Annotated in this window: 108 protein-coding genes, 2 tRNA genes and 3 pseudogenes (1 of these 113 only partly in view); 29 read left to right on the forward strand and 84 right to left on the reverse strand. The window is 66.1% G+C overall.

Annotation, left to right across the window (positions count from 1 at the left end):
• Positions 1 to 5: 5 nt before the first annotated feature.
• The 3 genes and pseudogenes from ACTJKY_RS19460 to ACTJKY_RS19470 all read left to right on the forward strand — a co-directional run.
• Positions 6 to 1,025 (forward strand): annotated as a pseudogene (locus ACTJKY_RS19460) (glycoside hydrolase family 43 protein); the annotation flags it as partial.
• 301 nt (positions 1,026 to 1,326) lie between these two features.
• Complete coding sequence (locus ACTJKY_RS19465) at positions 1,327 to 4,179, forward strand: TonB-dependent receptor (protein WP_440847295.1); 2,853 nt, start codon at positions 1,327 to 1,329, stop codon at positions 4,177 to 4,179.
• A gap of 56 nt (positions 4,180 to 4,235) precedes the next feature.
• Complete coding sequence (locus ACTJKY_RS19470; RefSeq protein WP_440847752.1) at positions 4,236 to 5,321, forward strand: arabinan endo-1,5-alpha-L-arabinosidase; 1,086 nt, start codon at positions 4,236 to 4,238, stop codon at positions 5,319 to 5,321.
• Between the two features lie 596 nt (positions 5,322 to 5,917).
• Here the strand turns inward: ACTJKY_RS19470 and ACTJKY_RS19475 are convergent.
• Positions 5,918 to 6,676, reverse strand: a complete 759-nt coding sequence (locus ACTJKY_RS19475) for a FadR/GntR family transcriptional regulator (protein ID WP_440847753.1) — start codon at positions 6,674 to 6,676, stop codon at positions 5,918 to 5,920.
• 294 nt (positions 6,677 to 6,970) lie between these two features.
• Here ACTJKY_RS19475 and araD1 point away from each other — a divergent pair, with 294 nt between their 5' ends.
• The 4 genes from araD1 to ACTJKY_RS19495 all read left to right on the forward strand — a co-directional run bounded on the left by araD1 (position 6,971) and on the right by ACTJKY_RS19495 (position 11,664).
• The gene (gene araD1, locus ACTJKY_RS19480; RefSeq protein WP_440847754.1) at positions 6,971 to 7,963 is read left to right on the forward strand and encodes an AraD1 family protein; all 993 of its coding nucleotides are present in this window, start codon (positions 6,971 to 6,973) and stop codon (positions 7,961 to 7,963) included.
• Positions 7,963 to 8,889: a Gfo/Idh/MocA family protein gene (locus tag ACTJKY_RS19485; RefSeq protein WP_440847755.1), complete on the forward strand. Its 927-nt coding sequence runs from the start codon at positions 7,963 to 7,965 to the stop codon at positions 8,887 to 8,889. The genes araD1 and ACTJKY_RS19485 overlap by 1 nt, the downstream gene beginning before the upstream one ends.
• Positions 8,890 to 9,083: 194 nt before the next feature.
• The gene (locus ACTJKY_RS19490) at positions 9,084 to 10,553 is read left to right on the forward strand and encodes an alpha-N-arabinofuranosidase (RefSeq protein WP_440847871.1); all 1,470 of its coding nucleotides are present in this window, start codon (positions 9,084 to 9,086) and stop codon (positions 10,551 to 10,553) included.
• A gap of 70 nt (positions 10,554 to 10,623) precedes the next feature.
• Positions 10,624 to 11,664 (forward strand): arabinan endo-1,5-alpha-L-arabinosidase, encoded by a 1,041-nt coding sequence (locus ACTJKY_RS19495; protein ID WP_440847872.1) that lies wholly within the window; start codon positions 10,624 to 10,626, stop codon positions 11,662 to 11,664.
• Positions 11,665 to 11,850: 186 nt separating this feature from the next.
• Here ACTJKY_RS19495 and ACTJKY_RS19500 read toward each other — a convergent pair whose 3' ends face one another.
• The 4 genes from ACTJKY_RS19500 to ACTJKY_RS19515 all read right to left on the reverse strand — a co-directional run bounded on the left by ACTJKY_RS19500 (position 11,851) and on the right by ACTJKY_RS19515 (position 14,580).
• Complete coding sequence (locus tag ACTJKY_RS19500; protein ID WP_440847756.1) at positions 11,851 to 11,979, reverse strand: GFA family protein; 129 nt, start codon at positions 11,977 to 11,979, stop codon at positions 11,851 to 11,853.
• 248 nt (positions 11,980 to 12,227) lie between these two features.
• On the reverse strand, positions 12,228 to 13,253 hold the full coding sequence (locus tag ACTJKY_RS19505; protein WP_440847757.1) for a serine hydrolase domain-containing protein: 1,026 nt from the start codon (positions 13,251 to 13,253) through the stop codon (positions 12,228 to 12,230).
• A complete protein-coding gene (locus ACTJKY_RS19510; protein WP_440847758.1) occupies positions 13,250 to 14,107 on the reverse strand; it encodes a helix-turn-helix transcriptional regulator in 858 nt (285 codons plus the stop codon). The genes ACTJKY_RS19505 and ACTJKY_RS19510 overlap by 4 nt, the downstream gene beginning before the upstream one ends.
• A 164-nt stretch (positions 14,108 to 14,271) precedes the next feature.
• Positions 14,272 to 14,580, reverse strand: a complete 309-nt coding sequence (locus ACTJKY_RS19515; RefSeq protein WP_440847759.1) for a hypothetical protein — start codon at positions 14,578 to 14,580, stop codon at positions 14,272 to 14,274.
• On the opposite strand from ACTJKY_RS19515, the gene ACTJKY_RS19520 reads away from it, so the two are divergent.
• Both ACTJKY_RS19520 and ACTJKY_RS19525 read left to right on the forward strand, forming a co-directional pair.
• On the forward strand, positions 14,579 to 14,872 hold the full coding sequence (locus tag ACTJKY_RS19520; protein ID WP_440847760.1) for a VOC family protein: 294 nt from the start codon (positions 14,579 to 14,581) through the stop codon (positions 14,870 to 14,872). The two genes, ACTJKY_RS19515 and ACTJKY_RS19520, sit on opposite strands and share 2 nt — an antisense overlap.
• Positions 14,873 to 15,056: 184 nt before the next feature.
• Entirely contained in the window at positions 15,057 to 15,395 is a 339-nt protein-coding gene (locus ACTJKY_RS19525; protein ID WP_440847761.1) for a hypothetical protein, read from the forward strand.
• Positions 15,396 to 15,596: 201 nt separating this feature from the next.
• Here ACTJKY_RS19525 and ACTJKY_RS19530 read toward each other — a convergent pair whose 3' ends face one another.
• The 26 genes from ACTJKY_RS19530 to ACTJKY_RS19655 all read right to left on the reverse strand — a co-directional run bounded on the left by ACTJKY_RS19530 (position 15,597) and on the right by ACTJKY_RS19655 (position 45,300).
• Positions 15,597 to 15,815 (reverse strand): helix-turn-helix transcriptional regulator, encoded by a 219-nt coding sequence (locus ACTJKY_RS19530; protein WP_440847762.1) that lies wholly within the window; start codon positions 15,813 to 15,815, stop codon positions 15,597 to 15,599.
• Entirely contained in the window at positions 15,812 to 16,045 is a 234-nt protein-coding gene (locus ACTJKY_RS19535) for a DUF2274 domain-containing protein (RefSeq protein WP_440847763.1), read from the reverse strand. Before ACTJKY_RS19535 ends, ACTJKY_RS19530 begins: the two co-directional genes overlap by 4 nt.
• A gap of 9 nt (positions 16,046 to 16,054) precedes the next feature.
• A complete protein-coding gene (locus ACTJKY_RS19540; protein ID WP_440847764.1) occupies positions 16,055 to 17,278 on the reverse strand; it encodes a TrbI/VirB10 family protein in 1,224 nt (407 codons plus the stop codon).
• Complete coding sequence (trbG, locus tag ACTJKY_RS19545) at positions 17,275 to 18,135, reverse strand: P-type conjugative transfer protein TrbG (protein WP_440847765.1); 861 nt, start codon at positions 18,133 to 18,135, stop codon at positions 17,275 to 17,277. The genes ACTJKY_RS19540 and trbG overlap by 4 nt, the downstream gene beginning before the upstream one ends.
• On the reverse strand, positions 18,132 to 18,932 hold the full coding sequence (gene trbF / locus ACTJKY_RS19550; RefSeq protein WP_440847766.1) for a conjugal transfer protein TrbF: 801 nt from the start codon (positions 18,930 to 18,932) through the stop codon (positions 18,132 to 18,134). Before trbF ends, trbG begins: the two co-directional genes overlap by 4 nt.
• A gap of 19 nt (positions 18,933 to 18,951) precedes the next feature.
• Positions 18,952 to 20,256 (reverse strand): P-type conjugative transfer protein TrbL, encoded by a 1,305-nt coding sequence (gene trbL, locus ACTJKY_RS19555; RefSeq protein ID WP_440847767.1) that lies wholly within the window; start codon positions 20,254 to 20,256, stop codon positions 18,952 to 18,954.
• 111 nt (positions 20,257 to 20,367) lie between these two features.
• Positions 20,368 to 21,126: a P-type conjugative transfer protein TrbJ gene (gene trbJ / locus ACTJKY_RS19560; protein ID WP_440847768.1), complete on the reverse strand. Its 759-nt coding sequence runs from the start codon at positions 21,124 to 21,126 to the stop codon at positions 20,368 to 20,370.
• Between the two features lie 6 nt (positions 21,127 to 21,132).
• Positions 21,133 to 23,571 (reverse strand): conjugal transfer protein TrbE, encoded by a 2,439-nt coding sequence (gene trbE / locus ACTJKY_RS19565; RefSeq protein WP_440847769.1) that lies wholly within the window; start codon positions 23,569 to 23,571, stop codon positions 21,133 to 21,135.
• Complete coding sequence (locus tag ACTJKY_RS19570) at positions 23,565 to 23,825, reverse strand: VirB3 family type IV secretion system protein (RefSeq protein ID WP_440847770.1); 261 nt, start codon at positions 23,823 to 23,825, stop codon at positions 23,565 to 23,567. Before ACTJKY_RS19570 ends, trbE begins: the two co-directional genes overlap by 7 nt.
• Complete coding sequence (locus ACTJKY_RS19575; protein ID WP_440847771.1) at positions 23,822 to 24,157, reverse strand: TrbC/VirB2 family protein; 336 nt, start codon at positions 24,155 to 24,157, stop codon at positions 23,822 to 23,824. The genes ACTJKY_RS19570 and ACTJKY_RS19575 overlap by 4 nt, the downstream gene beginning before the upstream one ends.
• A gap of 1 nt (position 24,158) precedes the next feature.
• A complete protein-coding gene (gene trbB / locus ACTJKY_RS19580) occupies positions 24,159 to 25,157 on the reverse strand; it encodes a P-type conjugative transfer ATPase TrbB (RefSeq protein WP_440847772.1) in 999 nt (332 codons plus the stop codon).
• Positions 25,154 to 25,558, reverse strand: coding sequence for a CopG family transcriptional regulator (locus tag ACTJKY_RS19585; RefSeq protein ID WP_440847773.1), 405 nt, complete (start codon positions 25,556 to 25,558; stop codon positions 25,154 to 25,156). Before ACTJKY_RS19585 ends, trbB begins: the two co-directional genes overlap by 4 nt.
• A 7-nt stretch (positions 25,559 to 25,565) precedes the next feature.
• The gene (locus tag ACTJKY_RS19590; RefSeq protein ID WP_440847774.1) at positions 25,566 to 27,590 is read right to left on the reverse strand and encodes a conjugal transfer protein TraG; all 2,025 of its coding nucleotides are present in this window, start codon (positions 27,588 to 27,590) and stop codon (positions 25,566 to 25,568) included.
• A 171-nt stretch (positions 27,591 to 27,761) separates the two neighbouring features.
• Positions 27,762 to 28,667 (reverse strand): HEPN domain-containing protein, encoded by a 906-nt coding sequence (locus ACTJKY_RS19595; RefSeq protein ID WP_440847775.1) that lies wholly within the window; start codon positions 28,665 to 28,667, stop codon positions 27,762 to 27,764.
• 675 nt (positions 28,668 to 29,342) lie between these two features.
• Positions 29,343 to 29,957: a hypothetical protein gene (locus ACTJKY_RS19600; RefSeq protein WP_440847776.1), complete on the reverse strand. Its 615-nt coding sequence runs from the start codon at positions 29,955 to 29,957 to the stop codon at positions 29,343 to 29,345.
• On the reverse strand, positions 29,954 to 30,763 hold the full coding sequence (locus ACTJKY_RS19605; RefSeq protein WP_440847777.1) for a hypothetical protein: 810 nt from the start codon (positions 30,761 to 30,763) through the stop codon (positions 29,954 to 29,956). The genes ACTJKY_RS19600 and ACTJKY_RS19605 overlap by 4 nt, the downstream gene beginning before the upstream one ends.
• A 56-nt stretch (positions 30,764 to 30,819) precedes the next feature.
• The gene (locus ACTJKY_RS19610; RefSeq protein ID WP_440847778.1) at positions 30,820 to 31,056 is read right to left on the reverse strand and encodes a hypothetical protein; all 237 of its coding nucleotides are present in this window, start codon (positions 31,054 to 31,056) and stop codon (positions 30,820 to 30,822) included.
• Positions 31,057 to 31,122: 66 nt separating this feature from the next.
• Positions 31,123 to 35,943, reverse strand: coding sequence for a protein NO VEIN domain-containing protein (locus tag ACTJKY_RS19615; RefSeq protein ID WP_440847779.1), 4,821 nt, complete (start codon positions 35,941 to 35,943; stop codon positions 31,123 to 31,125).
• 52 nt (positions 35,944 to 35,995) lie between these two features.
• Positions 35,996 to 37,180 (reverse strand): PD-(D/E)XK nuclease family protein, encoded by a 1,185-nt coding sequence (locus ACTJKY_RS19620; RefSeq protein WP_440847780.1) that lies wholly within the window; start codon positions 37,178 to 37,180, stop codon positions 35,996 to 35,998.
• A 6-nt stretch (positions 37,181 to 37,186) separates the two neighbouring features.
• Positions 37,187 to 39,568: a UvrD-helicase domain-containing protein gene (locus ACTJKY_RS19625; RefSeq protein WP_440847781.1), complete on the reverse strand. Its 2,382-nt coding sequence runs from the start codon at positions 39,566 to 39,568 to the stop codon at positions 37,187 to 37,189.
• A gap of 170 nt (positions 39,569 to 39,738) precedes the next feature.
• On the reverse strand, positions 39,739 to 40,452 hold the full coding sequence (queC, locus tag ACTJKY_RS19630; RefSeq protein ID WP_440847782.1) for a 7-cyano-7-deazaguanine synthase QueC: 714 nt from the start codon (positions 40,450 to 40,452) through the stop codon (positions 39,739 to 39,741).
• A complete protein-coding gene (locus ACTJKY_RS19635) occupies positions 40,449 to 40,817 on the reverse strand; it encodes a 6-carboxytetrahydropterin synthase (RefSeq protein WP_440847783.1) in 369 nt (122 codons plus the stop codon). The genes queC and ACTJKY_RS19635 overlap by 4 nt, the downstream gene beginning before the upstream one ends.
• A gap of 61 nt (positions 40,818 to 40,878) precedes the next feature.
• Positions 40,879 to 41,961 (reverse strand): DGQHR domain-containing protein DpdB, encoded by a 1,083-nt coding sequence (dbpB, locus tag ACTJKY_RS19640; protein WP_440847784.1) that lies wholly within the window; start codon positions 41,959 to 41,961, stop codon positions 40,879 to 40,881.
• Complete coding sequence (gene dpdA, locus ACTJKY_RS19645; RefSeq protein ID WP_440847785.1) at positions 41,958 to 43,247, reverse strand: tRNA-guanine transglycosylase DpdA; 1,290 nt, start codon at positions 43,245 to 43,247, stop codon at positions 41,958 to 41,960. Before dpdA ends, dbpB (ACTJKY_RS19640) begins: the two co-directional genes overlap by 4 nt.
• Positions 43,244 to 44,386: a DGQHR domain-containing protein DpdB gene (gene dbpB / locus ACTJKY_RS19650; RefSeq protein ID WP_440847786.1), complete on the reverse strand. Its 1,143-nt coding sequence runs from the start codon at positions 44,384 to 44,386 to the stop codon at positions 43,244 to 43,246. Before dbpB (ACTJKY_RS19650) ends, dpdA begins: the two co-directional genes overlap by 4 nt.
• Positions 44,383 to 45,300, reverse strand: coding sequence for a hypothetical protein (locus ACTJKY_RS19655; RefSeq protein ID WP_440847787.1), 918 nt, complete (start codon positions 45,298 to 45,300; stop codon positions 44,383 to 44,385). Before ACTJKY_RS19655 ends, dbpB (ACTJKY_RS19650) begins: the two co-directional genes overlap by 4 nt.
• 440 nt (positions 45,301 to 45,740) lie before the next feature.
• Between ACTJKY_RS19655 and ACTJKY_RS19660 the strand changes: the two genes are divergently transcribed.
• The 4 genes and pseudogenes from ACTJKY_RS19660 (at position 45,741) to ACTJKY_RS19675 (ending at position 50,957) form a co-directional block, all read left to right on the forward strand.
• The gene (locus tag ACTJKY_RS19660) at positions 45,741 to 46,616 is read left to right on the forward strand and encodes a hypothetical protein (RefSeq protein ID WP_440847788.1); all 876 of its coding nucleotides are present in this window, start codon (positions 45,741 to 45,743) and stop codon (positions 46,614 to 46,616) included.
• Positions 46,617 to 46,663: 47 nt separating this feature from the next.
• A complete protein-coding gene (locus tag ACTJKY_RS19665; RefSeq protein WP_440847789.1) occupies positions 46,664 to 47,434 on the forward strand; it encodes an HAD family hydrolase in 771 nt (256 codons plus the stop codon).
• Positions 47,435 to 48,347: 913 nt separating this feature from the next.
• Positions 48,348 to 48,652 (forward strand): annotated as a pseudogene (locus tag ACTJKY_RS19670) (IS110 family transposase); the annotation flags it as partial.
• 646 nt (positions 48,653 to 49,298) lie between these two features.
• Complete coding sequence (locus tag ACTJKY_RS19675; protein ID WP_440847873.1) at positions 49,299 to 50,957, forward strand: GH35 family beta-galactosidase; 1,659 nt, start codon at positions 49,299 to 49,301, stop codon at positions 50,955 to 50,957.
• A 509-nt stretch (positions 50,958 to 51,466) separates the two neighbouring features.
• On the opposite strand, the gene rlxS is transcribed toward ACTJKY_RS19675, so the two are convergent.
• From rlxS to ACTJKY_RS19715, 8 genes are all read right to left on the reverse strand, one after another.
• Positions 51,467 to 53,464, reverse strand: a complete 1,998-nt coding sequence (gene rlxS / locus ACTJKY_RS19680) for a relaxase/mobilization nuclease RlxS (protein ID WP_440847790.1) — start codon at positions 53,462 to 53,464, stop codon at positions 51,467 to 51,469.
• A gap of 332 nt (positions 53,465 to 53,796) precedes the next feature.
• Positions 53,797 to 54,168 carry a hypothetical protein gene (locus ACTJKY_RS19685; protein WP_440847791.1) on the reverse strand — a complete coding sequence of 124 codons (372 nt, stop codon included), beginning with the start codon at positions 54,166 to 54,168 and terminating at the stop codon, positions 53,797 to 53,799.
• 320 nt (positions 54,169 to 54,488) lie between these two features.
• A complete protein-coding gene (locus ACTJKY_RS19690; protein ID WP_440847792.1) occupies positions 54,489 to 55,118 on the reverse strand; it encodes a lytic transglycosylase domain-containing protein in 630 nt (209 codons plus the stop codon).
• The gene (locus ACTJKY_RS19695; protein ID WP_440847793.1) at positions 55,106 to 55,678 is read right to left on the reverse strand and encodes a S26 family signal peptidase; all 573 of its coding nucleotides are present in this window, start codon (positions 55,676 to 55,678) and stop codon (positions 55,106 to 55,108) included. Before ACTJKY_RS19695 ends, ACTJKY_RS19690 begins: the two co-directional genes overlap by 13 nt.
• Positions 55,671 to 55,895: a helix-turn-helix transcriptional regulator gene (locus tag ACTJKY_RS19700; protein WP_440847794.1), complete on the reverse strand. Its 225-nt coding sequence runs from the start codon at positions 55,893 to 55,895 to the stop codon at positions 55,671 to 55,673. Before ACTJKY_RS19700 ends, ACTJKY_RS19695 begins: the two co-directional genes overlap by 8 nt.
• Positions 55,896 to 56,072: 177 nt before the next feature.
• Positions 56,073 to 56,393 carry a DUF736 domain-containing protein gene (locus ACTJKY_RS19705; protein WP_440847795.1) on the reverse strand — a complete coding sequence of 107 codons (321 nt, stop codon included), beginning with the start codon at positions 56,391 to 56,393 and terminating at the stop codon, positions 56,073 to 56,075.
• A gap of 873 nt (positions 56,394 to 57,266) precedes the next feature.
• Positions 57,267 to 57,773, reverse strand: coding sequence for a DNA -binding domain-containing protein (locus ACTJKY_RS19710; RefSeq protein ID WP_440847796.1), 507 nt, complete (start codon positions 57,771 to 57,773; stop codon positions 57,267 to 57,269).
• 79 nt (positions 57,774 to 57,852) lie between these two features.
• The gene (locus ACTJKY_RS19715) at positions 57,853 to 58,038 is read right to left on the reverse strand and encodes a transcriptional regulator domain-containing protein (protein ID WP_440847797.1); all 186 of its coding nucleotides are present in this window, start codon (positions 58,036 to 58,038) and stop codon (positions 57,853 to 57,855) included.
• A 223-nt stretch (positions 58,039 to 58,261) separates the two neighbouring features.
• Here ACTJKY_RS19715 and ACTJKY_RS19720 point away from each other — a divergent pair, with 223 nt between their 5' ends.
• The 7 genes from ACTJKY_RS19720 to ACTJKY_RS19750 all read left to right on the forward strand — a co-directional run bounded on the left by ACTJKY_RS19720 (position 58,262) and on the right by ACTJKY_RS19750 (position 63,881).
• Complete coding sequence (locus ACTJKY_RS19720) at positions 58,262 to 59,020, forward strand: LuxR family transcriptional regulator (protein WP_440847798.1); 759 nt, start codon at positions 58,262 to 58,264, stop codon at positions 59,018 to 59,020.
• A gap of 56 nt (positions 59,021 to 59,076) precedes the next feature.
• A complete protein-coding gene (locus tag ACTJKY_RS19725; RefSeq protein WP_440847799.1) occupies positions 59,077 to 59,697 on the forward strand; it encodes an acyl-homoserine-lactone synthase in 621 nt (206 codons plus the stop codon).
• A gap of 12 nt (positions 59,698 to 59,709) precedes the next feature.
• Complete coding sequence (locus ACTJKY_RS19730) at positions 59,710 to 60,588, forward strand: phytanoyl-CoA dioxygenase family protein (protein ID WP_440847800.1); 879 nt, start codon at positions 59,710 to 59,712, stop codon at positions 60,586 to 60,588.
• Positions 60,585 to 61,193 carry a GntR family transcriptional regulator gene (locus tag ACTJKY_RS19735; protein ID WP_440847801.1) on the forward strand — a complete coding sequence of 203 codons (609 nt, stop codon included), beginning with the start codon at positions 60,585 to 60,587 and terminating at the stop codon, positions 61,191 to 61,193. The genes ACTJKY_RS19730 and ACTJKY_RS19735 overlap by 4 nt, the downstream gene beginning before the upstream one ends.
• A gap of 114 nt (positions 61,194 to 61,307) precedes the next feature.
• Positions 61,308 to 61,427, forward strand: coding sequence for a benenodin family lasso peptide (locus ACTJKY_RS19740; RefSeq protein WP_440847802.1), 120 nt, complete (start codon positions 61,308 to 61,310; stop codon positions 61,425 to 61,427).
• 52 nt (positions 61,428 to 61,479) lie between these two features.
• Positions 61,480 to 62,142, forward strand: a complete 663-nt coding sequence (locus ACTJKY_RS19745) for a lasso peptide biosynthesis B2 protein (protein WP_440847803.1) — start codon at positions 61,480 to 61,482, stop codon at positions 62,140 to 62,142.
• An 83-nt stretch (positions 62,143 to 62,225) separates the two neighbouring features.
• Positions 62,226 to 63,881, forward strand: coding sequence for an asparagine synthase-related protein (locus ACTJKY_RS19750; protein ID WP_440847804.1), 1,656 nt, complete (start codon positions 62,226 to 62,228; stop codon positions 63,879 to 63,881).
• A gap of 201 nt (positions 63,882 to 64,082) precedes the next feature.
• On the opposite strand, the gene ACTJKY_RS19755 is transcribed toward ACTJKY_RS19750, so the two are convergent.
• The 10 genes and pseudogenes from ACTJKY_RS19755 to ACTJKY_RS19800 all read right to left on the reverse strand — a co-directional run bounded on the left by ACTJKY_RS19755 (position 64,083) and on the right by ACTJKY_RS19800 (position 75,708).
• Positions 64,083 to 65,618, reverse strand: coding sequence for a Fic family protein (locus ACTJKY_RS19755; protein WP_440847805.1), 1,536 nt, complete (start codon positions 65,616 to 65,618; stop codon positions 64,083 to 64,085).
• Between the two features lie 310 nt (positions 65,619 to 65,928).
• The gene (locus ACTJKY_RS19760; protein WP_440847806.1) at positions 65,929 to 68,049 is read right to left on the reverse strand and encodes an Atxe2 family lasso peptide isopeptidase; all 2,121 of its coding nucleotides are present in this window, start codon (positions 68,047 to 68,049) and stop codon (positions 65,929 to 65,931) included.
• The gene (locus ACTJKY_RS19765) at positions 68,043 to 70,613 is read right to left on the reverse strand and encodes a TonB-dependent receptor plug domain-containing protein (protein ID WP_440847807.1); all 2,571 of its coding nucleotides are present in this window, start codon (positions 70,611 to 70,613) and stop codon (positions 68,043 to 68,045) included. The genes ACTJKY_RS19760 and ACTJKY_RS19765 overlap by 7 nt, the downstream gene beginning before the upstream one ends.
• Before the next feature lie 82 nt (positions 70,614 to 70,695).
• Complete coding sequence (locus tag ACTJKY_RS19770) at positions 70,696 to 71,706, reverse strand: FecR family protein (protein WP_440847808.1); 1,011 nt, start codon at positions 71,704 to 71,706, stop codon at positions 70,696 to 70,698.
• Complete coding sequence (locus tag ACTJKY_RS19775; RefSeq protein WP_440847809.1) at positions 71,699 to 72,388, reverse strand: RNA polymerase sigma factor; 690 nt, start codon at positions 72,386 to 72,388, stop codon at positions 71,699 to 71,701. Before ACTJKY_RS19775 ends, ACTJKY_RS19770 begins: the two co-directional genes overlap by 8 nt.
• Positions 72,389 to 72,894: 506 nt before the next feature.
• Positions 72,895 to 73,618 (reverse strand): annotated as a pseudogene (locus tag ACTJKY_RS19780) (RES family NAD+ phosphorylase).
• Positions 73,615 to 73,794: an MbcA/ParS/Xre antitoxin family protein gene (locus tag ACTJKY_RS19785; protein WP_440847810.1), complete on the reverse strand. Its 180-nt coding sequence runs from the start codon at positions 73,792 to 73,794 to the stop codon at positions 73,615 to 73,617. Before ACTJKY_RS19785 ends, ACTJKY_RS19780 begins: the two are co-directional and overlap by 4 nt.
• A gap of 31 nt (positions 73,795 to 73,825) precedes the next feature.
• Positions 73,826 to 74,023: a hypothetical protein gene (locus ACTJKY_RS19790; protein ID WP_440847811.1), complete on the reverse strand. Its 198-nt coding sequence runs from the start codon at positions 74,021 to 74,023 to the stop codon at positions 73,826 to 73,828.
• Between the two features lie 99 nt (positions 74,024 to 74,122).
• Positions 74,123 to 75,451, reverse strand: coding sequence for a tyrosine-type recombinase/integrase (locus ACTJKY_RS19795; RefSeq protein WP_440847812.1), 1,329 nt, complete (start codon positions 75,449 to 75,451; stop codon positions 74,123 to 74,125).
• A 164-nt stretch (positions 75,452 to 75,615) separates the two neighbouring features.
• Positions 75,616 to 75,708: transfer RNA gene (locus ACTJKY_RS19800), tRNA-Ser, on the reverse strand.
• A 162-nt stretch (positions 75,709 to 75,870) separates the two neighbouring features.
• Between ACTJKY_RS19800 and ACTJKY_RS19805 the strand changes: the two genes are divergently transcribed.
• On the forward strand, positions 75,871 to 76,662 hold the full coding sequence (locus tag ACTJKY_RS19805) for a DUF1134 domain-containing protein (RefSeq protein WP_440847813.1): 792 nt from the start codon (positions 75,871 to 75,873) through the stop codon (positions 76,660 to 76,662).
• A 42-nt stretch (positions 76,663 to 76,704) separates the two neighbouring features.
• On the opposite strand, the gene ACTJKY_RS19810 is transcribed toward ACTJKY_RS19805, so the two are convergent.
• A complete protein-coding gene (locus tag ACTJKY_RS19810) occupies positions 76,705 to 78,030 on the reverse strand; it encodes a dihydroorotase (RefSeq protein WP_440847814.1) in 1,326 nt (441 codons plus the stop codon).
• Positions 78,031 to 78,075: 45 nt separating this feature from the next.
• Here ACTJKY_RS19810 and ygfZ point away from each other — a divergent pair, with 45 nt between their 5' ends.
• Complete coding sequence (gene ygfZ / locus ACTJKY_RS19815) at positions 78,076 to 78,810, forward strand: CAF17-like 4Fe-4S cluster assembly/insertion protein YgfZ (protein ID WP_440847815.1); 735 nt, start codon at positions 78,076 to 78,078, stop codon at positions 78,808 to 78,810.
• A 155-nt stretch (positions 78,811 to 78,965) separates the two neighbouring features.
• On the opposite strand, the gene ACTJKY_RS19820 is transcribed toward ygfZ, so the two are convergent.
• The 23 genes from ACTJKY_RS19820 to ACTJKY_RS19930 form a co-directional block, all read right to left on the reverse strand.
• Positions 78,966 to 80,087 carry an OmpA family protein gene (locus ACTJKY_RS19820; RefSeq protein WP_440847816.1) on the reverse strand — a complete coding sequence of 374 codons (1,122 nt, stop codon included), beginning with the start codon at positions 80,085 to 80,087 and terminating at the stop codon, positions 78,966 to 78,968.
• A gap of 108 nt (positions 80,088 to 80,195) precedes the next feature.
• Positions 80,196 to 80,699 (reverse strand): DUF2793 domain-containing protein, encoded by a 504-nt coding sequence (locus tag ACTJKY_RS19825; RefSeq protein ID WP_440847817.1) that lies wholly within the window; start codon positions 80,697 to 80,699, stop codon positions 80,196 to 80,198.
• Complete coding sequence (locus ACTJKY_RS19830) at positions 80,696 to 82,858, reverse strand: phage tail protein (RefSeq protein WP_440847818.1); 2,163 nt, start codon at positions 82,856 to 82,858, stop codon at positions 80,696 to 80,698. Before ACTJKY_RS19830 ends, ACTJKY_RS19825 begins: the two co-directional genes overlap by 4 nt.
• On the reverse strand, positions 82,858 to 83,244 hold the full coding sequence (locus ACTJKY_RS19835) for a peptidoglycan endopeptidase (protein WP_440847819.1): 387 nt from the start codon (positions 83,242 to 83,244) through the stop codon (positions 82,858 to 82,860). Before ACTJKY_RS19835 ends, ACTJKY_RS19830 begins: the two co-directional genes overlap by 1 nt.
• The gene (locus tag ACTJKY_RS19840; RefSeq protein ID WP_440847820.1) at positions 83,241 to 84,047 is read right to left on the reverse strand and encodes a DUF2163 domain-containing protein; all 807 of its coding nucleotides are present in this window, start codon (positions 84,045 to 84,047) and stop codon (positions 83,241 to 83,243) included. Before ACTJKY_RS19840 ends, ACTJKY_RS19835 begins: the two co-directional genes overlap by 4 nt.
• Entirely contained in the window at positions 84,044 to 86,302 is a 2,259-nt protein-coding gene (locus ACTJKY_RS19845) for a DUF2460 domain-containing protein (protein WP_440847821.1), read from the reverse strand. The genes ACTJKY_RS19840 and ACTJKY_RS19845 overlap by 4 nt, the downstream gene beginning before the upstream one ends.
• Positions 86,302 to 86,862, reverse strand: a complete 561-nt coding sequence (locus ACTJKY_RS19850; RefSeq protein WP_440847822.1) for a tail tape measure protein — start codon at positions 86,860 to 86,862, stop codon at positions 86,302 to 86,304. The genes ACTJKY_RS19845 and ACTJKY_RS19850 overlap by 1 nt, the downstream gene beginning before the upstream one ends.
• Positions 86,855 to 87,049, reverse strand: a complete 195-nt coding sequence (locus ACTJKY_RS19855; RefSeq protein WP_440847823.1) for a phage tail assembly chaperone — start codon at positions 87,047 to 87,049, stop codon at positions 86,855 to 86,857. Before ACTJKY_RS19855 ends, ACTJKY_RS19850 begins: the two co-directional genes overlap by 8 nt.
• Positions 87,046 to 87,360, reverse strand: coding sequence for a gene transfer agent family protein (locus tag ACTJKY_RS19860; protein WP_440847824.1), 315 nt, complete (start codon positions 87,358 to 87,360; stop codon positions 87,046 to 87,048). The genes ACTJKY_RS19855 and ACTJKY_RS19860 overlap by 4 nt, the downstream gene beginning before the upstream one ends.
• Positions 87,357 to 87,764: a phage tail tube protein gene (locus ACTJKY_RS19865; RefSeq protein ID WP_126002123.1), complete on the reverse strand. Its 408-nt coding sequence runs from the start codon at positions 87,762 to 87,764 to the stop codon at positions 87,357 to 87,359. Before ACTJKY_RS19865 ends, ACTJKY_RS19860 begins: the two co-directional genes overlap by 4 nt.
• A gap of 175 nt (positions 87,765 to 87,939) precedes the next feature.
• A complete protein-coding gene (gene gp17 / locus ACTJKY_RS19870) occupies positions 87,940 to 88,341 on the reverse strand; it encodes a tail completion protein gp17 (protein ID WP_440847825.1) in 402 nt (133 codons plus the stop codon).
• The gene (locus ACTJKY_RS19875) at positions 88,338 to 88,586 is read right to left on the reverse strand and encodes a hypothetical protein (RefSeq protein WP_440847826.1); all 249 of its coding nucleotides are present in this window, start codon (positions 88,584 to 88,586) and stop codon (positions 88,338 to 88,340) included. The genes gp17 and ACTJKY_RS19875 overlap by 4 nt, the downstream gene beginning before the upstream one ends.
• Positions 88,532 to 89,098 (reverse strand): head-tail connector protein, encoded by a 567-nt coding sequence (locus ACTJKY_RS19880; RefSeq protein ID WP_440847827.1) that lies wholly within the window; start codon positions 89,096 to 89,098, stop codon positions 88,532 to 88,534. Before ACTJKY_RS19880 ends, ACTJKY_RS19875 begins: the two co-directional genes overlap by 55 nt.
• 53 nt (positions 89,099 to 89,151) lie before the next feature.
• Positions 89,152 to 89,274: a hypothetical protein gene (locus ACTJKY_RS19885; protein ID WP_440847828.1), complete on the reverse strand. Its 123-nt coding sequence runs from the start codon at positions 89,272 to 89,274 to the stop codon at positions 89,152 to 89,154.
• A gap of 11 nt (positions 89,275 to 89,285) precedes the next feature.
• Positions 89,286 to 90,506: a glycine-rich domain-containing protein gene (locus tag ACTJKY_RS19890; protein WP_440847829.1), complete on the reverse strand. Its 1,221-nt coding sequence runs from the start codon at positions 90,504 to 90,506 to the stop codon at positions 89,286 to 89,288.
• A gap of 139 nt (positions 90,507 to 90,645) precedes the next feature.
• On the reverse strand, positions 90,646 to 90,912 hold the full coding sequence (locus tag ACTJKY_RS19895) for a spike base protein, RCAP_Rcc01079 family (protein WP_093297914.1): 267 nt from the start codon (positions 90,910 to 90,912) through the stop codon (positions 90,646 to 90,648).
• 16 nt (positions 90,913 to 90,928) lie between these two features.
• On the reverse strand, positions 90,929 to 91,954 hold the full coding sequence (locus ACTJKY_RS19900) for a phage major capsid protein (RefSeq protein WP_440847830.1): 1,026 nt from the start codon (positions 91,952 to 91,954) through the stop codon (positions 90,929 to 90,931).
• Positions 91,955 to 91,987: 33 nt separating this feature from the next.
• Positions 91,988 to 92,356: an HK97 family phage prohead protease gene (locus tag ACTJKY_RS19905; protein WP_440847831.1), complete on the reverse strand. Its 369-nt coding sequence runs from the start codon at positions 92,354 to 92,356 to the stop codon at positions 91,988 to 91,990.
• A complete protein-coding gene (locus tag ACTJKY_RS19910; RefSeq protein WP_093297910.1) occupies positions 92,353 to 92,661 on the reverse strand; it encodes a DUF6127 family protein in 309 nt (102 codons plus the stop codon). Before ACTJKY_RS19910 ends, ACTJKY_RS19905 begins: the two co-directional genes overlap by 4 nt.
• Complete coding sequence (locus tag ACTJKY_RS19915) at positions 92,658 to 93,758, reverse strand: phage portal protein (protein WP_440847832.1); 1,101 nt, start codon at positions 93,756 to 93,758, stop codon at positions 92,658 to 92,660. Before ACTJKY_RS19915 ends, ACTJKY_RS19910 begins: the two co-directional genes overlap by 4 nt.
• On the reverse strand, positions 93,755 to 94,033 hold the full coding sequence (locus ACTJKY_RS19920) for an EF-hand domain-containing protein (RefSeq protein WP_440847833.1): 279 nt from the start codon (positions 94,031 to 94,033) through the stop codon (positions 93,755 to 93,757). The genes ACTJKY_RS19915 and ACTJKY_RS19920 overlap by 4 nt, the downstream gene beginning before the upstream one ends.
• Positions 94,034 to 94,199: 166 nt before the next feature.
• Positions 94,200 to 95,510 carry a DNA-packaging protein gene (locus tag ACTJKY_RS19925; protein WP_440847834.1) on the reverse strand — a complete coding sequence of 437 codons (1,311 nt, stop codon included), beginning with the start codon at positions 95,508 to 95,510 and terminating at the stop codon, positions 94,200 to 94,202.
• Positions 95,507 to 95,998, reverse strand: a complete 492-nt coding sequence (locus tag ACTJKY_RS19930) for a hypothetical protein (protein ID WP_440847835.1) — start codon at positions 95,996 to 95,998, stop codon at positions 95,507 to 95,509. The genes ACTJKY_RS19925 and ACTJKY_RS19930 overlap by 4 nt, the downstream gene beginning before the upstream one ends.
• Positions 95,999 to 96,290: 292 nt before the next feature.
• Here ACTJKY_RS19930 and ACTJKY_RS19935 point away from each other — a divergent pair, with 292 nt between their 5' ends.
• Positions 96,291 to 97,091, forward strand: coding sequence for a PEPxxWA-CTERM sorting domain-containing protein (locus ACTJKY_RS19935; RefSeq protein ID WP_440847836.1), 801 nt, complete (start codon positions 96,291 to 96,293; stop codon positions 97,089 to 97,091).
• A 27-nt stretch (positions 97,092 to 97,118) separates the two neighbouring features.
• On the opposite strand, the gene dapF is transcribed toward ACTJKY_RS19935, so the two are convergent.
• Together dapF and ACTJKY_RS19945 are read right to left on the reverse strand one after the other, a co-directional pair.
• Positions 97,119 to 98,066 carry a diaminopimelate epimerase gene (dapF, locus tag ACTJKY_RS19940; protein ID WP_440847837.1) on the reverse strand — a complete coding sequence of 316 codons (948 nt, stop codon included), beginning with the start codon at positions 98,064 to 98,066 and terminating at the stop codon, positions 97,119 to 97,121.
• A 9-nt stretch (positions 98,067 to 98,075) separates the two neighbouring features.
• On the reverse strand, positions 98,076 to 98,750 hold the full coding sequence (locus ACTJKY_RS19945) for a glutathione S-transferase family protein (protein WP_440847838.1): 675 nt from the start codon (positions 98,748 to 98,750) through the stop codon (positions 98,076 to 98,078).
• A 100-nt stretch (positions 98,751 to 98,850) separates the two neighbouring features.
• Between ACTJKY_RS19945 and ACTJKY_RS19950 the strand changes: the two genes are divergently transcribed.
• Positions 98,851 to 101,346, forward strand: a complete 2,496-nt coding sequence (locus ACTJKY_RS19950) for a DUF2339 domain-containing protein (protein WP_440847839.1) — start codon at positions 98,851 to 98,853, stop codon at positions 101,344 to 101,346.
• On the opposite strand, the gene ACTJKY_RS19955 is transcribed toward ACTJKY_RS19950, so the two are convergent.
• Positions 101,339 to 101,782, reverse strand: coding sequence for a DUF6456 domain-containing protein (locus ACTJKY_RS19955; protein ID WP_440847840.1), 444 nt, complete (start codon positions 101,780 to 101,782; stop codon positions 101,339 to 101,341). The genes ACTJKY_RS19950 and ACTJKY_RS19955 overlap by 8 nt on opposite strands.
• Before the next feature lie 90 nt (positions 101,783 to 101,872).
• On the opposite strand from ACTJKY_RS19955, the gene ACTJKY_RS19960 reads away from it, so the two are divergent.
• The 4 genes from ACTJKY_RS19960 to epsC all read left to right on the forward strand — a co-directional run bounded on the left by ACTJKY_RS19960 (position 101,873) and on the right by epsC (position 105,252).
• Positions 101,873 to 102,436, forward strand: a complete 564-nt coding sequence (locus tag ACTJKY_RS19960) for a helix-turn-helix domain-containing protein (protein ID WP_440847841.1) — start codon at positions 101,873 to 101,875, stop codon at positions 102,434 to 102,436.
• 69 nt (positions 102,437 to 102,505) lie between these two features.
• The gene (locus tag ACTJKY_RS19965) at positions 102,506 to 102,874 is read left to right on the forward strand and encodes a hypothetical protein (RefSeq protein WP_440847842.1); all 369 of its coding nucleotides are present in this window, start codon (positions 102,506 to 102,508) and stop codon (positions 102,872 to 102,874) included.
• 124 nt (positions 102,875 to 102,998) lie between these two features.
• Positions 102,999 to 104,297 carry a dicarboxylate/amino acid:cation symporter gene (locus ACTJKY_RS19970; RefSeq protein ID WP_440847843.1) on the forward strand — a complete coding sequence of 433 codons (1,299 nt, stop codon included), beginning with the start codon at positions 102,999 to 103,001 and terminating at the stop codon, positions 104,295 to 104,297.
• Positions 104,281 to 105,252 (forward strand): serine O-acetyltransferase EpsC, encoded by a 972-nt coding sequence (gene epsC, locus ACTJKY_RS19975; RefSeq protein ID WP_440847844.1) that lies wholly within the window; start codon positions 104,281 to 104,283, stop codon positions 105,250 to 105,252. Before ACTJKY_RS19970 ends, epsC begins: the two co-directional genes overlap by 17 nt.
• Positions 105,253 to 105,304: 52 nt before the next feature.
• On the opposite strand, the gene ACTJKY_RS19980 is transcribed toward epsC, so the two are convergent.
• A complete protein-coding gene (locus ACTJKY_RS19980; RefSeq protein WP_440847845.1) occupies positions 105,305 to 106,003 on the reverse strand; it encodes a helix-turn-helix transcriptional regulator in 699 nt (232 codons plus the stop codon).
• 85 nt (positions 106,004 to 106,088) lie between these two features.
• Here ACTJKY_RS19980 and ACTJKY_RS19985 point away from each other — a divergent pair, with 85 nt between their 5' ends.
• Positions 106,089 to 106,487, forward strand: coding sequence for a VOC family protein (locus ACTJKY_RS19985; RefSeq protein WP_440847846.1), 399 nt, complete (start codon positions 106,089 to 106,091; stop codon positions 106,485 to 106,487).
• 111 nt (positions 106,488 to 106,598) lie between these two features.
• On the opposite strand, the gene ACTJKY_RS19990 is transcribed toward ACTJKY_RS19985, so the two are convergent.
• The 7 genes from ACTJKY_RS19990 to ACTJKY_RS20020 form a co-directional block, all read right to left on the reverse strand.
• Positions 106,599 to 106,674 (reverse strand) — tRNA-Val (locus ACTJKY_RS19990).
• A 62-nt stretch (positions 106,675 to 106,736) separates the two neighbouring features.
• The gene (locus ACTJKY_RS19995; RefSeq protein WP_440847847.1) at positions 106,737 to 107,681 is read right to left on the reverse strand and encodes a hypothetical protein; all 945 of its coding nucleotides are present in this window, start codon (positions 107,679 to 107,681) and stop codon (positions 106,737 to 106,739) included.
• A 140-nt stretch (positions 107,682 to 107,821) separates the two neighbouring features.
• A complete protein-coding gene (locus ACTJKY_RS20000; RefSeq protein WP_440847848.1) occupies positions 107,822 to 108,697 on the reverse strand; it encodes a hypothetical protein in 876 nt (291 codons plus the stop codon).
• 12 nt (positions 108,698 to 108,709) lie between these two features.
• A complete protein-coding gene (locus ACTJKY_RS20005) occupies positions 108,710 to 110,185 on the reverse strand; it encodes an NAD(P)(+) transhydrogenase (Re/Si-specific) subunit beta (protein ID WP_440847849.1) in 1,476 nt (491 codons plus the stop codon).
• 2 nt (positions 110,186 to 110,187) lie between these two features.
• Positions 110,188 to 110,481, reverse strand: coding sequence for a proton-translocating transhydrogenase family protein (locus ACTJKY_RS20010; RefSeq protein ID WP_093297885.1), 294 nt, complete (start codon positions 110,479 to 110,481; stop codon positions 110,188 to 110,190).
• Positions 110,481 to 110,855 carry an endonuclease domain-containing protein gene (locus ACTJKY_RS20015; protein ID WP_440847850.1) on the reverse strand — a complete coding sequence of 125 codons (375 nt, stop codon included), beginning with the start codon at positions 110,853 to 110,855 and terminating at the stop codon, positions 110,481 to 110,483. Before ACTJKY_RS20015 ends, ACTJKY_RS20010 begins: the two co-directional genes overlap by 1 nt.
• A gap of 152 nt (positions 110,856 to 111,007) precedes the next feature.
• Positions 111,008 to 111,123, reverse strand: partial view of an NAD(P) transhydrogenase subunit alpha gene (locus ACTJKY_RS20020; protein WP_440847851.1) — the end only. It continues 1,006 nt past the right edge of the window; 116 of the gene's 1,122 nt are visible here — the last part of the coding sequence; its start codon lies off the right edge, out of view; it ends in the stop codon at positions 111,008 to 111,010.

Genomic DNA, 111,123 nt, shown 5'->3' on the forward strand with positions numbered 1-111,123 from the left:
ACCTGATGCTTACCCGACGTTTCTTCCTGGCTGGCGCTGCCGCCGCCTCGGCGACCCCCGCACTGGGCCGGGCCGCGACGCCGACCATCGTCAACCCGGTTGTGCGCCAGCGTGCGGATGCGCAGGTGTTCCGCCACACCGACGGTTGGTACTACATGACCGGATCGGTGCCCGAATATGATCGGCTGGTACTGCGCCGCTCGCGTACGCTTGCCGGCCTGTCGAACGCGCCCGAACGCGTGCTGTGGCGCCATCAGGCCAGCGGACCGATGTCGGGCTTTCTCTGGGCGCCGGAACTGCATCTCGTCGACGGCAAATGGGTGATGTATTTTGCTGCCGGCCCCAGCGGTGGTGGCGAGGACGTGTTCCGCATCCGGACCTATGCGGTGGTGTGCGACGGCCATGATCCGATGACGGGCAACTGGTCGGTGCTCGGCCAGCTTCAGACCCCGTGGGACAGCTTCAACCTGGATTCCACCAGCTTCGTCCACAAGGGCCGGCGCTATCTGGCCTGGGCGCAGCGCGAGCCGGGCATCGACACCAATTCGAACCTCTACCTCGCCCCGCTCGCCTCGGCGCTGACCCTAGCGGCGAAGCCGGTCCGGCTGTCGGTGCCGACGCTCGACTGGGAAATCCGCGGGTTCAAGGTGAACGAGGCTCCGGCGGTGCTCGCCCGCAACGGCAAGCTGTTCCTGACCTATTCGGCAAGCGCGACCGATTCGCGCTATTGCCTGGGGATGCTTACCTGCCGCGCCGACGCGGACCTGATGGAGGCGGCCAACTGGTCGAAGTCGCCGGTCCCGGTCTTCAAGACGTCGGCTGAGCACAAGATTTTCGGCCCGGGCCACAACAGCTTCACTGTCGACGAGCGTGGCCGCGACGTGCTGGTCTACCATGCCCGCGACTATGACCACATCCAGGGCGACCCACTGTTCGACCCCAACCGCCACACGCGGATGCAGTATTTCCGCTACGCGGCCGACGGCACGCCGGTCTTCGGTACGCCGGTAGCGAACGGTCCCCTGCGGCGCAGCTAAATGCGCAGCGCTTCGGCTCCGGCCTGCGCCGGAGTCGAGGCGCGCCCGCATTACTCTGATAAATGTGACTCCTGATGGTGCGCTCGGGCCGCGAGATTGCGTGGTTTCGGGCCGTTATCGCTAACTATGTGGCAAATTTGCAACTTCTTCGCTGAAATATGCCGGACTAATAGCGTACAACCACACGTCGGCGCTTGCTGCGTACACGCATCCTGATATCCAAAAGTCCGAGTAATGGCGCCACAAGAGCGCTGTCTTAGTGAACCTTTAGTCGTGGGGAGGATACCAGATGGTGTCGAAATTGCTGTTTCTGGCTTCGGTTTCCGTAGCGTCGATCGCGATCAGCGGTCAGGCGGAAGCGCAGGCCAACCTCGTTTCCGGCGGGGATGCGCAGCAGCAGGCCGGGGCACCGCAGGACCCGGTAGCCGACGAGATCGTCGTCACCGGCGTGCGCGCCTCGATCGTCGGTGCGCTCAACCGCCGCCGCGAATCCACCCAGATCGTCGACTCAATCGTGGCCGAGGACGTCGGCAAACTGCCCGACAACAACGTGGTCGAGGCGCTCCAGCGCGTCACCGGCATCCAGGTCACCGATCGTGGCCAGGGCGAAGCCGCCGGCATCCAGATCCGCGGTCTGCCCGACGCGCTGACCACACTCAACGGGCGCAACATCTTCACGGCGGCCGGCCAGTCCTTCTCGCTGCAGGACGTCTCGGCGAACCTCATCCAGCGCGTCGATGTCTACAAGACCCGCGCGGCCGATCAGATCGAGACCGGCCTTGCCGGCCAGGTCGATGTGGTGACGCGCCGTCCGTTCGACTTCAAGGGCCTCGCCGTCTCCGCGCTGGCTCGCGGGATCTACGACCAGGAAGCGGACAAGATCAATCCGAACGCCGCGCTGCTGATCAGCGATCGGTGGGAAACCGGCATCGGCGATGTCGGCCTGCTGGTGAACGGCAGCTACACCCGCTCCAAGTTCCGCACCATGTCGGCCACGGCCGGCGCGTTCGTGCCGTTTGCGACGCTCAACCCGCCGGCCGGCACGGGCCTCACCGGCTTCCAGCGCATCTTCCCGGCGGCGACCGACCCGAAGACCGGCGCGTTCCTCTCGGGTCCAGGCGTTGGCGACTGGCAGGTCGGCACCCAGACGGGCCTGCCCACCGCGGTCGGATCGACCCTGCCGGTCAACGGCATCGCGACGCCCTATTGGCTGTCGCGCGACGCGGTGTTCAGCTCGGACCTGTACGGCAAGCGCGAGCGCCCCTCGGCCAATGCGGCATTCCAATGGGCGCCGAACAGCAGCTCGGTCTACACCGCCGAGATATTCTATTCGGGCTTTCGCGGCGAGACCTATAACAGCCTGCAGTTCAGCTTCGTCGATTTCTGGGGCAATCCGCAGGCCCCGACGCTGTATGACGGCACCAACATCGTGAAGTCGCGCGTGGCGAACAGCGTCTACGGCTTCAACAGCGGCGACTATACCCGCAGCCAGACCGACAGCTTCGTCTATGCGCTGAACGGCAAGTGGGACCTGGGCAGCCGCGGCGGCATCGTCGCCGACCTCGCCTACCAGACCAGCACGTACAAGACCGCCTTCTTCGCGATGCGCACGGACCGGGTAGCGAACCAGATCACCGCCGACTTCAACGGCGGCGGCGGCATCCCTTCCTATCATTTCGACAATGATGCGGCGCTGGCCGATCCGAGCGTGTGGAACGTCGCCCAGCTCTACGACAACGCCAATCGCGACAAGGGCAGCGCCTTCACCGCCACGCTCGACGGCCATTACGGCTGGGACGAGGGCTTCCTCCGCCAGATCAAGGCCGGCTTCCGCTTCGATGATCGCAAGGCCTCGAGCGACGTGCGCACCGCCGATGCCGCCAATCTGGGCCGTCCGCTCTCCACCCTGCCGGCCGGGGCGAGCTTCACCAATTCGGACTTCTTCGAAGGCCGCGGCGACGTGCCGACCAGCTGGGTGACGGCCAACGGCTATTACAACTATGCCCATGCCGACGAGATCCGGAAGCTCTACGGGCTCAAGACCTCCGACCAGCTGACGATGACGCGGGTGTTCGACGTCGAGGAAAAGACCACCGCCGCCTATGTCCAGGCCGACGGCCAGCTGACCATCTTCGGTCGGCCGCTCAATCTCCAGGCCGGCGTGCGCTATGTCGCGGTGGATACCGACGCGGTTTTCGTCGATCGCTTCAACAACGGCGCGATCTCGCGCGCCTCGCCGGGATCGGACCGCTTCCTGCCCAGCTTCACCGCGCGCTACGACATCCTGCCGAACCTGCGCGCCCGCTTCAATTACGGCCAGACGCTGCGGCGGCCGAACTTCGGCGACATCAACCCGAACTATTCGCTGACCGGCGACCTCACCAATGTCGGCTATGGCAGCGGTTCGGCGGGCACGGCGGGCCTCCAGCCGACCACGTCGAAAAACTATGACGCGGCGCTCGAATGGTATCTCGGCCGCAACAGCGCGATCACCGTCACCGGCTTCCGCCGCGACATCCAGGGGCTGGTGGTGCCGGTGAGCCAGCTGGAGTTCATCCCGAACAACGGCATCGTCGCGGGCGCCACCAACAACTTCGTGATCAGCCGCCCGGCCAATGCCTCGAACGGCGTGCTCAAGGGCGTGGAAGTGGGGCTCACCTATTTCCCGACCTATCTGCCCTCGTTCCTCGATGGCCTGGGCTTCCAGGGCAGCCTGACGGTGCTGGACTCGAGCCAGAACGTGCCGATCTACGACAATGGCGGCAAGAAGATCGGCGAGCAGCAGTCGAGCTTCTTCGGCGTCTCCGACTTCTCGTACAACGCCACGCTCGCCTATGATAAGGGCCCGATCGGCGCGCGACTTTCCTATGTGTACCGTAACGCCTGGCAGGTGCGAAACGAGTCGCGACTGTTCGCCAACCCGCTGGGCGTGTGGCGCCGGGCCGAGGCCAGCCTCGATCTCCAGCTGACCGCGCGGATCACCGATCGCCTGGGCCTGACATTCGACGCGGTGAACCTGACGCGCACCAAGCAGCAGGAATATTACCGCTTCGGCGATGTCGGCGACAAGGATCGCTTCAACCTAGGCACGGTGCTGATCCCGCGCACCTTTGCGATCGGGGCCCGCTACAGCTTCAACTGATCTCCTGACGGGCGGGCCCAACGGCCCGCCCGCTTTGCATTCGGAAGGAATTGCCCGTGAAGCGCATCTCGCCGCTCGCGCTGCTGCTCGCCTCGGCCTGTGGCGGCAACGACAGCCCGCCGCCCGCCTCGGTCGTCGTCGTGCCCGCCGCGACGCCGACGCCCAGTCCGACGCCAGCGCCCACACCGGCCCCGACAGCCAGCCCGACGCCGACCCCGATCGCGCTCAGCGGCGCGGTCAGCCCGGTGCACGATCCCTCGATCCTGAAGGACGGCGACAGCTATTACCTGTTCACCACCGGCAATGCCGGGGATCCGGAGGGGCTGCTGGCGTTGCGCACGGCGCCGGATATGCGCGCCTGGACGTTGCGCGGCGGCAGCTACCTCGCGTTGCCCGACTGGGCGCGCACCGCGGTTCCGGGCGCAACCGGCATGTGGGCACCGGACATCTCGAAGGTCGGCAGCCAGTATCGCCTCTATTATTCGGTTTCGACCTTCGGCAAGAACCAGTCCGCGATCGGCCTGGCCACCGCGACCAAGATCGATCCGGCGGCACCGGCCGCCAACTGGGTCGATCAGGGCCCAGTGATCCAGTCGCAGACGACCGACGATTTCAACGCGATCGATCCGATGGCCTTTGCCGATGCCGACGGCCGTTCGTGGCTGGTATTCGGCAGTTTCTGGTCCGGCATCAAGCTGATCCGCATCGACCCCGCGACCGGCCTGCGCCTTGCCGGCGATTCGGCACCACGGGCGCTCGCGCAGCGGCCTGCCCCGGACGCGGTCGAAGCTTCGTACATCATCCGCCACGGCAGCTATTACTATCTGTTCGTATCGTTCGATTCCTGCTGCCAGGGGGCGGCGAGCACCTACAACACCGTCGTCGGGCGCGCCTCGGCACCGGACGGCCCCTATGTCGATCGCGACGGGCGGGCGATGATGCAGGGCGGCGGCACGGTGGTGCTCACCAACGGCCAAGGCGACGGCAGTCGTTTCGTCGGCCGCGGCGGCGCGTCGATCCTCCAGCAGAGCGACGGCGACTATATCGTCTACCACGCCTATGACCGGCAGCAGAACGGCACCCCCACGCTGCAGATTCAGAAGCTGAGCTGGGGGAACGATGGCTGGCCGGCGACAAGCTGAGGCGGCGCCTCTTCGGACAGGCCGAATAAGAACGGCTTCACAGCCGCTGGTCTGTCGTTTCGGCGCGGCGTTCAAGGTTGAGCGTTCGCGCTCAACTCTGGATTGCTGCGATCGGTGGCTGGACGCCCAGTATGGCGATCAGGCGTTTGAAGTATAGGCCGCGACAGGGAGGTTGACCTCCGTTTCAACGTAGAGAGTTTCATCGCGATCTTGGAGGAGCAAGAGGCAGGCGGCCACGGGCGCTCGGGTAGGAAAACGCCGGGTTGAAGAAGCTGCTCGGCGAAGCGATGCTGGACCACGTGGTGCTGAGGATCTGGCGTCAAATATATGGAGACGCTCGACGCGAAGCGCGAAGCGGTCGTCCATGCTCTTGCATGTCACGGCCTAAGCGAGCTTCCCCTTGCTCCCGGTGGAGCGCCAGACCCACGGGGGGACGAGCTCCCTCCCCACCTCTTCATGTCACCACCGCATCAAACGGGCGTTCAAGCGTCAAACGATTGCCCTTAGCGACCGATGGTCCGCCCGTTTTCTTCGGGCCGAAAGCGGTTCGATATTTGCCGGAGTATAGAGACGTTCGTTGCAATGAATTGCAGCTCCTACCGCTCGCTGACACAGAGCTGCCTCAAGCCCGCAAAGTCGATTTCCGCCATCGCTGAATCGACGAGGTTCTGCATGGCCCGACCAGCTTCAAGCGCGTTGCCTTTAGCTACCGCTTCATACACAAGATTGTGGTCGGTGATCGGATCGATGGATAAACTTTGCGCATGCTGACCAAGTGCAGTCGTGCCGACAATCACAGCGTCGATGCTGGGCCCCAAAGCGATAAATACTTCATTTTTCGACGCCAGGACAATTAACCGGTGGAAATCTCGATGCGCTATGCGCCCGGCATCACTAGCTAGTGGTTGCCTGCGCATCTCCATTAGCGCAGCCTGGAGATCCTGTAGATCCTGGCGACTCCTACGTTGTGCGGCCACTTGGGCGGCGGCTGGTGCAATAATTTTGCGGAGTTCCGATAAATCAAATAGCAGTTGCAGGTCAACGGGGCCGGAAGATGCCCAGATGAGCACGTCCTGATCAAGCAGGTTCCACCGCTTTCTCGGCAGCACTCGTGTTCCGTCGCGAGTTCGAGCCTCCACAAGCCCTTTCGCGGCAAGAACCTTTACCACCTCACGATAAGTGGAACGCGATACCTTCAGAGTGTCAGAATTGATGATTTCCCCTCCTAGTCGTTCTCCCGGTTTGACCTTCCCCCGCAGTATACCCGTACCAAGCTTGCGCGCAATTGCGGCACGAACCCGGTGAATGGTCGGGACACGAACACCATCGTCAGCCCATTTCTCAGAGTCGTCCACTTCGCAGACCCTTTGGCTTGTAGTCGTTCGGCTAATCCGCAACGTAACCGTTGCGCCTCTGCGCAGCCTCTGCGTGACAGGCGGATAACGGATATTGCCTATCCCGAGCAACCATAATATGTCCGAGTAAAGGTGGGGTAGCAAGCCTCTAAGTCGTAACGCTACAGCGATCTGGATCGCTGGCCAGTGTGCAATTGTGTTCGCCAAGGTGCCGGCGCCCCACTTGCGAAGTGCTTCGAAGCAGGAGCTTAGGGGGCAAGTGAGCGCCCAAAGGTTGACAGGAAGGATAGAAAGGTGAGCTTACGCCTCTTGCAGCGCCGAGGTGAGGACGGGTCCCTCGGTGTAGTTGCCGCCAGTGACAACCATGCCGCCCTCGTTCCAGGAATCAGGAGTGTGCGAGAGTTGGCGTTGCACGCCATCCGTTCGGGCTGCGGATTGGCGGAAGTTGTCCGAGAGGTTGGTATTGGTGCTGCGATTGACCTGAGGGCGGAGTTCGAAGCAGGCCGCCTTGTTTCTCCGATAAGTCACGAAGATCCAGCGCATTTGCTCATGTCAGGAACGGGCTTAACCCACCTCGGATCTGCCGTGGGTCGGGACAAGATGCATCGTGATGCGGCGGTGGAGGAGAAGCCTACCGATTCCATGCGAATGTTTCTCGACGGTTTGGAGAGGGGCAAGCCTGCTGATGGCGAGATCGGGCAGCAACCCGAGTGGTTCTACAAGGGCGACGGGTCGCAGCTGGTGAGCCCCGGTCAACCATTGACGATGCCGGCGTTCGCGCAAGATGGCGGCGAAGAGCCGGAGCTCGCAGGTGTCTACCTGATCGGATTAGACGGCACGCCGCATCGCTTGGGTTTTTGCCTCGCCAACGAGTTCAGCGATCACGTCACGGAACGACACAATTATCTATGGCTCGCTCATTCTAAGCTCCGCCAGGCGGCGCTGGGACCTGAACTGCTGGTCGGCGCGCCCCCCCGGGATGTGCGCGGAGTAAGCCGCATCGTTCGCGATGGCGCTACGTTGTGGGAAAAGCCGTTCCTTCTCGGAGAGGAGAATATGTCGCATAGCCTTGCCAACCTAGAGTATCACTATTTCAAGTATTCCCAGTTCCGGCGGCCAGGGGATGTTCACGTTCATTTCTTCGGTACCGCAACGCTCTCCTTCAGCGACGGCATTGCCACGCGGGAGGGCGACGTGTTTGAAATCGAAGCTGCGCCGTTCACGCTGCCGCTGCGCAACCCGCTGGCACGCGAAGGCACGCCAATGGTTGCGGTGAAGGCACTCTGATGGCCGATCCGATCAAGATCGCGATCGTGGGGCTTGGGAAAATCGCGCACGATCAGCATCTGCCATCGATCAGGGCAAACTGCGCCTTCAATCTTGTGGCTACCGTGAGTTCGCGCAACGAGTCGATCAACAAGCTGCCGCACTTCGAGACATTAGGCGAATTGCTCGCTGCGGACGTTGCGATTGATGCGGTGGCGCTCTGCACGCCGCCACAGGTCCGCTACACGCTGGCTGCTCAGGCGATCGCTGCGGGCAAACATGTTTTCCTCGAGAAGCCTCCCGGTGCGACGCTCGCGGAAGTTGCGCTGCTCGACCGGAACGCAGAAGCGGCCGGCGTCACTCTGTTCGCGAGTTGGCATTCGCGGTACGCGGGAGGAGTCGCGCAGGCGCGGCATTGGCTGAGCGAACGCAACGTCAAACGCGCCTCGATCGTGTGGCGGGAGGATGTTCGCGTCTGGCATCCGGGGCAGGACTGGATCTGGGAGCCAGGGGGGCTGGGCGTGTTCGATCCCGGAATCAATGCGCTGTCGATTGCAACGCATATTCTTCCGCCCTTCTTCCTGACAAGCGCAAGGCTATCGCTGCCGGCGAATCGCGCCGCGCCTATCGCGGCCGACCTGCAGTTCGAGACGGGAGACGGAACACCGGTGCACATGGACCTCGATTGGCGCCAGACGGGCCCGCAAAGCTGGGACATCATTGTCGAGACGGATGGCGGCACCTTGACCTTGGCAAAGGGCGGCGCAGTGTTGACCACGCCTGAAGGCACGCAGGCCGGAGAGGATCGCGAATATGCGGGCCTGTACGCGCATTTCGCGGAGTTGGTACGTGACGGCGTGCGCGACGTCGACACCGCTCCGCTCCAACTGGTCGCCGATGCGTTTCTGCGCGGGCACCGCGAGACTGTTGACGAATTTCACGACTGAAGGCGGGCTCTGACCGCTTCGCGCAACTGGCTGCGGCGTCCTAAACTGACGATGGCAGAACCGTAAGATGGGAGAGAAGGATGTTTGGAAGGTTACGCCGCACGATGCTCGCAATATTGCTGTCGAGCACGCCACTGGCAGCCACCGCCCAGACCTCGCCGACACGAGCGCAGCCCCCTGCCGCTGGTACAGTGATGGCAGAGGTGGAGGCGGATCCCGCCGCCCCTACCTATGATCGGCGCATCTTCACACAGTTTGCGGAGCATCTGGGTAACGGCATCTATGGCGGGCTGTGGGTCGGCAGGGACTCCAAGATCCCGAATACGAACGGCTTCCGCAACGATGTGGTGGCAGCGCTGCGTGCCCTGGCAGTGCCCGTAGTCCGCTGGCCCGGCGGCTGCTTCGCCGACGAGTACCATTGGCGCGAGGGCATCGGTCCGCAGAAACAGCGCCCGGTCAAGGTCAATACGCATTGGGGTGGCGTGACGGAGCCGAATGAAGTGGGCACGCATGAGTTCTTCGAACTGCTTCGCCAGCTAAACGCCGAAGCGTATGTTGCCGGGAATGTCGGTAACGGCACCGCGCGCGAGATGGCGGAATGGGTTGAGTATATGACGGCACCCGCCGGATCGCTTGCCGAAGAGCGTGCAAAGAACGGCCACAAGGCGCCTTGGGCGGTTCCGTATTTCGGCATCGGCAACGAGTTGTGGGGGTGTGGCGGCAACATGCGGCCGGAGTTCGCCGCCGATGAAACGCGGCGCTACGCGACCTTCATCAAGGCACCGGCCGGCACCAAGATTCTGAAGATCGCGGCCGGCGCGAATGTCGACGATTATCGCTGGACCGAAACCATGATGCGAGAGGCCGCGCCCCTGCTCGACGCGCTGTCGCTCCATTACTACACGCTTCCACAGGGCGGCTGGCCGCCCAAGGCCGACCCCGTCAATTTCGATGAATCCGGCTGGGCCGATGCGCTGGCAGGTGCTTGGCACATGGACGAACTGATTACCAAACACAGTGCAATCATGGACAAATATGATCCGCAAAAGCGAGTGTTTTTGGCAGTGGACGAATGGGGCGCCTGGTATGCGCAGGATCCCGGTACTCACCCGGGTTTCCTGCGCCAGCAGAACACGCTTCGCGACGCGCTTATTGCTTCCATCCATCTCGACATCTTCGCCAAGCATGCGGATCGCGTTCGGATGAGCGCGATTGCGCAGATGGTGAACGTGCTGCAGGCGATGATTCTGACGGACGGCAGCAAGATGGTGCTAACGCCCACCTACCACGTCTTTGAAATGTACAAGCCGTGGCAGGACGCCAAGCTGTTGCCGATGAAGATCGATGCACCATGGTACCACAAGAATTCGTTCGTGATGCCGGCCGTCAGCGGCTCTGCGGTCCGCAGCAAAGACGGCCGCGTGCATATCGGCCTGTCCAACCTTGATCCCAACCGGTCAAACACGGTTACGGTAACGCTGAACGGAGTGGTCGTCACCAACGTCTCTGGACGGGTGCTGACCGCGCCGGCAATGACTGCGCACAACAGCTTCGAAGCACCGGAAACGGTAAAGCCTGCTCAATTCGGCGGCGCACAACTGAGCGGCAGCACGCTCCGCGTCACGCTGCCCGCCAAGTCGGTCGTGGTGCTAGACCTGCAATAAGGCTGCGCAAAGCCCCAGGCGCATGCGCCGCGCGCCGAGTTTCTGTTTTCTCTCCTGGAGGTCTCTTATGATGCTCTTTGGTCTGCTGCCCGCCGCTTGCCTGCTGATGGTGACCAATGCCGCCCTCGCTCAGGTGACCACGGCCCCTGGGACCACGATCAATGCACAGCTCACCGGCGATCTGGTGCCGACGCATGATCCGGTAATCGCGCGCGAGGGTGACACCTATCACGTGTTCTCGACCGGTCACGGCAATCGCCTGGTGGAGACCAGAACCTCCAAGGATCTGATCCATTGGACTGCCGGCCCGCCTGTGTTCACCACCATGCCGGACTGGGCTACCAAGGCGGTTCCAGGCGCTGGGGGCATGTGGGCACCCGACATCAGTTTCGCGGGCGGACGCTGGCGCCTATACTATTCGGTCTCGACCTTCGGATCGAACCGCTCAGCGATCGGTTTGGCGACCAACGCCACCCTCGATCCTAGGTCCCCTTCCTTCAAATGGCGCGACGAAGGGCTGGTGGTGCAGTCTTTTCCGTCCGATGATTTCAACGCGATTGATCCGAATTTCGTTACCGACGCACATGGGCAGCATTGGCTGACGCTCGGTAGCTTCTGGAGTGGCATCAAGCTCTTCAAGCTGGATTCGACAACGGGCAAACCGGCAGATGCTAAGACAAAACCCTATTCGCTAGCGCGGCGGCCGGCACCTGCAGGCGGTCCGGCACCTGTCGAGGCGCCGTTCATCGTGCCGCATGGCGGCTTCTATTACCTGCTCGTGTCCTACGACTATTGCTGCAAGGGCGTTAACAGTACCTACTACACGGTGATCGGGCGGGCCGAGAAGATTACCGGCCCTTATCTCGGCAAGGATGGCAGCAAGCTGATGGAGGGCGGCGGTACGATCTTCCTGCGTGCCGATCTGCAAGAACAGCAGCGCTTCCGCGGCCCCGGTCATCCGGGCTGGCTGCATGACAAGGATGGGCACGACTATGTCGTCTATCACGCGTACGATCGAGAAAAGGACGGTGCGCCAACGCTGCGTATCGCCTCGGTGCGCTGGGGCACGGACGGTTGGCCCGTCGCAGAAACTTCAGGAGAATCAAAGTGACCAACACAAATTGTCGTCTCTTCCGAGACTTGGCGCCTATAAGCGGGATACGCTGTATGCGAGAGATGTGATTCATCTTGCACGTTGGCCTCGACGTATGCCGCTGTTGGCGCTCGCCATCCTACAGGGCCTAATGGCGAGCGCAGCCAAGGGCACCATGACACGCGCGTAGAAGGCGGTACCCGTCTACTTCTGGCAACGATGGCAATGGCAGATGCGCACGTTCAGCGGCGCAGGGTCGGTGCTATAGCGACAAGCGCCACAGAGGCAGCGCTCTCGATCATCGCTGGACCATTCAGGAGGCAATATACACAATCAGCGACGATTTTGGAGCGTCGGATTGTACAAAGAGCTACCGCTTGGCATTTCCAGATATTCAATCCTCCGCGAGAACCGGCGTAGAGGTGCCCGTCAAATAGCGCGGCGAGGTTGCCGCCATATGGTGCGCATTCAAACCAGTGTGCTTTGCGACAGTCAGCCGTCCTGGCCATCCTTCGTTTTTGGGAAGACGTGAAAATACCCGCTAGGATAGCCTATCTTTTCACGCGGATCCATATCGCGCGTCACGAAGGCTGGTCCGCCGAAAGGATTGCTTGCAGGATCGCTTGCGAACGCCTTTGTCCATAACCGTGGCCATAGGCGCTGGAGGTGATGGCGACTACCATGTGGTGGCTGGGGATCACATATATCTTGTTGCCGCCATTGCCCGACGCGAAGGAGACTGGGACCGGCTTGCCGCCGATCTGCTGGACCTTGGAATACCAGAAATAGCCGTAGCCATCGGCATAAGGGTCGTTCCGGGATATGGCGACCTTGGGGGCCAGAGCGGATCGTATCCAGCTCGCGCTGACGATCCGCCGGCCATGATACACGCCGTCCCCGCGCACCATCTCACCGATCGTTGCGAACTCGCGGGTGGTGAGAGACAGATTGCCTTGGCCCTTGGTGAAACCGGCGGCATCCGACGCCCACTGCCAGCGACGAATGCCAAGAGGTGCGAACAGCGACCTTCGAGCAAAATCGTCCAGCGAGCGTCCGGTCGCCTTCGTCACGACGATACCGGCGGTGTAGGCCGTGAGCGAATTGTAGCGATACCTCGATCCGGGCCGATCGACGCGGGGTATTGAGCGCAGAAAGGCCAAGGGATCGGGTGCCACATCGAGCTTGTCCTCATTGCCGGGCGACGCCGGGTCTTCATCGAACGCGGCCAGTCCGGACCGCATCGTGAGGACGTTCGCGAGGCTGACATCGCCGATCGCACTGCCGCGGGCCTCAGGCCAATAGGTGGCTACGGTATCGTCTACGCTGCGTATCTTGCCCCGATCGATCGCTATGCCCACGAGCAGCGCTGTGACGCTCTTCCCGGCCGAGCGGATGTCGTGGAGGTCGTTCGCCGTCTCGCCGTTATAGTAGCGCTCCGCAACGACACGTCCGTTGCGCAGCACGACGACGCCGCGCAAGTCGGGATGTTCGTCATGATCGAAAGAGGTTAGAACAGCGTCAAAGGACGGGTTAATTTGCGATGACGGAGAGGCAGCACACAGCGCGATGCCTCCAAGGACGATGACGGCAGCTTTAGGGAAGATCACGACCAAGGTTCCTGAAGAAAGGTAGCATCGTCCTGACGTAGGTTGCCGTCCGTGTCTTGTATCCGCGCAACATGGCGCGACTTGCGCCACTGAGCGGGGGTGGTGTCGAAGCGGGACCGGAACGTCCGAGTGAGGTGGGCTTGATCGACGAAGCCGGCTGCCTGGGCGATATCGGCAAGCGAAGCGACGCCCCTCCCGAGCATGGCCGCCGCACGTTCCAGTCGATGACCACGCAGGTACTCGCCGGGGGAACAGCCGAGAAAGCGTCGAAACACCCGAGCCAGGTGGACAGGGTGGACTCCTACGTCCGAGGCGACCGACGCTACCGACAGGTCGGGATCGTTGCTGGTGAAGATCTTCTCCACCGCACGGTTCAGCCAGCTTGGCGGACGACTTGCGGCTCGTGCTTCGTCCGATGACAATGGGGATACGATGGCATGAAGCTGCAAAGCGCAGGCTTCGAGCGTGAATAGCGAAGCACCGTCAAACTGTTGCGCGAGGTGGTGGGCAAGTCGATACGCATAGGGGTCGCGCAAGCAAAGCGCAGCGGCTTCGCGACTTGTCCCGCCGGAGATTGCGAGGAAGCGCCCCCTACCACCGTGAAAGCGATCCTGATGGGTGGTGCCGGGTGGGTTATAAATTAGGACTGGCGTGTCGGACACCATCGGAGCGCCTGCGGCTGACGACATATAGCCGCCGGCCAGCACCAGCACGAAGTGAGCTTCGTCATGGCTGTGTTGCCGAACTTCTTCTTCGGGCGGATTTGCCGTTAGCGCATGAAAGCTGAACCCGCCGGCGTGCCTGCCCTCCGGGCCACTTCCCCAGAAATCCGTCTTTCCTCGCCTGAGAACCATATTACAGGTCTGCACCAATTCGGGTAGTCGACACCACCGACTTATCTTATCAACTCTGTCTCTTTTCATCGCGTGCAATGAGTTTTCAGACAGCGCTTTCGTTCTCGAAACTCGATCCCAATGGGAATACCCGCCATAGCCCATGGCGGCCAGATTGATGGCGACTATCGGCGTTCCACGTAGCCGGTATCTGTCTTCACGAAGACGATCTTGCCGATATTGTACCCGCGTCCACCTTGCTCCCGTTCCACGATGTAGCCTTCAGGTGTCGAGTAACCGCAGATAAGCCGCATGAACGGGCGGCGCTCCTGACCAGACGGGAGGGCATCGCTGACGTTAAACGGCTGGCCACGGTCCGCGACCCGATGCCTCAGTGCCTGTCGAACCGAAATAGGAAGTTCACGGATGTTAGTGGAGACGGGACGTCCGCTGACCCCGCACATCGGGGCAGGCCCATAAGCGGCAGCGATCATGCAGGACGATGATGATCTTGTGCTGATCATCAATCATTTTGATAGAAAACTAGACGGCTTTGACTATCCTAAGCAGCTCGACATTTTGCATATCGGCTTCATCCAACAGTCTCGCGAAGCCGTCGATGCCATGTATGCGCGCCTGAACGAAGACGGTTGGGAGACCCAAGCGCCTCACGAAACGCATGGCGCATGGTCTTTCTACTTTCGAGCGAAGGGCGGCTACTTCATTGAAGTGACGACTCTAACCCCGGTGCGCCCCGAAGAAGCGTATCATGGTGGATCGCGGTAGAGTTAACCTTGGGCGGCGGAGCCTTCCGCCGACCATTCCCAATTTCGGCTTGCTCTGAGAACGCCTGCGGCATTCCGCGGGCCGTTCGATCGCGGCGAAGCGATATCACCAGCCTCGCAGCCGTTCAGGCTGCCGATTGTAGGTGCGGCCAGAACGTAGATTTCGGCGCGTCGCGGAGTGTATGATGAAAGTTCTGGTTGTGGCAGCATTGGTCATAGCGGCGGCAGGCGCCAACGCGCGAGCGTCGGCGTCGCAATATCCTAGTTGCGATCTCAAGGCCCTGCATGCGATCAAGGGCGATATCGGCGGATCGATCACGGACCTAGCAGGCCCGTATCTTCCTGCGCGCCAATATACTCGAAGCGAACCTGAGCACCGCCCGAAAGGCGCGACGTCTGACCCAGGCGGCGGCCGACCCATGCTCACGACTTCAGTCAGACGTGGTGGAGCGCAGGGTCCCATCCGTTCGGTCTATGTGCGTGATCCCGACGGCAACCTGATCGCGGTGTCGTCTTACGATTGACCGCAGAGGCGGGCGACCTCCTGGCAACCGATTGATTGCCCGTGGGCATCTTTCCCAATCAACCATCCTGCGCGCGAACCGGGGCGGACGTGCCCGCCAAATAGCGCGGCGAGTTTGCCGCCACATACGTTTGCACTTTAATGTTGTGATACTGTAGTTTCTTCCAGAACCCTACTCCACCCTACCCTACCCTACCCTACCCTACCAGCGGCGTTTCTTCCCCTCGAAGCCATCCTTGACCCGGTCGATCCATTCGACCACCTCACGCTGGCTCCAGCGAGCCGTGAAAGGCGATAATTTGTAGGGTGCAGGAAATCGCTGCTGCCGAATGAGGCGGTAGATCATTGTCTTGCCCAGCCCTACGCGTCGCTTCACTTCGTCGATCCGCAATAGCCGGTCGACTTCCTCGGGCGGGGTCATTTCGCCCTCTCGCGTGCGAGTGCCTCGCGCGCCCGGGCAAAGCCGCGGTCGCTGTCAAGAAAGGTCGAGAGGATTGCCGGGATCAGCTCCGCGACAGGCTCTTCGCGGCCATAGGTCTCTGCGTAAACGCGCGCATAGTCGCCAAGCGCGAGATGCAGCTCGGGCAGCACCGTGATGGTGAGCTTGACCGGGGTCCGATCAGGGATGCGCGCGAGTTTGAGATCTACCATATTGTTCTCCTAACCGCGCCACGGCGCGAGGATGAGATCGCGGTGAACGACCAGCCGGACCGGCGCGCCGGGTCGGATCGTGATGGTCGGCTGGATCTGTAGGTTGCGTGACGTGATCTGATCACCGGCACGCGAGACGTTCTGCTGTGTGGATTGGCGAATCGCCTGTACGAGATCGCTCTCGCCGGAGAAGGTTACGTTTGAGCCTACGCCGAGCAGGGTCGAAATCGTGACGCCTTTGAGCAGCGCCCAGGTGTGGAAATCCACCTTGTCGGCGAGCCCGGAATAGCCTGATGAGTCGGTTGCGGGCATATTGTCGAGCCGGATCGAACTGCCGTCCGGGAAGATGATCCGCTGCCACACCACTAGCGCGCGCTTCTGCCCAAAGGCTGCGACGCTATCATAGCTGCCGATCAGCCGCGCTCCCTGCGGGATGAGAAGGATGTTGCCGGTCGCGCTGTCGAATACCCTCTCCGTTACCTGGGCGGTGACCAGACCGGGCAAGTCGGACCGCAGCCCGGTGATCAGGCTGGCCGCGATGATGCTGCCAGCGAACAGCATGTTCGGTGACGCGGGCGGACTCAACCGATGCCCGTTGACATCGCCGCTGGTGTCGCGCGCGGCTACGAAGTCAGCCTTACGCTGCTGCGCATTGGGATCTCGATCGGAATCGATCACGAGTCGCGGCGGGTCAGTTGCCGGGACGGGTGGCGAGGATGGCGTTGCATCGGCGATGCGGACCGGATCGGTGCGATTGCCAGACTGCACTAGAACTCCCGACTCGCGCGCTGCCCTCAGTTCTGCCGCCCTTCGATCGCGTTCGGTTACGGCGGCCTGATCGACATGCGGCGTCCCGCTCTCCACTGGCGGCGCGATAGCCATGGCGCGCTGATGCTCGAGGATGGGCCGGCCAAGGTCGCCGGGCAACGGCGGGCCAAGCTTCGGTACGTCCCCATAGCCGCCCGGCAGGCGGTTGAGAGTCTCGGTAGGCGCCTTCGCGGCTGCAGGCGGGGTGTCTGCCGGTGCCGCGAGGTGCAGGTCAGTAGACCGAAGGGCTACCCACGCCGTCGCGGCCAGGCTGGTCGAGCCGAGCGCTGCGACGGCTATGATAGCGCCGCGCTTGAAGCGGATCGCCCGCGCAGGCTGCGCGCGCAGCGCCAGCGTCTCCGGATCCACCTTGGTCGGGATGGCCGGGGCTTCGGGTGCCGGCGGGAAGACTGCCTCGGCGGTCATGATTCCCTCCGGTCAGGCGCGCCTTCCGCCACGCGGCGAATGCGGACGATTTGCTGATGCTTCGTGCCGAGGCGAAGTTCGGCGATGTCGAAGATCCGATCGATCACATAGAAGCGATCCTTCACCCGATAGTTGACGAGCTGAGCCTCGCCCTTTCCGTCCACCAGGAAGATGGGGGGTGCCTCGCCGACGGCCAGCGTCGCTGGGAACTCGATGAAGGTCTGCCGCCCGTCGTCGAAAGCACGAAGTGGCCGCCAGGCTGGTCGATCGCCCGACACGACATAATCGAAGTGCAACTGCTCGACCTCGATTCCGGCCGCCACCGGTGCAACCGCCTCGGCCGTTGCTGCGGCGCGCTTCAAGGCGATCAGCGCATCCTGCGGATAAGTCCAGGATAGCGCAACCATTGCCACCTTGGTCCTGCTGGTCAGGTTGAGATGATAGGTGCGCCGGTCGGTGGTGATGACGAGGTTGGTCGAGAGGCCCGCGCTGAACGGTTTGACCAGCACGTGCGTCCGCCGTTCCGCAGCAGCACCACTGGTGGTATCGCCGATCACCCAGCGCGCCGTGTCGCCGCTGGCTACCGCGACCAGCGCTTCGCCCGGCTGCAAGGCGATGTCGGTTACCCGCTCCGGTGCCGTGGCGACGGCGTAGATGGCACCGTCGGCGAACGGATATGTCTGCACGGCGTTGACGGAGCCCTGCACGACAGGAGCGTTCGTAGACCCCTCGTCGGCGCCGACAATCGGCGAGGGAACGTGCCCGGCATAATCGCGGGGCGAAGTTGCGCCCGCGTGGGCTTCGGCAACGATCAGGCAAGGCACCAGCAGCGCGGCGGTTGCGAAGGGTCTCGTCATGGCTGCGTCTCCGTATTGTCTGTGGGTTGAGCGCCAAGGTTTTGGTCGAGCGGCGAGCCGAGCGGCACACTGCTGAGCGGCGGGGCGATGCGCGTCGAAGCAGGCAACGCTGCGGGCTCGAGTTCACGGCTCCAATCGATCGCGTCGACGTAGATGCCGAGCGGGTTCTTGCGGAGCGTGTCGGCCGAGACCGGCGGTTTGGTCAGGATCGTCAGGATGCCGGTCCAGTGCGAGGTGCCTGCCGCGTTCCCGCGCTCATACGCCGTCTCCGTCCACTTCACCTGGAAGGAGCGATCCGATGCCCGGACGACGCTGGTCACCTGAATTGACACGGCTCGCTGGCCGATCCTGGCGAACGGGTCCGCCGCGCGCGCATAGTCGCTGAGAAGCTGGCTTCCGCGCGTTGTAGTGAAGTCAAAGGCCGAGAGCCAATTGCGCCGCATCAACACCGGATCGAGCGAGACGCCGCGAACATTCTCGATGAACTTCGCCAGATGCCAGGCAATCTGGGGATCGGTGGGGCGGTAGCCCGCTTCGGCTTCGGTCACGGCCCGGGCTTCGCCCAGCCGATCGACCTCGACGACATAGGGCGTGACGCGGCTTTGCAGCGACTGCCAGATCAGCGCGGCCGACATGGCGGTCGACAGCGACAGCGTGCCGAAGGCCATCAATCGCCAGTTGCGGGCCTGCACACGGGCCGACCCGATGCGGTCATCCCAGACCTGCCCGGCGCGTTGATAGGGCGTCTCGGGCTCAGGCGTCTGCGCGTAGCGCTGAACGGCGCGCTTAAAGCGCACAGGATATGAAGATCATGGCTCAATCTTCCCTTTCCTTGATGTCGGGGGTGGCGGATGCGCCGCCGCGATCGCCTTCCTTCAGCGTCTGCATGGCGATGTGGCGGTGGTGACGGGCGTCCTGCTGGCGACGCAGCGACTGTGCCCAGGGCGGCGCGCCCTCAGCGGAAGCGCCTGGCGTGGATCCGTTAGCGCCGGAACCGCCGTTGAGTGCAGACCAGGCGGCGCCACGGCCACGCTCGGCAGCCTCGCTCAATCCCAGCGCCGACGAGGCCTTCTGGCGCATCGTGTTGCCCGCCGCCTGCGCCATGCCGCCGAGGCCAGCGCCTACGCTCGACGATCCGGCCGCGGTCTGACCGAGCTGGTACGCGGCAGACGCCGCCGAACCCATTGTCGTGCCGGCCCGGATCGCACCGAGCGCAGCACCGCCGACCGCACGAGCGGCGCCCATAGCGGCGCCACCACCAAGTGCTACGACACTAGCTGCACCAACGGTGGTGCCAAGCGCAGCGCCCGCGCCCAGTTGCGGAGCACCGGCAACGAGGCCTGACGCCATGCCCGGACCGAAGATGCCGAGGCCGAACAGCGTAAACGAGGCCAACACAAGGCTCATGGCTTGGCCGATGTCGGGTTCCTGCCCCTGGAGGGCGGCGGTGAATTCGCTGAAGAAGTTCGAGCCGACGCCGACGATGACGGCGAGCACCATCACCTTGATGCCCGAACCGACCACGTTGCCGAGCACCCGCTCCGCGAGGAAGCTCGTCCGGTTCCAGAGCGCGAACGGCACCAGCACGAAACCGGCGAGCGTCGTCAGCTTGAACTCGACGATGCACACGAACATCTGCACGGCGAGAATGAAGAAGGCGATGATCACAATCGCCCAGGCAAACAGCAGCACGATGATGGTCAGAAAATTGTCGAAGAAGCTGGTGAAGCCCATCAGCTTCGAAACCTGGTCGAGCATCGGCCATGCCGCCGAGAAGCCTGTGCCCGCCAGGCGGCCGGGTTTCAGCAGATCCTCCGCCGAGAGCGTGCCGCCGCCGGCGGTCAGGCCGGCTGCGGCGAAAGAGCGGAAGATGATGTCGGCCAGCGTCGAGAACCGGTCCAGGATGAACGCGAACGTGCCGATATAGAGGACCTTCTTGATGAAGCGGCCGATCACGTCCTGCTCGCCGCCCATCGCCCAGAACAGGCCGGCAAGCGTGATATCGATGCCGATCAGGGTCGTGGTGAGGAAAGCGACATCGCCTCCCAGCAGGCCGAACCCGCTGTCGATGTAGCGGATGAAGGTCTGCAGGAACCGATCGATGACATTCAGGTCGTTCATGGAGAAATCCTGGAAAGGAGGCCGCGGGGTCCGATCTGGGGAGCGGGACCGAACCCCGCGGCGGCAGCGGCGACGAGGCGGATTCGCCGCTGCCCGCGCACCGGCTCGAACCTATTGGCCCGGGGGCAATGGGCTGTAGGCCGAGCCGGAACCGAGGAACTTGGTGGTCGCCGCGCGGGCATCGATCTCGGCCTGCGCGCGGCGCGCCTGCTCGACCGTCTGCGCCCGATATTGTGCCGCCATCAGGTTCTGAATCTGGAACTGCTGCTTGGCGGTGAGGGCAAGCAACTGATTGGTCGCTTGTTGCGCCTGCAGCGCGCCTTCGGCCCCCTGGCTTCGTAATACGATACCGTTCAGAGTCTGCGCGTCAGCCTGGACATTTTCGACGACCTGCGCCTGCACGCCCATCGTCTGTTTGTAGGCTGCCATTTCAGCGTCGAGCCGAGTCCGAGCAGCAACAACTTGGCCGTTCATCGTCAGCGCCTGGCTAAAACTTTGCGGGAACAATGCACGGAATTGCTGGTCGAGGCCATCGACACGGAACTGGATGCCCTGCGCCTGCCCCATCAACTGGTCGATCTGCTGGAGCGTGCTGGTGATGGCCTGGATCTCGGGAAAACCGATCGTGGCGAGATTCTTGGCTTGGTTGATCAGGCTCTGTGCCTGATTCTGCAGGCTGCGGATCTGGTTGTTGACCTGCTGAAGTGTTCGCGCAGCGGTGAGCAGATTCTGGCTGTAGTTGCTCGGATCGAACACCGTGAACTGCGCACGAGCGGGCGTGCCCGGCACGATCAGTGCGCAGGCCAGCGAACCGATGGCGTCGGCCCCGAGTGCGGTCGCGATCAGATATTTGCGAGTTGAGATACGCATAACACTTCACTCCTTGGCTTGGAGAACGGGAAAATCGGCGAGGAGACCGGCGGCCCAGGCGAGACCGAGCACGTCCAGAAAGCGGGCCGCGAAATCGTGCGCGCCGTGGTCGGCCAGCAGCGCATCGATGCGCGCCTGGGTCGCAGGATCGGAGGCGCCACACAGCGCCAGCGCAATCGGGCCGAGGCCCAGCTCGAACAGGCGGTTGCCGCGCGCGGATTGCAGATAATAATGCCTTTTGGGGGTAGCGCGGCTGACCAGCTCGATCTGGCGGTCGTTAAGCCCGAACCGCTCATAGGCGGCGCGCGACTGTGGCTCGATCGCGCGGTCGTTGGGCAGCAGGATACGCTGGGGGCAGCTTTCGATGATGGCCGGCGCGATGCTGCTGTCGGCAATGTCGGCGAGGCTCTGCGTCGCGAACAGCACCGCAACATTCCTCTTGCGCAGCGTCTTCAGCCATTCGCGGATGCGCGCGGCGAAAAGCGGATGGTCGAGAAAGATCCAGGCCTCGTCGAGCACCAGCAGCGTCGGTCGCCCGTCGAAGCGCGCCTCCAGCCGATGGAACAGGTAGGTCAGCACCGGAGAGACGACGCCAGCCTGCCCCATCAGCGCCTCGGTCTCGAAGCAATGGACGTCGGCAAGTGCGAGATGCTGCTCGGCCGCGTCGAGGAGGCGGCCATAAGGGCCGTCGAGCGTATAGGCGGTGAGCGCGGTGCGCAGCGCATTGGACTGGAGCAGCATGGTGAACCCGGTCAGGGTGCGCTCCTCCGGGGGCGCCGATGCGAGACTACCCAGCGCCGACCAGACGGCGTCCTTCACCTCGGGGGTGACGACGACCTTCTCGTGCGCGAGCAGCGCCGCGATCCATTCTGCCGCCCAGCTCCGCTCGCCCGAATCGTCGATGCCGCGCAGCGGCTGGAATGCGATGCTGTCACCACTGTCCGCGCCGAGGCCGAGGGCATGATGGGCGCCGCCCATCGCCAGCACGGCCGCGCGTGCCGAATAACCCTTGTCGAAGATGTACAGCTGGGAGCCCGTGTAGCGCCGGAACTGCAGCGCGATGAGCGCCAGCAGCACCGACTTACCAGCACCCGTCGGGCCGACGACGAGCAGATGGCCGACATCCCCGATATGGGTCGAAAGGCGGAACGGCGTCGAGCCGCTGGTCTGGGCGTAGAGCAGCGGCGGCCCGCCAAGATGTCGGTTTTCGGCGGGGCCAGCCCAAACCGACGATAGCGGCATGAGATGGGCGAGGTTTAGGGTATGGACCAGCGGCTGGCGCACATTGGCGTAGGCTTGGCCGGGCAGCGACGACAACCACGCTTCGACCGCATTCACGCCCTCACGCTTGGCGGTGAAACCAAGGCCGTTGACGATCCGCTCGACGGCGCGGACCTTCTCCTCGGCGCGCGCACGATCGGCGTCCGACACCGTGATCGTTGTGGTCAAGTAGCCGAAGGAGACATGATCGCCGCCGAGCGCCTGCAGTGCGAGGTCAGCGTCGACCACCTTGTTGTCGGCATCGGTGTCGAGAAGCTGGACCGGCTGGTTGTACATCACCTCGCGCAGCAGCGCGGTGATCGACTTCCGCTTGTTGAACCAGTGCCGGCGGATCTTGGTGAGCGCCCTGGTAGCGTCCGTCTTGTCGAGCGCGATGAAGCGCGTGACCCAGCGGTAGCCGAAATCCTGATGATTCAGCGCATCGAGGATGCCGGGTCGGCTAAGATTGGGAAATCCCAGCACCGTCAGCGTCCGCAGATGGGTTTGCCCAAGCATCGGCTCCAGCCCGCCGACCAGCGGCGTGTCGGCGAGCAGGGCATCGAGATAGATCGGCGTTTCCGGCACGGCGACCGGATGCTGCCGGCTGGAGATTGTGCCGTGGAGATAGGTCAGCGTCTCGGCATCGCTTAAGGGGCGCACCTCGGGCATGAAGCCCGACAGGAGGTCGAGCACGCGATCGGTCTCGGCAATGAAGCCGGCCAAGCTGGCGCGCCAGTCCCGGCCTTTGGCATCGTCAGGCCGCTCCACCAGCGTCCGCCCCGCCGCATCGCTGCTGTCGGCGGGGGGCAGCCAGACCAGCGTGCCGTGATAGACGCTCTCGAAATGTTGGCCCTCGGCTTCGAAGCCGGCACGCCGTTCCTGCTCAACCAGCCAGGAGGCCGCGTCGGGGAAAGCGCTCTCAGGGTAATTGAGCGCCTCGCGTCGCTCGGCCTCGAAGAACAATGCCCAGCCCGAGCCCAGCCGCTTGAGGACGTTGTTGGCGCGCGCACCGGCCGACACCAGTTCCGCCTCGGTCGCGCTCTCGAGATCGGGACCGCGAAAGGCGAAGGACCGCATGAAGCTGCCGTCCTTGTTGAGGACGACGCCTGGCGCAACCAGCGCGGCCCAGGGCAGATGATCGGCGAGCCGATCGGTGCGCGACCGATATTCGGCGAGGTTCAGCATGCCAGATATCCTTTCTGGCGCAGATGACGGAGCAGCACGGGGGCGAAGTCCGGGTCGCGGCGGGCCGCTACACCCAAGATGCTGTGGCCGATCGCCCAGATAGCGAGCCCGACAAGCCATTGCTGCAGGCCCAAGCCAACGGCGGCCGCGATCGTGCCATTGACGATCGCGATGCCCCGCGGCGCACCACCGAGCAGGATGGCTTGCCCTAGGCTGGCGTGGATCGGCGCCTCGAAGCCCTCGACATGGCTCATGCCACCAGCGCCCCGCCGCCGAAGCTGAAGAAGGACAGGAAGAAGCTCGAGGCGGCAAACGCGATCGACAGGCCGAAGACGATCTGGATGAGCTTGCGAAAACCCCCGGCGGTTTCGCCGAACGCGAGCGCGAGCCCCGTGGAAATGATGATCAGGACCGCGACGATCTTGGCGACCGGTCCCTGGACCGATTCCAGCACCTGCTGGAGCGGCTGCTCCCAGGGCATGCCCGCGCCGCTGGCATAGGCACGATTGGTGATGGTGACCGACAGGCCGAGCATCAGCCCGGTGACGAAGAAGCGGTCGCGGCTGGGAATACGAACGGTCGTCATGTCAATCTCCTTGCAAGTTAGGGGGTAGGCTCGGGGTGAGATCGACGACGGCGTAGCCGCCGTCTGGATCGAGCCCGGCGACGCGGGCGATCGTCTCGATGCGCCGGGTGGTGCCGCGCCCGGCGATGAACACGATCATGTCGATGGCCTCCGCAATCAGGCGGCGCGGCACGGTCACCACGGCCTCCTGGATGAGCTGCTCGATCCGGTAGAGGGCGGAAGCCGCGCTGTTGGCATGGACAGTCGCAATCCCGCCGGGATGGCCGGTGTTCCAAGCCTTGAGCATGTCAAGCGCCTCGCTGCCGCGGACTTCGCCGACGATGATGCGGTCTGGCCGGAGGCGCAGCGTCGAGCGCACAAGATCGCCCATGGTAACCGAGTCGGCTCGGGTTCTGAGCGCAACCGTGTCGGGTGCCGGCGACTGCAGCTCGCGGGTGTCCTCGATCAGGATCACCCGTTCGTCGAGATTAGCCATCTCGGCGAGCAGCGCGTTGGCGAGTGTCGTCTTGCCCGAACTGGTCCCGCCGGCGACGAGGATGTTGCGGCGGTCGACGACGGCCTGGGCCAGGAGTCGCGCTGCCTCTGCCGACAGGATGCCGTCAGTCACATAGTCAATCAGCGTGTAGATGCGCGCTGCCGGCTTGCGGATCGAAAAGCACGGGGCAGCCGAAACCGGCGGAAGGATTCCCTCGAACCTCTCGCCCGCGCCAGAGCCAAGCGGGGGCAGTTCGGCCGATACAATGGGCTTGTCGCCGTGGACCTCCAACCGGACATGGGATGCAACCAACCGGATGATCCGTTCGACCTGAGGTGCGTCGAGTTTCACGTCGGTATCGACCCGGCCTTCGCCGAAAATATCCAGGCGCAGGGCGCCGTCGGGATTTACCATGATCTCGAGGACGCGGTGGTCGCTGAGTGCTGCGGCAATTGCCGGGCCCATTGCGGTGCGCAGCATGGCGCGGCGGCGCTCCGCCGAAACGCTGTCGGTAGGCGACATCATGATCCGCCTCCATCGGCTTCGGCAGGCATGAGCGTCCGCCTGCCGCCGGCAACATGCCTGCCGACCTGCGCGACGAACGCCTCAAATCGGTCACGCCCGATTGCGCGCGCTGCGGCATCGGCGTCGGGTAACGGTGCCGTCACCATCAGCTGGTAGCGGACAAACAGCGCTAGGCTCTCCAGCAGCACGTCGATGTCGCGCCTCGCGCCAGCAAGCTCGCGGGTCAGGCGGTCGAGGCGAACCTTGAGGAGATCGTCGATCTCCTTGGCTCCCCGGCGCGCCAGCCAGTCCTTCAGCGCGTCGTTGACGAGGTGGCTCTTGTTGCCGCGCGGACCGGCGGCGAGCGCCTCCAGCGCGTCGCTGAGTTCGCGGTCGATGTAGAGGTTCTGGCGGATCTTCATGGCTGCCTCAGAAATCCGGTATGAAATCGCGCTTCGCGCCTACGTTGATGGCATGGCCACGGACGACGGCGGCCTGTCCTTGCGCCTGATCCATGGCCCGCTTGTCGGCGCCGACATCCTCATCGTCGGGCACGAGCTGCGAATCGCGTGTCTCAGCGAGGTCGGTCGCCTTGGGAGCCTGTTCGTGAAGACCGGGATGACGTTGCTGCTGCATGCCACCATCGTCTTCGCCGCCCGCAGTGTCCGCGGCACCGCGCAGTCGATCGTCTGTGCCGCGGACTTGGTTGAACCAGTCGTCGCCGCGCGCCTTTGGCCGATCAACGTACTGACCGGGCGTCAGTTTGGGTGCGGCAGCCACGCGCGCGGTGAAGTTATGGTCGCGGAAGTAGCGCAGCTTGCGTGCCCGGATCGGTGCGAGCCCGGAGACGAGCACAAGCTCCTCGTCGGGCGAAAGCTGCATCACCTCGCCCGGCGTCAGTAACTGGCGGGCGGTTTCCTGCCTGCTGACCATGACGTGGGCGAGCCAGGGCGCGAGCCGATGTCCGGCATAGTTGCGCATCGCGCGCTGCTCGGTTGCGGTGCCGAGTGCATCGGAAATGCGCTTGGCGGTCCGCTCGTCATTGGTCGCGAAGGCGACGCGGACATGGCAATTGTCGAGAATGGCGTTGTGCTCGCCATACGCCTTTTCGATCTGGTTCAGGCTCTGCGCGATCAGGAAAGCACGGATCCCGTAGCCAGCCATGAAGGCGAGGCTGGTCTCGAAGAAGTCGAGGCGACCCAAAGCGGGAAACTCGTCGAGCATCATCAGCAGCTGGTGCCGGCGCGCGGAGGTGCCAGGCTGGTCGAGCCGCTCGGTGAGCCGGCGGCCGATTTGGTTGAGCACCAGACGGATCAGCGGCTTGGTGCGGCTGATGTCAGAGGGCGGTATGACGAGGTACAGCGACAAGGGTCGCTCGGCCTCGATCAGGTCGGCGATCCGCCAATCGCACCGCGACGTGACCTCGGCGACAGTCGGATCGCGGTAGAGGCCAAGGAAGGACATAGCGGTCGACAACACGCCTGAACGCTCGTTCTCGCTCTTGTTGAGCAGTTCGCGCGCGGCGGAGGCGACGACGGGATGAACCCTAGGGTTCTTGTCATCGCCCAAATGATTGGTGGTCATCATCCGGCGGAGCGTGGCGACGAAACTGCGCTGCGGATCCGAGAGGAAGGTCGCAACCCGTGCGAGCGTCTTTTCCTTTTCGGCATAGAGAATATGGAGGATCGCGCCGACCAGCAGCGAATGGCTTGTCTTCTCCCAATGGTTGCGGCGTTCGAGCGCTCCCTCTGGGTCGACGAGGATGTCAGCGATGTTCTGGACGTCGCGCACCTCGTCAATGCCACGCCGAACTTCTAGCAGCGGATTATAGTGCGCCGAGGCGGCGTCGGTGGGGTTGAACAGAAGGCAATGCGAGAAGCGCGCGCGCCAGCCGGCGCTCAGCGTCCAGTTCTCGCCCTTGATATCGTGAACGACCGTCGAACCGGTCCAAGACAGCAAGGTCGGCACGACGAGGCCCACGCCCTTGCCGCTCCGTGTCGGCGCGAATGCCATGATGTGCTCGGGGCCGTCGTGACGCAGATAGCGGCCGCCGAGCGTGCCGAGCATGACGCCGGCGTCGCAATGCAGCCCAGCGCGCTCGATCTCACGAGGGCTCGCCCAGCGCGCCGAACCATAGGTGGTGACGTTGCTTGACTGGCGCGCGCGCCAAAGCGAACCGAAGATCGCTGCGGCGCAGCCGAGAAAGCCGCTGGCGCCGGCCAGCATGCCCGCTTTGTCGAAGACGAGCGGGGCGTAGGCGTCATAGTGATACCACCAGCCGAACAGCTTCCAGGGAAGGTAGATCGGCACAGTGCCCAGCCAGAACCAGGGGACACCGAGTTCTGGCTGATAGGCCAGCATCGCCGCTGCCCACTGCGTCGCCGCCCAGACACCCGCGATCACGATTCCGAAGACGACAAGGATCTGGCCGATGAGCAATTTGGTGGGTGTCACGTCGAGGCTCCCGCCGGCCGAACGGGATCGGCTCCGGCGGATGCAGAGTCAGTGACGGGCGCCAAAAACGGAACGGCGCTGATGGGCGCTGATGGGCTCTCTCTGGTTCAGATCGGCTGGTGAGACAAAACCGGAAGCCAGTAACTTGAAGCCAATGTCGCGCGGCTCGGGTCAGAGGCCGGCGTCGTTCCTCAGTGCTTCAAGGCGCTCGCCCGATACCGTCGCCACGATGTCGCGGAGGGATCGGACCGACTGCGACAGCGCGTCGAGGTCATGATCGCCAATCTCGTAGCTGGCCGAATAGCGCGCCTCAACATAGGCGCGCTTCAAAAGCTCGAAGTGTCGGCGATCAATCCGTGTCGCGCGCGGCCAAGCCTCGATCAGCCGCGGTTCGCTGTCCTCTGCGAGCGAACGCAGGAACTTTATGTTGTGCGAGCGCGGAAAGTAGAGGGTGCGGACTAGTAGGAAGCAGATGTAGCTTCGTTCCGTTGCCTGATGTAGTGTGAAGGCCGCGTCCTTCCACTTTCCCTTTTCGATGCAAAATTCAGCGATCTCTATCGCGTCATTCACTTTCGCGAGCCAGTCCGAGAAATAGGCATGCGCCATCTCATAGGCATCGGCGGCCGTCAGCGGTTGCGGCGCGCTGAGCGCACTGCCGGGCAGTTCGTAGAGAACGATCCCGTCGCGGGCGATATCGACCCAGAAATATTCGCCGCGGCTGAGCGCTTGGTTCACCTCGTCCAGCGTGTGGACGATAATGTTCACCGGCCGCCCGATCGCGCTATCGAGCAGGATCTTGTCTTCGGCGACGTACCAGTAATCGGCAATGTCGGTCAGGTCGGGATGGCTGACGATGACGAGCAGATCGAAATCAGATTGATAGCCATTCTCCGGCTCGTCGACCCAGTCGGTCCGCGCATAGCTGCCGAACAGGATGATCTTCAGAATGCGCCCGTTCTTCTTCCACGGCTGGTTCGCACGTGAAATCGCTTCGGCAAATTCACCCATGAGGATTTGCTTCACCCGGTCCAACTCAGCTTGCTGGAGCGGTGGCAGATGATCAAGATCAGAGCGCACGGAACCGATCCTCGCGCGACATAAGGTGCTTGGCAAGCCTAGAACGCGCGTGGCCTGAACGACGGACTCACGGCGAACCCGCCAAAAAACATCTGGCATTGGCGGCAGGAGCCGGATGCGAATCGGATTGGCCGGCGAAGGAGACTGTAAGGGGTACGATAATCGCCGATCCGCATCATCGAATAGCAGCTCGCGACCAGAATGCAAAATCCGACACTGGCGGCTGCCGACCAACTCAGGACATTCAGCGCTGTTGATGTGAGCGTCAGCTTCTACCGGAACCCGCCGTTCAAGTTTCGCAAACCGGACAGTCAGCTGAGCGCCCACTTTCAGAAATTCGGCAGGGCGGTTGATCACCCCGGAAGCGGACGAAAACGATTGACGTTCAGATCCGCGCTGCAGCGGACTGAAAGTGGGACAATGCCACCATTCCCCAGTTGCTGCCTGAACGTCAGGTCTTGTCACGAGCCGACATTCAGGGTGCGCTATTAGCGCCTCTGACAGCGGCCTCAACTGGGCCGCCTGCTGCCGAGCTGCTTTTAGGGGCGGATATAGAAAAGCGGCCATCAATCGTTGGCCGCAGCCTGAAAGCCCTAGACACAAGATTCGCGGCGGCTCCGTCGAAATGCAACGCACGTCAATCATCGTCGTCATCTAAGAAGCTCACTGAAGCCTTTATCGCGCGGTGCGGCTGGCGTCGACCGCGCAATCTGAAGCCGCAATGGCGGTAGCTGCCGCCTTTCGAAGTGGCGCGAGATCAGGCAGCGCTCCCCGGACCTCGCACTTTGCTTCGAACACCTGCCATCCGGACCAAGCGTCGTCGTCATGCCAGCCAAACGGTGCGTAGTCCTCGTCTATCAGCACCACTTCCGCCTCCTCGTCCTCGATGGAGAATGCGATGCTAAGCGCATGTGGCTCGAGTTCAACGTCGGTGTAGAGCACGTACGGCTTCTGGTAGTGATAGACCGTGAAGGACTTCTCGTTCCAGATGAGATCTGGTGTGACTGCATACTCCTCGTCGACCAGTTCAGCCAGCGGCGCTGGCTCCCACTGCGACCCAATCTGATCTCCCCAGATCGCCTTCCAGAGTTGCCGGAGGAAATGGGCCATGTCGTGCCGCGCCAGCTCCGCACCGCCTCTCGCGCGGTAGTAGGTGTCGAGTTCGGACCACTCGAGGCCAGGGGGTAGCGTGTCTGCCTCCACGGTCAGCAAGGCGTCCACCGCCGTTCTCACCGCAGGGTCTCGTAGATAAGCCGCGACGGTCGCGGGCATTTCGGGTCCATCGGTCATCTTGCACTCCCAGAGCGTTCCCACAGGGTTCGACGGAAACGCCGGAACTCTTCGTCCACCGTCGGCTCGTTGAGACTGGCATCGAACCGTCGCAGGATCTCGCGCCAATGCACGAACCGCCAGTGCGGGTTGCGCGACATCTTCTTCTTCGACGGGCGCGAGAGCTTCTTGCCGAGCACGACAAGCGCGCCCGAACGTCCACTTCCGGCGTCGGGTGTCAGCACCATTTTCAGCTTTGCGCCATGACGCATGTATTCGTGGAGCGGGTTCCCTTCCAGACCGTGCTCGAACTTGGCCTCGACGACCGCGCCCCACGTGCGCCCCTGCGCCTTGCCATGGATGAAGAGATCGATCCGCCCGCGACCTGAGGAGATCTCGGCTCCGAGGGAGAGCCCTTCAAGGTCCGATGGCCAAGCGATCGTCGGTGCGAGCGCCTGCAGGAACAGGCGGATGCGGTAGTCGTCGTGGGCGAGGAAGTGCTGCAAGCCCTTGGTGGCTTGAGTCTCGCCCAGACGGAGCCACCTGAGCGGCTCGACGTGAAGACTGTGATGCTCGCCAGCGAGCCCGAAGTGGTCCGAGATCGCCTCGACGTGCGACGCGCGCTCTCCGACGCCCCGCTCGATGGCTCCGGAAGCCGCCAATGCGTCCCGCGCCGCCAGGCCGATCCGGTAGCCCCAGGATTCCAGCGCCGCGATATAATCGCCGCGGCAAGCGATCACGAGAAGGCTTGTAGGATACGGCGGCAGAGTCGGGCCTGCCGCCGTGAGCGCCGTATCCGACGTTGCGCTGCGCTTCGCGGTCGTCATCCAGCCCACCGATTGCAACAGGGCTTCTTGGCGCAGGGCATGGTGCTGTCCTCCGGTCAGTCCTTGATGGTCACGATAAGGAGATCGACCAAGTTACTTGGTCGGTCTGAGGAGACGTGGTCCTTCAGCACCGAAAAGCCGTCGCCTTCATGTTCCCGCACCCGATCTAATAGTGCCTGGAAGCTCTCAAGGTCGGCATCTCGTTCACTCGAGGGACGCAAGGACGCGATGCCCTCGGAGCGCTTTATCATGAAGTTCCCGCCGCTCTCCAGCAGGTCGTCGATGAATGCCACGATCTCTCTCCTCACCGCATTTGCTGTGCGGACCTCGATGGGCGCCGCGCTTGACCAACTACCCGATCACTCGACGAAGGTGAGCATCGAGTTGAACGGTATGTTCTTGCGGCCGTCGATGGGGAACTCGATTAGGATGAAGTAGCCACCACCCTTGCGTTCGACAGCGATCACCGTCCCGATGCCCCACACGCGGTGCTTCAGGCGGACGCCGGCGACGAGGTTCAATTCCCTCGCTGCGCTGGTCTCCTCGGCCATGTCGCTCCAACCGTGGTCGAACCAGTATTCGGCCACCTTCGAGAAGGGATTGGCCAGCGCGTGAACCTTTTGCTTCTCGAGGTCGCACGCGTTCTCGACGACGTAGATCCAGAACTGCTCCGGATGCTCCCTCGCCATCTCATACTGCACGCCCGTCAGCTTGATGCCGCGCTCGTTCCAGTCCGATGCGAGGCCCTTCACCTCGATCAACCTCGTTCCGGCGCCGCCCTCGTGCGCCGATCGAATATCGAACCCGGGGTTCGAGTGTGACTGCTCGACCGGCACCCGCCGCGCGTTCCGCTCATACTTGAGAACAGCCTCGATCGCGGCGATGTCGATCTTCGCTCCCTCTGCCCGCGCGCGGTCGTTGTTGCTCCCGCCGCTGTCGGTGGAGGCGTTCTTGCCCGAGACCACGTAGGCGAGCAGCCGGCTCCTTCGCGTCTGCCCTTCCTTCTGGGAGCCGGATGTCCCAGATCCACCACTGGTGCCTCCCGAGCCGTTGCCGCCTTGCGTGTTGGATCCTGGCCCGGTTCCGGTTCCGCTGCCCGAACCTGACCCCGTGGATGACTGCCCACCGCTGGTGCTGCCGCCCGAGCCGTTTCCATCCGATGTGTCGCCGGCGCCTTCATCATCTGAGCCGTCGTCCGTTTTATCTTCGTCCGCGTCGTCGCCGTCCCCGGTGACGTCGTCGTCCTCGACATAGTCGGATTCACCCTCGGACTCCTCATCGGAATCTGCATCTTCCGACCCTGTGCCCCCATCGGGACCATCGCTCTCGACGTCCTCCTCGTCGGCGATGCCGATGTCGTCCTCCAAATCGTCGAAAGCCTCGCCGCGCTCGCCGTCTATGCCTTCGCGGGATGAAGGCGGACGGTAGTCCGCTGTGCGCAGGGCCTGTTCCGCCTCTGCGGATGACGCGGCGCCTACGACGTAGACCGCGGCCATGATGACCGGCCGAACGTCGATCTCATGGGGCACGAGGTTGAGCTGGGCGAAGAGGTCGCGGAAGGCCGCGCTCCAGTCGAGCGGGGTGCCGGGTGCTTCACGCATGTGGAGCACGTTGCCATCCGCCTCGTAGAATGCCGCGACCGGGGCGGCGGAGGAGCGCGTCGGCGGATCCGACGTCGTCAGTTCCGCCTGGACGGAGAGCGCGTCGGTCAGGCGGACCTCGAGATCCAGCAGCGCGTGCAGGAGACGGTCGCGACCACCTGCGGTCGGCGCTAGCCAAAGCAACAGGTCGGCTCGCTCCGCCAGCCGCTGCGTAACGTCGACGGACTCGCGCCCGTCCGGCTTCGCTGCAAGTCTTAGCCGCGCCACGGATGTGAGCCGCCGCACTCCAAGGGCACTGAAAAAACGAGAAGCAGCGTTGCGCGCGCACCCAGGCGTCCGCACGAGTTGCTCGTCGAGCGCTTCGCCGAATGGGGACACAAGCCATTCGGCGTCGGACCAGATGGCGTCCTCGGGAAAGGTAGATTCCCCTCGGAGGTTGACCAGGATCGGCAACGAGCCGATCTCGCTTCGCAGGTCGTCGGCGGACATCGTACCCGCCTCTATGGCTTCCGCGACGACGGCCAGGCAGCGATCGTGAACCGCGAGATCGTCGGGAGTAAGGGTGCCGGCGTCGGCGAGTTGCACCAGCATGCGGGCATAGTGGCGGGCCTCCGGCCGGTCCGACACGCCGAGATGGCGGTAGAGTGGCGAGCGGAGGTGCATGTTCTGCGACGCAGCGTGCCATCGCCCGCGAAACGGAGGAGCTTCCCAGAACACCTCGTCCGCCGAGAGCCAGCTCTTGTCCGCCGCTACGTAGATGAACGCCTTTCCGCGCAGCGGTTCGAGGTCGGCGGCGTGGTCCTCTACGCCCTCGGACAGCATCTGGTAAGCGATGTCGGAGGGCTGCAGGTCGTTGGCCATGCAGTGCGCGAGGTGAGCCACGACGGTCGATGTTGGCGGCTCGTCCGGCATCTCGAGGAAATCGAGGAAGTCGGTCAGGCCGCGAACCTGTGTCGAGCGGAACACCGGCAGGTCGACCACACCCGCCTGGGAGGAGAATCCGGTGGCGCGGAACGGACGGTAGACCTCGTGTGGGGCATACCATAGCTCCTCCCTCGACCCGTCGAGGGACGCGGGCAGCCAATCTACGTCGCGCAGGCGGCCGAGTTCGGTCTGCTCGTCGTCGCTCATGGTGGGCAGGCGTTCCACGAGGTGGCGGGTGATCAGATTCAGTCGCTTGGCCGCTTCGTCGTCCGGCGTGCCTTCCGCGATGAGTTCGATACGGTCCACCAGGTGCTCGACCGTCGCACGCCGGGGGAGCCCCAGTTCGGATTCGAGCAGATCCCTCAGCCGGGCCTGCGTGGCGTCTGCGGGCAGCCAGCTCTCGTCCACCCAACGATGCTGGTCGGAGCCGAGCGCAGCCTCGAGCGCGGCCGAGAAGAAGTAGACGTCCGCTGGACGCGAGTAGGTTCCGGCACGGTTTCGCACGAAGTGCATCTGACCGAGGGTCGTGAGCGCGCCGCCCGCAGCGAGTTCGCGCCAATGCTGGGCGACCTCGCGCATGAGGCTTCGGTATTGGGCCTGGGTGGGTCCATTCGCGAGGATGTCGGCGAGGTGCTTGCGGACGTAGTCGCTAAACGTGAGCGTCGCCACGCCGAGCGCCGACTGCGCCAGCGCCAGCATCGACGCCGGCATCGCTGCGATGTCGACCACACTCAGGTGCCCGACCGGATCGTCGAATCCCCCGGGGAGGAGTCCTCTGGAGGGCGATGTGAAGCCGGCCCGCGTCCGAAGTATCGGCGTCTCCGCGACCAGGCTGCCGTCGATGTCTTCCGGGTTGTCCCCCGCCGCGGCGACCAGGAGTTCGTAGAACGCCCGGACGCGGTGTGCGGCGCTGCCGATGACGTCGATCGCGTCCGTCTCGGTCTCGATCCGCTCGGCGAGGTGTTCGGCCAGTTCGGCGAAGGCATAGCGCGGCACCAGCGGTGCGAGCGATGTCATCGCGCAAACTTCCGCATCCGCGAACACGACCTCCGGCGCGAAGGCGTGCACCTGCTCCGCCGAGGAGTGGACCGGCGGGGAGCGAAGACCAGCTAGGCTGTGAAGGCCGCCATCGCTCCCTGGGGCGAACGGCACCGTGCGAAGGCGCGCCACGGCCGGCTCGGCGCCCTGGGTCTTCATTCCGGCCTCGACGATTCCGTCGATCGCGCTCAGGAGCGTCGTCGATGGTCGCGCTGGGGCGGGTTTGGTCTTCCCGTAGGTTTCCGCCAACGCGTCGATCATCGCGCTTAGGCGCAGCGTCTTGGCGCCGAGGGTGGAGAGCGCCGTCCAGTGCGGACGGAGGTCCGGATGAATGATGTCGAGGCCGATGCCGGCGAACGCTGCCTGCTGTTCCGAGGGCATGGTGTCGGGCGGCAGGTGGCTTGTAGCGATCGGGCACCACCGGCCCTCGATCGACCAGGAGCAATGGTAGGCGCGCGCTGCCTCGGCGAACCGGTTCCAGAAGACTGCGAACGCGCCTTCCGTCCGGAGCGCATGGGCCGAGCTGCCGATCTCCCACAGCCGCTTCGCCCCCACCTTGCCGGAGAGCATCACGAAGCTGTCGAAGATTGCGGCGGCGGCCGTCTTGAGCAGCAGCTCGTTCCAATATCGGTCGTGCTGCTCGCCGGTGAGGACGATCGCGCGCCGGTTAGGATGCGGAAAGAAGTCGCCGTTGACGTGCATCGGCAGCCGCGACGGTTGTTCCGTCGGGAGGTAGGCGTAGAGCAGACCCTCGAACGGCTTGTCGTCGAGCGGTATAGCGACCGTCACTGCGGTGGACCGGTCGAGGTCGGCCAGCATCGGGAAGCGGGTCTGAAGCTCCAGCTCGGTAGCCCATTTGCCGGCATCCGCGCTTAGGATTAGCCACCGCTCCTGCTGGTCTTCGGGCTGCTTCGTGATGGTGAGGACGTTTTCCTCGCGCTCGATCGAGACCGCGTGGACGAGTTTTCCGCCGACCCGGAGTTCGACCTGCTCAAGCCGCCGCAGGAAGAAGAGCCCGCGATCCATGACTCCGCGGATCTCCGACGCGACCCTCTCCCGCACGTCATTGGGCGTCGGCGACGCGTTGAGCGCGTTCCGTGTCGCTGACTGCGTCGCCGCCCAGGCCAGCTCGAATTCGGTGCCCTCGATCTCCGGTATCCGATGTGTGGGGCTTTCGGAGTTCAACGGATCAAGCCGCACCTGCAGATCGCGCGACCTGATCACAGGGGAATCGGTGATTTGGTAGACCGACACGAACCCGATGCCGAACCGGCCGATCTGCGATCCGACGCTGATCTTGCTGCGGCTGCCCATCCGCGAGATCGCATGGAAGTTGCAGGGTCGCGCGATGCCTTCGTCGGCGAGGTGCGGGCAGACGGTCTCCGTCAGTCCGCAACTCGAGAAGCTCTCGCTGTTCCAGACGTGCAGGCAGTCCTCGCGCACGTCGAAGCGCATCGTCGCGGCGCCCGCGTCGTCGGCGTTCTGGATGAGTTCCAGGGCCATGATGTCGAAGCCCTGCAGGCCGGCGAGCGCCTGCTGAATGTTGCCGAGGAGGTCGGCCTCATATCTCTGCGTGACCGGCGCAGGCGCGTCGGCGGCGTCCGTGACATCCGTCACCGCGAAGTTCCGCGGACCGATGCGGCCGAACCCTCGATCTGGCCTGCGGTGCTCAGATCTCGTCCTCGATCAGATCTTCGGCACCCGCCGGGTTGCCGTTGCGCAGGTAGCCGTCACAGAAGTATCTGAAGTCGCACGCGGCGCAGGTTTTGCGGTCGTCGCAGTCGTCGTTCCAGGTCTGGAGGATGCTGACGGCCTCGGCCTCGAGCTTCACCCGACGCTCGATGTTCGCGACGGTCTCGTCGAATGCGCTGGTCGCTTCGGCGATGCTCTCCTCGTCCACCGGAATGACCCGGATCGCTCGCGCGAAGCGGAAGTCGGCGCTGAGGTCCGCGCGGCTCCCGGGACGCCAGTTCTCCAGCATGCGGCGGTCACTGTCGCGGGTGGGTTCGACGTCGGTCCGGCCCAGATTCATGTCTGTCCGGATCAGGCCGATGTCGGCGTCGCCCGGTGCCAGTTCGTTGATGTAGATGAGGATGCCCGCGGCGACACGGCGACTGCGCCGCTGCTGATGACGGAGCCACGCATAGGTCTGCACCTGCCAGGCGCCGTCCTGCCACTCGGAGCTGTCCACGCGGGGGCGCCGGCTGCCTTTGTAGTCGACGATCACCTCAAACTCTCCCGTCAAACCGGGACACTGCTCCTGCACGGCGTGCCTGATCAAGTTGTCAGTGGCGGCTTCGGTCAGCTCGATCTCGGTCAGGACGTCGATCACGCCGTGAAGTGCGTAGCGTTCGGCCCTGAACTGCTCGGCACCGGCATTGGGGACCGCCCTGGTCCCGAGCACCCGCTCCTCGGCCTGGGCGATCAGGGGGAAGAGATAGGGCCCGAGCATGTTGAGCGTGGCTTCGGCGCGGCGGTATGCGGCGGACCGCGCCGCCCGGCTGCGCGCCCGCTTGTTCTGATGGAGGAGCGCCTGCTCCACCGGCCATCCGAGGTTGCGCACGTCGTGTGGGGAAAGGCCGGCTGGTGGTTCCGCGATCGGGTCCGTCAGAGTGATGCGCTCGTAAGGCAGCGGGAAGGTCAGCGCGCCCTCGCTGCTCTCCCAGAGCCGATAGGCGTTCTCCAGCACGCCGTGGATGAACTCGCCATACCAGAGCTGCACCGGCCGCGAGGGTGGCAGCGAGCTTCCGTTCTGGTAGCGGTATTGCCGGGCGCAACGCCGGAAGGACAGCAGGTCCCCGGTCAGGGAGTATTCCGGGACCAGGCGCTCGGGGCGCTTTCTCGCAAGCAGCATGTCTGGTCAGATCCTGATGAAGGGTAGCTGGTCGGCGTCGACCGGCGAGCGCCGCAGGTTGGGGTCGCTGATCCAGGGCCACGAACGGTCGCGCCGCCAGAACTTGGCCACGTTCGGTATCTTCGTCTTGTATTGGATGCCTTGCTGGCAGCCGACGAGTAGCAGGAGCGTCTGGGGTCGGCTGTAGGCGACGTAGTAGAGGCGGATCAGGTCCTCGAAGGTGCGCTGCATCCCGTCGCGGGCGAGGCGCGTTGGGCCAACCGGGGTTGCTGCCGCAAAGTCGTCCTCCATGAGCGCGACTGAGGACGGGTCCTCGGGGAAGCGCTTGAACCGCTGCTGCGCGTTGTTCGTCTTGAAGTCCGAGGAGATGTCGACGATCACCAGCGGGAACTCGAGACCCTTGGCCTGGTGGATCGTCATGATGTTGAGCCGGTCGCGCGGCACGCTCGGCATGATTTCCTCGTCGACCGCCACGAGATCCTCAGCGATTGGTCCGAAGACGTCGCGATAGGCGGATTGGATCGAACGGACGCGGTGCGGATCCTCCCGCTGGATGGCGGCCTTGTAGCCCGAGAAGGTCGATGCGTTGGCGATCGCGCGCGTGATCGCCTCCAGATAGACCTGCGCCTCGGGATCGTCCTGGAAAGGCGGGAACCACGGCAGGTAGCTATAGATGATGTCGAGGAGAGGCCATTCGCTCTCCTGTTCCGGCGCGCCGGCCGCGAAGCTCTGCCAGCGCATGACGCGGTCCATCAGCTGGATGCCACGCGAATTCACCGGGTTGGCGATGAGCAGGCCCTGCACGGACGCCCGCCACTCGTTGAGGAAGCGCTTGGCGTCGCTCGTTAATGCCATTTCGTCCTGGATCGGGCCACAGCCCCCGGGGGGACCGGGATCGAGGCTTTCCAGCGCCAGACCCAGGAACTGCTGCACGATCTCGATGTCGCGAAGCGCCCTACCTCTTGGATTGAAGACGCCGATCGAGCGCTGCGCCAGTTCATAGCGCAGGAGGCGGGGCAGACGGTCGCGGCCAGGGTTGCCCATGAAGCCTCGGGTGCGCTCGCCCACGCTGTGCGACAGGAACACCGCGTCACCCAGGTCACCTCCGTCCGTCGCCGGCAGGATAGGCTCCTCAAGCGTGTCCTCGTTAGGCCGTGGGATGCGTCCACCTTGCCGGAAAAGCCGGTCGAGGAAATCGGCGAGATCAGCCGCCAGCGTGTCGGAGTCGTTCCTGAACATGCCCAGCACACCGATCTCGGCGGGCCCGGTGGTGGGGACAACCTGCCTGACGTGCGGTGGGGGAAGCACCACGCGCGCGCCGGCGAAGTCGCCGTCGTTCTGGACGAAGTCGTTGAAGAAGGAGACGATCTGGTCAGACGACCTGTAGTTCTCCTCGAGCAGGACGAGCGTCGGCGCCGCGCAGCCGAGGGCCGCGACGCAGCGTGTCTGAAAATCGCGGAACAACTCGATCGTCGCGCCGCGGAACCGGTAGAGCGACTGGTCGTCGTCGCCGACGACGGTGAGCGTCGCGCCCGTGCAGCGGACGAGCTGGAAGTATATCGCTTCCTGGAGCGGGTTGGTGTCCTGATACTCGTCGACGAGAAGCGCCTTCAACTCGACCATGCTGCGTGGCAGCAGGCCTGCCTCGAGCTTCGTCAGGAAGGTTTGCTCGAGAAGCGCGAAGTCCAGCTGGTTGGTCGTGGACAGATGCTGCTCGTAGCGACCCTTGACCCGGAGGATCGCCAAGCGTGACGCCTGGTCCGGGTGGGGGCCAGCAAAGGCCTCCAGGTCGACCCGGTCTTGGATGAGTCTGTCCACCACCGTCCTGGCGACGGCGGTGGCCTCGCCCACGGTCCGGACCGGATCCCCGCTGAATGCGTAGCGGCCGAGATAGGCTTTGAGCTCGTCGCCGACCACGGTGAGTTCGCGGCTGATCTCACCGCGCCTAGCGAGAAGGGCCCTGGCGGCCGATTCGTCGAGCACGACAGGCGGCGCCTCGTTCGGCCCGCGCATGTCCCGCACGACCTCCTCGCAGATGCTGTCGAGGGTCCCCGCGACATACCGGTTCACGTCGACGACTGAGAGATATTCGGCATAGGCGGCGTCACCTGCCGCCTGGGCGATGCCAAGCAAATGGTTCCGGATGTCGGTGCCCCATTCGATCAGCCGAGAGCGGATCTCCCGCCCGGCCTTCTTCGTGAAGGTCGTGATCAGGATGTCTTCTGGCGAGATGCCATCGACGAAGGTCAACGCGAGAGCGCGGAGGACCAGCGTGGTGGTCTTGCCAGTTCCAGGTCCCGCGACGACGAACAGCGGCCGGTCGCGCGTCGCGGCGATAGCCTCCCGCTGCCTTGCGTTCGGCCCCGTTCCCTCCAGCGCGGCCGTCACCACTTCCGGGAACGACTCGATGGTCGGTGCTACTGATGTCATGAACTACCGTACAACCCCCGTTTTGCCGGGGGATGCTATAGTGCCTTTCGCCTGCTGTCCACGCGGCTAACGCCTATAGAGCACAGTCAAAACGGTGAAATTCCGGCGATTCGTAACCCGGGGGCCCCTTAGCTCTGGATTTGTTTCGGTGCGGAAGCGAACGAGAGGTAGCCATCGCGCCGAAGTTCGCACGCTGGACATGTCCCGCAACCATGACCCCAGTCGTGCTGTTTATCCCGAACCCCCTGATAGCAGGTGTGGGTGTTGCGGCGGATGAGATCAACGAGCGCCTTCCCGCCGAGTTCTTCAGCCAATGCCCACGTCGCCGCCTTGTCGATCCACATCAGCGGTGTGTGGATGACGAACCGGCTATCCATGCCGATGTTGAGGGCGAGTTGCATCGCCTTGATGGCGTCGTCACGGCAGTCCGGGTATCCGGAATAGTCCGTCTCGCATACACCGGTGATGATTTGTCGGGCGCCGCGTCGGTAGGCCAGTGCCGCAGCGAAGGTGAGGAACATCAGGTTGCGCCCCGGCACGAAGGTGTTCGGCAGGCCATTGGCCTGCATGGCGATCTCGCCTCTGCGGGTCAGTGCCGTCTCGCTGATCTCTCCAAGGACCGACAGGTCGATCAGGTGATCCTCCCCGAGCCGGGGGGCCCAGCTAGGGAAGTCGCGGCGCAGCGCCGCTAGTGCGGTCTTGCGCACCTCAAGTTCGACCGCGTGCCTCTGGCCGTAGTCGAAGCCGATCGTCTCCACGCTTTCGAAGCGGTCGAGGGCCCACGCCAGGCATGTCGCCGAGTCCTGACCCCCGGAGAACAGCACCATCGCGACCTCGGTCATGCGTGCTCTTCGAAATAGGCGCAGGACTCGCCGCTCGCGTCGCGGTGGATGACCACGCGGGCTAGTCCCTTGCAGTGGGGCTCCAGCGTGCGCCAGACCCAGGCCGCGAGGTTCTCCATCGTGGCGGGGCCGAGATCGGCTATTTCGTCGAGGAACTGGTGATCGAGGCCGTCCCTCGCCGAAGCCATGGCTGCTTCAAGCGCCCCGACGTCCATGATCATACCCGTCACAGGGTCCGGGGTGCCGCGCACAACGACTTGGGCGCGATACGAATGACCGTGAATCCGTCGACTGGAATCGGCGTCGATCGATCGCCTCAGCGTGTGCGCGGCGTCGAACCTGAAGTCCTTGCTCAGCTCGAACATTAGCGTATCCCCAACTGCTTGTGGGTCTGGAGTGACAGCCACCAGGCTGGGTTGGCCATCCTCAGGCCGCCTGCTCGCGCTCGGCGAGGCCCCGCTTGAGGACCTGCACGAGATGCAGGGACAGCTGTCGGATGTCCGAGGGCACGTTCTGCAGGCCATTCCAGCGGCGCCGTTCCCCGCCGAAGGTCCATTCGCCCTCAGTCCATGCGGTCTTCCCGCGCAGCAGCCTCAGCCCGTCGGCGAACTCCTCGCGGTCTGTGGCTCCCGTCATCACGTGGAGCGCCTCCATGACGTATCCCATCGCGATGATGCCTGCGCCGTGCAGCAGACGGGAATCTTTCGGCGTCCGGCCCTTCCAGTCCTTCTCGAACACGCCCTGGACCGCATGGAAGTATTCGCTGATCAGGCGGGTGCCGTTCTCCATCAGGGTCCGGTCGTCTCCTGCATGGAGACGGAGCGCCCCGTCCGTTAGCGAGCCCATGATGAGGCGCTGAAGGACGGTGTCGCGAATGATTCCCTTCGGATTGGTCTGCTGACGGATCAGCCCGCGAAGGGACGAGTCCGCGCGGTAGTTCAATGCCTCGGTGAGAAGCGCGGCCTGGCTCCGGTTCGACATCCGGAGCGGAAGATCGGACACTTGCGGCAGCAGTTCGTAGACCAGCGCCTTCGGGAGCGGCCGGGTGTTGTTGATCAGGATGAACTGCCGCTGCAGTTCCTCAGCACTGTCGCAGATGAATCCTGAAACCAAAAGCTCGAAGTCGCGGTCGCCGATCTCGTTGAGCGCCGTGAACCGCTGTTGGCCATCGACAATGAGTCCCGGCGCGCCGTCCGAGAGGTCGATCGTGAGCCGCTGGATGCCGCTTCCTGCGCCGTCGACCGACTGGAGCGACGCGCCCGCGGTGAACGCGACCACGATCGGGTTGGGCAGGATCGCCGAAGGCTTTTCGAGGTAGTCGCGGATTTCCCGGATGTGGGCTGCGATCTGAGGACGCTGGAAGCCGCTCAGCACGCCGCCCGCGTCGCGGCCGGCGCGCTCGATCCGCGCGATCCGCCTGACGTCCGACGCCTTGGCCGCGAACGTGAACACTGGTACCGCGGCGTTCTGCCTAGGGACGAGTACGTCGAATTCGATCTTTTCGGTCATGCCTCGGTTGTCCTGAATTCCCGGAGATGGCGGTGGAACACGTGGAGGTTGTGCATTCCCCGCCGCTTGTTTCGATTTGAGTTCCTGAAGATCAGCGCTTCCACGCCGCCCTCGCGGCACACCCGGCAGCTGCAGTCCTCCCAGGGGCGTTCGCCGAGAGTGCGGGCGTAGACGGCCCGCTGGCGGCTAGCCGCGGCTGCGCGGCGCGATGGGCTGGCCTCCTCGTCCCAGTTGAGGATCGCCCAGTACTCCATGACGGCGTCGAGCGCTTCGTCGACACCACCGGTCCCGCCGGCCACGTCGCGCACGGCGGCGAGCGCCGCGCTTTCGAGCAGCCGAATCTCCTCCTGGTTGACGCTGCCCTCAAGCGCCTTGGCCTTGAGCTTGTTGTTCTCGGTGGCCTGTGGGATGCGAATCGCGGTGTAGTAGGACAGGTCGCCCGCGGCGTCGCGCATCCAGTAGTTCTTCTTTGCGTCCTTGAACGCGCGCACGAGCGGCGATGTCGTGTCGAAGCTCGTGACGCCGAAATGCTCGAGGTCGGCGAGGCACTCGATCTTTCCGAAGCCGAGCACGTGGAGACGGGTGTCGCTGGGGACGGACGACCGGATCGCGGCCAGCGCCTGGCGTAGCTGGTGGATCTTGAGCGGCACCGTGCCGCCCAGCGCCAGGTAGTCGTAGCCCATTTTCACCAGGCTAGCCGCTGCATCCGCCATGCTGGCCGCCGACCAGCCCTGGATGACGCCCATCGGCGTGAAGCCCGGTCCGATTGCCTTGGCTGCCTCTTTGAACTCGGCAGCGTTCTGCAACGTCACCTCGTAGCGGTTGCGCAAATCCTCGGGGACCTCCTCGATCGTCCGTGCGCCGATCGCGGCGTCGAAGTCGAAGATGATGTGGTCGGGCGAGCAGCCGTGGGTGAAGCCTCCGTCCGCGTAGAACTCGGCCGTGTCCTCTCCGCCATAGGGTGGCACGGCCATCGCCCGGTATGTGAACGCCCCGCAGTCACCCATCATCATCGTGTTCGGGAACTGCGCCTCCTCGAAGCGCAGGAACGACCTCGCGCCCTCACGGCGGAAGCGCATGATCTGCGCATCAGTGTATTTGCCCGGCACCGGGCCGTCGCCGACTATGCCACGTGAGACAAGCATGCCATCGTAGGGCACCTCGTCGAGGAACTCGTGGGGGAACTCGTCGCCGTGGAGCGCGACGCGTTTCGACCCGTGGCGGTCGGCGAGGAAGTCGTAGTTTGGGTCGACGAAGTCGAGGCTGTCGGCGAAGAGGAACTTCACGCCGCCTTCCTTCCGAAGCTGTTCAGATGGTCGAGCCGGGCAAGCTGGTCCGACAGCATTCGAACGTCACGACCGGCATATTGAATGTCGTTCCACTCGCGGCCGATGTCGTTCCAGCGGCCGGACGTCCATCGGCAGTGAGGCGCGATGGGCATTAGCGCGTCGATGGCGAACTGGCGGGCGTCCTGACGCGAGCACCGCGACATGATTCGGTCCATGAGGTAACCCATCGCGACAATGCCTGCCGAGTGCATCAGGCGGCTCTCGGTCGGTGGCCGGCCCCAAGCGTCGGGGAACACGTCCCTTACCGCGCTCCAGAATGCGACGAGCACGGCATACATCGCCGCCGTGTCCGCGCCGCCCGAGGCGGTGGCCTTGTATGGGGCCAGTGCGCCAAGAGGGCTTCCGATACTGTTCTTGATCATCGTGAGCACGGCTGCATCGTTGACGACCGCGTCATCCCGATCGTCGGACAGTCGCTTGATCAATCCGTAAAAGGGAGAATCGTGGGTCAGGTGGAGCGAGTTCACTAGCTCACTCGGAATCTTTCGAGGCGCGAGGTCGCGAGGGAGGACGCTCCCCACTTCCGGCAGGAGTTCGTCGATCAGGCGGGATGGCAGTGGCCGGGCCTTGTTGACCAGGATGAACTGCTCGCGGTGGACGGCGATGTCATCGGACACGAAGGCGATGACCGGCACGGGCAGGCCCTGATCCTGCGCGCCTTCCAGCGCGAGCGAGCGCTGCTGACCATCGACGATCCACGCGGCTTTGCTGCCGTCGGCCGGCAGGGGGATCCGCAGTGTGCCGCCCTGCGAGGCGCCGAGGTCGCCTTCGGGCTTTGTGCCCCTCGCCTCGGTGAAACGGGCCGTCGGCGACATCGCCAGGATGATTGCGTTGGGGAACAGCACGTCCCCGCGGTCGAGGAATTCCACGATCGAGCGGACGTGCCCCTTGATCTCCTTGCGCTGGAACCCGGACAGGCCGTTGGTCTCGTTGCGGCTGACGCGGCTGATCTCCGCGAACTTTAAGAGTTCGGCGCCTGGCGCGAAGAACGCGAATAGGTCCACGCCGCCCTGCCGCGTCCTTACCGCCCTGACGGCGATGGTCTCGTCGGCCGGCTGCTTCTGCTTCCTGCTCATGCCTGTCTCCTTTGCGCGGCCGCCAACCCGTAGAGCCGTCTGAACCTGGCCTGCTCGCAGGCGAGGCCGTCTGAATCGCGGACCAGGCGCAGTATGCGGCCTATGCCCGTGGTGTGACGGAGATGCCCAGCGATGAGGGCGACCATCTCCTCGTCGGACCGTCGCGGACGGACCGGCGCCGTGGGAGCCTCGTAGCTGGCGAGCAACTTCCCCACCTCCTCGGCGCTACGAGACGCGTCGACCGAACCATCGAGCGGCACATGCTGGCAGAAGTGCCGTAGGGCGCGCTGCGCGAAGTCCGCGCGGGTGCCCGGCACGGCGGCGTCGAGGCGAGCGTCGTATGGCATCACGCTCCCTGCGAGCGGCTTGGGGAGGACCGTCACGATCCCGTGGCCGAACAGCCGCATCCGCGCCCGTGCCTCCGCTGGCAACGCGGCGAGTTCGCAGCCGATCATCGCGGCATATGGGGTCGTGAGCGCAACCAGGAGGAGGCCGCGATGCCGTCGCGCGACGGAGGCCAGATTCTCCGAATAGACGCCGCACGACACCGCCTTCCACCAGGACGCCGGATCGAACCGGCCGATGACCCTGCGCGCTATCGCGTGGTCTCCGCGGTCAGAGACGGTCATGCCGTAGGACGGGACTGCGCGATCCGAGCGGACCAACCCCAGACCGGCTGAAATGACGTAGAGTTCCGCCGAAGCGCGGGAGGCGGCCTCCCGCGAAAGCCCGAAACCGCGTCCGCCGTAGAGTTCGCACGCGGGCACGCGTGGAGACAGCGCGGCGGCGACCTGGCTCCACGCAGTTTCGACTACCACTTGCGCGCCTTTAGGGAGCACAACTGCGGTCGCCTTCGGTTCCGGTTGGATGAACTTGCGACTGGCGCAAGGAGCCAGGACAGCGATGTCACCCATGGCGCGCGCTCACGTCCGAGCGGCAAAACTGTGTTTGCTCGCCATGTGCGACGCGGCCTTTTTCCATCCTCCAACTACCTTTTGCATGCCCCTGGTGCCGAAGCTACAGTGCGTATCCGAACCGGTCAACGGTTAGCCGGCATGGTTCTATACACTTTCGCATGATTTCGATGGGACGATATCGAGCTCCGATCAGCTCACTAGGGGCGCAGTTATTAGCCTGACGGCGCTAAGGCTTGTGTGATAACTGTTGCGCGGATCGGATGCCGGCAACGGAAGGAAAGGCACGCCGCGCCGTCGCCAAAGGACGGAGAATACATCTGCGTCACCCTGGTAGAGGTCAAGTTCGACCCGAAGGAATCGATCTGCGCGCTCGCCCGGCTCGACATCCTCGCCTACCGGTGGTCTTGTTGCCCTCGGACCTTGCGGGATGTGCGGTGATGGACAAGCGGACACTGGGGATCTTCGGCGCGCTTGCGAGATCGGTCTCCAACATAGGCCTCGATTTTTTTCCCAAGCTCGACGGCGCGGCTGCTGACGCGGCCAGCGCTGAGACGATCATGCCCGACCTGTCGAAGGCGATGGTTGGCTGGGATAGCCTCAAGGGCGCGAAGGATTGCTCGATCGACGAGGCACTCGAACTGGCCAAGGCATCGCTCGCCGAGGTTAAGGCTCAGACGGAGTATCAAGATGGCAAGGCGTCCCGTCTGCTGACGGTCACCTCGTTCGTGAGCGCTCTCGCGGGGTTCATGTTCACGACCTTCAGCGCAGGCTATCCGATAGACTCGCTCGATGTCTACGACCACCGTCACCATCTCTTGCCCGTGGCGACCTACCTCGCCTTCCTCCTGTTCGTGCTTTCCGCGCTGGGCGGCGCGCTGACCACGTTCCATGCGACCCGCACGCGCTTCAAGTATCCGATCAGTCCCCGGCCGAACCAGCAGGGCACGGCGGTATCGTTCCTGTTCTACGGTGGGATCGTGGGTGTGTCGCCGACGGCCTGGGCAGAGAGCTTCGTCGACGACAAGGGAGACGCCGTTACGTTTCGCGACCTCAAGCTAGAGTATCTGCGAACTTACGTGGGCGAGGCCTATCTGGTTGCCTCCAAGACGGCCGACAAACTTCGCTACCTGCAGCCGGCGCAGAGCATGCTGTCCTGGGCGCTGCGCTTCCTCGTGCTGTTCGCGCTCCTATACACCGCGACCGTCCTCGTGGTGCCGCCGACGAAGCCGGAGCCCGTTAGCGTGCTGCTCGACAAGAGTGGCGGCCCGGTTCGGATCAGCGTCGTTCGGGGTGGTGCGCAGAACGGTAAGTGACTGGAAAACTCCCTGATGCGACACTAGATTCGAGATCTGGAGAAATCATGCCGGCGCGGGATTCAGTCACGGTCTTTATCGATGCCGACAATACGCTGTGGGACACCGACGGCGTCTTCGCGGCGGCGCAGATCGACATGCTCGCGGAGGTCGGCGACCAGCTTGGCGCCGCAGTACCAGAAGACGATCCGCTTACGTTTGTGCGGGCCGTCGACCAAGCAATCGCCGAACGGCACCAAGATGGACTCCGCTATCCACCTGTCCTTCTGGTGAGGGGACTGGAGAAGGCGCTGTCGGGCACCGCCCCGGACGCTGCGGCGCGTGCCGCGATGCGTGGGCGGCATGAATACCGGATCGCGCAGGGCGAAGCTGAGGCCACCGCCACTCGTTTCCAGGCTGCGCTCTCCGCGACGCCGGCTCTGCGCCCGGGCGTGAGGGATGGGCTTGAGGCGATGCTGCGCGGTGGCGCCCGCTTGCTGGTCATCAGCGAGGCGTCGAGGGGACGCGTCGAAAAGACCGCGGCCTCGCATGAAATCCTCCATTTCTTCGAGCGCGTGCTGGAGGGGAAGAAGAGCGCCGCCCTCTACAGGCGGATGCTCGCGCTTACGCACGCCGGTGGGCGCACGTTCATGGTCGGCGACCAGATAAACCGCGACATCGAGCCCGCGAGCGCGGCTGGGCTCAAGACGATTTACTACCCAGGTGGCTTCCAGCCACGCTGGAGCCTGGCGCAAGGCACGATCGAACCCGATCACGTCATCAGCGACTTCTCCGAGGTTGCCGACATAGTCGTGAGCACGCGTGTCGCGGCAGCCTGACGACTTACGTTGCGGCCCGGCGCTGGCCGGGCCGTGGCCTGACCCGTTGGCTCAATCGATGCGCCTGACGCGGATCGCCTGTGGTATACCCTCGACGTGCATCTGCCGATCCTCGACAACGACTCCCGGACAGCATCCGATGACTCCTGCATGGTAGTGATCCTGCCGCCAGAACGAACCGTTTGCGAGCTGGACGATCGTGTCGCCCCAATCTGACCAGGTGCCCCATTCTGTTGCATGCGTGCGGGATAGCCACTTCGTCGGAGCCAGGGCGCTATGCTGTCGGGAAGTTAGGTTCTCAATCTCGGTCGATCAAGCTGGCGCTCTGAGCTTGGTGATCTAGTATCGGCTTTCGCGAGCGGCGCGCGTCGCGCTTAACGACCGAAAGTGAGCGCCTTGCTGCTACACGGCTTCTCGCCGAGCGGATGGCGGGTTCTGTCAGAAGCTGCCGTTGAAAGCTAAACGGGGAACGACCGGCCTTGGTCGAGATCGGTCAAAGAGGCAGGGATCGGGAGCTCGGCACTTCGGCGCTGATCATCGCTCCAAGTAAGGCAGAGACGCGTTACCCGATAGCACGAGTCTGCCGATCTATGCTGATGCCCGCTTTCGTGTTTTCACGCCTAAGAGCTGACTGGCGGCTTACGGCCCAAAGTTGCAGAAACGAATACAGACTGATGGGGCAACCGCTGAGTGTCGGGTTTTGGCGCAGAACCTGCCGCTAAGCACTTCGCGAGGGAACGACGGGTAAGTCCCACATTCCGTGCCCCGGCGGTGCGGATCTGAAGGCCGGTTGTCAGCGTCCGCTTTTGAGGAGTTCAACCGGCTGTCAAACGTCCGCAAGTGATACCGAGGGCGGCTCTCCACCACCGCGGAGTCGATCTAATCTGCTCCGGTCGAATGGAGGAGAAGTGCCATGGCGGACGTACATGTGGTCGGATTGGACATCACGAAGTCGGTCTTCCAGCTGCACGGGCTGGATGAAGCTGGCACCACCGTTTTGCACAAGCGGCTGACGCAATCGCGGTTGCTGCCGTTCTTCGAAAAACTACCGCCCCGTCTTGTCTGAATCGAAGCCTGCGCGACGTCGCACTGTTGGGCTCGCGAGATCGATTTGGCCATGAGGTGCGGCTCATGCCTGCCCAATATGTGAAGCCCTATGTGAAGCGGCAGAAGAACGACATGGCCGATGCCGAGGCCATCGCAGAGGCAATGACGCGTGATGCAGAGCACGCGCCGCACCTGGCTCGTCCGTCTGCTCGAGCGCCGTAAGCCACTCGAGCGCCGTAAGCCAAAGGTGGCTGCCATCGCACTGGCGAAAAAAAGCCCGGCTCGCATGGGCCATAATGATGCACGGCGACCGCTATCGCGAGCGATTGCAGTCGCCGCATGAGACTGTACGGCTGACCAGGTTGGAAAGGGCAAAGGAGCTATTGCACGAAAGCCAGTCGACACCGCCGGATCAGACCACCCTACTACGCTCACGCACCCGGAGTGCGAGTAAGTGATCGAGGATCCGGTCCACGGAAAGCATTATGAGTGGCGGCTACGACAGCCGTATCAAAGCATGGCAGTACCGACCACCAAGTGCATCCGCTCCCAAACCCTTGCCAACGTAGAGCCTTCCACACATGGGCGCGCAGCTGCCTGCCCCCCCTACCCAACTTCCCTTTCCACCGCTTACGCCGCTAAGGTCGGCAGTTGACGCGGCGCCAAGCTCCGCCGGACGTGAGTAAACACATCTCTGCTCACGCGAGCTCGGGGCCAGCGAATAACGGACCGAAGTTGCGTCCACGCCTGTAATGAGGCAACTGCTATCGATAACAACGCGGAGGACCCGGTGCGGAAATGGATCAGCGGCGCTCTGATGGGGGTTGCGGGCACGCTCGGACTAGTTGGTCCCTGCTACGCACAAGATCGTCGACTACCACACCTAGAACAGCGCGGGGGAGCGACGCAGCTGATCGTGGATGGTGCCCCGTACCTGATCCTGGGCGGGGAAACTGCTAATTCCAGTACCAGTGACTTGACCTATATGGAGCCGATCTGGCCCAGGCTCAAGGCTATGCATCTCAACACGGTGTTGGTGCCCGTCGCGTGGGAGACTATCGAGCCGGACGAAGGCCGGTTCGACTGGCGCAATCTGGACGGCCTCCTGGAACAGGCCCGCCGTAACGACATGCGGCTAGTGCTGCTGTGGTTCGGATCGTGGAAGAACACCTTCTCGAGCTATGTGCCTGCGTGGGTGAAGCGTGACCAAGTTCGCTTCGCCCGGGTGAAGCTGAGCGATGGGCGCGGCACTGAGCGACTGACTCCCTTCAGCGCTGCCTCGCGCGATGCTGATGCACGCGCATTTGCTAAACTCATGGGCCACCTGAGAGCCGTCGACGGGGAGCGACACACGGTGCTGATGGTGCAGGTTGAGAACGAAGTGGGCAACATCCCCCAAGCGCGCGACCATTCGCCTGCGGCGGAGAGGGCCTTTGCAAGTCCGGTCCCGTCGACCCTGATGCAGTATCTAGCGCATAATCGCACGAGGCTGAACCGTGACCTCCGGTCGGCGTGGGAGAATGCGGGCGGGTTGATGGGAGGCAGCTGGCAACAGGTTTTCGGCAGCGGATCGATGACCGACAGCCTGTTCATGGCGTGGCATTACGCAACCTTCGTGGAAGCGGTGACCGCAGCTGGCAAGGCGCAGTACAAGCTGCCGATGTTCACCAATGCCGCACTGATCCGGCCGAATTATGAGCCCGGCCAGTACAATTCCGGCGGCCCGCTGCCCCACGCGCTGGACATCTGGAAGGCGGGGGCGCCTTCCCTCGACTTTCTGTCCCCCGACATCTATTTTGATGACTTCGGCAATTGGGCTTCGCAATACACCCGCCCAGGGAATCCTCTGTTTGTACCGGAGGCGCGCGGCGGGCCAGCCGGGGCCGCTAATGCGCTGTACGCTTTCGGATCGCTGCACGCGATCGGCTTCTCCCCCTTCGGTATCGACGGCGCCGCTTCGCCGCCGGCGGCCGGGGATGCCAGCATCGGGGTGGGCACCGGCAGCGTCGATGATTTAGCGATTGCCGGCTTATACGCGCGGCTGGCGCCGCTCACACCTCTTCTTGTGCAGAAACAGGCGGAGGGGAAGGTCAGCACCATCATCATGGAGGGCGCAGCGCAGCGCACTGGCCGCCTGCACATCGGCGATTACATTGTGAATATGGTACGGGCCGAGGGGCTGGAGGGGCAAATCGACGCGAACAGCCGCGTCGCAGCCATGTTCCTGCAGACGGGGCCCTACGCGTTTACTGTTGTGGGCAGCGGCGATGCTGTCATCACCTTCACCGCCGACACGCCAGGTCCGGCCACTGTGGGGCTGGAAAGCATTGACGAGCTAGTGCTGCACGAGGGACGCCTGAAGCGCGGACGTCGGCTGAACGGAGACGAGAATGGACAAGGACAGGTGCTGCGTCTGCGTCGCAGCGATGCGGCCGAAGGGCGCGTGCATGAGGTGAAGCTCTATCGCTACGACTGAGCAAGCTTACGCGGGGGAAGCGTGAGCCGACGAAGTAGAGCTACGGCGGCTCTGACGCTGGCAATTGCCGATAACGACGCCAAAAGCCGCCGTTCCATTTTTCAACCCGAGACCAGCCTCCAGCCAAGGCGCCTGACGTTCCCACGTTAACATCTGCCTTAGGAAGCTCGACCGTTTCACAGGATGTGCAGTTTGGGCGCTTGCCTGACAGACAGCTTATCACAGGCAAATGGCTGGAGTTGGGCCTGCCGTTAGAAGCGTGATAAGCGAGCGTTGCATTGTGATCGCAAGCTGATGCATTGTGATAGCAAGCTTGCGCCCGATCGCTTTTTGGTGAGAGAAATTAGAAAACTCGGATAGGCAGGGCAGTGAGGTCGAAATCTACCGACCGGTCGCCTATCGCCTCCCCACTCTGTGAGCGAAGGGCTAGCCTTCTACTCGCTGCTCGGCAGTGAAACGAAACGTTTTCAGGCAAACTGTTGCATTACGCCCGCGCATGTCCGCCGAAATCATGAGATGTTCGGCCCGCTCCGCCCCCTTTCGACTGACCAGTTGATACCATCGCCGCGCATGAGTCCCGAAACCGCTTTTCCGACTTGGCGCTCCAGTACCGGACGCCAAGGCACCAGCGTAAAATCTCTGCTCCTTTCGATCAGCGCGAAGCGCCCGCTGAGGAGATCGACCGATCGGCGATAAATGCCTTCCACGCGAGCGCCTTCGGACGCGTCCCAGAACGGTCTTTTGAGCTCATCCGAAAGCTGCCCCGCCGCCCGCAACAGCTCGCGCCGCTGAAGCGCCGCGATCATGTAGTTCCTAAACGTCGTGCCGCCGTCTGCCTCCTCGGCAAAACCCTGCGCCACCAGCCACTGCCGACGACGCGCCTGGGCATCGCGCAGGTCGTGGCCGAACCCGGCGTCGCGGACGAGTATGGGCGCGGCCGAAACCAGCTCCCGGTCGATCCAGGTCGCGGCCTCTGCATCCACCAGCCGATCGAGCGGTTGCACCGACAGTATGGTGATCGCGACCGGACGGTCCCGCAACCGCACGGCCTCATAGGCCGCGACGCGGTCGAGATGGTCCGGCGCGATGATCCAGCGGCCCGACGGCTCGCGCTCGACGATACCCGATACCCGACGCATCGCCTCGAGCCGCCGGACATGGGTTTCAGCGAACGCCTGGGTGGCGGTCGGATCATGACGAAGATGGGCATCCACATCGTAACGCCCACCATTGCCAGCAGCGACCGCGGCGATGGTCTGGTCCACTTCCCGCACCTTCGGCCTGACCGGATCGATCCGTACGATCGCGCCACGCGGCAGCCCCCCATCGATTTCCGCGCCTCGGCCGATCGCCACGTAATGGCTGCGGCCATCCACGCCATCGACGATCAGGTAGTGGCGATCTTCATGCTCGTCCGCGAGCCCGTGCGCGAGCACCCGGCCGACCAGCGGGCGAGCGTCGGGCGCGGCAGGGTCGTAGATCGCTTGGTCGGCAGGTGCCCGGGTAATCGTGGCACGGGAAAATTCGCGCTGCATCGTGCGGATGATGTCGTCGCGTTCGCCCAGGTACCGAAGCGTATCGACGAGGTCGGGCGCGAGCCGGAAGCGGCCGGCGCCCAGTGACTCGGCCAAGCCCAGGCGCGACAGCTTCGCCAGCCGGGCGGCGCGCAGCGTCTGGTCGAAGGCGTCGCGCCCCTTGGTCGCGACCACCCGCTCGGCATCCGCCCCTTTGAGCAAGGCCCGGTCAATCGAGGTCAGCCGCTCCTGCTCGACTCCCGCGCGCAGCGACTGCTGGATCTCGCGGCTCGTACGCGGCCCCAGATCGAGATCGACCAGTTCGGCGGCGCGTTCGCGGACGCCGGTCGTCAGATAGTCGCGGGCAATGATGAGATCGGCGCCACGATCATCCTTTCCGCGGACGACGATATGGGCGTGCGGATGGCCGGTGTTGAAATGGTCGACCGCGACCCAGTCGAGCCTGGTCCCGAGATCCTCTTCCATGCGCGCCATCAGCCGGCGGGTCAGGGGTTTCAGGTCCTCATATTGATCGCCGTCCTCGGGCGAGACGATGAAGCGAAACTGGTGGCGATCGCCGGCCCCACGCTCGCCAAACGCCTTGCCGTCGAGCGCATCGGTATCGCGCCCGTAGAGCGTGCCGCGTTCGCCCTCGCGTGTCGTGCCGTCGCGCTGGAGATAGCGCAGGTGCGCGGCCGCGGCCGACAGCCCCTTGCCGGCGAGCTTGACGATGCTCGCTTTGACGACAACGCGACGGCTGTTTGATGCCGCATGGCCGCCGCGGATGGCGAGCACGCGCCCGACGCCCGCGCCGCGCCCGATCCGAGCGCCCGAGAATGCTCCTCGCGCGAGACCGGCCGCCGCCATGCCGCCGCGTGCAAGATTGGCGGCGGCGAGGACGCGGCCGAGATAGCGGCGGGCATGCCTGCCGCCCTGCTGGCGCTGGCGTCCGAGGATGGGCAAGAAGCTGTCGTGGTCGGCCATCATCGTCATTCCGGAGGCGTTGAGGGGCAAGCATGATCCCCAGCAGCCTCCAAGAAAACCGGTGCCGGCTAACGGGGCGGAATGCCGTTCTTTCGGTGCCGAACGGCACTGGCGCCGGGAAGACAGTGCCGCTGGTAGCTCCGAAAAACGATGTGCAGGCAAAAGCTTATGGAAACGCAGTGCCATAGCTTTATCTTGCCTTACGCCGCCCTACCCTCTTCCCGCTCCTGCCAGCCAATTCCGCCATCCTGTTGCCGCCCCTGTCGCCCACGCAAAGGCAAAAAGAAGCCGGGACGAAGGTGCCTGTCCGGCACCCTGTCCCGGCGTTTCCGATACCCTAATCAGTACGTCGCGACGAATGCTTCGCGTGCCTGGCGTTCGCTCCCGAAGCTGCGCCGCCCCATCAATCCCTGCACGTTGCCATCGCCATCGACGATGCTGACCGCGACGAACCAGCGGCCATCCAGCCGCCCCAAGATCGCGACCCGATCGAGTTCGCGATCCTCATCGTCTCGTGCCGGATACACCCCGAGCCAGCGCTCCGACAGCCGCGCGTCCCACAGGAAATCGCTCTCTTCGGCCTCCAGGAACCGCTGCGCCAGCGCCTCGCCCGCGCCCCGTCCGAACTCGATCTCGAGCCCCGCCACCAGCGTTGCCGCCACACGATCCATGTTGTTGGCCGACGCCGCACCCAGGACATGGAACATGGTCATGATCGCCTCCTTCGCTTGAAGTCCCCATCATCGAGGACAGACCTTCGTCGACGGGCGGCGGAGCGGCTGTCAGGGTCGCTGGAGGCGAAGCCGGAAGCGCCGCGTGAGCGGCGGCGGAGGAACCGATTTTGTTGCGCAGAAAACAAAAGACTCGGCTGCGCAGCAGCCTCCGATCCGCAGCAAAATTGGAGGGGCCGCCGGCCTTGCACAGCCGCTTCGCCGCCCGTCATGCTGGGCCCTCGCCGAGACGAGCCCCTCCCCCGCCTCTAGTCCCGCCGCGCCCTCAACATGCCCTCGTCGAGGTTGCCGTGGATGCTGGATCAGTGGGGGTTGCGAACCGCGAACAGGGTTTCGGCCGGCTTACCCGGCGACCGCGATGGCGATGGAGCAGCCGAGGCCGCGCTGGTCCGAAGCGCGACGAACAAGGCGGGTGGCTGCCGCTCCGGAAGGGATGGCAACACCCCCGCCCGCGTCCCCGACACCTGCGCCAGGTAGGCGCGTGTCTCCGCTGGCAAGGCGTGGCCTAACGCGAGATAGGCGGCATACCGGCCGGGGCCGGCGTTATAGGCGGCGAACATCCCCGGATAGCCGAAGCGGTCATACATCGCGCGCAGATAGGCGGCGCCTGCGAGAATATTGTCATGAGGGTTATGCGGATTGGCGCTCAGCCGGTGGGCGGCGCGCATCGCCGCCCAAGTCGCCGGCATTACCTGCATCAGCCCCATTGCGCCCGCACGCGAAGTGATCGGGCGTCCGCCGCGCATGGTCTGGCCGCCGCTTTCGGCACGCATCACTCGCTCGATCCACGCGGCAGGCACGCTGAACCGGGCGGATGCCTCGGCGATCTCGGCGCGCCAGCGGGATACCGGATCGGTTTTTGGCCGGCCAGCTGCGGCGGCGGTCGCTACCAAACACGCGACGGCGAGCGCGAGCGGCTTCAACGGACCCATAACGGGGTTGCCCTGCCAATCACATCCTGCGCGAGTGTCGGGCCGAAATAGCGCCCGTCGAACGAGTCCGGGGTCTCCGCCATGAGCAGAAAGACCATGCCCTGCCCGAGCCGGACGCACCCTTGCCAGGCTGGCAGCGGACGGCCAGCTGCATCAGCGGTGCGGCGCCTGGCGAGCGGCGTTCCGTTCACCGTCACCACATTTCCCATGCCGCATATCGCGTCTCCAGCAATCGCCGCGACGCGCTTCACCAGCGGCACATTTCTGGGCAGATAGTGGCGCTGCGCGGCCAGTTGCCGCGCTTCGCCCGGGGGCCAGGCGATCACCATGTCGCCGCGTTTGGGCACCGCTCCGGGCGATACGGCATAGAGGCCGATGGGCGCGCTGGCGCTCGCATTCCATACCAGCCGGGGCAGCGGCGGCAGCGCGACCGTGACGCTAAGACAGGCGATTCCGGCACCCAGCGCTGCTGCCCTGCGACGCAGCATCGCACGACGTGCGCGGGCGGCGCGCAGCGCGTCGCCCCAGGCGAACAGCGGCAGGTCGCGGCGCTCAACCACGATCGCCTCCGCGCGCGCGCGCTGCTGACCACGCCTCGATGTCGTCGATATGGTAGCGCCAGGTACGGCCATGCAGGCGGCATTTCGGACCCGTTCCCGCGAGGCGCAGGCCTTTCAGCGTCGAGTAAGCGATGCCGAGATGAAAGGCCGCCTGCTTGGCGGTCAGGTAGGGGCAGGTTTCGCGCGCGGCCTGCGCGCGGTCGACGGCATCATCCATGATTCCAGTCCCTCCATGCCGATGCATCGTGCGCCGACTGATAAGCGCGGATTGGATCGATCCGGCCGTCTTCGGCAGGGTCGCAAATTGATCCCTGCGATTCCGCCCCCCTTCTGACACCGGCGTTTCAGGTTAGGAGCGGTGCCCCGCGCCCTTGGCGAACGCGGGGCGGTTCGCTCAATCGGCCGGGCTCCAGATGATCGCGAAGGCGTCGTCATCATCCTGCCCGGCGGCGCGGCCGAGATTGGCGTAGAGCCGACGCGGGCCGAATTCGGGGGCGGCAAGCGACAGCGATACATAGTCGCGGCCGGACATTTCGCCGCGCCGGATCCATCCCGCCCCGACCTCGACGCCGGCCGCCGACACGCGATAGTCGGGCTGTGTGTCGCCGGATTTACGGGCGTTGGGGATGATCTCGATGTCGGTGCGGATCGAGAGCGTCTTGAGCTGGCCTTTGAAGCCTTCTCCGTTGCGGGTGACATAACCGATGGCGGGCATTGTTCGTCTCCTGAAAAATCGCCCCGAACCGTTTCCGGGCGATGGGCGGACCTAAGGGACGGTTACGGCGGGCCTGCGAACCGGCAGGCCGAAGCGCCAGCGGAGGATCGGAGCCGGAGGCTTATTTGAAGCGCAGCGACCGCGAGGAGCCCGCAAGCTCGGGTCCCCGCGCGGCATGCCGCGAGGGGTGGGCGCGGGCGGGGAAATAAGCCGCACGGCGATGGTTTCGCAGGATCGCGGCCGTCCCAGGTCCTGCGCCCGAGGAGCCGAAAACGGTGCGGGATACGCCAGCGACGATGATGACCATGCCGCCGGTACATGCCACGCGGACGATCCGGCGAGCCCAACGCGGACGCATCCCGATCGTTCAGAATCGACCTTTCTACCGCACCCGTGGCAACGCCGCCGACATCACCGCCGGGGTCGCCGATCACGACAGAACGGGTTCCGGGTCTGGCACGAAAGAGGCGGGAGACCCGCACAATGTCGATGATAGTCCTTCGCCTGCCACCAAGCTGCGCCGCGTGCTTCGGATCGTCGCTGCGTCTTCGGGCGACCGGTCCGGCGGGCAAGAACAAGATGGTGACGACATCCGCCTGAGGCGCGAAAAGCATGCTGGCGTCGCTGGAAATGGGGTCCCGAAAACGCGCGCGACAGGCGGGGTGCGGCGTCAATCAGGGGACGGCCAACCCGCAGGAGCCAGCGGCGTTCAACCTTGGATCAGCCTCGCAGCTCGGCACACAGATCGTCGCACAGGTCAAAATATCGGCACCCCGTTTGGTAGGCTCGCGCACCACCACGTCCCCGCCCAGGACGCGTACGATTCTCGCCCACGGCCCATGGTGGCGGATGTCGGAAGATAATGCGGGTTCATCAGAGGCGCCGCCGCATCAGCTGGCGATACCCGCCTTTCGCCAAAGCCCTTGCCTCGCGCACGAGTCGCCTGACGCGAGATCGTAGCGCGTCCGATCGGCCGTTCCACTCCTCGGCGACGCGACGCGCACCGAACAGGAACCCACCAATATCGCGCTGCCCGGCACCGTCGGCGAGCGCGTCATGAACACGCAGCAACTGGATGCCGCGTCCGATCCAGGGATCGCGCGGGAACAGCGAACGGCCGAAACGACCATGACGCTGGAGATGCAGCATTTGCCGCAACGGCAATATCGCCGCTTCTGCCTCGCCGAGTCCGTGCAGCCGGTAGTGAAGATGTACGACTGCTCGGTCGGTCAACTGTCCCTCTACGACATCCAGCCGGATATGGTGACTACCGTCGGAAAGGACAGCATGGTCGTAGCCCGCGGAATCGGTGACGACGGTGAGCCAGCGGGCCACGCGCCCCAGATCGAGACCGTCAGGATCACTCCGATCGGCCGGCATTGCCCGGACCCGCAGCGTTCCTGGATCAAGATCGGCATGCCAGATGAGCCGTGCCGCGGGCGCCGACCGGGCCGGGTCTTCAGCGAAAGTGCAGTCCCCACGGGCGGGGATCGACGATCCGGCCGCCGGTGATGCGGCTCGCCCGGGCATGCCAAGCGATGTAATTGGGGTCGCGGCGCAGCCATTCCCACATCAGACCGGCACGATCGATGTCGCGAAGGCAAAGATAGACGGCATCGTCCTGCCAGGACCAGACCATCGTCATAGACCTAGCGAGCCAGCGGCGTTACCGGTCCTGCCGCCGCAATGCGCAAACCCACTTCTACCTTCATGAACAAGATGATATGACAGACTCATGACAGGATTCGCCAGGCGGCGGCGTGAGGCCCCGCCGCTTGGCCCGTGCCATGAGAAAGGGCGAGCGCCGGGTTCGGGGCACCACGAGACGCCCCCGGTGGTCGCGACAGCACCAGATGCCATGGATGGGCATGGCGATGCAGCTTGCGCGCATCGTGGAAACCGTCGGCAGCGCCGACGAACTCGCTTCGGCTATGGCCGCCATTACTGCCGAGCTCGGCTTTCAATATTTCGCGCTCGGCCATCATGTCGACATCGTCGCAGCAGGCCCAGCGGCAATGCGATTGCACAATTACCCGCAACGCTGGGCAGACTATTATGACCGTAATGCGCTGGGCGTGTGCGATCCCGTGCATCGCGCAAGCCATGTCACCGGCATCGGTTTTAGATGGTCGCAAATGGCGACGATGATCCCGCTGACGCCAACCGATCTGAAGATTCTTACCCTTGGGCGGGCGCACGGCATCGGCAACGGCTTCACCGTGCCGGTCCATGTGCCAGGCGAAGCACGCGGCTCCTGTTCCTTCGCCAACGAAGCAGGGTGCCCCCTGCCCGAGACGACGCTGCCGCTCGCCCAGCTTGCCGGCGCGTTCGCGTTCGAGGCGAGCCGTCGGCTCTGGACCGGCCGCAGCAGCAACCCGGGCCAGTCCGGCCCCCGACTGACCGACCGCCAGCGCGACTGCGTCCTGTGGGTTGCCCGCGGCAAGGGAGATTGGGAAATCAGCCTCATCTTGGGGATCAGCGAGGAGACGGTCGCCCGACATATCAAGCAGGCCTGCGAGCGCTACGGCGTGAACAAGCGGACATTGCTGGTGATCCGGACGCTGTTCGACGGAACGCTGACTTTCTCGGATATCTTCCGCACCCGCTATGCCCCTTTTCGGGCATAGCCCAACGCAGGGCACCTCGCCGACCCTCGACCGAAACGGTCAAGGGAGACAATGCCATGCTGCATGTACTGCAATCCGACGCCCGGCCCGTGCCGGACGCGGTGTTCCGCGCGATGTTCGCGGCGCGCAAGTCCGTGTTCGTCGATCTGCTCAAATGGGACGTGCCCGTCCTTGCCGACCGCTACGAAATCGACCAGTTCGACGACGAACACGCCACCTATCTGATCCTGGCGCAGCCGGACGGTACGCATCTCGGATCGGCACGCCTCCTGCCGACCATGCGCCCGCATCTGCTCGACAGCGTCTGTCCGGAGCTGTGCGAGGATGGTCCGCCGCGCGCGCCGGACATGTTCGAGATTTCGCGGTTCTGCCTCGACCGACATCTGCGTGCAGTCGAGCGGCGCGCGGTGCGCGACACGCTCGTGACCGCGCTGGTCGACCACGCGCTGGCGCATGGCATCACCGCCTATAGTGCAGTTGCGACATTGGGCTGGGTTCAGCAGATCCTTGCCTTTGGCTGGCGCTGTTGTCCGCTGGGCCCCCCAAAGCGTGTCGAAGGCGCGCTGCTTGCGGCACTGCGCATCGACATCGCCGCCGACACGCCCGGCCTACTCGCCGCTGCAGGCATTCGGGCGGCCGCAGCGCTCCGAACAACGCCTGCACCGCAGCCTGCATAACGGAGGAGGCGCATGCTCGATCGAATGGATGCTTCCGATCTGATCGCTCAAAGCGCAGGCGACCTTCGCGCTCATGCTTGGTGCTTCCTTCACGATGTGCTGCCGCAAGCGCAGATTCGCGCGTTCGACGTCGCACTGGCGAACAGCTTCGCGACGATACCCTTCGGCGAAAGCGGCTTCTACGGCACGATCACCAAGCGATTGGGACGACTGCTGCTACGTGCGGCGGGCGCGGCGGCCCTAGTCCAGCACCCGCGGATTCTCGGCATTGTTGAGAGCATGCTCGCGGCCTGGTGTGGCTGCATCCAGCTCAACGCGACCCAGGCGATTGCCGTCCATCCAAGTGCGCCTGCGCACTTGCCACACCGCGATCAAGACAAGTGGCGTGGCCCGGTCGGCACCATCGAATATCTCTTCAACGCGATGTGGCCACTCACCGCGTTCACCCAACAAAATGGCGCGACATTGGTCTGGCCCGACAGTCATGGTGCGCTTGCCCTGACTGATACCTGTGGCCCGCCCTTCGCCGCAGCGGTGCGTCCGGGCGACGCCTTACTGTTTCTTGGTTCGACGCTGCACGGTGCCGCAGCCAATCGTTCGCAGGCGGTACGGCCCGGAATCATCATCGGATACGCGCTCGGCTGGCTCAAACCCTATGAGAATCAGTGGTTGGTCTATCCCCCTGAGATTGCGCGAAGCTTCTCGCCCGATCTGGCGGCGCTAATCGGCTATCGCCAGCATCGGGCCAATCTCGGCAATTTCGAAGGGCACTGCCCTGTGGTGCTGCTCCATGGGCCGGCCGATCGACCGCGGGGCGCAGTTGATGCGCTGCGCCCGGATCAGGAAGCGCTGGTCGAGGCGCATCTGAAGGCGCAGCGAGGTACATCGTGAACGCCGGGCAGACCGCCGAACGGGTTCATGGCGTACTGCGCATGCAGATCATGCACGGTCTGTTCAGACCTGGCGGACGGCTCGACCCGGCGGTACTTGCCACGACGCTGGCATCGAGCGTCACGCCGGTGCGCGACGCGCTCCACCGTCTGACCGGCGAAGGCCTCGTCGAGACGCGGACGGCGGGCGGCTTTTATCTATCCCCACTCGACGAACCTCGCCTCGAGGATCTCTATGACTGGTCCGGCGAACTGCTCCTTCTTGCGGTGCGCGCCTGGCGAAGCCCCTTTGCGCCCGGGCGCACTGCAGAGATGAACGGCGACGTAAGCCTGGCCGACCGCACCGCTGCCCTGTTTCTCGCCATTGCCCACCATTCCCAGAATGGCGAGCACGCGCATGCAGTCGACCGGCTCAACGCGCACGTGCATGCGGTGCGAATGGTCGAACCCGCGATCATCGGCGCGACCGATGCCGAACTCGACGCACTGGCGGCTTCTGTCAGCGCCGATGACCACGCCGCCTTCAGGCGTCTGTGTGCCAGCTATCACCGCCGACGTCGCCGCGCCGCAGCCGCACTCGTTCGCGCGGTCTATCGCGCGCGATGATGCGGACCGGTCTGGCCAACAAAATCGATATAGAATCCGTATAAAGTTCGGATTGCCGACCAAGCTTCCTAGTCTGCTCTCGCTGCACATCGCAGCAGGACCAAGGAGAGCATCATGGAACGCGAAGACGATCTGATCGACCTGGGCACCGCAAGCGTCGAGACGAAAGGAGCCGCCGGTCTCGTCATCGATACCAAGAACGGCCAGGAACCCTTCGGCATTGCCGAAGACTGACCGCGTCGGCGCACGGTCCTTCAAGGATCGTGCGCCGATCCGGGGTTCGACCATGAGCTACTCGCTCCGCGACGGCATCTCCTACTGCGAGGTAGGCGACCGCCTCCTCTTCCTAGACATCGTCGCCGACCGGTATTTCTGCCTGTCGCAGATCGTCGAGCACAGCTTCCGGCAGATGGTAGACGGCATGCTGCCGGTCGACGACCGGCATTTGGAGGGTCTTGTGTCGCGCGGCATGCTAATCCCGTCCGCTAGAACCGAAACGCCCGCGCTATGCGCTCCCATCCCAGTTCCGTCGTCGAGCATCCTCGACCGTCCGCTGGGTCCTGTCGGCTGGATTGCAACCAGCCGCGCGCTTGCCAGCCTAGACAGCACGCGCTTGCGTCTGCGGTGGTCAGGGCTCGGCCGGACGCTCTCGCACTTCAAAGCGCGCAAGACACGACTGGCCCAATCGGGTGCCCCTGCGAAAGGGAAGATCGACAAGATCATGGCAGGCTTTGCCGCCGCGTCGCGTATCCGCAGCCAGCGCGACAATTGTCTCGCCCAGTCGATCGCCGTGGCGTCGCGCATGATCGAATTGGGTGTCTCGCCCGAACTGGTACTAGGCGTCCAGCTCGGCCCCTTCTGTGCGCATTGCTGGGTCCAACAAGGCGACCGGGTGATCAATGACCGCGTCGACATGGTGCGGACCTTCACGCCGATACTCGTCCTGTGAAGGGTCGGCGCTTCCTTGCGCTGGTGTCACCTCCGGGTATCTCCCTGCCGCCGCCTGCGATCGAAAGGGCGCGCACGGCAGCAATGGCGCTCGCCCCGCTTATCGCGACCGACCGCCTTCTGCTGTGGAGCGATCACCCGAACCGGATCGCACATCCTGAAGGCCATGCCATCGTCGGCGACCTGTTCGACCGCGACATCACGCGGGCGGAGCAGACGCTCGGCGAGGCCGCATGGAGCAACATTACGCAGTCGCGCGGGGCAATGCTGATCGACCGCTATTGGGGCAGCTATGTTGCCTTTCTGTCTGGCGAAAGCGTCACCAGTATCGTGCGCGCGCCCTTCGGCGATCTTGGCTGCTACCATGCCGAGGCACACGGCGTTCGCCTGTTCGCCTCCGAACTCGCGCTGCTCGAAGCGCTGGGTTGCCCCCGCATCATTGACCCCGGCGCGCTGGCGCGCCACATCGCCCAACCAGAATGGCGTCGGAGCGAGACCTGCCTTGTCGGGGTCGCCGAGCTGCGCGGCGGCGATCGCCTGACCGTGTCGGCAGACGGCACTACCCAGCGACGCTTGTGGTCACCCTGGACGCATGTCGCGCCGGATCGGCAGATCAACGATGCTGCGCAAGCGACGCACCTAGTCCGGAGCGCCGTTTATCACGCTGTTCGTGCCCGTGCGGCCGGGAGCGAGCGTCTGGTCCTGCTGCTCTCCGGTGGCCTCGATTCCGCGATCGTCGCCTCCGGTCTCAAAGGGATGCGCGCCGACGTTATCGGGCTCAATCTCGTCGGACACGACGCGGCTAGCGATGAGCGCCACTATGCGGCGCTGGCTGCCCAAGCGGGGGGCATCGACCTGCAGACCCGACGCTTCGACCTGGCGCGCATCGATGTCCGCAGCTCCGGCGCGGCGCATATGCCCTATCCGGTGCATCGCTGCTTCACGCAGGCGCAGGACGCGATCGCTGCGGAGATGGCGGTGGAATGGGGCGCTGACCGCGTCATCGACGGCGGCGGCGGCGACAATGTCTTCTTCGCATCCCGGACCGTCGCGATCCTTGCCGACTGCCTCGCCTCACGCGGTCCAGGTCGCTGTTTCTGGGACTCGGCGCGCGTGCTAGGCGATCTCGGGCAGGCGGGGATCTGGACGCTGGCCTGGCGTGCGGTACATCGCGCCTGGTTCCGCTCGCCTGCCCCACGCCAAGCGCCGGCGATCGACTTTCTCTCGGACGTTGCGCGCGCCATCGTCCACGACACACCGGCGCATCCTTGGTTCCTGCCGCCACCCGATATTCTACCAGGCCGGGCGGCGCATGTCGCATTGCTGGTTCCGGCGCAGAACCTGGTCGAGGCGATCAACGCCCAGGCACCGCAGCGTGCGGTCTCACCACTGGTCTCGCAGCCCGTCGTCGAGGCGTGCCTGCGCGTCCCGAGCTGGCATTGGCTGGCGCCGGGCCGAGACCGTGCGGTGGCGCGTCTCGCCTTCGAATCGGATCTCCCCGCAGCGATCGTCTCGCGCCGTTCGAAAGGCACACCGACCGGCTTCGTCGCGGCGATCTTCGACCGGCATCGGCTCGCCATCCGCGACATGCTGCTCGGCGGACGCATGGCCGCGTTGGGCCTGATCGACACGAGCAAGCTCGCCGAGGCCCTCTCGTTGCCCGGCCCAGTTCGCGGCCTGCGCTTTGTGCGGATCATGGAACTCGTCGATGCAGAAGCATGGGCGGCAGCCCAAGGCTGAAGACTATTCGTGAACGCCGATCTGTCCGGCAGGACGTTGGACGGGGGCAATGGTGATGATCATCCGAGGGCGTTTTGCTGTCGTTTACGGATCACGGCGTTGAGGATCACGAAGGCTGGTCCGGCCTTATCGCCTCCGCAACACCGGACGGTTCCGAGCAGCAGTGGCGCTGAAAACTCAGAGACGCGGGTGGGGTGCAGATCAATCCAAAAAGCTAAACGCATATGCTTGCTCGGCTGCCGCAACTTCTTCGTCGTCGAGCGCAGCAAACTCGCGGGTTCGGGCGCGCCCCGACAATCTGCCGTCATTTTGTGCGAGGAAGCGGCGGAGCAGCTCAACCTGCGCGGCCGGCATCTCCACGATCTGCTGAATGCGTTCGCTGAAGCGTTCGAAGCCCTCAAGGAATTGTATCTCCTCCGGCATATCCTGCTCGATGACTTGCTCGACACAGGCGTAGAGAAACTCGGCGTGCCGAGTCGCGTCAAAGAAGCGATAGAAGTCCGCAGTGTCGTTCAGCACGCGGAGATTGCCGTCCCCCGTCGGCTCCCAGCTGATGCACGGAAGCAGCGGCGCCGAATAGGATTCCAGCACCGCGCGATACTCGGCGATCCTGCGGTAGATGGCCACGCTCACAGGGAAAATCAGGCCGGGCGGATTGAAGTTCGCAAGCGCAAGCGCGTGGTGGAACAGCCAACGATGGAGGCGCCCATTCCCATCGACATAAGGGTGAATATAGACGAAGCCGAACGCCAGGCAGGCAGCGGCTGCGACTGGGTCCATGCCGCCGCGGATGGCCCGCTCCGTGTAAGCGATCACCCCTTGCAGCAGCGATTGCAAATCCTCGGCCCGCGCGCTGACGTGATCCGGAATGGGCATCTGCGTGTCGCGGTCATGGATCCCGACAAAGCCCCCTTCCTCGCGTAGGCCGAGGCGTACGAAATGGTCATCGCCAATCACGATACGTTGCAGGCGGTCGAATTCGGCAAGGCTCAGCGGGCGCGTACCCGCCTGGGCAATAGCCTGCCCCCAGCGCGTCGCGCGGGTGCCCGAAGGCCGTTCCCCTTCGATCGCGAACGAAGACTTGGAATCATTGAGCAGCAAGAACGCCGCTGCGCGCGCCAGCAAATCGGGTCGGACGCGGCCAACGGTTTCGCGCGCGCGCACATCGAATTGCCGGGCACGATAAGCATCAAGAACCTCGGTTCTGCGCACCATCGGACAGAATTCAGGCGTTCCAGGCAGATTGTTGATGACCCTGTGCCTGGGCGAGGGTTCGCCCTTCGGGAGTGCGAGCTGGAACACCGGGTCCACGACGTCGACCGCGCGAACCTTTCCAGCGTCGGGGAGTTCGAGCCGGGTGTCGGTGAGCCACTCGTACAGGAACCAGATTCGCCGCGCATAGGCGCCGGTCGGGCTGGCCTCGACGATGGCGGCAATCTCTGCGGGCTGGACGGTATGGAACAGCCTCGCGAGAACAGCAAGATTCAGCCCTTCGTAGCGAAGCGCGAAGGTCAGCTGCGCGGCGAGCTCGAAAACCGGCGCGTGGCGCGGCGTGAGCATCCGCCACTGGTCGCTCGAGTGCGGATGGTGGCGTTCGGCAATCGCTGTCAGTCTGTCAGCAAGTGGAACCGCGAGATCGAAGCGTTCGATGAGTGCAGCGTAGCCGGCGAGAATGCCGGGCTCCGGCAAAGGAAGCGCGCGAAATTCGGTCACTGGCCGCGAAATCCATTCACGCATGCCAAATTCCTGTGAAAACCATCCTCAGAGCCGCATTGCTTCGTGGAAAGCATTCACAGCCTGCGAAATCCTATCACAAATATACGGATTGGCGAAAACCATTCTCCACCAGTGCTGGCCTAAGCTCGATGATCGCTTCCTTCTGACGAAGCCTGTGGGTGACACTCCGCCGGGGGGAGAACCCTTCATCCCGTTCCCGCAACAAGCCTCCCGGAAACAGGCGAGAAATCTAGCCAAATCGAAGCTGAGGCGAGCAGGAGATTTTGCGGGATGGGATCGAACTTCGCTCGCACGCAGATCGCGCTTGCGCCTATCGCACCGGCTTCGACGGAAGCGGCGGCGCAGATCCGGACCGCAGGGCGCGCCACCGGGTATATTGCGAGGTCTTGGCCGCATCAGGATCCTCCCGGTCCTGCAACCAGAAGGCGAACCAGTCGAGCGTGCGCGAATAGACGGCGCGGCGATGGATCGGCTGCCACTTCACATGAAATTCGTCTGGGTAGACGTACATCTCCACTGGCTTGTTCTGCTCGTGGAGGGCACCAAAGGCCTCAAGGGCGAGCCGGAATTCATTGTCGGCGAGTTGCATCAGAAGGGGCGTGTCAACGCGGGCGGTGTTGCGCGCCAGCGACATGTCACGCCAGAAAGCTGGATTATCGCGAGTCGCTGGCGGATAGCCCATGCCGCGCAGCCATTCCGCCCAAGCGAGCCCGCCATAGGTCGCGGTCGTATTGGGCTCCATGCAGCAGCTGCTGAGCGCAGCCGCAGCAAAGGCTTTGCTGTTGATCAGCGCGAACGCAACGGTGGTCGCGCCGTCGCTGAGGCCGGTGATTCCGACACGCTTGGGGTCGGCATAGCCTTGCTCAACTGCCATTTGAACGCCGGTGAGCACCGATGACAGAAGGCTGCGGCGCTCGCCCCAGTCCTTCTGGTTGGCGGCGTTGATCTCGTACCAAGTCTTGAGCTGGGGAAAGGCCGCAGCGAAAAAGCTCGGGCGCTCGGTGCTCAGCACAGCGATGCCGCGCTGGGCGAGCAGAAAGATCGGATACTCGTTGCCGGTACCGCCACGCAAAAATCCGTCGCTGTGATACTGGACCACCACCATCGGCAGCCGCGTGCCGGGCGTGTAGTCAGGCGGCAGAACAAGATCGCCCCATGCCTCAAGCCCGAGATCGTTGCGCCACTTTAGGCGGCGGATGGACCCCAAACGGGCGCTGGCGAATTCGGGATTGGGATCGAAGATCATTCGGGTAGCACCCGTTGCAGTGTTGATCGCGACTATCCTGCGCGGCGTGCTGCTATTCTCGCGCGTGCAGACCAGTTCGGTACCAGCCATCACGCACCCATGCAGTACATCGGTGGTGCGCAGGATGACAGCGGGAGGCGCTCCGTCGGGCTGCCAGCGATAGAGCGCCATGGCCTCCTTCGCCCATCCCTCACGACGCAGGAAGAGAACCGAATTGCCCTGCCACCACAGCGACAGGATACCGCCCGCACAGGCATCGGCATCACAGCGATGGGTGCCAGCGCCGCCGGTGACGACCAATCGGGCAGGTGCGAGCGGCGAACTGTCCTGCCGCTCGATCAGGCCTTTGCTGCCATCGGGTCTGCTCGCTATTGGATCGACGGGCATGTTGGCCGGTGCGGCCCGCGCGACTGCTGCCTGGTCCGCCGTGTTCGCGGGCAAAATCGCGCCGGTGCGCAGATCAACCGCGTTCGCATCCAGAAGGTCGGTCGCGGGCATCAACGGTCGCGCCGAAATCTCCGGCGACACCCTGCGGTCGTAGAGCCATCCTGACTGACCCTCGCGATCGAGCGCCGCCTCCGTCTCGGCCGCCCCCTTCCGCGTTCCATAGAGCAGCCGGGAACCATCGCTGCTCCACGCCACCGCTTCGACATCGAAGGCGGCGTGCGTGACCGCGCGCGCGCCACTTCCGTCCGCCTCCGCCACCCACGCCTGGGTCACACCGGCATCGCGCCGCAGATAAGCGATCCGGCGCCCATCGGGCGACCAGGCCGGCACGATCGTGCGCGTGGCGCCGCTTGGCAGATAATGGCCCCGCTGCACGTCCAGGATCGTGATGAGCACACCGCCCCGATCGACAACGCGCGGTGGTTCCTTCCCGGTAAGCCCGCTGACCACGACCGCCCGGCAATAGCTGTTCGTGGCGAGATCGGCCCGGTTAACGATGTAGGCGATACGGCTGCCGTCGGGGGACAGCGCGAACGGACTAGGTCCACTGAAGGACGCCGAATCGGGATCGCCGATTTCGCGGAGCTCGATAAGGTCTGCTGCTGTTAACTCACGATCTGCCGGGCGGGCGGCGTCGCCCCCGGGCAGGACCTGCTCGCAGCGAGCCCAGGCGCTGGTCGGAAGCAGCGCACACCAGAGCGCAGCAACGACACGCAGACAGAAGACCGGGCTCACCATGAGCGGGTGATCCCGAACGCGATCATTCGGCCGACAGGCGAATAATTGGTCGAATCATAGGGCGTGTCGTAGGGAATCGAGGTGGTGATCGGGTCCGGCTTGGCGTTGAACAGATTTTGCACCGACAGGGTGAACTCGAGGCCACCAAGCGGGGTGCCGGGAGCAACCCGGTAGCGGGTGGTGACGTCAAGCGTGGTCATCGACCCGATCCGGGGGGCCGGCGACGACCGCGTGTCGCGAACAGTGCCGATATAGTTTGCGTTGGCGGCCAGGGTAAGGCTGCCACCGGTCCAGGCCGCCGCCATCTGGCCCCGCCAATGGGGCGGATTGAAGACGGTTCCGGCGAGGTCATAGACAGGCTGGCTGGCGCTGAGCTGCTGGTCGCTTTCGAGATAGGCGACGTCAAACGACAGGCGTAGATGTTGATCCCGTGCGATCGCTGCGCTGTAGCTCGCCAGCACGTCGACGCCCCGCGCACGCTGCCGCCCGGCATTGAGGTTGGCATCGTCGACGATGGCGACGACGTTCGCAGGATCATAGGGCACGCCGGTGACGTTGAGGAACGTGCCCGCGCTGGCGATCGCCGCTGCCTGCGTTGCCGCACTGGGATAAAGAATGATCTGGTCCCGATAGATCGGATTGCTGAGTGCCTGGGCAAGCAGCGTGATCGGCGCGACGATGCGGTCGCGATACTGCACGTTGAAGTAGCTGATCTCGAGGCTCGTCCCCGGCAAGGCGCGGGGGTGCAGTGCCAGCGTGGTCGACCAGGTCGTCGCCTTTTCCGGCTTGAGATCCGGATTGCCGCCCAGGATCAGGATCGCCCCGGCGCTCGCGGGCGTGCTGGTCGCGCCCAGCGATCGAGGCGGAAACAGATAGACGGCGCGCGGCTGATATTGCTGATAGAGCGTCGGCGCGCGAAACGAGGTGCCCCAGCTTCCCTTCACGCTGATGTCAGGTGTTACCGCCCAGGACAGGCCGAGCTTCGGCGTCGCCACGTCGCCGATGCCGGGGTAGCGCTCGTAGCGCAGCGCGGCGCTCGCATCGAGCCTGGTTACGAAGGGAAGATTCGCAGCCGGACCGATCAGCGGCAGGCTCAGCTCGCCAAAGGCGAACCAGTTGTCCTGAGAGGCGACGGTGTTGACCGCGCTCCCGGTCCCGACGAACCGCCGGAAAGCGATATCGCGATAGCCGCCGCCGACCGCGAGCTTGGCGACACCGCCCGGCAGGCGGAAGAGATTGCCATTGGCGTTGACCTCGAGCGACTTGGCGGTGTTGCGGTAGAAACTCGAGCCGGAATCGCTACAGACCGATGCAGCGCACTCGAGTTGATGATAGTCGACGCGCTCCTTGCCATAGGTACCGCCGAGCGCGACCTGCCATCCGCCGGACAGGTCGAGCGTCAGCGTCGGTGCGACGCCGAAGGACTTGTCGACGGACGAGAAGGTCGCTTGGCCCTGATCGAGATTGCCGCCTGCGATCGTCGGAAAGGTCAGGTCGCTCCAGCGGATATTGTACAGCCCGTCGAGCGAGAAGGTCAGGCCGCTGCCTAGGTCCTGATGCCCGCTGGCGACGACGCTGTGGTGACGAAGCGCAGGGAACAGGTCGAGCCCCGGCGCGCGGCTGGCCGCATAGGATCGCTCCCCGGCGCGGATTGCGGTGTTGCTGCCATATTCATAGGCTGCAAACAGCCCTCCGGAGTCCCAGGTGCGTCCGGCAAGCGCGCCATATTGCTGCTGAAAGTCGCCGCCGTCGGCGGTACCCGCGAGGCGTGCGCTGGTTTCCAGTCCGTCATAATCCTGCCGCAGGATGATGTTCGCAACCCCAGCGACGGCATCCGAGCCGTAGATCGCCGAGGCACCGTCCGGAACAATCTCGATACGGTCGAGCGCCGCGACCGGAATGCCCGAAACATCGACGCTCTGTCGGACCGCAGTATAAGCCAGACGATGCCCGTTGAGCAGCGTCAGCGTCGCATCGCTGCCAAGGCCACGCAGGTTGATGGAGGATCCGCCACCGACATCGACGCCACTGGCAGAGGGTACGTTCATGCCGATGCCGGGATTCTGTCCGCCGCCGAAACTCTGCGGAATGCGGCGAACCACGTCGCCCAGATTCGCCAGACCGGCGTCACGAATGTCTTCCTGACCGATCCGGACGATCGGCGACGCGATGGCGGCCCCCCGGAGCCGGCTGCCGGTTACGACGATGTCCTGTGACTCCCGGGTCGCAGCGGTGTCCCCGTTCGCCTGGGCCTGCCGCACGGCAAAGCCGCCCTCGACCTGTGTTAAGACCAGCCCCGACGAACCGAGCAGCAAGCACAGGGCCTCTTCCGACGTGTAGGATCCATGCAGTGCCGGCGCCTGCAAACCGGCGACCGCATCGCTCCCGACTAACACCGTAATGCCGGACTGGAGTGCCAGCGCCTTGAGCGAGTCGCCAAGCGGCTGCGCCGGCAGGTCAAAGGCGATATGCTGTACTGTCTGCGCGCCTGCAGCCGTGGCGTGGGCCGCGAGCGCGATGGCGGCGACGCCGTTGCACCAATATCCCGCGTGAAACCGAACCATTCTCGTTTGTCTCCCCCTTGGCCATGACGTGGCTGGTCGAACGGGGAGACGCCGGGGGACGAAAACCCCCGACAGATTTTTTTCAGCGCGGCATGGTCCCGTCCCTCGCTCCCGGACGCAGGAGGAGAACACCGGGATCGGATCGATCGATGCCGAAGCCGAAGCTTGCCGCCACGGCCGCTGCGAACGCTTCAGGCTGGCGCACCTGGAACGCCCCGGTCGTCATAAGGCCGGCTAGGCGTGGGTCCGCCAGGCGCAGCTGGATGCGGTTGTAGCGGTTGATAGCCTCGACCGCCCTGGCAAGCGGCGTGCAGTCGAGCGCCAGCATGCCGGAAACCCACCGCGTTTCCTCCGTCGGAATGGAACGCGGCGTGGCGGTGCTGTCCAAGTCCGCAGTCTGGCCTGCGGCAAGCTTCCGGACGAGATGAGCCCTTCCATCCTCCACGCGGGTGAGATCGACATGGCCTTCCAGCACAGCAACCGCTGGACTGGCACCAGTGACACTGACATCGAAACGCGTGCTACGCCCCGCGACCATCCCGCCGCGTACGGCAACGGTAAAGGGGCGCTTGCTATCCGGCACGACGCGGAAGCGGGCGCGGCCGCGCTCGAGCGACACCCGCCGTTCGCCGGAGGAGAGGACGACCTCTACGCGCGTGGCAGTGTCGAGGGTCAACTGCGACCCATCCGGCAACGAGAGCGTCCTGATTTCGCCAAGCTGGGTCTCGTAGATCGCGGCTTTGGCCGACGAAACCAGTGCGACCGGCGAACCGTATTGCAGCAGGCCAGCCGCTCCGATGCCGAGCACGGCGATGACACCGAGACTGGCGGCTGCGACATGCGTATTGTGCCGCATCAGGAACGGCGCACGGTCCAGCTTTCGCATGCGACCGATCTCGCTGAAGGAAAGCTGCCCGCAGTCCTGCCAGTGCCGTTCGGCCTGTTCATAGGCGATCCGGTTACGACGATCGGCTGCGATCCAGGCGGCGAAAGCCTGTTCGACCATCGGGCTAGCGTCGCCTTGGCGGCGCACCAGCCATTCGCCAGCAGCATCGTGAATACGGCGCGGAATTGGCTCCGGCGTGTCAGTCATGGCGGCGAAGGTGCCGCCCAAGCTGCTTGATCGCCCGACTCATCTGCTTTTCCACCCCTCGCACGCTCAGCCCCGTCTGTTCCGCGATTTCCGCGTAACTATAGCCGTCGAGCCGGCAAGCGAGAAATACCTGTCGCGTGAGTGGCTTCAAACCAAGCACCGCTTGTTCGATCCGGGCAAGCCGGTCGCGCGCCTCCAGCGCCGCCACGGGATCGCCAGCGCTGACTTCGACATCGTCGATCGAAACATGCTGGGCCTGATGGGTACGCCCGGCAGCGCGGGCTTGGTCGCGCAGGAGATTGTGCGCCACCTCGCGCAGATAGGCGCCCGGCGCATTAACCGTATCGGTCCGGTCGCGCGCAACCAGCCGGGCGAACACCTGTTGAACGATATCCTCAGCGCGATCGTCGGCGGCGCGGCGCTGGAGAAACCGCAATAGACCCGGTCGCTCGGCACGGTAGAGATCGTCCACGACCGCCATGGACGCCACGCGATCATGGCCGGGCGGCAGCGGGTCGCCTTCCTCCAGTGGCACGCGGACGGCGCCTAGCGCGGTGCGCATGTTGCGGAGCGCCTTGCATCGACTGTCGCGTCGGATCGCATCGATCACATCTCCTCGCATTCGGCGAGGCGATGCCGGCGAAAGCCGGGTGTTGAGAACATGCACGAGAACATGCGCCAACGCCTTTAGCCGCGAACGGCTTGGACATGCGCGTCGGCCACCCGGCAAAGGGAAGGCGGATAAATTCGGTCTCGCACGAGGTTCTCACGCCTCGGCGCCATGCAAACACGGCGCTCGGGTAGAGTACCGCTCGTCCGCCAAGACGCAAGCCCCGTGGAAATGGCAATAAACGCACCAATATTGGCAGTCGGTAGCTTCGAATGTCGATTCCGGGAAGCGCCAGTGTGAGGCCACGGCTTGCAGTCTCGTGCGCGGTGATCGACCCGAGCGGGAGGGCTAGGCCGGCGGGCTTCGTCTTGCCAGATTCTCAGCCAGAGACGTGGTTCTTCGATACGTTCAGGTAGAACGCGAACGCGGGCAACAAGACGTGCTGCGCTTTCCGTATCGGCTGGATCTCGTCGGGCTGGGTGTTGTGGCCGCAAGGCATGTCTCGTCAAACCCCTACAGGGGGCGCCCGCCGACAGCAGCGACCTCGTGAAGCCCTTCCATTCGGCCGTACCCCTGCGCTAACCGGTCTCCACGATCCGGAACACCGCGCCGGAGGCGGCGTCGCGGTACAGATCGACGCGATTGCCATCCCAATGGTAATCGAGAGGGCGCCCCTGGCGCGGATTTCGCGCCAGGTCGGGATAGAAAAGGCCGACGCATTCCCCGCCTGGGTCGCGCTGGCTCGGATAGACGACCCCCTCACTTCCAGCCGCCCGCAGGGCAGTACCGAGCGCCTGACCAGCTTGGTGCGAAATGCGGATCGAGCACGTCTGCAAGTCCCTCCACCTGCTCGCGAAGGCCATGCAGCTGTGCGGGAATATCGACAAGGATTTCGCGGAATTGTGACGTCCAGCCGGGCGGTTCGCGCGTTAGCGCCATGAACCGCGCATGGTGGTGGATTGTCTCGAGGAGCGCAGTCTCGAAACGGTTGCCGGCATAGAGCACACCAGTGCTACCGTCGGTAAAGCGGCTTGGCCGATTCGTGCTGACATGGGTGAACGGCGCCATCAGATAGCTGGCGCCGGGGCCAGCGACGCGGCGTTCCGGCGGGACCAGGTCCAGGGTGCCAATGGTCTCCATCAGCCGCGGGTTGGTCTTCTGCTCGGCAGCAATCAGGAGCGGCCAGTCGGCGGGATCGGCGATGTCGTCGAACAGGTCGATCGGCGGATAGAGGCTGCGAATGATCCGAACCGCCCCGTCCCATTCAACCCTCGTGCGCGCCAAGCGCTCGGGCGGAATCACCAGCCGCCACGCTCCGCGTCGAGGTAGCGCCGCACCCGCATCAGGTCGGTGAGTTCGCCGCCGAGCATGACGTCGAGCGCGGGAAGCTCGCCAAATGCGGTGTTGGGAGCCTTGATCCAGGCGTAGCCGCGCTGCGGGTCGCGGAAGGTGAGCCGCAGCGCTTTGTGGATACCCATGAGGTTCGAAAGCCGCGCTTTCTTGTCGCGATCAATTCGGCCAAGTTCCCCTCCCTTCCAGCGACGATAGGTAGCGGCATGTCGAGCAGCAAGCCGCCTGCTCGTCGGTGAGCGCCCACAGGCGGAACAGATTGACCGCGGCGCGGAACATCGTTGCGCTTTCTGCATCGGAGATCGGCTCGGGAACGAAAGGCGGCGGCAGAGTGTCAACACGCTGCAAGGCGGTCATGACCAATCTTCTTTGGCATCATACAGCCGAAAGGATGCCATTCGGCAAGGACGTACCTGCACCGATTGTTGTGCGGCTCCAATCTGCTCGACTCGGCAGCTACTGAACAAGTTGCAGCTTTGGCCGTGCAGATGGCGGGCATAGGGAGGGTCGCTTGAACGGATTCACCTTGCTCGGAAGCGGCAGCAGTGCATCCGGCGTGACCAAACCCTCCGACAGCATCCCTGCCCACAGTTCCGCCAGCTCGCGCCGCCGTTCCATATAGGCCGCCCGATTATAGGCGCCCTCCACCTTGTTTGTCGGGATATGCGCCAACATCAGGTCAATCACGGCCCGATCATCCGGTCGCCCATGTTTCTTGGCCCACTCGTTCATGATCGTCGAGAATGCTGCCCGGAAGCCATGGGGCACATGGCGCCCGTGATACCCCGCCCGATTGAGCAAATACCCCAAGGCGTTTTCGCTCATCGGCCTGTGCGCCTGGCGATTGCCCGGAAAAACAAGTTTGCCCTGACCGCTCAATTTCCATGCTGCACGCAGGACTGCCACGCTTTGCGGGGCAAGCGGTACGAGATGATCACCACCGATTTCATCCTTGCGGTCACGGTCCCCCTTCATGCGCGCCGCAGGAATGCGCCAGAGCGGCGCCTCGCCGTCGAGATCTTCGAACTCCGCCCAGGCGGCCCCGCGCAACTCACCTGGACGAACGGCCGTAAGGGCGATGAGACGCAGCGCCAGCCGGGTTATCGGCCGGGCGAAGTCGTCGTCCACGACTGCCAGCATCTTGCGAAGCTCGGCGATGTCAGTGATGGCCGGTTGGCGTCCGCGTTTCGGCATCGGCTTCAGCGCGGCCCCGACCTTTTCCGAAGGATCGGCCTCCGCGATACCGCTGGCGATCGCATAGGCGTAAATCGCCGAGATGCGCTGCCGGATCCGCTTGGCGGTTTCGATGGCTGATCGCTGCTCGACGGCACGAAGGACCTCAAGCAACTTGGGCGGCGTGATTGCCGTGATCGGGAGCGAGCCGATCGCCGAGAAGATATCGCGCTCCAGCGACCGAAGCACATCGGCGGCATGTACCTTCGCCCATTGCGGCGCATTGATCGCATGCCACTCGCGCGCAACCTTCTCGAAGGTGTTGCGTGACGCCTCGACATTGGCCTTGATCTTGAGCTTCTTCTCGACGCTCGGATCGAGGCCTTCGGCGAGCAACCGGCGCGCGTTGTCACGCTTCTCCCGGGCAGCAGCCAGATTCACGAGGGGGTAAGGCCCGAACGAGAGGGTTTTCTCTTTCCCGTCGAATTTGAATTTCATTCGCCAGAGCTTCGATCCCTGCGGCGACACGTAGAGATAGAGCTGATGTGCATCCGCGAGTTTGTAGCCCTTCAGCTCCGGCTTCGCGGTGCGGATTCTGGCGTCGGTCAACATGGCGGTCGGATACCCCATTTCTGAGACCCGATACCCCATTTCCATACCCGGTGACGTGCGAACGGGTACGGACCGTTAGGAACGGGCCGAATGGGTAAACCCTCGGTTTTCTGCGGATTTTGTCAATCCCAGTGCACTGCTGCGAACCCCTGGGAACGGGCATCTGGCGGAGACGGAGGGATTCGAACCCTCGGTACCAGTAATCCCGGTACGGCGGTTTAGCAAACCGCTGGTTTCAGCCACTCACCCACGTCTCCGGATGCGCCGAGGTCGAGGCCTATAACGAGCCATTCGCCCGCAATCAACGGGGATAACCACATCAACGTGAAATCGAGTCGATCGGGCGCCCATTCATTGCCGCGACAGCCCGGCGCCCCTAGGGTGGCGCCCGCAAAGGCAGCAGGGTTCGGGAAATTTTGATGATGCGATCGGGTTGGTTCACGCTTCTGGCAATTGCCGTCACCGGGCTGGGCAGCGTGCCCGCCGCCGCCCAGATGACGACGATCGACCCCAACACCGCGATCGATTCGGACCTGAAGTCTCCGGCGCAGCAGCAACAGCCGCGGCAGAGCGCACCGCCGCCTGCGACGACGCAGATGCAGGAATCCTATCCTCCGGCAGATACCGCCCCGCCCCCGGCCGACGCCCCGCCGCCGCCCGCCCAGCCCGGCCCGGCCAGCCCTGCCGCTGCCGATCCTTCCACGACCACCGCGCGCCAGGCGGCGACCGACACGTTCGAGAAGGACGATCTGCTCGCTGCGGCGGAGGGCACGTTCGGCAAGGGCGCCTCGGGCCTCGCCAAGCTGCTCGAGGACATTCTGAAGGACCAGGGCAAGCCCAACGCCTATATCGCCGGCAGCGAGGCCTCGGGCGCGATCGGCGTCGGCCTGCGCTATGGCAAGGGCCAGATGTTCCACAAGGTGGAGGGGCAGCGCCCGATCTACTGGACCGGCCCCTCGATCGGCTTCGACCTGGGCGGCGACGCCAACAAGGTGTTCGTGCTGGTCTACAACCTCTACGACACGCAGGACATCTACAAGCGCTTCCCGCAGGGCGAAGGCCATGCCTATTTCGTCGGCGGCTTCTCCGCCTCGTATCTCCGCCGCGGCGACATCGTGCTGATCCCGGTGCGGCTGGGCGTCGGCTGGCGGCTGGGGGTCAACGCCGGCTACATGAAGTTCAGCGAAAAGCAGCGCTGGCTGCCCTTCTGATCGGATGGGGGCGGGGCCGCATCGGCAGCCCCGCCCCTACCCTCAACCGAATTCGACGGCCTCGAACTTCACCGGCTCGCCGATCGCCTGGTTGGCCAGCTGGCCTTCCCACATCACCCGGTTGCCGCGGATGATCGTGCCGACCGGGCGGCCGGTCAGCTCCATGCCGGTGAACGGCGACCAGCCGCAGCGCGAGGCGAGCCAGGCCTCGTCCACCGTCCAGCGGGACTTGAGATCCACCACCGTGAAGTCGGCGTCATAGCCGGGCACGATGCGGCCCTTGCCGACCAGCCCGAAGATGCGTTGCGGGCCGGCGCTGGTCAGGTCGATCAACCGCTGCAGCGTCAGCCGGCCTTCGGCGACATGGTTGAGCATCAGCGGCAGCAGCGTCTGCACGCCGGGCATGCCGCTGGGGCTGTCCGGATAGGGCTTGGCCTTCTCCTCCAGCGTGTGGGGCGCATGATCGGAGCCGAGCACGTCGGGCACACCCTGGCGCAGCCAGTGCCACAGCCCGTCGCGATGCGCGCCGGAGCGAATCGGCGGGTTCATCTGCGCATAGGTGCCGATCGCGGGATAGGCCTCCTCGCCCGCCAGCGTCAGGTGCTGCGGCGTGACTTCGCAGGTCGCGATGTCCTTGTTCTGGCCGAGCAGCTCAAGCTCGGCCGGCGTGGTGACGTGAAGGACATGGATCCGCCGCCGCGCCGCGCGCGCCAGCCGCAGGATGCGGCGGGTGGCGAGGATCGCGCTTTCGTCGTCGCGCCACACCGGGTGCGAGGACGGATCGCCAGGCACGCGCTCGCCGAGACGGTCCTGCATGCGGAACTCGTCCTCAGCATGGATCGCGACGCGGCGGTGGCCGGAGGCGAGCACCCGCGCGAGATTCGCATCGTCGGACACCAGCAGGTCGCCGGTCGAGGCGCCCATGAAGATCTTCACGCCCGCCGTGCCCGGCAATCGTTCCAGCTCCGCCAGATGCTCGGCGTTGCTGTTGGTCGCGCCGACATAGAAGGCGTGGTCGCACCACATGCGGTGATGCGCGCGGCGAAGCTTGTCGGCGACCGCGTCGGCACTGTCGGTGTTGGGCTTGGTGTTCGGCATCTCGAACACCGCGGTCACCCCGCCCAGCACCGCCGAGCGGCTGCCGCTTTCCAGGTCTTCCTTATATTCGAGCCCCGGCTCGCGGAAATGGACTTGGCTGTCGATCACGCCGGGCAGCACGTCGAGCCCGGTGCAGTCGATCGTCTCGCCCGCATCGCCGACATTCCCGATCGCGACGATCTTGCCGCCGGAGACCCCGACATCCACCTCCGCCGGTCCGCTCGGGAGATGCACGCGGCCACCGCGCAGCTTGAGTTCGACATTCGCCATGGCTTGCCTCTTTCGTCAGCGTTTGCCGCGTCCTACCTGTTCGGCATGAACGATACCAGCACCTGGCTCGACGATCGCGCGCTGCTGCGCCTCTCCGGCGACGATGTTCGCGGCTTTCTGCAAGGCCTGCTGCCGCAGGATATGGCCAGCGTCACGCCGCAGACGCCGCAATGGGCGGGGCTGCTCACGCCGCAGGGCAAGGCGCTGTTCGACTTCCTCCTGTGGGCGGAGGGCGACGCGATCCTGATCGATTGCGAAGCCAGCGCGCGCGATGCCATCGCCCGGCGGCTGACCATGTACCGCTTGCGCCGCGCGATCACGATCGAGCCGATCGAGGGCGGCGTGCATTGGTCGCTGGCGACGCGTCCCGGCGCGGTTCCCGATCCGCGGCTGGCGGCGCTCGGCTATCGCTGGCTGGGCGACGCCACGGGCGAAAGCGCCGCACACGCGTGGTGCGCGCATCGCTTGTCGCTGGGGGTCACCGAAGGCATCGACGAGCTCGGCAGCGACAAGACCCTGTGGCTCGAATGCAATGCCCAGGAACTGCACGGCGTCAGCTACACCAAGGGCTGCTATGTCGGCCAGGAGAATACCGCGCGGATGCACTACCGCGCTAAGGTCAACCGGCGGCTGGTCGTCGCCCCGCTTGGCGAACCGGGCGATCGGACCCGCACCGTCTACCCTGAGCTGGGCAAGATGGTCGAACTGCGCCGCGTCGACGCGCTCGGCGACGCGCTGATGCCCGATTGGCTCGCCACCGCACTGGCGGCGGACGCCTGACCCGCATCGGAATGAAGGACAGGGTCTAGATTGCAGCCTGCGCGCGGCATGGCTCGCCGCGCCTGCTCCACACCTCCGGCAAATGCACAAAAAGAAAGGGAGACCGGTTACCCGGTCTCCCCTCTTTGCTTCCATCCCTTGCGGGAAGGCGGCAATTACATGCCCGAACCCGGACCGTACGTGATTTCCACGCGACGGTTCTGGAGTTCGCGAACGCCGTCGGCGGTCGGAACGCGCGGGTTGCTCTCACCGAAGCCCTGAGCAGACATTGCGGCGTCGGGGATACCCTTGCCACCCATGTAGCTGCGGACCGTGTCAGCGCGACGCTGCGACAGACCAACGTTGTAGCTCGCCGAACCCGAACGGTCGGTGTAGCCGGCGATGACAACCTTGGTGTTGCTGCAATCGGCATAGTTGCTGATCGCATTGTCCAGGATGCTCGCTGCTTCCGGCGTGATGTCCGACTTGTTCCAGTCGAAGAACACGATGTACGGCCCAGGCGTGCACACCTTGGCTTCCGGAGCCGGGGGCGGCGGAGGCGGCGGAGCCGGCTCAGCAACCGGCGGCGGCGGCGGCGGCGGCGGCGGAGCCACTGCCTCTTCCGGCGCACCGAAGTTGTAGGTCAGGCCGACGAGCAGGCTGTGCGAGCGATAGCGACCCTTCCACTGGTTGCCACCGATGTCGACCAGCTTGACGTCCGGCGCGTTGAAGAAGCGATACTTCAGCGACACGTCGACGTTCTTGTTGATCGGCGCGCGAACGCCGGCCAGCGCCTGCCATGCGAACACGGTGTCGGAGTCGTTCAGCGTGTCGGCCGGGCCGGAAACGCGGAGACGATCCTTGATGCGGGCAACACCCGCACCGCCGCCGACGAAGCCCTGCAGGCCGTTGTCGTCGCCGAAATCGAGCAGGCCGTTGACCATGAACGAGAGAGCGGACGTGCTGCCGCTTGCCTGATCATAGTTGCCTGCCGGCGCCGGGAAGGCGCTGGTCGCAAGCGCAACGGCGCTGCGTGCGCTGTCGACGCGCGAGCGACGATAGCTAACTTCGGCTTCCGCACGGAACGGACCGAAGTCATACCCAATTTCACCGCCCACATCGTAACCGACATGGTTGTTCTGCGTCACAGCATCCTTGCTGGCGCCTACGTCGAAGTGAATATCCTCGACGAGCATCGCGCCACCTTCAACACCCACATACCACGCGTCGTCGCGGGCAAAGGCGGGCGTGCTGAGCGCGGTCGTGGCGAGCGCCAAAGTGACGGCAAGCTTCCGCATCATAATCCCCTTTCATGGTCGTCCTTACGGACAGGCCAAACTCACTACTCAAACCAAAGTTTCGGCGCAAGCGCACAAACCCGCGGACTGTTGCACAAACGTCACATGTTAATCGACTCCGATCAACCCGTGTTGGCGCAACGATTGCACGACCGCAGAGATCGCCCTTCTCGCCTCTGCGTCAACCGTCGTGCCCCCCGTCGGTTCCGCCACATTCGGCTGCCTCGGCCCAACTACTTGGCGTCCTTCGATAAAAAGTCTTCCATAGGTACGCCCTTGGTACCATTCTCCGCCGCTGAAGAGCGCCAGCGCCTGGTCTGCCGCCACCCACACCTGCATGCCGTCGCGCGGCGTCAAAAATCGCCAGCCGCCCTCGGTCCAACCTGTTAGCTTGCGTGCGTGCCCGGCCCAGAAGCCTTGCGGTGCAGCACCGATGATCCAGCATTGGCCGAGACTCGGCGCCGCGGGCGGAACATCGACCATCGCCGCGACCACGGCAGCCTGCGTCGCGATATCGAGCAGCGCCAGGGCTTCGTTGTGGAACATCTCCTTTTGCGCCTGTCCGGGTTCGAGCAGCGGCAGCGCCAGGCGCGGGGTGGGCGAAGCGGTCATCGGTCGTCTCCAAGGCTGGGAAGCGAAAGCTGGGCGGCGGGCGACAGCCCATGCGTGCCGATCTGCCGCACCGTCAGCGTGAGCGGCAGCGCACGATCGGCGGCGGAAAGCGCGAGGCCTGGGGAGTCCAGCGCGAACACGCTCCGCGCGCCGCCGCGCACCATCTCCACCTGATAGCGCTCGCCCTCTTCGACCAGCGGCACATCGACGCCGTCCCGCCATGCCCAGCCGAGTCGGCTGCGCCGCACCCATCGCACCTGCGTGACGTCGCCCTGCCGAGTCGCGCGAAGCTGCACCGGGGCAGGCGGCAACAGCGAAACGCCGGTGGCGGCGGCAGCGACGGGCGGCGCATCGATCGCGTCGCCGGAACCCTGCGCAAGCAGCTGCACGGTTCCGCCGATCGCGACCCGCAGATCGAGCGGCTTCAGCGTATCGCGCGTCACCAGCACGAATCGCTCGCCCGCGCGCTGGGTGCCGATCGCCGCCTCGGTTCCGCGCCGGCCACGCCACAGCATGGACAGGCGCCAACGGGTGCCGCCAAGGCTTTCCGCCTCGCCGAACTGGAGCAGTTCGTCACCGAGCATGGCGAGGTTCGCGCCGGCGTCGAGCGCTGCCGTATCGGCATTGGCGAGCGCCATGTCGCCACGGGCCAGGTCCACTTCGGCAAAGCCGGCGGTATCGATCAGCGCCGCGCGCCCGGCGCCGGGCGGCACCCGCACCACGCCCAGTATCGCCGGATAGGCGGTGTTGCCCGCAGGGGCCCAGCTTGCGCCGCCGTCGACGCTCGCCAGCAGCGCCGCGCGCCGCCAGCCGGTGCCGCTGCCTGCGGCCGCCACCACCAAAGTTGGCGTCGTCGCAGCGACGTCGTCGAGCGGCGGCAGCTCGAAGGCGTCCAGAATCGTCTGGCCCGTCGGCGTGTCAGGTGCGGCGACCGCCCGCCCGGGGCTTGCAGCACCGGAGAGCGGCGCCTCGGCGATCGGCACGCATTCGATCTTCACCACCATGTTCTCGAGCGACCAGCGATCCACTCGCCATTGCCCAGGTGCGCCGTCGATGGCGAGCCGCGCGCCGGGGGCGAGCGTCAGCGCCTCCCAGCCCAGCGTCAGCGTGCGGCGTTCGCGGGCAAGGTCGGTGCGCGCCAACGCGCCCGCCGCCATCGCCTTGGCCGATCCGGCGTCGAGCACGGCGGGCAGGTCGATTCGCGTCTCGCGCGTGCCGGTGCCCGGGCGCGACGCCTGCTGGACGCCGGCCTGATAGTCGCGCGCCGGATCATAATAGCCGATGCTCAGCCGCCGCGGGGCGGCATCGGCTGCGGCGATCGCCCGGACCCCGCGGCCGGTGGGCTGGGCGTCGGCGCCGACGCCGCTGTCCGACATCGCCCGCGCCGCGCCCGTGCCGGTCTGCAGGCGGAGCGAAGCGCCATCGCTCTCCACCCAGGCGCCGGTCGCCGCGCACAGCGTGTCCAGCGTCGTGCGCAGCGACTCCTGCGCGGAGAAGCCGGCGAGCGGCATGGTGAGGCCGTCGGCCGGCACCCCCAGCGCCTGCGCCACACTGCTTGCGGGCACGGGTTCGGCATCCGCGATCACTTCGAAGCTCAGCTGGGGAATGCGGTTGCCGAACGTGGCGAGTTCGAGGTCCTCGAACACCGCATAGGCGGTGCCGCGATGCGCGGGCGCCGTGCCCGTGCCTTCGATCGAGGCGATCAGCGGGTCGACCGGCTGGTTCTCCGCGCCGGTATAGAGGCGGAAGCCGGTGCGCACCTTGAAGTCGCCAGCCGCGCCGCGGAGCAGCTGGCCGTCCGCCCAGATCCGCCCCACGCCCTGGATCGGCCGCGTCGACAGCGCCACCGCGAACGACGCGGTGTAGCTGTAGGAGGTGGCCGAGGGCCGCCCCTTGCCGCCGCCCTCGGTGGCGCGATGCTCGATCAGGTCGGTCGCCCAGATCACGCTGCCCGCCACCCGGATCGTCCCGAACAGCTGCGGGACCGCGGTGCCGTAGCTCGAGGTCTGGACGCGGAGGTCGGCGAGCCGCGGCCCCTCGCGCGGGCCCTGCTTGAACAGCAACTGGCGATCGATCGCACCGCCGATCAGGCCGCCGAGGCCCGCACCGAAGGGGCCGCCGATCAGCCCGCCCGCCACCGTCAGCACCACCGTCGCCATCAGCCTTCCTCCTCCAGACGCCAGCAGCTCAGCACCGGCCAGGGTACCGGGCCGGGGCGTTCGACCACCCGGCGCGCGACGGCGTCGGCATGGATGATTCCGTCCTCGCAGCGGATCGCGAGGTGCAGCTGGCCGGGCCCGCTGCGGCAGAGCAGCAGGTCACCGGGTTGTGCTTTCGCGACTTCGGCCAGCCCAGCTTCGCGCAGCTGCGCTGCGGTTCCCGCCGCATCGCCGGTACGCAGCCGGTAGTTTGCAGGCGCGCCGCGCCCGAGCGCGACCACTGCCAGCCCGACGCAGTCGAGCCCCGTCGCCACGTCGCGTCCGTGCAGCCGAAAGGGCGTGCCCAGCGCCGCCCGCGCCGCCGCGACCACCGCCGCGCCGCTCATGCGACGGGGTACCGGGTGAGCAGGTCGGTGCCCGGCAGGAAGGGCTCGCCGCGGAAATTGGCGGCGTTGGCGAAGCGGCCCGAGCAGGTCTCGAACCGGCCGTCGCAGCCTTCGACCAACTCGACCAGCGCCCCCACCCCGTCGAAGCGCGGCGGGCGGCGGAGCGTCACCCGGTTGCCCTCGGATACGGCGATCGCATCCTCCAGCCCGCTGTTCGGCCCGCCGAACCAGCGCAGCCGGCCGTTGGCATAGGCGTTCGCGACCGACTCGGCGGCATCCAGCGTCACGACGGCATCGGCCACCGCGGTCACCCGGGCGAAGCGCCGCCGCCCGGCCATCGCCACGCGGCAGCGCGCGTCACCCAGTTCGGCGCGGCAATCGGGCGAGGTCGCCTCGGCCACCGGCGCATCGAAGGCGGCGGTGAGCCCGCGCAGCTCCGCGGTGATCGCGCCGTCCCGCGTTTCGATCGCACCGATCGTCCCCTCGCCCAGCGCCACCGTCTCGCCCGGCGCGGTCCAGTCGGTGGCGAACAGGGACACGCGGGCAAAGTCCCAGCGGCCGGCCAGCAGGTCCGTCTCCGAGATGGCGTCGCCCGAGAGCATGCCGTGCACGTCCATGCTGTCCGCCTCCAGCGTCGCGCTGCGCTCGACCGCGCTGGGGGTCATCCCCGGCGCGGCGCGGTAGAGCACGCCTTCGATCAGCAGATCGCGGTCGTGCGCGGTGAGGCCGATCGTCACCCCGTCGCGCCGCTCGATCCGCCAGCACAGGGTGACGGTGGTCAGCGTGCCTTCGAGCCAGCTCATTCGCGGATCTCCACCAAGGGCACCGAGGCGGCGGCGCCGGCGAGGAAGGTCGCGCGGCTCACCCGCAGCTGGTCCTCGGCGAAGCGCACCGGCACGTCGAACAGGAAGGAGGCGGTGAGCTTCACCCCCGCCGCGGGCGCGACGTCGAGCGTCACCACCCCGCCCGCGCCCAGCGTGAAGGCCGAGGTCGCGACGCCGTTCAGCTTGAGCGCCACGGTGCCCGCCACCGGCCGGGTGATCCGCCGCACCGTCTCGCCATAGCTCCTGACCAGCTGGAAGCGCGCGGTCTGGCCGTCGCCGGTGCCGAGCGGCTCGTCCTTGGCCTGGTAATCGAACGGATCGCGCAGCCGGAACCTGCGCGCCGGCCCCATCCGCGCGCGGTAGAAGGCCAGCAGCGCGGCGATGTCCGCCTCGGAGCGGACGCCGGGGCCGACATCATAGCGCGTCCGCGCCTGCGCCCAGGCGGCGTTGCGCCGCTCGGCGCCGCCCGCGCTGGTGACGATCGCGGTCGAGAGCTCGGGCACAACCTCCGCCTCGCGGCCGAGCGCGATCGGGAAGGACACGTCGTCGAAGGGCGTCACTTCCGCCTCCTGGTCGAAATGGGTGAAACCGTCGCGCGCCACCTGCGGCAGCGCCCAGACGAAGGTCGCCGCGACACCGCGCGTGCGGCCGCGCTCGACCGCGTCGGCGATCGCGCGCCACTGGAGCCGATCCTCGGCGCGCAGCACGAAGCCGGCGAGATAATGCTGGCGCGCCGCCGGATAGCCGAGCCGCGCCTGCGCCGCCGCGACCGCGCGTTCGGACGCCGCCGCATTGCCCGCCGCCGCCCAGTCATAATCCTCGAGCTGCAGCACATCGAAGGCGGGCGAGGTCCAGCCGACGGGCATATTGGCGCGCTTTGCCTCGGGCATGGCGGGATCGAGCACGGTGGGCAGATAGGTGAGCAGCAACACCTGCGCGCCGGGCGCGGCGGCCTTCACCGCATCGCGCAGCGCGAGTGTCGAGGCGGCGAGCAGCGCCCCCGCCGCATCGAGCACAGCGGTGTTCACCGTACCCTTCAGATTCTGCGCTGAAGGATTGCCCAGCGCCGCCTTTGCCGCCGCATCGTGGATGCAGATCCGGCCATCAGCCATCACCCACCACCAGGGCTCGCCGACCTGGACCTTCACCGCCAGCCCGGCCCCTTGCGCGATCCCGACGAACGCCAGCGCCACTGCGCGCAGATAGGCCATCGCCCCGCCATGCGCCGGTGAGAGCAGCGTCGAGGGCGGGCTCCACCCGGTCAGCGCCGCGCTGCCATCGGCGGTGCGCTGCTTCCAGTCGCCCCAGCAATGCTGGTCGAGCAGCTCGTAGCTCAGCGACCAGATCACGCCATAGCCGAGGGCCCTGGCCCGCGCCGCGAAGTCCGCATGCCAGGCCGCGCAGGCCCGGTTGAGCGCCCCGCCGGCCAGGCTGGCATAAAAGCCGCCCGAGGCGGGCTCGAGCCGAAAATAATGGCTCATGCCGACATAATGGAGAATGTCGCCGCGATAGCCGAGGTGGAGGATGTTCCGCAGCAGCCGCGCCGGCGTCTGGTTATAGCCGTCGTCATAGCCGGTCGCGATCGACAGGCCATGCTCGGGCACCACCACGTCGCCGATCGTCAGCACCGATCCCGGCCCGTCGCAGGCGATGCCGGTCAGCTCGACCCAGCCCTCGCTCGCCGCCGCCAGCGGCGTGGTGTCGCCCGCGACATAGCCCGGCGGCACCAGCGAGACGAACATCCGGTCGACATCCCCGGCCCAAACCGGATCCGCCTCGCCCGGCAGCAGGAAGCCCCCCGCCACTTTCGAGAAATCCAGCACCACTTCGGCATCGCTCGGCGACCCGCTGGCATAGTTCCACAGCCGCACATACCAGGAGCGCGGCGCGCCCTGTTCATCCCGCCCCTCGATCGTCAGCACCGGGCCGTTGATCGCGTCGAGCGCGATCACCCCCGACGAGCGCCAGCGGAACCGCAGCCGGCAGCCGCGAAAGTCGCGCGCGGTCGCATAAGCGAGCAGCGGGTGGTCCCAACGGTCCTCCGCCTCCCAGATCAGCCCGGCGAGATCGCCGCGCCGCTGGAACACCAGGTCGACACGCAGCGCATCGGGTGCGCTGGTGACCACGCTCGCCATCATCGGCCGGGGAAAATTCACCGTCCAATAGACCGGATCGAACCGGCTGATCCCGCCCGTCGTCTGGTCGCGCCGCCGCGCGGCGAGCCACCAGCCCATCAGTCGAGCCCCGCCAGCGCCGAGCGCACCGCCCGCGCCACCTGCCGGCTCGACTGCGCCAGCGCCTTGGGCGCGGCATCGGCGGCGGCGTTGACGGTGATCGACACGCGCACGTCGCGCCCGCCGCCCTGCCCGCTGCTGGGCGCCACCTGCCCCGCGCTGGTCGGCACGAACAGCTCGGGCCCGCGCTCGCCGACCCAATAGGGCCGGCCGGGACTCACCGGCCCGCCGGTCGCGCGGCCGGGCAGCCCCAGCAGCCCGCCGAGCAGCGACAGCACGCCGCCCGCACTCTCGCCGCCGCGGCTCAAGGGCAAGCTGACGCCCATCGCCGACTTGGCGATCTCTTCCAGCGCGCGGATCGCGATCTTGGCGAGATCGTCGAAGCCGAGCTTGCCCGTCTGCACCGCGCGCAGCAGCGTCGTCTCGATCGTCTTGCCCGCCCGGTCGACGCCGGTGGCCAACGGTCCCTCCAGCGTGCCGCGCATCGCATCGACATCGCGCGCGAAGCCGGCGGTATCGGCACGCACCGACACCACCAGCCGTTCGATTTCCTCATCCATCGGGAAATTGCTCCTGCAATCTTGCGATCAGGTCCGCGCTGGGCGGTTCCCTCGCCTCAGGCGCGGCCGCCATCAGCAGCGCGGCGAGCTCCGCCGGAGTCGCCCGCCAGAACCGATCGGGGCTCCAGCCGAAGGCGAGCCCCGCCAGTCCCGCCAGCCGCCCGGCGGCCTCGGCGAAGCGCGTCACCGCCCCGCCAGGATCTGGCCGATCAGCGCCTTGAGCGCGGGCGTCGCCGCCACCAGCCCGGCCTCGGTCACGCCTTCGGAAAACATCTCGCGGGTCAGTCCCTCGGGCACCGCCTTGAGGCAATGCCAGAACAGCGCGACCATCTCGCCCAGCGCCAGCCGCCCGGCCGCGGCGCGCTCGACCAGCGCGAACAGCGGCCCCAGCTCGGCCTCGGCGGCGACCAGCGCCTCGAAGCTCGGGCGCAGGACGAGCGGCACGCCGCCCACCCGCAGGGTCGCCTCGCCGCGCACCGGATTGGCCGGGCCGGTCACGCGCTCACCACGGGCCCGGAGCTTTCCAGGCTCAGCGTGTAGCTGCGCTCGCCGTTGAAATCGCCGGCATAGTCGAGCCGGGTGACGAGGAACTTGCCCGTCATGGTCTCCCCGCTCTCGAAGCTCAGCCGATAATCGTCGAGCGTGCCGGCCAGGGCATTGGCCTTGACCCGCACCTCGGCGGTCGATCCGGTGAACACGCCCGCCGCGGACACGCTCACCGAGCGCACCCCGGCGCCGGACAGCAGCTCGCGCCAGCCGCCCGAATCCTTGCTGGTGATCGCCACCGCCTCGCCGTTCACCGAAAGCTGCGTCGTCCGCAGCCCCGCCACGGTGGCGTAGACCACCGGCGTCGCGCCATTGCCTACCTTGAGCAGGAAGGCGCTGCCTTTTTCTGCTGCCATGTTCGTCTCCTGTTGGTTGTTTCTTGGGGTGGCGGGCCCCCTCCACCACCGCCTTCGGCGGCGGTTCCCCTCCCCCGCTTCGCGGGAGAGGAAACCCTTGTGCGAATAGCGTCTCCTCCACCGCGAAGCGGGGGAGGGGGACCGCGCCGCGCCAGCGGCGTGGTGGAGGGGGCACTCACGCCGTCCGCAACATCCGCACCCGATGCTCGACCACCGCCGTCACCCCGCTCGCCCCCTCGTCCACCACCCGCGTGCGGACCAGCACCCGGCTGACGATCCGCCAGCCGCCGCCGAGCGCCGCGGGCATCGCCGCGACCGCCGCCTCGACATCTGCCGCGAGCGCCCGCACCCGCTGCCGGGTCGCCCCGGAATCGCGCACCAGCACCGAGGTGCGGACCTCGCGGCCGTCCTGGTCCTTGGTGCTCCAGTCGGTGAGCATGACCTCGTCGACGAGCAGATAGGGCCGCACCGCGCGCTGGGGCGGCCCATCGAACACGCCGTTGACCGGGGTGGACAAGGCGCCCGTGGCAGTGAGCGCCGCGCGCAACGCCGCGGTAATCGCTTCCTGCGGGCTCATCGCAACAGCCCTCCCAGCCAGCGCAGCGCGGGGTCGGCAAGCCAGCGCCGCCACAGCCCACGCCCCGACAGCGTCACCGCGCTGCCCTCGACCGCCACCGAAACGCCAGGCACCGCCTCGCGAACCCGCTCCGCCAGCCGCCCGGCCGCGTTCGTCGCCGCCACCCGGCCTGCCGCGTCAGCCCGCGCCTTCAGCTGCTCCAGCATTGCCGCCGCACTCCCGCCATCAGCTGCAGCCGCCGCCACGGCCGCCAGAATGCCACCACCGCCGCGGGCGGCACCGATACGTCGCCGCGCGTCTCGAGCAGATGCGCCGCGAGCAGCACCACGCCTTGCGCAAGCGGCGGCGGCAGGTTCTCCCAGCCCGGCGCCGTGCCGGCGGCAAAGGTCACCCGCATCCGCGCGGTTGTCGTCGTCGGGGCAAGGCGCACCCAGCCCTCGCCGCGCGCATCCAGATCGATCGTGTACGCCGCCACCGGCAGCGCCGTCGCCGCACCCGCGGCATCCACCGTCTCGACTGCGCCGATCGCAGTCACCGGCGCCACCGGCAGCCGCTGCCAATCGGGCGATCGGCCGAGCCAGGCCTGCCATTGCCGCGCGATCCAGGCGGTGCCGGTAAAGGCCTCGCCCAACGCCAGCGCGGTCTGGACCGCGGCGGTGACGGCGGCATCGTCGGTGCCGTTCGCCATGCGCAGATAGTCCTTCACCGCCGCGCACGCGCTCGCGATCGCCGCCGCCGGAAAGGGCGGTGCGTCCATGGTTCTTCTCCCTCTGTTGGTTGCAGCCGCGTGCCCACGCGGCGCGGCGTATCTTACGCGGCGGCTTCCGCCTCCGGCTCCAGCGTCCGATCCTCCCCCGGATCATAGGGGGATGTGCCGTCCCACTCGATCCGGTTGACCACCACGCCCGCCTCGATCACCCGATAGACTGCCATCGCCCCGCGCCTCAGCTGAAGGTCCAGGTGACGCGCACTTCGCCGCGTCCGCCATTGCCGCCCGCGCCGGGGGAGAAGCCGGTGTCGCAGGCACCGCCGCCCCCGCCGCCGCCGCCAGGGGACCCGCCGGCACCCCCGGCGGCGCCGTTGCCGGTCAGGTTGCCGGAAAAGCCGCCCCCGCCGCCCGCGCCGCCGGAATGCAGCGCCGGATCAGCTGCGGCGCCCGCGCCACCGGCAGGGACCGTCGCCGTGCCCGCCGTCCCGCCGGAGAGCGGCGCGGCGGCATGGCTCGATCCCGAACCGCCGGCGGCGGCACCCCGCGCCGCATTGGCCGCATCGATGCTCGCGCCACCGGCACCGCCGCCGGTCGCGCCGTTGCCGCCCAGCCCCGCAGTGGCGGTCGAAGCGCTTGTCCCGCCGCCGCCCAGCGCGCCGAACGTGCCGACGGGCAGCGCGGCACCGCCCGACGCATTGGCGGCCTGGCCGGCACCGCCGCCATTGCCGCCATCGGCACGGATCAGCGCGCCCAGCAGACTCGCGCCGCCCGTGCCGCCGGCGACGCCGTTGGCGGCCACGGTGCCCGGCGAGGGACCGCCGCTGCCGCCCGCGCCCACCGTCACCGATTCGGTCGTGCCGTGTGCGGCGGCGGCGAAGCGCAGCAGCTGCACCATGCCGCCGCCCCCGCCCCCGCCGCCGGTGCGGATCGAGGCACTCGCGCCGCAGCGGCCGGAGCCCCCGCCCCCGCCGCCGCCGATCGCCATCACCTCCAGCCCGGTCGCCAGCGGCGGCTTCGTGCTAGTGCCCGAGCTGGCATAGACGATCCGCAGCGGCGCGATCCGCCAGTCGAACGCCTCCCACGCGCCTTTCCACCAGACGAACCACACCGCATCGCCCTGCGCCGAAAGCCAGGCGAGGTCGCTTGCCGAAGCATTGCGCACCGTCACCCGGTTGCTGCTGGCATCGCCCTTGTGGACGCGCAGGAAATCGCCCTCGCGCACCGCGCTCGCCGGCAGGGTGATTGCGAAGGCGCCGCCGCTCGCATCGGCGCGGATCGAGCTGCCGGTATCGTCGCTCGACGCCGTATAGGCGGCGGTCTTCTCGATCTTGGGCAGCCGCGCCGCGCCATCATAGAGTTCGTCGAAATTGGCGTTCGCCTTGATCCAGGCGGCACGCTCGGTATCGCCGGTGCCGTCATTGGCGGCGGACCCGACATTGATGCTCTGCTTGGCCATGCTCAGCTCCTGTCGGTGCTGCGCAGCGTGGAATCCACGGTGCTGGTGGTGCGGTCGACCCGCGTCGAGACTCCGGCTCCCGCCGGCGGCGGCACGCGTCTGCGCGCCACCGCCGGGATGGACAGCGAAAGCCCTTCCATCAGTATAGCGCCAGCATATCGGCGGCGCTGGTGCCGGTCGCCCGCACATAGCGCGCGCGGAACGGCAGGATCGTGCCGTTGGCCACGTTCTTCCACACCGTGTCGACGCTGCCATTGACCCCGCGCATCGTCACCGTGCCCCCGGTGCCGACATAGAGTGCCTTGGGGATGTCGGTCAGCGCCACCGTGTCGCTGGGCACCACGGCGATCGCCGAGGTCGCCGGGGCCGCGACATGGTCGGCCCGGTTCGCGAAACTGTCTGCCATGTTGCGTTCCTCCGGCTCAGTTCGCGGCGAACTTGAGGAGCTTGATCGCCTCCGAATTGCTCACCATGCCGCCCAGCCGCTTGGTCGCGTAGAAATGGACGAAGGGCTTGTTCGAATAGGGATCGCGGAGCAGCTGGGTGTCGCCGCGCTCGGCGATCAGATAGCCGGCCTGGAAATTGCCGAAGGCGACCGAGAAGGCGTTGGCGGCGATGTCCGGCATGTCCTCGGCCTCGACCACCGGATAGCCGAGCAGCGTCGCCGGCTGGCCCGCGGCGATGCCCGGCTGCCACAGCATCTGCCCGTCGCTGGTCTTGAACTTGCGGATCCGCGCAAGCGTCGCCGAGTTCATCACCCAGCTCGCCCCCTGGCGATAGGGCGCGCGCAGCGCCTGGACCAGGTCGATCAGCTTTTCCTCCGGGTTCGCCGCAAAGGCGCCCGCCGCGCCGGTGGCGAGATACTGGAGCGTGCCGAAGGCGCGCGTCGCATCCGCCGCGGTCGAGGTCGGCACCGCGAGGAAGCCCTTGGGCTGGTTGGTGCCGTTGCCGCTGACGAACGCGGTGCCCTCGGTCTGGGCGAACTCGCGGGCGATCTCGCCGGCCAGCCAGTTTTCCACGTCGAACATCGCGTCGTCGAGCATCGCCTGGCTCGCCGCCGGGTTGGCGTAGAGCTCGCCAAAGGGCGGTGCGACTTCGTTGAAGGTCGGCGTCGCGGTGATCGGGCGGGCGGCGGTCTCGGACGCCCAGCCGCTGTCAAAGCCGCCGCTCGCGACCAGCTTGCGATAGCCGCTCGACCCCACCTTCACGACATTGGCGATCGCCCGGATCGGAGAGATCGCCTGCAGCATGACGTCAATCTGCGCGTCGATTTCGCGCGGCACCGAATAGCCGCCCTCGGCACCGCTATTGCCCGACAGCGCCTTGGTTTCCACGCCGCCGCGCAGATAGCCGTCGAACGCCGCGCTCGACGCCGGGCGGCCGCCGGCCAGCATCGGCCGCACCGGCGGCAGCGTCACCTGTTCGAAGCTCGATTCCATCGCATCCATGGTCTTCTCCCACGCCAGAAAGATTGGAAAAACTCAGCCGACCGCGTGCACCCGCGCGAGCGGCTGCATCGGTTCGGCCACCAGGCTCACCTCGATCAGCTTGAGCGCCGTCAGCTCGCGCACCCGGCCGCGCCGGGCTGCCGCCACGCGGTAGCCGAACGACAGCCCCGCAACGGCGCCCTCGGCGACCAGCGCCGCCAGCCGCGGATCCTCGACGCGGCCGATCACCCGCAGCCCGCGGGCATCCTCGCCGATCGCCTCGATCGTGCCGACCGGCGCACCGCGATGCTGCCAGAGCAAAGGCACCGGCCCCACCGGCCCGAACGCCCCCGGCCGCACCACGTCGCCGCCGCGATCCTCGCGATCGAACACCGCGGCATAGCCGGCGAACCGCACGCTCATTTGAGCCAGCCCGGAAAGCCCAGCCGCATCGCCAGCAGCACCAGCACCAGCGCCGCGACCGTGCGGCCCAGCCACTGCATCACCGCCTTGATCATCGACTTCTTGGCATCGCGCCACGCGCTCAGCAGCTCGCGCAGCTCGGCCATGTCCTTGGCCGCGCCCGTATCCTCCAGCCCAAGCCGCGCCAGCGCGCGGGTCGCGCCCGCCGTCCCGGCTTCTTCGGCAATGGCGCGGAGCGTGGTCAGCTCGGCGCCTTCGTCCTCGGCCTGCGCGATCAGCTGGCCCAGCATCGTCCCGTCGGTCATGGCAACCCCACCATCTTGCGTTTCTCTTCGCTCGTCAGGAAATCGACGCCCGCGACCTGCCGCCACAGCAGCTCGCGCTCCTCGGCGAGCGCCGTCACCCGATGGAGATCGACCGCGAGCGTGGCGCCCGGAAACCAGGCGCCGAGCCCCTGCACCAGCCCGCCGAGCAGATGCTCGGCCATCGGCAGGATCGCGAGCCGCCACAGCGCGCGATTGGCCTCGCGGTAATTGGCATAGGCCGCGTCGCCGGGCAGCCCGAGCAGCATCGGCGGCACCCCGAAGGCCAGCGCGATCTCGCGCGCCGCCGCGGCCTTCAGCCCCACGAAATCCATGTCGGCGGGGGTCAGGCTCATCGCCTGCCATTTGAGCCCGCCTTCGAGCAGCATCGGCCGCCCGGCATTGGCCGCACCCGCGAACCCGGCTTCCATCTCGTCCTTGAGCCGGGCGAACTGGTCGGGCGCCAGCGCCGAACCGTCGCCGGGATCATAGACCAGCGCCCCGCTCGGCCGCGCCGCATTGTCGAGCAGCGCCTTGTTCCACCGCGTCGCCGCATTGTGGATCGCGATCGCGCCCGCGGCGGCATCGAGGCAGCCCAGGCCATAATGGTCGTCCGCCGGGTGGAAGGCGCGCAGATGCAGGATCTGCGGCCGCCCGCCATCGTCCGCCGCCAGCCGGGTGACATGCTCGCCGACCCTATACCGATAGGCGATCGGCCAGCCGGCGGCGTCGGGCTCCACGCTCACCCGCTCGGGGCGCAGCGCATAGAGCGTGTGGAGCGTGCCGGCTTCGTCGGTGAGCAGCTGGACATAGGCATTGCCGTGGAGCAGCAGCTGCGCCGCCAGCGTCTCGAGCAGCCGCTGCCCGCCCGAGGGGGCTGCGACCAGCGCCAGCAGCGCCGGATCGGTGCCGGTCAGCGGCGCCCCGCCGACGCCCTCCGCCACCATCCGCACCGCGCGCTGGGCCACCGGGTTCTGGCAATAGCCTTCGCGCAGCTGCACCTCATAGCTGCGCGGCCAGTCGCCGAAGCTGCCCCAGCCGCCGCGCGCCAATGCCGGCCGCTGCCCCTCGCGCGCGGCCTTGCGCCCGAACCACTTCATCGCGCCAGCTCCGCGACGCTGAGCTTGCCGTCGTGATCCAGGTCGCGCGCCCAATAGGCGGCGGTGAGGCTGGCGCGCATGCCGTCCCAGAAGCCGCCGGTGAGCTTGTCGGGGGGAAATACCCTGGCGACCAGCGCCTGCACCTCGGCGGCGTCGAGCATGCCGTCGCCGTCACGATCGTTCACCGCCACGGTGACGCCCGCGCCCACGGCAAGTCCCGTCTGCGCATTGAGCGCGCACGCGCCCGTCAGCAGGGCAAGCAGCCCTGCAGCCATGCAGTTTCGCATTGGAGTTCTCCTGTTAGGCTACGCCGTCAGCATTCGCTCCCCTCCCGCTTGCGGGAGGGGCCGGGGGAGGGACCGACGTGAAAGCAGCGCCGGGCGCGCCATCCCCCCCCCTGGCCCCTCCCGCAAGCGGGAGGGGAACCCCGAACGGCTTAGGTCAAACCATCCGCACCTTCGCTTGCCCGCGTCGGCCGAGCATCAGCTCGGTCACCGCCCAGACCAGCGCATCGGCCCGGTCCGGCGAGCGACCCGGCCCTTCATACCCACCGCTCGCCTGCAGCCCCGCCAGCTCCGCCTCCAGCGCCGTGAACACGCCCGTGTGCCACACCAGCCCGCGCTCGTAGAGCAGCGCCACCGGCTCGGCGCGCGCGGCCTTGCCGCGGCTGGCATGGACCAGCCGGAGCGGCAGCGCGGTCTCGGCGGCCTTGAGCACGCTCTCCACCATCGCGCCGCCCTGGTTCTTCTCCGCGACCACGCATTCGGCCTCGAACCGCGCCGCGCACGCCGCCACTGCCGCCGACCAGCCCTCGGGGCTGAGCCCCGCGACGCTCGCATCGGCGAGCACATAGCCCTGCTTGTCCGCCCCCAGCCCGACCGCGACGATCCCGCAGGCATCGCCCTCGGTACCCGCCGGCGGATCGACCCCGACCACCACCCGCACCAGCGGCACGTCGACCGCGCGGCGCTGCCGCTCGATCAGCGCGCGCGGCCACAAGGCGCCCGCGACATCGTCGATCATCTCGCCGTCCAGCTCCTGTCGCCCCAGCCGCGTGCCGGCATATTCGGCGAACATCGCCTCGACGAAGCTGCGCGGCAGATGGATATTGTCGCGGGTGCGCCCCCGGGTCTCGTGCAGCGCCGGGCGCGGGATCGCCATCACCCGGCGCATCAGCTTCACCGGCCGCGGCGTCGTCGTCACCACCACGCGGGGCTGCTCGCCGCGGCGCATCCCCATCATCAGATTGTCCCAGGTCGCGTCGGCGGTGCTCGCCGACCATTTGGCCAGCTCGTCCGCCCAGGCGAAATCATGCTCGGGCCCGCGCAGTTTCTCCGGCGCCTCGGCCGAATAGACGAGCGCGCGGGCGCCCGACCCGAACACCAGCTCGCCCGCACTCGAACGCCAGTCGAGCATCTCGCCCTCCAGCCCCAGCGCAAGCAGCCCGGAGGGCCCCTCCACCATCACTCGCCGCGCATCCTCGATCGTCGCACCGACCAGCGCGATCCGCGCACCGGGTACGTCGCGCGCCATCTGGCTCACCCATTCGGCCCCCGCCCGCGTCTTGCCGAAGCCGCGCCCGGCGCGAATCAGCCACACCCGCCAGTCGCCCTCGGGCCAGAACTGGCCTTTGAGCGCCCAGCGTTCCCACCATTCGTTGAACGCGCGAATCTCGCTGTCCGACATGCGCTCCAGCATCCGGTCGCGTTCCTTGCGCGGCAGCAGCGCCAGCCGCTCGAGCGGATCGCTCATTTGCCCTGCTCTGCCTTGAGCCGCTTTTCCAGCGCATCCAGCCGCTTGGCCAGCGCCGCCTGCGCCTCCTCGCGGCTGATGCGGTGGATCTCGCCCCCCGGCCGCTTGCGCCGCCCCTCCACTGTCGGCCGGTGCGCGCGCAACAGGCTGAGCGCGAGGTCGGGATCCAGCGGCTCCTCCGGCGCGTCGCCGCCGCCGAATTCGACATCGTTTATACCCGCACCGGCACGGCGCAGCAGCCGTTCCTCCAGCCGATCATAGCCCATCAGCAGCGCCTGGCGCCAAAGCTCGGCGAACTCGGGATCGCGGCGGCGGAGATGGTAGACGCTCGACCGCGACATGCTCGCCTCCGCGCAGGCGAGGTTGACGTTGCATGTCACCGCCAGCGTGTCGAGAAAGGTCTGGCGTTTCTTGGCTGTCCAGCCGGAAGCCTTCACCCGCTGCATCTGCCGCCGCCGCTGGTTGCCTGCCGAAATCGTCAGTCCCACCCGCTATCTCCCGAAAACGCGAACGGGCCGCGTCACTGGTGTGCCCGGCCCGTTCGTGGAGCCGCCGAGGCGACTCGCAATTCTTCAGCGTTCCTGTTTTGTGCCACAGGAGCGTGACGATGTCAAGCGGTTTTAGCCCATTTGGTTATCCGGACAGTTTCACGTTGTGGCGTCCTCTTGGCGGAACCTTATCTACCTGCAATAACCTGCTGATATTCAAACGTTAACCATATTGCCTCGTAGTCATGTTCCGCTACGGTCGCGTTCTCGAACGTCAAAACAGGTGGGAACCATGATACGAACTGCGCTGATTGCTGCCGCGCTACTGCTCGGCACAAGTGCCGAAGCGACGCCGTACAAGATCACGATGAACGCGTACTACGATACGCTCTACACGCCGGGGACGCCGAAGAGCGGCACCATGTCCTTCCAGGCGATCATCAACGACCCGCAGGTCGTCACCACCACCTCCACGGGACAATGGGGTCTCGATATCGTTGACTCCACGACGCGCATCGCCGCGACGTTCGACAGCAAGGTCGACGGGGTCACCGCCGCGAAGTCTTTCATGGACCTGACCCTGGGCTGGGCCACGATCCCCAGCCTCGAACAAGGATATCTCAGCGTCGAGGAGGTCCTGCAGGTACGCTACAACGCCCTGTCGCTGCCATCGACGGTGCAGATCGCCAAGCCCACGATCACGGATGTCTGCAACACCGGGTATCAACCCTATGGCGCTTGCACGCTCGGGCCGATCACGTCGACGACGCGGACGGATATCGGAGGGGCGCTGTTCCTCGATACCTATGGGCCGCTGGACAGCAGCAAGAAGAACATTCTGGATTTCTCGCTTGGGAACGACGGAAGCTATCTTGGCTATAACGAAGCCGAGGTGAATTGGCAGGCGACGCCGCCGGCGGGCTATACGGGCGACGATCCCTGGCCCGAGCATAGAATCGTGTACCAGTTCACCCTGGGCAGCTTCGCCATCTCCCCGGTGCCCGAACCGACGAGCTGGGCGATCCTGATCACCGGCTTCGGCATGGTCGGCGCGGTGACGCGCCGCAAGAAGCGGGCGCTCGCGCACGCCTGAACTGGTTGGGCTGGGCGCTTCCGGCGCTCAGCCCGCCAATCCGGCGACCATCGCCTCCCACGCGGCGCGCTCCTCGCCGCGATCGCGCAGCGTCTCCACCGCGCCGAGCGTGCCGGCAGCGAAATCAACTTCCACCGCCCGCTCCGCCTCGAAGGTGGCGTTACCGCTCAGCATCACCCGCGTGTCCGGCTCGGCCTGGCCGCGGACCATGCCGCCGCGGTTGAACACCTCGATCGGCGTGCCGAAGGGGACGCGGCCGGTGAGCGCCGCGCTCAGCACCGAGGCCGCCATCGCGCTGCCGCAGCTGTCGGTCAGCCCCACGCCGCGCTCGAAGGTGCGGACGAACAGCCGGGTCGGGCCACGCAGCTCGACAAAGGACACATTGGCGCGCGCCGGCAGCAGCGCCGGGCGGCTTTCGCACCATTCGCCAAGTGCCACCAGCTCGGCCTCGTCGACCTGGTCGACGAAGGTCACCAGATGCGGGTTGGGCATTGCCACCGCGGTGAAGGCGCGGGCGTTGGGCAGGCCAGAGATGGGGGCATCACGCACCTGCTCGGGCGCGCCGACCAGCCCGACATCGGCGGCGCGCGTCGAATTGGGCCCCACCAGCGTGCGGATCGTCGCGACGCCGGGGGCGATCTCCGGATCGCGCGACACGCTGGCCGAGCTGGTCTTGAGCTTCACCTGCGCCGCGTCGAGCCCCAACAGGTCGAAGCCGAGCCGCGCGGTGCAGCGCAGGCCGTTGAGGCAGGTCTCCGCCTCAGAGCCGTCCGAGTTCCACATCCGCATGCCGAAGGCGTGGGCGTCGTCGCCCGGCACCAGCGCGAGCAGGCCGTCGCCGCCCACCGGCCCCGCACGATCGGCGAGCAAGCGGGCGAGCGTCGCCCACTCGGCTTCGGACAGCGTCATCGCGCGGGCATCAATGAGCGGGAAGTCGTTGCCCGAGCCATGGCACTTGGTGAAGGTGATACGCATGCCGCCCATCTAGGCGGCGGCGGTCGCCTTGGCTACTGCGCCGCCCATCGCCTCCACCTGCGCCTTGTCGCGGGCGAGGATTGCGGCGAAGCTCGGCCGGGCGTGGATCGCGTCGACATAGGCGGCCGTGCGCGGGTAGCGCGCGGCATCGACGCAAACGCCGATGCAGCCCAGCGTGGCGAGCGGGCTGGCGATGGCGATGTCGGCCAGGGTCAGCCGGTCCTCCACCAGGAAGAAGCTGTCGGGGATGGTCGTCTCCAGATAGGCGAAGATCGGCGGCAGCTGCTCGTTCTCGGCCTGGTCGGCGGCCTGGTGGTCGCACGGCAACTGCATCACCCGCGGCTTTACGAACCGATTGCCGAAGATCGCCGAGCCCGCCGCCATCATGATCGTGTCGGCCAGTTCGTCGAACCAGATCGTCCGTGCGCGGGCTTCGGCCGCCAGCGGGATCAGATTGGGCTCGGGATATTTCGCCTCGAGATAGGTGACGATCGCGGTCGAATCGGCAATGGTGAAGTCGCCGTCGCGGAAACCCGGCATCTTGCCGAAGGGGCTGATCGCCCGGAACTCGGGGTCGGGGCTGCCGGGTCCGGCAAATTTCAGCTGCAGTTCCAAGCCCTTCTCCGCCCCGAACACCATGCATTTGCGGACGTACGGGGACAAGGTCGAACCATAGACGATCATCGGCGTTCCTCTCCTAGATGGCGGGCAGCATAGCCGATTTTGCGCCGAGTCGCGCGGCCCGTGCGCGACATCGCCGCGCGAACGTGCGAAGTCCGGCGCGATGACCGGTTATGCCTTCCTGCTGCTCGCCGTCGCTGCCGCGACCGCCTTCGCCGTGCTCAAGCGGCGGATCGACCGGCTGGAGCGCGACCTGCAGACGCTGGAGGTGCGGCTCGCGCGGCTGGACGGCCGCGCGCAGGCACCGGCGCCACGGCCGGTAGCGAGCCTGCGAACCGCGGTCGAGCCCGAAGCAACAAGCGCCCGCGAGGTGGAAGCCGAAGCGCCGCTGGTGTGGGAGGACGCGCCGGTCGAAGCACCGTCGCCCGCGCCGAGCCCCGCCTTCACCCTGCCCCGCCTGAGCTTCGAAACGCTGGTCGGCGGCCGCCTGCCGATCTGGATCGGCGGCGTCGCGCTGGTGCTCGCCGGCTTCTTCCTGGTCCGCTATTCGATCGAGCAGGGCCTGCTCGGGCCCGCCGCGCGCACGTGCATCGCCGCGCTGTTCGGCCTCGCCCTGGTCGCGGCAAGCGAAGCGGTGCGCCGCCTGCCCGCCACCCGCGACGACGCCCGGCTGGGCCAGGTGTTCGCCGGCGCGGGCATCGCGAGCCTCTACGGCACGCTCTACATGGCGGCCGCGCTCTACCATCTGGTCGCGCCGCTCACCGCCTTCGGCGCGGTCGTGCTGGTGACGCTGGGCGCGATGGGTCTGTCGCTGCGCCACGGCCCGCCGACCGCGATCATGGCACTGGCGGGCGGCTTCCTCGCGCCGCTGGTGGCCGGGTTCAACGCCGCGGGCATCGCCCCGCTGCTCGTCTATCTCGGGCTGTTCGTCGCCGCCTTGTTCGGGCTGGCGGTGCATCGCCGCTGGGGCTGGCTGGCGCTGGCGGCGAGCGTCGCAGGGCTGGGCTGGACCCAGTTCCTGATCGCGGTGCTCGACGGGCGCGGCAATCTCTCCGCCATCGGCCTCTACACCATGCTGCTCGCCGGCGGGGCGAGCGCCGCGCTGCCCGCCGCGGGCTTGCGCAACCGCTGGCTGCGGCTCGCGCCGTTGCTGGTGGGGCTGCTGCAGCTGGTGGCGATCGCGCCGGGGCTCGATTTCGGGCCGCTCGCCTGGAGCTTCTACCTCGTCCTCGCCGCCGCGACATTGGTCCTCGCCTGGCGAGACGCCGTCTATCTGCCGGGGGCGCTTGCCGCGATGGCGCTGCTGCTCGCGCTCGAGGCGCTGGGACTTACCGCCGTCAACCACGGCAGCACGCCGACCGGCGCGCTCGTTGCCGCGCTGCTGTTCACCGGCGCCGGCCATGCGCTGGCGACACGCGGGCGGCAGTGGATCGCGCTCGCGCTGCTCGGCGCCGCCGGCCCCGTGCTCGTCGCGCATGGACTGACCCCGGCGCTGCTGCCCCCGTTCGGCTGGGGCCTGCTCGAACTCGGCGCCGCGCTCGCCTGCGCCCGGCTCGCCTGGATGCTGCGCAGCGACGCCGACGATCCCGCGCTCATCGCCGCGACGCTGGCATCCGCGCTGCTGCTGACCGTGGCGCTGGCCCAGCCGCTGCCGCATGGCTGGCTGTCGGTCCCGCTCGCGCTGGTGCTGGGGGGCCTTGCCGTCTGGGCACGGCAGGTGCGCGCGCCCACCCTGTACGCCCTGCCGATGCTGTGGCTGCTCGCCGCGCTGGTCGCCGCGGGGCCGCCGTTACTCGACATTGCCTCGGCAATCTTCGTCGCGCTGATCGGCGATCGCCTGCCCTACAAGGAGCTGCCGGTCTTCGCCGATCTGCTGCGCGTCCTCGGGCTGCCGATTGCCGTCGCGTTGGCCTTCCTCTTCGTCGACCCGCGCGCCTTCGGACGCGCCCGGCGTGGCGCCGCGATCCTCGCGGGCACGGGCGCCGTGCTGCTGCTCTACACGCTCGCCAAGCAGCCGCTGGCGATCGCGACGCCGGAGCGCTTCCTGGCCTGGGGCTTCGTCGAGCGTGCGCTGTTCACCCAGGCCGCGCTCGCGGCCGGCTGGGCGCTGTTCCGCGCCGGGCGACTGCCCGGGCTGGCCAAGGCGCTGCTGCTGCTCGGCCTTGCCCGGCTGGTTTGGTTCGATCTGCTGCTGCTCAACCCCACCTTCGTCGCCCAGCAAGCCGGGCCGCTGCTCGCCGCCCACTTTGCCCTCGCCGCCTTCTGGTGCTGGACGCTGCCGCGCTTGCGCATCCCCGCCGCGCTGCTCAGCATCGCCGCCGCACTCGCCGCGATCCGCTGGGCGGCGCAGGGCACGCTGCTCACCGGACCGATCGGCAGCCTGGAGAATGGCGGCTACTCCGCCGCGCTGCTGCTGCTCGCGCTCGCCTGGCTGTGGCGCGGCATCGCGGCGGGGCGGCATGACCTGCGCCTCGCCGGGCTCGGCCTGCTGACCCTCACCACCTGCAAGGTGTTCCTGGTCGACGCCGCCGCGCTGGACGGGCTGCTGCGCATCCTGTCCTTCCTGGGGCTGGGCGTGGCGCTGATCGCGATCGGCTGGGCCTATAGCCGCTTCCTCGCACGCCCCGCCGCCGCGCCGGAGCCGCCGCCGGTCACCTGAGCCGGTAGTGATCCGCCACCCGATCGAGCGCGAGGCACAGCACCAGCTTGCCCGCGCGGCTCGGCCAGCCGAGCCCCTTTTCGGCGGCGCTCAGCCCCTCGCCCGCGCAGACCACGCGCCACAGGATGTCGGAGAGCCCGCCGCCTACCGCCGCGATCGCCGCATCGAAGCGGCGCTTGGCGGCGATCTGCGCCAGCGTCGGATCGAGCGGCTCGGGCGCCGCGCGCCGCCCGCCCTCGCGCGGCGCCGGATCCCAGCGCATCGTCACACTTGGCCCCAGCGAGGCTGTCTCGTAATCACCGCGCAGCCGCTCCCCCGCCTCATATTGCCGGGCATCGACATGGCCGCGCGCGCGCAACCAGTCGAGCGGCGACTCGCCCAGATTCACCGTCACGCTGCGGCCCTTGCCCGTCGTCCGCTCCACCAGCTCGCGCATGCTGCGATCTCCTTTTGTTCCGACTCATCCCTCTTGCCATCGCGGCGCATCTGTAGGAAAGAGGAAAACCGATTTGGTTAGGAGCAGGCCATGATCACCGCGATACGCGAAGTCCGCCGGGCCAAGGGGCTGACCCTAGACGACGTCGCCCGCCGCTGCAGCCCGCCCACCACCGCGCAGACGATCGGCCGACTGGAAACCGGCACCCGCACCGTATCGGTCGCCTGGCTCAACCGGATCGCCGCCGCGCTGGAGGTGGATGCCGCCGATCTGGTCCAGCTTCCCGATCGCCCCGACGTGCCCGTGGCCGCGGTGCTGGAGGGCGACGGCGCCCATGCCCCGCGCCGCCCCGCCACGCTGGTCCCGCCGCGTCCCGACGCTGGCACCATCGCCGTCGCAGTCGAGGCGAGCATCGGCGACTATCGCAGCGGCGACGCGATCTGGTGCGAGCGGCTCGCCCCCGCCGAGTTCGGCCGCGCGCTCAACCGCGATGTGCTGGTGCCGCGCCCCGCCGGCCGCTTCCTGTTCGGCCGCCTGATCGGCCGCGACGGCACCCGGCTGCAGCTGCTCCCGCCCGGCGCGGGCGGCCGCCAGCAGGTGGTGACCGACCCCGCCTGGATCGCCGTCGCGGTGCGGCTGGTACGCACGCTATAGGCATTGTTACGCCCTTGCTCGCTGCACCTGTTGGGCGCAACATGCTGCGCAACAGGAGGGAAGAAGACCATGAAGAAACTGGCTCTCATTGCATCCGCAGCGTTCCTCGCCGCGGCCGGCCCGGCGCTGGCAGACGAGTGGGATTTCATGCTCACCAACGCCACCGGCAAGCTGATCACCAAGATCGAAGTCGCCGCCGCCGGCAGCGGCAGCTGGGTCGACAACAAGGTCGATGCCGAGCTCAACAAGGACGGCAAGGTCAAGGCGGGTGGCAAGACCACGGTGCATTTCGAAAAGGCCGCGAGCGCCTGCAAGTTCGATGTGCGCGCCACCTTCGAGGACAAGACCAACGCAGTCTGGTCGAACATCAACCTGTGCGACAACAGCTATGTCACCGTCGCCTTCACCGGCGAGAAGCCGACGTTCAAGGCCAACTGATCGGCGTGCCGGGCGACCCCAGGTCCGCCCGGCCCCCAAGCCCGCCGAGCCGGGCTGATAGCAAATCTTTGTTCTCCTACTCCCGCAGTAGGATATCGTGGCACTCTGAAAGGAGCCGCCACGCATGGCCAACGCCGTCCCCGCCCGTATCCGCCCCAATTTCGCCCTGCAGGTGCTGCTCGGCATGGCCGCCGGCCTGGCGCTGGGCTTCGCCGTCCGCGCGACCGGGCAGGCAGGGCTCGGCGAGGCGCTCCACACCGTCGGCCAGCTCTTCGTCCAGCTGCTCAAGGCGCTGGTGCCGCCGCTGGTGTTCACCGCGATCATTGCCTCGATCGCGGCGCTGCGCGACCTCGACAATGCCGCCCGGCTGGTCGCCCGCACGCTGTTCTGGTTCGCCGCCACCGCACTGATCGCGGTGCTGATCGGCATCGCGCTGGGCCTGCTGCTCCAGCCGGGCCTCCATGCGGGCGTCGCGGCGAGCGCGGCCAAGGCGCCTTCGAGCACCGGGTCATGGCTCGATTTCCTGAAAGGTGTCGTCCCCGCTAATTTCCTCGGCCTCACCGCCGCCACCACGCTGAAGGACGGCGCGGCGACCACCGGCCTGTCGTTCAACGTGCTCCAGATCATCGTCGCGGCGATCGCGATCGGCGCGGCGGCGGTGCGCGTCGGCGAGGCGGGCAGCGCCTTCCTCCAGTTCAACGCCTCGGCGCTCGCCATCTTCCGCCGGCTGCTGCGCTGGGTGATCGCGCTGACGCCGATCGGCACCGCCGCGCTGATCGGTGACGCGGTGGTCCGCTATGGCTGGGATGCGCTGTCGGCGCTCGGCGCCTTTGCGGCGGCGGTCTATATCGGCCTCGCGCTGGTGCTGCTGGTCGTCTACCCGGCCCTGCTGCTCGCCAACGGGCTCAACCCCTTGCGCTTCTTCGCCACCGCCTGGCCGGCGATCCAGCTCGGCTTTGTCTCGCGCTCCTCGGTCGGCACGTTGCCGGTGACCGAGGAGGTGGTCGAACGGCTGGGCGTGCCCTCGGCCTATGCCGCCTTCGCGGTGCCGCTGGGCGCGACGACCAAGATGGACGGCTGCGCCGCGATCTACCCCGCCGTCTCGGCGATCTTTGTCGCGCAATTCTTCGGCGTGCCGCTGCACCTGGCCGATTATGGCCTGATCGCCTTCGTCGCGGTGGTCGGCTCGGCGGCGACCGCGGGACTTACCGGCGCGACGGTGATGCTCACCCTCACCTTGTCGACGCTGGGGCTGCCGCTCGAGGGCGCGGGGCTGCTGCTGGCGATCGACCCGATCCTCGACATGGGCCGCACCGCGGTGAACGTCGCCGGCCAAGCGCTGGTGCCGACGATCGTCGCGCGCCAGAGCGGCCTGCTCGCCCCCGACGCGCTCGGCACCCCGGCCCATGCCGCCACGGCCTGACGCGATGGTTTCCGCAACCCCGTTCGCGGGCGAAATCGCCGACGCGGTTTCCGCGCTCAACACCGTCCGCTCGGCCTGGCGCGAGCGCCGCGCCGAGCATCGCGGCCTCTCCCGCTTCCCCGCGCCGGCCGAGCTCGCCCGCTTCGTCGAGCATGTCGCCGCCGCGCTCTTCCCCACCAGGCTCGGCGGCTTCCGCGGCGGCATCGCGCGCGAGGATGATTTCGTCGCCGAGCAGCTGGGCCGGGCCTTCGCGATCCTGCGCGAACAGCTCGCCGCCGAGTTCGACTATTGGCAGCGCCACAGCGCCACCCCGTTCGACCACGACCAGCCGGACTTGCTCGTCCGCCTGTTCGCCGCCGCGCTGCCCGAGATCCGCACCCTGCTCGATGCCGATGTCGACGCGGCGTTCGTCGGCGATCCCGCCGCGCGCAGCGTCGACGAGATCCTGATCAGCTATCCCGGCGCGCTGGCGATCCTCCACTACCGGATCGCCCACCAGCTGCACGGGCTGGGCGCGGTGATCGTCGCGCGGATCCTCTCCGAGCTCGCCAATGCCCGCACCGGCATCGACATCCACCCGGCGGCCACGATCGGGCCGAGCTTCTTCATCGACCATGGCACCGGGGTGGTGATCGGCGAGACGACGATCATCGGCCGCAACGTGCGGCTGTACCAACACGTCACCCTCGGCGCGCGCAGCCCGCTGGGCCTGGCCCCGGCGGGCCCGCGCAGCCGCTACGCCCGCCACCCGATCCTCGAGGACGACGTGATCGTCTATGCGGGTGCGACGATCCTCGGCCGGGTGACGATCGGCCGCAGCAGCACGATCGGCGGTAATGTCTGGCTGCTCGACGACGTGCCCCCGCACAGCGTGCTGGTCCAGCCCGCCGCGGTGCCGCTCCACGGAGACGCGCAGAGCAACCTGACGGCGCGGCTGGCGGAGCATCGCGACTAGGCCGCAGCCGCGCGAATGACCGCTTCCGGCAGGGGCTGCGAGCGGCTAATGTCTATCCGCCTCGGGAAAGCTCCTTGGCCCGCCAGTCTTCCCATCTCCGATGCAAATCCGCCTTCGCGTGGGGGATGCGCTGATCCAGGGCTTCGGCCGCCAGTATTCGGTCGGTGCGGAAGTGACGAAAACCCTGCCGCGTTTCGCACCACGCGATCAGGATGCGACTTGCCTCGGCGTATCCGAGCAGGATCGGCCAGATCGTTCGCTCGGTCTGCGCGCCATGTTGATCGCGGTAGACAAGGCGCAGCTTCGACCGTGCCCGGATCGCATCCCGCAGCATCGCCGCGTCCACGACATCCTCGATGGAAGCCAGGCGCGGCGGTACGCCGGTACTCGGTGCCATCACGAACGGCCGGAGATGCGCAGGTACCACCGTGACGATCTTCGCCAGAAGATCGTTCGCGGCGGGAGACAGAAGGGGATCACCGCGCCCAGCCACCCACTGCGCACCCAGAACGATGGCTTCCAGCTCCACCTGGGTCAGCATCAGCGGCGGCATGTCGTAATCGGCGTCCAGCAGATAGCCAAAGCCGGGTTCGCCGGTGATCGGCACCCGCTGCGCGATGAGGGCGGCTATGTCGCGATACACGGTACGCGTCGATACCTCCAGCGCGGCGGCCAGGGCGGCGCCAGTCACCGGCCGTGTCGATCGCCGAAGAAGCTGGATGATTTGGAAGAGGCGATCGGCGCGGCGCACCGCCTGATGACTCCTGCTGACACAACGCTGTCAGCAGGGGTGCGATACGAGGCTGGCATACGCAAGCACCAACCGGGACATAACCATGAAATTCGCCTCCGTCCGCCTCATCGCCGCCGACATCCAAGCCATGGTTGCATTTTACGAGCTGGTGACAGGCCAGACGGCCGAATGGCTCGCACCGCAATTCGCCGAGATCGTCACGCCGACGGCGACGCTGGCGATCGGAAGCGCGGAGACCGTGGCGATTTTTGCCGAGAACAGCGCGATGCCCGGTGCCAATCGCACCGCCATTCTGGAATTCATGGTCGAGGACTTGGACGCTGTCTTCGATCGGCTAAACGGCAAAGCGGAGCTGGTGCATGCGCCCAAGCTGCTGCCCTGGGGCAATCGCACCTTTCAGGTTCGGGATCCCGAAGGCTCGGCGGTCAGCATCTTCATGCCGTTCACGGACGCCGCAAAGGCTCGTTTCGGATCCCGATAGCCATCGTTCCCCGACACGCCGATTTTCCTGCAAAGGAAGATACAATGGCAGCCTGAATGACCGACATTGGGCGGAAGCCGCCAGCCCCGCTTCATCCTGCGCGAAGGAAAATGGTGGGCGGTGACGGGCTCGAACCGCCGACCCTCTCGGTGTAAACGAGATGCTCTACCAACTGAGCTAACCGCCCGCGCGCGCCCAAGGCGTCCGCGTGGCACGCCGATGCCAAAGCTGGGCGCGAAGGGCAAGCCCTCAAACGAGCGAAAGTCCCGTCCGCTTCACTGCCGTGATGTACCGCTCCATGCCGCGCCGGGCCGATTCGCTGAGCGCGATATAGGCGCGGCGGCGGTCGCTGGGATCGGCCTTGCGGTCGAACAGCCCCGCCTCGTTGAGCGTGCCGATCCAGCGCAGCGCGGTCGTCGGCGGCACCGCTGCGGCGATGCACAGGCTGGAAACCGAGATCTGGCGATGCTCGAGTTCGGCGGCATAAAGGTCGAGCAGCATGTCCCAGGCGGGATCGGCGAACAGATCGCCCTCGAAGAACTCCGCCCGCATCCGCCGCGCGCGGATTACCCGGCGGATCTCTGCCGCGTCGGTTTCGACGGTTTCGGTGTCCATGCGGAACGCCATCGCCTCGTTCCGAACGCTCGCGCTGCGCTCGGGCAGCTCGCTGCGGGTGAGGCGCGAGAGCGAGTCGGCGATCCGCGCCACTTCCTCCTGGAAGCGCCGCATGCGCATCGTCTCCTGGTCGCGCATGCCGTCGTGCAGCCGGGCCACCGGTTCGCGGCGGACGCCGAGCACCGCGCCGAGCCGATCGATATCACTCGGCGCGCAGTGCAGCACCGCCGTGGCGGGCAACAATCCCAGCGCCAGGTCGATCTGGTCGGGCGCCACCGTCGCGATCAGCGGCACCGCGCGCGCCTCCGCCATTGCGCCCAGCCGGATCAGTAGCCGCTCCAGCAGATCCGGGGGCACGCCCTCGGCCTCGAGCAGCAGCAGCTGGACGCCGTCGAGCAGCGTCTCGGACTGTAATGCGCTGGCGGCGTCCAGCGGCCGGCGGGCGCGCAGCCCGGCCGCCGCGACGATCCGTTCCGCCGCCGCCGCATCACCCGGCGCGCCCGCGACGATCTGCGCGACATCCATCGCGATGTCGTAGGAAATGCTTTCGAGCCCCCCGGCTCCAATCGCCTCGTACATGTCCGCCCCCATGGTTCGACATCTGTTCCCCAACAAATGCCGTATCGCTCCGAAATGGCGGAGTCTGGTTTACTCCAGATCGGAGCGTTTTGGCAGCGCAATTGCGGGCTCTCTCCGAAGTGGAGCAAAGACTTTCGGAACTATCGGCGCGGGTGGCGCAAATCCTCGATCTGGCCATCCTGCAATCCCAGCATGGTCCGCGCGGCGCTGGCGAGAGTCGCGGTCATCAGAACGAAGCCCAGGGCGGTGAGCGCGAGGATACCAGACACCAGCGCGACTTGCGACGCGGCCGGCAGGTTCTTGGCCGCGAGCACCAACATTAGCATCGTTTCCATCAGCGCCTGGAGGTTGGCACCGGTCTGCCCCAGCGTGGCCAGGATCGGCAGCAAGAAGACGGCGAGCAGCGCCAGCCCCGCCGCCGCAAGCAGCAGTGCCAGCACCGCAAAGGCACCGAAGATCGACCAGAAATGCCCGCGCGATTGCGACCAGGCCTCGTCGACGGTGATCGTCTCGTAGAGATAGGTGAGCGGCAGCGCGATCGAGAGGCGCACCTGCACGAAGATCAGCCCGGCCATCTCCACCAGCAGCAGCGCGGCGCCCAGCCAGCCGGTCGCGGCCCCAGGCACCAGCCAGGCGAGCAGCCCCAGCAGCAAGCCGTTGGCGAGCGTCAGCAGGAAGGTCACGACCATGGTGGCGATGGTGAGCAGCACCACCAGCGCGAACACGCGCAGTTCGTTGGCGCCGAGCCGCAGATAGCAGGCGCCGCGCTTGTAGGGATGGAGCGTCGCGCGGGTCGCCGCGGTGATCAGCACCGCAACGAGGGCGAGCGCCAGTCCCTGGCTGAGCAGGCCCGCGCCGAGGGCCTCCGCAACATTGTCCGGATCGGCGGGGGCGATCAGGATCCGCAGCAGCCCGATCGCGAAGATGCCGACGAGATAGAGGATCGCCCAGACCAGCACCGACAGCGGATGCTGCCGCAACAGGCGGAATGCACCGCCCAGAATCGATCCGACCACCCCGTCCCCCGATCAGTCCAGCGACTTCACGATTTCCTCGACCATTTTCTTGGCGTCGGCCAACAGCATCATCGTATTATCGCGATAGAACAATTCGTTATCGACACCGGCATAGCCTACACCGCCCATACTGCGCTTGATGAACAGCACGGTCTTGGCCTTCTCCACGTCGAGCACGGGCATGCCGTAGATCGGCGAGGACTTGTCGGTCTTGGCGGCCGGATTGGTCACGTCGTTGGCGCCGATGACGAAGGCGACGTCGGTCTGGGCGAATTCGGAGTTGATGTCCTCCAGCTCGAACACCTCGTCATAGGGCACGTTCGCCTCGGCGAGCAGCACGTTCATGTGCCCCGGCATGCGGCCGGCGACCGGGTGGATCGCATATTTCACCCGGACGCCGTGCGCCTTGAGCTTGTCGGCCATCTCGCGCAGCACGTGCTGGGCCTGCGCCACCGCCATGCCATAGCCGGGGACGATGATCACCTGCTCGGCCTGGCTCATCAGGAACGCAGCATCCTCTGCCGAGCCCCGCTTCCACGGCCGGTCGACAGCCGCGGCGCCGCTTGCCCCCCCGCCGGCATCGCCGCCGAAGCCGCCCGCGATCACGCTGAGGAAGCTGCGGTTCATCGCCTTGCACATGATGTAGCTGAGGATCGCGCCGGAGCTGCCGACCAGCGCGCCGGTGATGATCATCGCCGAATTGTGCAGCGTGAAGCCCATCGCCGCTGCCGCCCAGCCCGAATAGCTGTTGAGCATCGACACCACCACCGGCATGTCCGCGCCGCCGATGGGCACGATCAGCAGGAAGCCGATGGCGAAGCTGAGCGCGGTCACCGTCCAGAAGATCCAGGGGCTCTGGTCCTGGGTGAAATAGGCGATCAGGCCGAGGATCGCGGCGAGCACGCCCAGGTTGATCACGTGGCGGCCCGGCAGCAGGATCGGCTTGCCACCCATATTGCCGTTGAGCTTGAGGAAGGCGATCACCGAGCCGGAGAAGGTGATCGCGCCGATCGCCACGCCCAGCCCCATTTCGATGCGGCTCTGGAGGAAGATCACGCCGTCATTGGCGATGCCGAACGCGCCGGGATTGAGGAACGCCGCGCCCGCGACCAGCACCGCGGCCAAGCCGACCAGCGAGTGGAAGGCGGCGACGAGCTGGGGCATCGCTGTCATCGCGATCCGCCGCGCGGTGACGATGCCGATCGCGGCACCGATGCCGATCGCGGCGAGCAGTTCGAGCAGCGTCAGCGTGTCGAGCACCGGGGTGCCGTAATTCTCGCAGATCGCGCCCGTGGGACAAGGCGGCGCGATGCGCGGGACATGGGTGACCAGCGTGGTCACCACCGCGATCGTCATGCCGATCATGCCGGCGCGGTTGCCGCGCTGGCTGGTGGCGGGGCTGGACAGCCCGCGCAGGGCGAGGATGAAGCAGACACCGGCGACGAGATAGGCGAGTGCCGCCCAGGGATTTTGCGCGATGCTCTCCATGCTCAGCGAACCTTCTTCTTGTACATGGCGAGCATCCGCGCGGTCACCGCGAACCCTCCGAAGATGTTGATGCTGGCCAGCACCACCGCGAGCAGCCCGAGCCATTTCGAGGTCTCGCCCGCGCCCCCCAGGCTACCGGCCGCAGCCGCGATCAGCGCGCCGACGATGATCACCGAGGAAATGGCGTTGGTCACCGCCATCAGCGGCGTGTGCAGCGCCGGCGTGACCGACCAGACGACATAATAGCCGACGAAGCAGGCCAGCACGAAAACCGAGAGGATCGAGATGAAGTCCATCAGGCGTTTCCTTGATCCCCGAGCCGCAGCGCGGCCCGAGCGACAATCCCACGGACGACCGCATCGCAGTCATCCAACACATCCCGCGCGGGCACACGCAGCACATCCAGCCCGCGCATCGTAAACCAGCGATCGCGCGCGGCATCGCGTTGCGGCCGATCGCCAAACTCATGCGCCGCCCCGTCGACCTCGACGATCATCCGGGCGGCGTGGCAGTAGAAATCCGCGACATAAGGACCGGAGGGGTGCTGCTTGCGGAATTTCAGCCCGCCCGGCCGTTCCTTCAGCGCCACCCAGAGAAGGACCTCGGGCAAGGACAGCTCCTTTCGCGCATTCTTCGCGCGACGATTGCTGTCCGGCGCGCCCTGCAACACCCGTCAGATCCTCCCCTGAAAGGGGAGGGGGACCGCGCCGAAGGCGTGGTGGAGGGGTGTCCCCGCTGCAATCGAAGGAACACGCCCCCAGCGCTGACACCCCTCCGTCGCGCTGGCGCGCGCCACCTCCCCTTCCAGGGGAGGATCGTTGCTCACGACAACAGCCTCTCGTGCACTACCTTGCCGCCCAGCGTCACCCGCACGGCGGTGCCGATCTCCTCGTCGAGCACGGGCTTGCCCGTCTCCTTGTCCCAGAAGGCCGAGAGGA

Origin of the sequence: Sphingomonas sp. 22176, assembly GCF_052045505.1 — a bacterium.
Lineage (GTDB): Bacteria > Pseudomonadota > Alphaproteobacteria > Sphingomonadales > Sphingomonadaceae > Sphingomonas.

What these genes read in the sequence shown, in the direction of transcription:
- ACTJKY_RS19465 (WP_440847295.1), top strand. Translation starts at nt 1,327, where the DNA reads ATGGTGTCGAAATTGCTGTTTCTGGCTTCGGTTTCCGTAGCGTCGATC.
- ACTJKY_RS19485 (WP_440847755.1), top strand. Translation starts at nt 7,963, where the DNA reads ATGGCCGATCCGATCAAGATCGCGATCGTGGGGCTTGGGAAAATCGCG.
- ACTJKY_RS19490 (WP_440847871.1), top strand. Translation starts at nt 9,084, where the DNA reads ATGGCAGAGGTGGAGGCGGATCCCGCCGCCCCTACCTATGATCGGCGC.
- ACTJKY_RS19495 (WP_440847872.1), top strand. Translation starts at nt 10,624, where the DNA reads ATGCTCTTTGGTCTGCTGCCCGCCGCTTGCCTGCTGATGGTGACCAAT.
- ACTJKY_RS19510 (WP_440847758.1), bottom strand. Translation starts at nt 14,107, where the DNA reads ATGGTTCTCAGGCGAGGAAAGACGGATTTCTGGGGAAGTGGCCCGGAG.
- ACTJKY_RS19520 (WP_440847760.1), top strand. Translation starts at nt 14,579, where the DNA reads ATGCAGGACGATGATGATCTTGTGCTGATCATCAATCATTTTGATAGA.
- ACTJKY_RS19515 (WP_440847759.1), bottom strand. Translation starts at nt 14,580, where the DNA reads ATGATCGCTGCCGCTTATGGGCCTGCCCCGATGTGCGGGGTCAGCGGA.
- ACTJKY_RS19525 (WP_440847761.1), top strand. Translation starts at nt 15,057, where the DNA reads ATGAAAGTTCTGGTTGTGGCAGCATTGGTCATAGCGGCGGCAGGCGCC.
- ACTJKY_RS19530 (WP_440847762.1), bottom strand. Translation starts at nt 15,815, where the DNA reads ATGACCCCGCCCGAGGAAGTCGACCGGCTATTGCGGATCGACGAAGTG.
- ACTJKY_RS19535 (WP_440847763.1), bottom strand. Translation starts at nt 16,045, where the DNA reads ATGGTAGATCTCAAACTCGCGCGCATCCCTGATCGGACCCCGGTCAAG.
- ACTJKY_RS19540 (WP_440847764.1), bottom strand. Translation starts at nt 17,278, where the DNA reads ATGACCGCCGAGGCAGTCTTCCCGCCGGCACCCGAAGCCCCGGCCATC.
- trbG (WP_440847765.1), bottom strand. Translation starts at nt 18,135, where the DNA reads ATGACGAGACCCTTCGCAACCGCCGCGCTGCTGGTGCCTTGCCTGATC.
- trbL (WP_440847767.1), bottom strand. Translation starts at nt 20,256, where the DNA reads ATGAACGACCTGAATGTCATCGATCGGTTCCTGCAGACCTTCATCCGC.
- trbJ (WP_440847768.1), bottom strand. Translation starts at nt 21,126, where the DNA reads ATGCGTATCTCAACTCGCAAATATCTGATCGCGACCGCACTCGGGGCC.
- trbE (WP_440847769.1), bottom strand. Translation starts at nt 23,571, where the DNA reads ATGCTGAACCTCGCCGAATATCGGTCGCGCACCGATCGGCTCGCCGAT.
- ACTJKY_RS19570 (WP_440847770.1), bottom strand. Translation starts at nt 23,825, where the DNA reads ATGAGCCATGTCGAGGGCTTCGAGGCGCCGATCCACGCCAGCCTAGGG.
- ACTJKY_RS19575 (WP_440847771.1), bottom strand. Translation starts at nt 24,157, where the DNA reads ATGACGACCGTTCGTATTCCCAGCCGCGACCGCTTCTTCGTCACCGGG.
- trbB (WP_440847772.1), bottom strand. Translation starts at nt 25,157, where the DNA reads ATGATGTCGCCTACCGACAGCGTTTCGGCGGAGCGCCGCCGCGCCATG.
- ACTJKY_RS19585 (WP_440847773.1), bottom strand. Translation starts at nt 25,558, where the DNA reads ATGAAGATCCGCCAGAACCTCTACATCGACCGCGAACTCAGCGACGCG.
- ACTJKY_RS19600 (WP_440847776.1), bottom strand. Translation starts at nt 29,957, where the DNA reads ATGACCGATGGACCCGAAATGCCCGCGACCGTCGCGGCTTATCTACGA.
- ACTJKY_RS19605 (WP_440847777.1), bottom strand. Translation starts at nt 30,763, where the DNA reads ATGACGACCGCGAAGCGCAGCGCAACGTCGGATACGGCGCTCACGGCG.
- ACTJKY_RS19620 (WP_440847780.1), bottom strand. Translation starts at nt 37,180, where the DNA reads ATGCTGCTTGCGAGAAAGCGCCCCGAGCGCCTGGTCCCGGAATACTCC.
- queC (WP_440847782.1), bottom strand. Translation starts at nt 40,452, where the DNA reads ATGACCGAGGTCGCGATGGTGCTGTTCTCCGGGGGTCAGGACTCGGCG.
- ACTJKY_RS19635 (WP_440847783.1), bottom strand. Translation starts at nt 40,817, where the DNA reads ATGTTCGAGCTGAGCAAGGACTTCAGGTTCGACGCCGCGCACACGCTG.
- dbpB (WP_440847784.1), bottom strand. Translation starts at nt 41,961, where the DNA reads ATGACCGAAAAGATCGAATTCGACGTACTCGTCCCTAGGCAGAACGCC.
- dbpB (WP_440847786.1), bottom strand. Translation starts at nt 44,386, where the DNA reads ATGAGCAGGAAGCAGAAGCAGCCGGCCGACGAGACCATCGCCGTCAGG.
- ACTJKY_RS19655 (WP_440847787.1), bottom strand. Translation starts at nt 45,300, where the DNA reads ATGGGTGACATCGCTGTCCTGGCTCCTTGCGCCAGTCGCAAGTTCATC.
- ACTJKY_RS19660 (WP_440847788.1), top strand. Translation starts at nt 45,741, where the DNA reads ATGGACAAGCGGACACTGGGGATCTTCGGCGCGCTTGCGAGATCGGTC.
- ACTJKY_RS19665 (WP_440847789.1), top strand. Translation starts at nt 46,664, where the DNA reads ATGCCGGCGCGGGATTCAGTCACGGTCTTTATCGATGCCGACAATACG.
- ACTJKY_RS19675 (WP_440847873.1), top strand. Translation starts at nt 49,299, where the DNA reads ATGGGGGTTGCGGGCACGCTCGGACTAGTTGGTCCCTGCTACGCACAA.
- rlxS (WP_440847790.1), bottom strand. Translation starts at nt 53,464, where the DNA reads ATGACGATGATGGCCGACCACGACAGCTTCTTGCCCATCCTCGGACGC.
- ACTJKY_RS19685 (WP_440847791.1), bottom strand. Translation starts at nt 54,168, where the DNA reads ATGACCATGTTCCATGTCCTGGGTGCGGCGTCGGCCAACAACATGGAT.
- ACTJKY_RS19690 (WP_440847792.1), bottom strand. Translation starts at nt 55,118, where the DNA reads ATGGGTCCGTTGAAGCCGCTCGCGCTCGCCGTCGCGTGTTTGGTAGCG.
- ACTJKY_RS19700 (WP_440847794.1), bottom strand. Translation starts at nt 55,895, where the DNA reads ATGGATGATGCCGTCGACCGCGCGCAGGCCGCGCGCGAAACCTGCCCC.
- ACTJKY_RS19705 (WP_440847795.1), bottom strand. Translation starts at nt 56,393, where the DNA reads ATGCCCGCCATCGGTTATGTCACCCGCAACGGAGAAGGCTTCAAAGGC.
- ACTJKY_RS19710 (WP_440847796.1), bottom strand. Translation starts at nt 57,773, where the DNA reads ATGCCGGCCGATCGGAGTGATCCTGACGGTCTCGATCTGGGGCGCGTG.
- ACTJKY_RS19715 (WP_440847797.1), bottom strand. Translation starts at nt 58,038, where the DNA reads ATGACGATGGTCTGGTCCTGGCAGGACGATGCCGTCTATCTTTGCCTT.
- ACTJKY_RS19720 (WP_440847798.1), top strand. Translation starts at nt 58,262, where the DNA reads ATGGCGATGCAGCTTGCGCGCATCGTGGAAACCGTCGGCAGCGCCGAC.
- ACTJKY_RS19725 (WP_440847799.1), top strand. Translation starts at nt 59,077, where the DNA reads ATGCTGCATGTACTGCAATCCGACGCCCGGCCCGTGCCGGACGCGGTG.
- ACTJKY_RS19730 (WP_440847800.1), top strand. Translation starts at nt 59,710, where the DNA reads ATGCTCGATCGAATGGATGCTTCCGATCTGATCGCTCAAAGCGCAGGC.
- ACTJKY_RS19740 (WP_440847802.1), top strand. Translation starts at nt 61,308, where the DNA reads ATGGAACGCGAAGACGATCTGATCGACCTGGGCACCGCAAGCGTCGAG.
- ACTJKY_RS19745 (WP_440847803.1), top strand. Translation starts at nt 61,480, where the DNA reads ATGAGCTACTCGCTCCGCGACGGCATCTCCTACTGCGAGGTAGGCGAC.
- ACTJKY_RS19750 (WP_440847804.1), top strand. Translation starts at nt 62,226, where the DNA reads ATGGCGCTCGCCCCGCTTATCGCGACCGACCGCCTTCTGCTGTGGAGC.
- ACTJKY_RS19755 (WP_440847805.1), bottom strand. Translation starts at nt 65,618, where the DNA reads ATGCGTGAATGGATTTCGCGGCCAGTGACCGAATTTCGCGCGCTTCCT.
- ACTJKY_RS19760 (WP_440847806.1), bottom strand. Translation starts at nt 68,049, where the DNA reads ATGGTGAGCCCGGTCTTCTGTCTGCGTGTCGTTGCTGCGCTCTGGTGT.
- ACTJKY_RS19765 (WP_440847807.1), bottom strand. Translation starts at nt 70,613, where the DNA reads ATGGTTCGGTTTCACGCGGGATATTGGTGCAACGGCGTCGCCGCCATC.
- ACTJKY_RS19770 (WP_440847808.1), bottom strand. Translation starts at nt 71,706, where the DNA reads ATGACTGACACGCCGGAGCCAATTCCGCGCCGTATTCACGATGCTGCT.
- ACTJKY_RS19785 (WP_440847810.1), bottom strand. Translation starts at nt 73,794, where the DNA reads ATGGGTATCCACAAAGCGCTGCGGCTCACCTTCCGCGACCCGCAGCGC.
- ACTJKY_RS19790 (WP_440847811.1), bottom strand. Translation starts at nt 74,023, where the DNA reads ATGACCGCCTTGCAGCGTGTTGACACTCTGCCGCCGCCTTTCGTTCCC.
- ACTJKY_RS19795 (WP_440847812.1), bottom strand. Translation starts at nt 75,451, where the DNA reads ATGTTGACCGACGCCAGAATCCGCACCGCGAAGCCGGAGCTGAAGGGC.
- ACTJKY_RS19805 (WP_440847813.1), top strand. Translation starts at nt 75,871, where the DNA reads ATGATGCGATCGGGTTGGTTCACGCTTCTGGCAATTGCCGTCACCGGG.
- ACTJKY_RS19810 (WP_440847814.1), bottom strand. Translation starts at nt 78,030, where the DNA reads ATGGCGAATGTCGAACTCAAGCTGCGCGGTGGCCGCGTGCATCTCCCG.
- ygfZ (WP_440847815.1), top strand. Translation starts at nt 78,076, where the DNA reads ATGAACGATACCAGCACCTGGCTCGACGATCGCGCGCTGCTGCGCCTC.
- ACTJKY_RS19820 (WP_440847816.1), bottom strand. Translation starts at nt 80,087, where the DNA reads ATGCGGAAGCTTGCCGTCACTTTGGCGCTCGCCACGACCGCGCTCAGC.
- ACTJKY_RS19825 (WP_440847817.1), bottom strand. Translation starts at nt 80,699, where the DNA reads ATGACCGCTTCGCCCACCCCGCGCCTGGCGCTGCCGCTGCTCGAACCC.
- ACTJKY_RS19830 (WP_440847818.1), bottom strand. Translation starts at nt 82,858, where the DNA reads ATGGCGACGGTGGTGCTGACGGTGGCGGGCGGGCTGATCGGCGGCCCC.
- ACTJKY_RS19835 (WP_440847819.1), bottom strand. Translation starts at nt 83,244, where the DNA reads ATGAGCGGCGCGGCGGTGGTCGCGGCGGCGCGGGCGGCGCTGGGCACG.
- ACTJKY_RS19840 (WP_440847820.1), bottom strand. Translation starts at nt 84,047, where the DNA reads ATGAGCTGGCTCGAAGGCACGCTGACCACCGTCACCCTGTGCTGGCGG.
- ACTJKY_RS19845 (WP_440847821.1), bottom strand. Translation starts at nt 86,302, where the DNA reads ATGGGCTGGTGGCTCGCCGCGCGGCGGCGCGACCAGACGACGGGCGGG.
- ACTJKY_RS19850 (WP_440847822.1), bottom strand. Translation starts at nt 86,862, where the DNA reads ATGGATGAGGAAATCGAACGGCTGGTGGTGTCGGTGCGTGCCGATACC.
- ACTJKY_RS19865 (WP_126002123.1), bottom strand. Translation starts at nt 87,764, where the DNA reads ATGGCAGCAGAAAAAGGCAGCGCCTTCCTGCTCAAGGTAGGCAATGGC.
- gp17 (WP_440847825.1), bottom strand. Translation starts at nt 88,341, where the DNA reads ATGAGCCCGCAGGAAGCGATTACCGCGGCGTTGCGCGCGGCGCTCACT.
- ACTJKY_RS19880 (WP_440847827.1), bottom strand. Translation starts at nt 89,098, where the DNA reads ATGGACGCACCGCCCTTTCCGGCGGCGGCGATCGCGAGCGCGTGCGCG.
- ACTJKY_RS19885 (WP_440847828.1), bottom strand. Translation starts at nt 89,274, where the DNA reads ATGGCAGTCTATCGGGTGATCGAGGCGGGCGTGGTGGTCAACCGGATC.
- ACTJKY_RS19890 (WP_440847829.1), bottom strand. Translation starts at nt 90,506, where the DNA reads ATGGCCAAGCAGAGCATCAATGTCGGGTCCGCCGCCAATGACGGCACC.
- ACTJKY_RS19895 (WP_093297914.1), bottom strand. Translation starts at nt 90,912, where the DNA reads ATGGCAGACAGTTTCGCGAACCGGGCCGACCATGTCGCGGCCCCGGCG.
- ACTJKY_RS19900 (WP_440847830.1), bottom strand. Translation starts at nt 91,954, where the DNA reads ATGGATGCGATGGAATCGAGCTTCGAACAGGTGACGCTGCCGCCGGTG.
- ACTJKY_RS19905 (WP_440847831.1), bottom strand. Translation starts at nt 92,356, where the DNA reads ATGAGCGTGCGGTTCGCCGGCTATGCCGCGGTGTTCGATCGCGAGGAT.
- ACTJKY_RS19910 (WP_093297910.1), bottom strand. Translation starts at nt 92,661, where the DNA reads ATGACCGACGGGACGATGCTGGGCCAGCTGATCGCGCAGGCCGAGGAC.
- ACTJKY_RS19915 (WP_440847832.1), bottom strand. Translation starts at nt 93,758, where the DNA reads ATGAAGTGGTTCGGGCGCAAGGCCGCGCGCGAGGGGCAGCGGCCGGCA.
- ACTJKY_RS19920 (WP_440847833.1), bottom strand. Translation starts at nt 94,033, where the DNA reads ATGGCTGCAGGGCTGCTTGCCCTGCTGACGGGCGCGTGCGCGCTCAAT.
- ACTJKY_RS19925 (WP_440847834.1), bottom strand. Translation starts at nt 95,510, where the DNA reads ATGAGCGATCCGCTCGAGCGGCTGGCGCTGCTGCCGCGCAAGGAACGC.
- ACTJKY_RS19935 (WP_440847836.1), top strand. Translation starts at nt 96,291, where the DNA reads ATGATACGAACTGCGCTGATTGCTGCCGCGCTACTGCTCGGCACAAGT.
- dapF (WP_440847837.1), bottom strand. Translation starts at nt 98,066, where the DNA reads ATGCGTATCACCTTCACCAAGTGCCATGGCTCGGGCAACGACTTCCCG.
- ACTJKY_RS19945 (WP_440847838.1), bottom strand. Translation starts at nt 98,750, where the DNA reads ATGATCGTCTATGGTTCGACCTTGTCCCCGTACGTCCGCAAATGCATG.
- ACTJKY_RS19950 (WP_440847839.1), top strand. Translation starts at nt 98,851, where the DNA reads ATGACCGGTTATGCCTTCCTGCTGCTCGCCGTCGCTGCCGCGACCGCC.
- ACTJKY_RS19955 (WP_440847840.1), bottom strand. Translation starts at nt 101,782, where the DNA reads ATGCGCGAGCTGGTGGAGCGGACGACGGGCAAGGGCCGCAGCGTGACG.
- ACTJKY_RS19960 (WP_440847841.1), top strand. Translation starts at nt 101,873, where the DNA reads ATGATCACCGCGATACGCGAAGTCCGCCGGGCCAAGGGGCTGACCCTA.
- ACTJKY_RS19965 (WP_440847842.1), top strand. Translation starts at nt 102,506, where the DNA reads ATGAAGAAACTGGCTCTCATTGCATCCGCAGCGTTCCTCGCCGCGGCC.
- ACTJKY_RS19970 (WP_440847843.1), top strand. Translation starts at nt 102,999, where the DNA reads ATGGCCAACGCCGTCCCCGCCCGTATCCGCCCCAATTTCGCCCTGCAG.
- epsC (WP_440847844.1), top strand. Translation starts at nt 104,281, where the DNA reads ATGCCGCCACGGCCTGACGCGATGGTTTCCGCAACCCCGTTCGCGGGC.
- ACTJKY_RS19985 (WP_440847846.1), top strand. Translation starts at nt 106,089, where the DNA reads ATGAAATTCGCCTCCGTCCGCCTCATCGCCGCCGACATCCAAGCCATG.
- ACTJKY_RS19995 (WP_440847847.1), bottom strand. Translation starts at nt 107,681, where the DNA reads ATGTACGAGGCGATTGGAGCCGGGGGGCTCGAAAGCATTTCCTACGAC.
- ACTJKY_RS20005 (WP_440847849.1), bottom strand. Translation starts at nt 110,185, where the DNA reads ATGGAGAGCATCGCGCAAAATCCCTGGGCGGCACTCGCCTATCTCGTC.
- ACTJKY_RS20010 (WP_093297885.1), bottom strand. Translation starts at nt 110,481, where the DNA reads ATGGACTTCATCTCGATCCTCTCGGTTTTCGTGCTGGCCTGCTTCGTC.